99 protein-coding genes and 1 pseudogene (1 of these 100 cut by a window edge) are annotated in these 108,339 nt (G+C 66.7%); 59 read left to right on the top strand and 41 right to left on the bottom strand.

Going from position 1 to position 108,339, the window contains the following annotated elements; translation table 11 throughout:
• The 21 genes from EV691_RS09315 to EV691_RS09420 form a co-directional block, all read left to right on the top strand.
• On the top strand, positions 1–94 hold the 3' end of the coding sequence (locus EV691_RS09315; protein WP_131302662.1) for a DUF421 domain-containing protein. It extends 356 nt beyond the left edge of the window; only the last 94 of its 450 coding nucleotides appear in the window; its start codon lies beyond the left edge, outside the window; it ends in the stop codon at positions 92–94.
• 117 nt (positions 95–211) lie between these two features.
• Positions 212–1,645: a cytochrome ubiquinol oxidase subunit I gene (locus tag EV691_RS09320; protein ID WP_131302664.1), complete on the top strand. Its 1,434-nt coding sequence runs from the start codon at positions 212–214 to the stop codon at positions 1,643–1,645.
• A gap of 3 nt (positions 1,646–1,648) precedes the next feature.
• Positions 1,649–2,656, top strand: a complete 1,008-nt coding sequence (gene cydB, locus EV691_RS09325) for a cytochrome d ubiquinol oxidase subunit II (protein WP_131302666.1) — start codon at positions 1,649–1,651, stop codon at positions 2,654–2,656.
• Between the two features lie 672 nt (positions 2,657–3,328).
• Positions 3,329–3,496, top strand: coding sequence for an Em GEA1 (EM1) (locus tag EV691_RS09335; RefSeq protein ID WP_082045490.1), 168 nt, complete (start codon positions 3,329–3,331; stop codon positions 3,494–3,496).
• A 64-nt stretch (positions 3,497–3,560) separates the two neighbouring features.
• On the top strand, positions 3,561–4,034 hold the full coding sequence (locus EV691_RS09340) for a KGG domain-containing protein (protein WP_131302668.1): 474 nt from the start codon (positions 3,561–3,563) through the stop codon (positions 4,032–4,034).
• A 360-nt stretch (positions 4,035–4,394) separates the two neighbouring features.
• Entirely contained in the window at positions 4,395–5,441 is a 1,047-nt protein-coding gene (locus tag EV691_RS09345) for an AI-2E family transporter (RefSeq protein ID WP_131302670.1), read from the top strand.
• A gap of 534 nt (positions 5,442–5,975) precedes the next feature.
• Positions 5,976–6,137, top strand: a complete 162-nt coding sequence (locus EV691_RS09350) for a DUF1328 domain-containing protein (protein ID WP_131302672.1) — start codon at positions 5,976–5,978, stop codon at positions 6,135–6,137.
• A gap of 936 nt (positions 6,138–7,073) precedes the next feature.
• Positions 7,074–8,384 carry a nucleotide sugar dehydrogenase gene (locus tag EV691_RS09355; RefSeq protein WP_131302674.1) on the top strand — a complete coding sequence of 437 codons (1,311 nt, stop codon included), beginning with the start codon at positions 7,074–7,076 and terminating at the stop codon, positions 8,382–8,384.
• 106 nt (positions 8,385–8,490) lie between these two features.
• Positions 8,491–9,972 (top strand): mannuronan synthase, encoded by a 1,482-nt coding sequence (gene alg8, locus EV691_RS09360; protein WP_089169060.1) that lies wholly within the window; start codon positions 8,491–8,493, stop codon positions 9,970–9,972.
• A gap of 36 nt (positions 9,973–10,008) precedes the next feature.
• Positions 10,009–11,175 (top strand): alginate biosynthesis protein Alg44, encoded by a 1,167-nt coding sequence (locus EV691_RS09365; protein ID WP_131302676.1) that lies wholly within the window; start codon positions 10,009–10,011, stop codon positions 11,173–11,175.
• Between the two features lie 13 nt (positions 11,176–11,188).
• Positions 11,189–12,574, top strand: coding sequence for a sel1 repeat family protein (locus EV691_RS09370; protein WP_131302678.1), 1,386 nt, complete (start codon positions 11,189–11,191; stop codon positions 12,572–12,574).
• Positions 12,571–14,058 carry an alginate export family protein gene (locus EV691_RS09375; RefSeq protein ID WP_131302680.1) on the top strand — a complete coding sequence of 496 codons (1,488 nt, stop codon included), beginning with the start codon at positions 12,571–12,573 and terminating at the stop codon, positions 14,056–14,058. The genes EV691_RS09370 and EV691_RS09375 overlap by 4 nt, the downstream gene beginning before the upstream one ends.
• Positions 14,059–14,093: 35 nt before the next feature.
• Complete coding sequence (gene algG, locus EV691_RS09380; RefSeq protein WP_207390301.1) at positions 14,094–15,668, top strand: mannuronan 5-epimerase AlgG; 1,575 nt, start codon at positions 14,094–14,096, stop codon at positions 15,666–15,668.
• Positions 15,669–15,687: 19 nt separating this feature from the next.
• Positions 15,688–17,139, top strand: a complete 1,452-nt coding sequence (locus tag EV691_RS09385; RefSeq protein ID WP_131302684.1) for an alginate O-acetyltransferase AlgX-related protein — start codon at positions 15,688–15,690, stop codon at positions 17,137–17,139.
• 8 nt (positions 17,140–17,147) lie between these two features.
• Positions 17,148–18,269 (top strand): mannuronate-specific alginate lyase, encoded by a 1,122-nt coding sequence (locus EV691_RS09390; protein ID WP_131302686.1) that lies wholly within the window; start codon positions 17,148–17,150, stop codon positions 18,267–18,269.
• 193 nt (positions 18,270–18,462) lie between these two features.
• On the top strand, positions 18,463–19,968 hold the full coding sequence (locus tag EV691_RS09395; protein ID WP_131302688.1) for an MBOAT family O-acyltransferase: 1,506 nt from the start codon (positions 18,463–18,465) through the stop codon (positions 19,966–19,968).
• A 12-nt stretch (positions 19,969–19,980) separates the two neighbouring features.
• A complete protein-coding gene (locus EV691_RS09400) occupies positions 19,981–21,147 on the top strand; it encodes an alginate O-acetyltransferase (protein ID WP_131302690.1) in 1,167 nt (388 codons plus the stop codon).
• Positions 21,148–21,178: 31 nt separating this feature from the next.
• Positions 21,179–21,823, top strand: coding sequence for an alginate O-acetyltransferase AlgF (locus EV691_RS09405; RefSeq protein WP_089169069.1), 645 nt, complete (start codon positions 21,179–21,181; stop codon positions 21,821–21,823).
• Between the two features lie 94 nt (positions 21,824–21,917).
• Positions 21,918–23,363 (top strand): mannose-1-phosphate guanylyltransferase/mannose-6-phosphate isomerase, encoded by a 1,446-nt coding sequence (locus EV691_RS09410; protein ID WP_131302692.1) that lies wholly within the window; start codon positions 21,918–21,920, stop codon positions 23,361–23,363.
• Between the two features lie 173 nt (positions 23,364–23,536).
• Positions 23,537–24,001, top strand: coding sequence for a multidrug transporter (locus EV691_RS09415; protein ID WP_131302820.1), 465 nt, complete (start codon positions 23,537–23,539; stop codon positions 23,999–24,001).
• 188 nt (positions 24,002–24,189) lie between these two features.
• Positions 24,190–26,808 (top strand): DEAD/DEAH box helicase, encoded by a 2,619-nt coding sequence (locus EV691_RS09420; protein WP_131302694.1) that lies wholly within the window; start codon positions 24,190–24,192, stop codon positions 26,806–26,808.
• Between the two features lie 85 nt (positions 26,809–26,893).
• On the opposite strand, the gene EV691_RS09425 is transcribed toward EV691_RS09420, so the two are convergent.
• Positions 26,894–27,394, bottom strand: a complete 501-nt coding sequence (locus EV691_RS09425; protein ID WP_131302696.1) for a phosphate-starvation-inducible protein PsiE — start codon at positions 27,392–27,394, stop codon at positions 26,894–26,896.
• Positions 27,395–27,666: 272 nt separating this feature from the next.
• Between EV691_RS09425 and EV691_RS09430 the strand changes: the two genes are divergently transcribed.
• The 4 genes from EV691_RS09430 to EV691_RS09445 all read left to right on the top strand — a co-directional run bounded on the left by EV691_RS09430 (position 27,667) and on the right by EV691_RS09445 (position 31,195).
• Positions 27,667–27,882 carry a DUF3509 domain-containing protein gene (locus tag EV691_RS09430; RefSeq protein WP_131302698.1) on the top strand — a complete coding sequence of 72 codons (216 nt, stop codon included), beginning with the start codon at positions 27,667–27,669 and terminating at the stop codon, positions 27,880–27,882.
• 324 nt (positions 27,883–28,206) lie between these two features.
• Positions 28,207–29,166, top strand: coding sequence for a Bug family tripartite tricarboxylate transporter substrate binding protein (locus EV691_RS09435; RefSeq protein ID WP_131302700.1), 960 nt, complete (start codon positions 28,207–28,209; stop codon positions 29,164–29,166).
• 1 nt (position 29,167) lies between these two features.
• On the top strand, positions 29,168–29,662 hold the full coding sequence (locus tag EV691_RS09440) for a tripartite tricarboxylate transporter TctB family protein (protein WP_131302702.1): 495 nt from the start codon (positions 29,168–29,170) through the stop codon (positions 29,660–29,662).
• A 21-nt stretch (positions 29,663–29,683) separates the two neighbouring features.
• Entirely contained in the window at positions 29,684–31,195 is a 1,512-nt protein-coding gene (locus EV691_RS09445; RefSeq protein WP_131302704.1) for a tripartite tricarboxylate transporter permease, read from the top strand.
• A gap of 95 nt (positions 31,196–31,290) precedes the next feature.
• Here the strand turns inward: EV691_RS09445 and EV691_RS09450 are convergent, their stop codons facing one another.
• The 4 genes from EV691_RS09450 to EV691_RS09465 all read right to left on the bottom strand — a co-directional run bounded on the left by EV691_RS09450 (position 31,291) and on the right by EV691_RS09465 (position 35,633).
• The gene (locus tag EV691_RS09450; RefSeq protein ID WP_131302706.1) at positions 31,291–32,394 is read right to left on the bottom strand and encodes a dihydrolipoamide acetyltransferase family protein; all 1,104 of its coding nucleotides are present in this window, start codon (positions 32,392–32,394) and stop codon (positions 31,291–31,293) included.
• Between the two features lie 18 nt (positions 32,395–32,412).
• Positions 32,413–33,399, bottom strand: a complete 987-nt coding sequence (locus EV691_RS09455; RefSeq protein WP_131302708.1) for an alpha-ketoacid dehydrogenase subunit beta — start codon at positions 33,397–33,399, stop codon at positions 32,413–32,415.
• Complete coding sequence (pdhA, locus tag EV691_RS09460) at positions 33,392–34,480, bottom strand: pyruvate dehydrogenase (acetyl-transferring) E1 component subunit alpha (RefSeq protein WP_131302710.1); 1,089 nt, start codon at positions 34,478–34,480, stop codon at positions 33,392–33,394. Before pdhA ends, EV691_RS09455 begins: the two co-directional genes overlap by 8 nt.
• Positions 34,481–34,613: 133 nt before the next feature.
• Positions 34,614–35,633 carry a Leu/Phe/Val dehydrogenase gene (locus EV691_RS09465; RefSeq protein ID WP_131302711.1) on the bottom strand — a complete coding sequence of 340 codons (1,020 nt, stop codon included), beginning with the start codon at positions 35,631–35,633 and terminating at the stop codon, positions 34,614–34,616.
• 124 nt (positions 35,634–35,757) lie between these two features.
• Here EV691_RS09465 and EV691_RS09470 point away from each other — a divergent pair, with 124 nt between their 5' ends.
• Positions 35,758–36,561, top strand: coding sequence for a SirB1 family protein (locus tag EV691_RS09470; RefSeq protein ID WP_131302713.1), 804 nt, complete (start codon positions 35,758–35,760; stop codon positions 36,559–36,561).
• A 138-nt stretch (positions 36,562–36,699) separates the two neighbouring features.
• On the opposite strand, the gene EV691_RS09475 is transcribed toward EV691_RS09470, so the two are convergent.
• Positions 36,700–37,458, bottom strand: coding sequence for a carbonic anhydrase (locus EV691_RS09475; protein ID WP_131302715.1), 759 nt, complete (start codon positions 37,456–37,458; stop codon positions 36,700–36,702).
• A gap of 379 nt (positions 37,459–37,837) precedes the next feature.
• Here EV691_RS09475 and EV691_RS09480 point away from each other — a divergent pair, with 379 nt between their 5' ends.
• The 7 genes from EV691_RS09480 to EV691_RS09510 all read left to right on the top strand — a co-directional run bounded on the left by EV691_RS09480 (position 37,838) and on the right by EV691_RS09510 (position 45,702).
• Complete coding sequence (locus tag EV691_RS09480) at positions 37,838–38,833, top strand: ribonuclease T2 (RefSeq protein WP_131302717.1); 996 nt, start codon at positions 37,838–37,840, stop codon at positions 38,831–38,833.
• Positions 38,834–38,938: 105 nt separating this feature from the next.
• The gene (locus tag EV691_RS09485) at positions 38,939–39,874 is read left to right on the top strand and encodes a LysR family transcriptional regulator (RefSeq protein ID WP_131302719.1); all 936 of its coding nucleotides are present in this window, start codon (positions 38,939–38,941) and stop codon (positions 39,872–39,874) included.
• Positions 39,875–40,067: 193 nt separating this feature from the next.
• The gene (locus EV691_RS09490) at positions 40,068–41,573 is read left to right on the top strand and encodes a CoA-acylating methylmalonate-semialdehyde dehydrogenase (RefSeq protein ID WP_131302721.1); all 1,506 of its coding nucleotides are present in this window, start codon (positions 40,068–40,070) and stop codon (positions 41,571–41,573) included.
• Between the two features lie 56 nt (positions 41,574–41,629).
• Positions 41,630–42,406, top strand: coding sequence for an enoyl-CoA hydratase (locus tag EV691_RS09495; protein WP_131302723.1), 777 nt, complete (start codon positions 41,630–41,632; stop codon positions 42,404–42,406).
• Between the two features lie 145 nt (positions 42,407–42,551).
• Positions 42,552–43,448, top strand: a complete 897-nt coding sequence (gene mmsB, locus EV691_RS09500) for a 3-hydroxyisobutyrate dehydrogenase (RefSeq protein ID WP_131302725.1) — start codon at positions 42,552–42,554, stop codon at positions 43,446–43,448.
• Positions 43,445–44,527, top strand: a complete 1,083-nt coding sequence (locus EV691_RS09505) for an enoyl-CoA hydratase/isomerase family protein (protein ID WP_131302727.1) — start codon at positions 43,445–43,447, stop codon at positions 44,525–44,527. The genes mmsB and EV691_RS09505 overlap by 4 nt, the downstream gene beginning before the upstream one ends.
• A gap of 20 nt (positions 44,528–44,547) precedes the next feature.
• The gene (locus EV691_RS09510) at positions 44,548–45,702 is read left to right on the top strand and encodes an acyl-CoA dehydrogenase family protein (RefSeq protein WP_131302729.1); all 1,155 of its coding nucleotides are present in this window, start codon (positions 44,548–44,550) and stop codon (positions 45,700–45,702) included.
• A gap of 135 nt (positions 45,703–45,837) precedes the next feature.
• Here EV691_RS09510 and EV691_RS09515 read toward each other — a convergent pair whose 3' ends face one another.
• Positions 45,838–46,728, bottom strand: a complete 891-nt coding sequence (locus EV691_RS09515) for a LysR family transcriptional regulator (RefSeq protein WP_131302731.1) — start codon at positions 46,726–46,728, stop codon at positions 45,838–45,840.
• Between the two features lie 245 nt (positions 46,729–46,973).
• Here EV691_RS09515 and EV691_RS09520 point away from each other — a divergent pair, with 245 nt between their 5' ends.
• From EV691_RS09520 to EV691_RS09535, 4 genes are all read left to right on the top strand, one after another.
• Positions 46,974–48,863 (top strand): propionyl-CoA synthetase, encoded by a 1,890-nt coding sequence (locus EV691_RS09520; RefSeq protein WP_131302733.1) that lies wholly within the window; start codon positions 46,974–46,976, stop codon positions 48,861–48,863.
• Positions 48,864–49,249: 386 nt separating this feature from the next.
• A complete protein-coding gene (exbB, locus tag EV691_RS09525) occupies positions 49,250–50,275 on the top strand; it encodes a tonB-system energizer ExbB (RefSeq protein ID WP_131302735.1) in 1,026 nt (341 codons plus the stop codon).
• A 3-nt stretch (positions 50,276–50,278) separates the two neighbouring features.
• On the top strand, positions 50,279–50,704 hold the full coding sequence (gene exbD, locus EV691_RS09530) for a TonB system transport protein ExbD (protein WP_039805777.1): 426 nt from the start codon (positions 50,279–50,281) through the stop codon (positions 50,702–50,704).
• Positions 50,701–51,483: an energy transducer TonB gene (locus EV691_RS09535; RefSeq protein WP_131302736.1), complete on the top strand. Its 783-nt coding sequence runs from the start codon at positions 50,701–50,703 to the stop codon at positions 51,481–51,483. Before exbD ends, EV691_RS09535 begins: the two co-directional genes overlap by 4 nt.
• Before the next feature lie 340 nt (positions 51,484–51,823).
• Here EV691_RS09535 and tatA read toward each other — a convergent pair whose 3' ends face one another.
• Both tatA and EV691_RS09545 read right to left on the bottom strand, forming a co-directional pair.
• Entirely contained in the window at positions 51,824–52,039 is a 216-nt protein-coding gene (gene tatA / locus EV691_RS09540; protein WP_131302738.1) for a twin-arginine translocase TatA/TatE family subunit, read from the bottom strand.
• A 67-nt stretch (positions 52,040–52,106) separates the two neighbouring features.
• Positions 52,107–53,585 (bottom strand): inorganic phosphate transporter, encoded by a 1,479-nt coding sequence (locus EV691_RS09545; protein WP_131302740.1) that lies wholly within the window; start codon positions 53,583–53,585, stop codon positions 52,107–52,109.
• 244 nt (positions 53,586–53,829) lie between these two features.
• On the opposite strand from EV691_RS09545, the gene EV691_RS09550 reads away from it, so the two are divergent.
• From EV691_RS09550 to EV691_RS09560, 3 genes are all read left to right on the top strand, one after another.
• Positions 53,830–55,296, top strand: a complete 1,467-nt coding sequence (locus EV691_RS09550) for a DUF4118 domain-containing protein (protein ID WP_131302742.1) — start codon at positions 53,830–53,832, stop codon at positions 55,294–55,296.
• The gene (locus EV691_RS09555; RefSeq protein WP_131302744.1) at positions 55,293–55,985 is read left to right on the top strand and encodes a response regulator; all 693 of its coding nucleotides are present in this window, start codon (positions 55,293–55,295) and stop codon (positions 55,983–55,985) included. Before EV691_RS09550 ends, EV691_RS09555 begins: the two co-directional genes overlap by 4 nt.
• A 187-nt stretch (positions 55,986–56,172) precedes the next feature.
• Complete coding sequence (locus tag EV691_RS09560; protein WP_131302746.1) at positions 56,173–57,177, top strand: TerC family protein; 1,005 nt, start codon at positions 56,173–56,175, stop codon at positions 57,175–57,177.
• 60 nt (positions 57,178–57,237) lie between these two features.
• Here EV691_RS09560 and EV691_RS09565 read toward each other — a convergent pair whose 3' ends face one another.
• Genes EV691_RS09565 through EV691_RS09590 form a run of 6 tightly spaced genes read right to left on the bottom strand, consistent with a single transcriptional unit; the run spans position 57,238 to position 61,496 of the window.
• Positions 57,238–57,696 carry a ferritin-like domain-containing protein gene (locus EV691_RS09565; protein ID WP_131302748.1) on the bottom strand — a complete coding sequence of 153 codons (459 nt, stop codon included), beginning with the start codon at positions 57,694–57,696 and terminating at the stop codon, positions 57,238–57,240.
• Between the two features lie 9 nt (positions 57,697–57,705).
• Complete coding sequence (locus tag EV691_RS09570; RefSeq protein ID WP_131302750.1) at positions 57,706–57,990, bottom strand: ferredoxin family protein; 285 nt, start codon at positions 57,988–57,990, stop codon at positions 57,706–57,708.
• Positions 57,991–58,000: 10 nt separating this feature from the next.
• Positions 58,001–59,299 carry an FAD-dependent oxidoreductase gene (locus EV691_RS09575; RefSeq protein WP_131302752.1) on the bottom strand — a complete coding sequence of 433 codons (1,299 nt, stop codon included), beginning with the start codon at positions 59,297–59,299 and terminating at the stop codon, positions 58,001–58,003.
• Positions 59,300–59,311: 12 nt separating this feature from the next.
• Complete coding sequence (locus tag EV691_RS09580; protein WP_131302754.1) at positions 59,312–60,394, bottom strand: electron transfer flavoprotein subunit alpha/FixB family protein; 1,083 nt, start codon at positions 60,392–60,394, stop codon at positions 59,312–59,314.
• A gap of 10 nt (positions 60,395–60,404) precedes the next feature.
• Positions 60,405–61,250: an electron transfer flavoprotein subunit beta/FixA family protein gene (locus tag EV691_RS09585; protein ID WP_131302756.1), complete on the bottom strand. Its 846-nt coding sequence runs from the start codon at positions 61,248–61,250 to the stop codon at positions 60,405–60,407.
• A 27-nt stretch (positions 61,251–61,277) separates the two neighbouring features.
• Positions 61,278–61,496 carry a 4Fe-4S binding protein gene (locus EV691_RS09590; protein WP_039805787.1) on the bottom strand — a complete coding sequence of 73 codons (219 nt, stop codon included), beginning with the start codon at positions 61,494–61,496 and terminating at the stop codon, positions 61,278–61,280.
• A gap of 359 nt (positions 61,497–61,855) precedes the next feature.
• On the opposite strand from EV691_RS09590, the gene EV691_RS09595 reads away from it, so the two are divergent.
• The 4 genes from EV691_RS09595 (at position 61,856) to EV691_RS09610 (ending at position 67,960) form a co-directional block, all read left to right on the top strand.
• Positions 61,856–63,550, top strand: a complete 1,695-nt coding sequence (locus tag EV691_RS09595; protein WP_131302757.1) for a cation:proton antiporter domain-containing protein — start codon at positions 61,856–61,858, stop codon at positions 63,548–63,550.
• Between the two features lie 274 nt (positions 63,551–63,824).
• The gene (locus EV691_RS09600; protein ID WP_131302759.1) at positions 63,825–64,415 is read left to right on the top strand and encodes an RNA polymerase sigma factor; all 591 of its coding nucleotides are present in this window, start codon (positions 63,825–63,827) and stop codon (positions 64,413–64,415) included.
• Positions 64,412–65,410: a FecR family protein gene (locus tag EV691_RS09605; RefSeq protein WP_131302761.1), complete on the top strand. Its 999-nt coding sequence runs from the start codon at positions 64,412–64,414 to the stop codon at positions 65,408–65,410. Before EV691_RS09600 ends, EV691_RS09605 begins: the two co-directional genes overlap by 4 nt.
• Positions 65,411–65,515: 105 nt before the next feature.
• Entirely contained in the window at positions 65,516–67,960 is a 2,445-nt protein-coding gene (locus tag EV691_RS09610; RefSeq protein WP_131302763.1) for a TonB-dependent siderophore receptor, read from the top strand.
• Between the two features lie 192 nt (positions 67,961–68,152).
• Here EV691_RS09610 and EV691_RS09615 read toward each other — a convergent pair whose 3' ends face one another.
• Positions 68,153–69,523, bottom strand: coding sequence for an SLC13 family permease (locus EV691_RS09615; protein WP_131302765.1), 1,371 nt, complete (start codon positions 69,521–69,523; stop codon positions 68,153–68,155).
• Between the two features lie 324 nt (positions 69,524–69,847).
• The gene (locus EV691_RS09620; RefSeq protein ID WP_089169107.1) at positions 69,848–70,315 is read right to left on the bottom strand and encodes a ferritin-like domain-containing protein; all 468 of its coding nucleotides are present in this window, start codon (positions 70,313–70,315) and stop codon (positions 69,848–69,850) included.
• Between the two features lie 234 nt (positions 70,316–70,549).
• On the opposite strand from EV691_RS09620, the gene EV691_RS09625 reads away from it, so the two are divergent.
• Complete coding sequence (locus EV691_RS09625; RefSeq protein WP_131302767.1) at positions 70,550–71,467, top strand: LysR family transcriptional regulator; 918 nt, start codon at positions 70,550–70,552, stop codon at positions 71,465–71,467.
• Between the two features lie 52 nt (positions 71,468–71,519).
• Here EV691_RS09625 and EV691_RS09630 read toward each other — a convergent pair whose 3' ends face one another.
• From EV691_RS09630 to mdcA, 10 genes are all read right to left on the bottom strand, one after another.
• Positions 71,520–72,923: a sodium:proton antiporter gene (locus EV691_RS09630; RefSeq protein WP_131302769.1), complete on the bottom strand. Its 1,404-nt coding sequence runs from the start codon at positions 72,921–72,923 to the stop codon at positions 71,520–71,522.
• A 630-nt stretch (positions 72,924–73,553) separates the two neighbouring features.
• Positions 73,554–74,318 (bottom strand): malonate transporter subunit MadM, encoded by a 765-nt coding sequence (gene madM, locus EV691_RS09635; protein WP_131302821.1) that lies wholly within the window; start codon positions 74,316–74,318, stop codon positions 73,554–73,556.
• 8 nt (positions 74,319–74,326) lie between these two features.
• Positions 74,327–74,752 (bottom strand): malonate transporter subunit MadL, encoded by a 426-nt coding sequence (gene madL / locus EV691_RS09640; protein ID WP_131302771.1) that lies wholly within the window; start codon positions 74,750–74,752, stop codon positions 74,327–74,329.
• Between the two features lie 53 nt (positions 74,753–74,805).
• Complete coding sequence (gene mdcH, locus EV691_RS09645) at positions 74,806–75,741, bottom strand: malonate decarboxylase subunit epsilon (protein WP_131302773.1); 936 nt, start codon at positions 75,739–75,741, stop codon at positions 74,806–74,808.
• Positions 75,738–76,379, bottom strand: a complete 642-nt coding sequence (locus tag EV691_RS09650) for a malonate decarboxylase holo-ACP synthase (RefSeq protein ID WP_131302823.1) — start codon at positions 76,377–76,379, stop codon at positions 75,738–75,740. Before EV691_RS09650 ends, mdcH begins: the two co-directional genes overlap by 4 nt.
• A 32-nt stretch (positions 76,380–76,411) precedes the next feature.
• A complete protein-coding gene (gene mdcE / locus EV691_RS09655) occupies positions 76,412–77,218 on the bottom strand; it encodes a biotin-independent malonate decarboxylase subunit gamma (RefSeq protein WP_131302775.1) in 807 nt (268 codons plus the stop codon).
• Positions 77,215–78,066, bottom strand: a complete 852-nt coding sequence (locus EV691_RS09660) for a biotin-independent malonate decarboxylase subunit beta (RefSeq protein ID WP_131302777.1) — start codon at positions 78,064–78,066, stop codon at positions 77,215–77,217. The genes mdcE and EV691_RS09660 overlap by 4 nt, the downstream gene beginning before the upstream one ends.
• Positions 78,059–78,358, bottom strand: coding sequence for a malonate decarboxylase subunit delta (locus tag EV691_RS09665; protein WP_089169114.1), 300 nt, complete (start codon positions 78,356–78,358; stop codon positions 78,059–78,061). Before EV691_RS09665 ends, EV691_RS09660 begins: the two co-directional genes overlap by 8 nt.
• Before the next feature lie 2 nt (positions 78,359–78,360).
• Positions 78,361–79,239 (bottom strand): triphosphoribosyl-dephospho-CoA synthase, encoded by an 879-nt coding sequence (locus tag EV691_RS09670; protein ID WP_090897754.1) that lies wholly within the window; start codon positions 79,237–79,239, stop codon positions 78,361–78,363.
• The gene (mdcA, locus tag EV691_RS09675; RefSeq protein WP_131302779.1) at positions 79,239–80,900 is read right to left on the bottom strand and encodes a malonate decarboxylase subunit alpha; all 1,662 of its coding nucleotides are present in this window, start codon (positions 80,898–80,900) and stop codon (positions 79,239–79,241) included. The genes EV691_RS09670 and mdcA overlap by 1 nt, the downstream gene beginning before the upstream one ends.
• Before the next feature lie 299 nt (positions 80,901–81,199).
• Here mdcA and folM point away from each other — a divergent pair, with 299 nt between their 5' ends.
• The 4 genes from folM to EV691_RS09695 all read left to right on the top strand — a co-directional run bounded on the left by folM (position 81,200) and on the right by EV691_RS09695 (position 83,075).
• A complete protein-coding gene (folM, locus tag EV691_RS09680) occupies positions 81,200–81,910 on the top strand; it encodes a dihydromonapterin reductase (protein ID WP_131254853.1) in 711 nt (236 codons plus the stop codon).
• A 41-nt stretch (positions 81,911–81,951) separates the two neighbouring features.
• Positions 81,952–82,329 carry a dihydroneopterin triphosphate 2'-epimerase gene (gene folX / locus EV691_RS09685; protein WP_039805803.1) on the top strand — a complete coding sequence of 126 codons (378 nt, stop codon included), beginning with the start codon at positions 81,952–81,954 and terminating at the stop codon, positions 82,327–82,329.
• A gap of 114 nt (positions 82,330–82,443) precedes the next feature.
• Positions 82,444–82,737: a DUF1244 domain-containing protein gene (locus EV691_RS09690; RefSeq protein ID WP_131302781.1), complete on the top strand. Its 294-nt coding sequence runs from the start codon at positions 82,444–82,446 to the stop codon at positions 82,735–82,737.
• Entirely contained in the window at positions 82,734–83,075 is a 342-nt protein-coding gene (locus EV691_RS09695) for a HopJ type III effector protein (protein WP_131302783.1), read from the top strand. The genes EV691_RS09690 and EV691_RS09695 overlap by 4 nt, the downstream gene beginning before the upstream one ends.
• Positions 83,076–83,123: 48 nt before the next feature.
• On the opposite strand, the gene EV691_RS09700 is transcribed toward EV691_RS09695, so the two are convergent.
• Positions 83,124–84,518, bottom strand: coding sequence for a cytochrome-c peroxidase (locus tag EV691_RS09700; RefSeq protein ID WP_131302785.1), 1,395 nt, complete (start codon positions 84,516–84,518; stop codon positions 83,124–83,126).
• A gap of 602 nt (positions 84,519–85,120) precedes the next feature.
• Here EV691_RS09700 and cysZ point away from each other — a divergent pair.
• Positions 85,121–85,870, top strand: a complete 750-nt coding sequence (gene cysZ, locus EV691_RS09705) for a sulfate transporter CysZ (protein WP_089169121.1) — start codon at positions 85,121–85,123, stop codon at positions 85,868–85,870.
• Positions 85,871–85,921: 51 nt separating this feature from the next.
• On the opposite strand, the gene EV691_RS09710 is transcribed toward cysZ, so the two are convergent.
• Positions 85,922–86,302 (bottom strand): hypothetical protein, encoded by a 381-nt coding sequence (locus EV691_RS09710; RefSeq protein ID WP_242672682.1) that lies wholly within the window; start codon positions 86,300–86,302, stop codon positions 85,922–85,924.
• Between the two features lie 369 nt (positions 86,303–86,671).
• Here EV691_RS09710 and EV691_RS09715 point away from each other — a divergent pair, with 369 nt between their 5' ends.
• Positions 86,672–87,850: a glycosyltransferase family 4 protein gene (locus EV691_RS09715; protein WP_131302787.1), complete on the top strand. Its 1,179-nt coding sequence runs from the start codon at positions 86,672–86,674 to the stop codon at positions 87,848–87,850.
• A 7-nt stretch (positions 87,851–87,857) separates the two neighbouring features.
• Here EV691_RS09715 and mnmH read toward each other — a convergent pair whose 3' ends face one another.
• Both mnmH and selD read right to left on the bottom strand, forming a co-directional pair.
• Positions 87,858–88,970, bottom strand: a complete 1,113-nt coding sequence (gene mnmH, locus EV691_RS09720) for a tRNA 2-selenouridine(34) synthase MnmH (protein WP_131302789.1) — start codon at positions 88,968–88,970, stop codon at positions 87,858–87,860.
• A complete protein-coding gene (gene selD / locus EV691_RS09725) occupies positions 88,970–90,007 on the bottom strand; it encodes a selenide, water dikinase SelD (RefSeq protein ID WP_089169125.1) in 1,038 nt (345 codons plus the stop codon). The genes mnmH and selD overlap by 1 nt, the downstream gene beginning before the upstream one ends.
• Positions 90,008–90,117: 110 nt before the next feature.
• Here selD and EV691_RS09730 point away from each other — a divergent pair, with 110 nt between their 5' ends.
• Positions 90,118–91,119: a patatin-like phospholipase family protein gene (locus tag EV691_RS09730; protein WP_131302791.1), complete on the top strand. Its 1,002-nt coding sequence runs from the start codon at positions 90,118–90,120 to the stop codon at positions 91,117–91,119.
• A gap of 6 nt (positions 91,120–91,125) precedes the next feature.
• Here the strand turns inward: EV691_RS09730 and EV691_RS09735 are convergent, their stop codons facing one another.
• The 3 genes from EV691_RS09735 to EV691_RS09745 all read right to left on the bottom strand — a co-directional run bounded on the left by EV691_RS09735 (position 91,126) and on the right by EV691_RS09745 (position 94,097).
• Positions 91,126–92,220 (bottom strand): AI-2E family transporter, encoded by a 1,095-nt coding sequence (locus EV691_RS09735; RefSeq protein ID WP_131302793.1) that lies wholly within the window; start codon positions 92,218–92,220, stop codon positions 91,126–91,128.
• A gap of 101 nt (positions 92,221–92,321) precedes the next feature.
• The gene (locus tag EV691_RS09740) at positions 92,322–93,125 is read right to left on the bottom strand and encodes a DUF4892 domain-containing protein (protein ID WP_131302795.1); all 804 of its coding nucleotides are present in this window, start codon (positions 93,123–93,125) and stop codon (positions 92,322–92,324) included.
• Between the two features lie 108 nt (positions 93,126–93,233).
• On the bottom strand, positions 93,234–94,097 hold the full coding sequence (locus EV691_RS09745) for an alpha/beta hydrolase (protein WP_039805813.1): 864 nt from the start codon (positions 94,095–94,097) through the stop codon (positions 93,234–93,236).
• A gap of 92 nt (positions 94,098–94,189) precedes the next feature.
• Here EV691_RS09745 and EV691_RS09750 point away from each other — a divergent pair, with 92 nt between their 5' ends.
• Positions 94,190–94,960, top strand: a complete 771-nt coding sequence (locus tag EV691_RS09750; protein ID WP_131302797.1) for a phytanoyl-CoA dioxygenase family protein — start codon at positions 94,190–94,192, stop codon at positions 94,958–94,960.
• Positions 94,961–95,286: 326 nt separating this feature from the next.
• Here the strand turns inward: EV691_RS09750 and EV691_RS09755 are convergent, their stop codons facing one another.
• Together EV691_RS09755 and EV691_RS09760 are read right to left on the bottom strand one after the other, a co-directional pair.
• The gene (locus EV691_RS09755) at positions 95,287–95,814 is read right to left on the bottom strand and encodes a cytochrome b/b6 domain-containing protein (protein ID WP_131302799.1); all 528 of its coding nucleotides are present in this window, start codon (positions 95,812–95,814) and stop codon (positions 95,287–95,289) included.
• A 3-nt stretch (positions 95,815–95,817) separates the two neighbouring features.
• Entirely contained in the window at positions 95,818–96,084 is a 267-nt protein-coding gene (locus EV691_RS09760; RefSeq protein ID WP_131302801.1) for a PepSY domain-containing protein, read from the bottom strand.
• 568 nt (positions 96,085–96,652) lie between these two features.
• Here EV691_RS09760 and EV691_RS23335 point away from each other — a divergent pair.
• On the top strand, positions 96,653–96,817 hold the full coding sequence (locus EV691_RS23335) for a hypothetical protein (RefSeq protein WP_165496637.1): 165 nt from the start codon (positions 96,653–96,655) through the stop codon (positions 96,815–96,817).
• 9 nt (positions 96,818–96,826) lie between these two features.
• Here EV691_RS23335 and EV691_RS09765 read toward each other — a convergent pair whose 3' ends face one another.
• Positions 96,827–98,005, bottom strand: coding sequence for a Bcr/CflA family multidrug efflux MFS transporter (locus tag EV691_RS09765; protein ID WP_131302803.1), 1,179 nt, complete (start codon positions 98,003–98,005; stop codon positions 96,827–96,829).
• A gap of 275 nt (positions 98,006–98,280) precedes the next feature.
• Here EV691_RS09765 and EV691_RS09770 point away from each other — a divergent pair, with 275 nt between their 5' ends.
• Positions 98,281–98,919: a TetR family transcriptional regulator gene (locus tag EV691_RS09770; RefSeq protein ID WP_039805824.1), complete on the top strand. Its 639-nt coding sequence runs from the start codon at positions 98,281–98,283 to the stop codon at positions 98,917–98,919.
• A 47-nt stretch (positions 98,920–98,966) separates the two neighbouring features.
• Here EV691_RS09770 and EV691_RS09775 read toward each other — a convergent pair whose 3' ends face one another.
• A complete protein-coding gene (locus EV691_RS09775; RefSeq protein ID WP_039805825.1) occupies positions 98,967–99,164 on the bottom strand; it encodes a heavy-metal-associated domain-containing protein in 198 nt (65 codons plus the stop codon).
• A gap of 119 nt (positions 99,165–99,283) precedes the next feature.
• Between EV691_RS09775 and cueR the strand changes: the two genes are divergently transcribed.
• Positions 99,284–99,700, top strand: coding sequence for a Cu(I)-responsive transcriptional regulator (gene cueR / locus EV691_RS09780; RefSeq protein ID WP_131302805.1), 417 nt, complete (start codon positions 99,284–99,286; stop codon positions 99,698–99,700).
• A 48-nt stretch (positions 99,701–99,748) separates the two neighbouring features.
• Here the strand turns inward: cueR and bfr are convergent, their stop codons facing one another.
• A complete protein-coding gene (gene bfr / locus EV691_RS09785) occupies positions 99,749–100,213 on the bottom strand; it encodes a bacterioferritin (protein WP_039805827.1) in 465 nt (154 codons plus the stop codon).
• A gap of 211 nt (positions 100,214–100,424) precedes the next feature.
• Here bfr and EV691_RS09790 point away from each other — a divergent pair, with 211 nt between their 5' ends.
• Both EV691_RS09790 and EV691_RS09795 read left to right on the top strand, forming a co-directional pair.
• Entirely contained in the window at positions 100,425–101,345 is a 921-nt protein-coding gene (locus EV691_RS09790; protein ID WP_131302807.1) for a histone deacetylase family protein, read from the top strand.
• Positions 101,346–101,403: 58 nt separating this feature from the next.
• The gene (locus tag EV691_RS09795) at positions 101,404–102,636 is read left to right on the top strand and encodes a TIGR03862 family flavoprotein (protein WP_131302809.1); all 1,233 of its coding nucleotides are present in this window, start codon (positions 101,404–101,406) and stop codon (positions 102,634–102,636) included.
• A gap of 119 nt (positions 102,637–102,755) precedes the next feature.
• On the opposite strand, the gene EV691_RS09800 is transcribed toward EV691_RS09795, so the two are convergent.
• Positions 102,756–105,458: a CoA-binding protein gene (locus EV691_RS09800; RefSeq protein WP_131302810.1), complete on the bottom strand. Its 2,703-nt coding sequence runs from the start codon at positions 105,456–105,458 to the stop codon at positions 102,756–102,758.
• A gap of 10 nt (positions 105,459–105,468) precedes the next feature.
• Positions 105,469–106,752, bottom strand: coding sequence for an ATP citrate lyase citrate-binding domain-containing protein (locus tag EV691_RS09805; protein WP_131302812.1), 1,284 nt, complete (start codon positions 106,750–106,752; stop codon positions 105,469–105,471).
• Positions 106,753–107,240: 488 nt separating this feature from the next.
• Between EV691_RS09805 and EV691_RS23875 the strand changes: the two are divergent.
• Positions 107,241–108,067 (top strand): annotated as a pseudogene (locus EV691_RS23875) (transposase); the annotation flags it as partial.
• Between the last annotated feature and the right edge of the window lie 272 nt (positions 108,068–108,339).

A 108,339-nucleotide genomic window follows, 5' to 3' on the forward strand; every position in this document is an offset into this window, starting at 1 on the left:
CCAGAGCCAGGGGCTGGAACAGATGCGGCAGATCAAGTACGCGATCCTCGAGAAGAACGGCAAGATCTCGATCATCCCCTACTCGTCCGGATGATCCGCCCCAGAGCCCTGCCCGTCTCGCCGGGAAGCCGAAAAAACATTGAACGTCGCGGCGCAGTTCCCCCTCCAACCCTGAAGGGGCATCCCTGCTGCCGCTCCGGGAGGACTCGTCATGTTCGGATCGGAAGCACTCGACCTGGCCCGCATCCAGTTCGCCTTCACCGTGTCCTTCCACATCCTCTTTCCGGCGATCACCATCGGCCTGGCCAGCTACCTGGCGGTGCTCGAGGGGCTCTGGCTGAAGACCCGGGAACAGGTCTACCTCGACCTGTACCACTTCTGGCTGAAGATCTTCGCGGTGAACTTCGGCATGGGGGTGGTTTCCGGGATCGTCATGGCCTACCAGTTCGGCACCAACTGGAGTCAGTTCTCCACCTTCGCTGGCAGCATCACCGGCCCGCTGCTGGCCTACGAGGTGCTCACCGCCTTCTTCCTGGAGGCCGGCTTTCTCGGCGTCATGCTGTTCGGCCTGAACCGGGTCGGCCCCGGGCTGCACTTCTTCTCCACCCTGATGGTGGCGATCGGCACACTGATCTCGACCTTCTGGATTCTTGCCTCGAACAGTTGGATGCACACCCCGCAGGGCCATGCCCTCGTCGATGGCAGGCTCGTCCCGGCGGACTGGCTGGCGGTGATCTTCAACCCCTCGTTCCCCTATCGCCTGCTCCACATGGTGGTCGCCGCCTATCTGGCCACCGCCTTCTTCGTCGGCGCCGCAGCGGCCTGGCACCTGCTGCGCGGCCACGACAACCCGGCGCTGCGCAAGATGCTCTCCATGGCCATGTGGATGGCGCTGCTCGTCGCGCCGGTGCAGGCGGTGATCGGCGACTTCCACGGTCTCAATACCTTGGAACACCAGCCGGCGAAGATCGCCGCCATCGAGGGCCACTGGGAGAACGTCGAGGGCGAGCCGACGCCGCTGATCCTCTTCGGCTGGCCGGACATGGCGCGCGAGGAAACCCGCTTCGCCGTGGAGATCCCGGTGCTCGGCAGCCTGATCCTCAACCACAGCCTGAGCGAGCCGATCCCGGCCCTGAAGGAGTTCGCCGCGGAGGACCGGCCCAACGCGACCATCGTGTTCTGGACCTTCCGGGTGATGGTCGGCCTCGGCCTGCTGATGATCCTCACCGGCCTGTGGAGCCTCTGGCTGCGCCGGCGCGGCGACCTCTACCAGTCGCGGCGCTTCCTGCGCATGGCGCTCTTGATGGGGCCGTCCGGGCTGCTCGCCATCCTCGCCGGCTGGTTCACCACCGAGGTCGGCCGCCAGCCCTGGGTGGTCCACGGCCTGCTGCGCACCCGCGACGCGGTCTCGGCACACGGCGTCGCCGAGATGAGCATCAGCCTGGCGCTGTTCGTGGTGGTCTATCTGGCGGTGTTCGGCATCGGCTTTGTCTATGTGCTGCACCTGGTCCACAAGGGACCTTTGACCGACGAAGGGCGCGAGCAGCCCGTCAGCGGCGGTGCGGGCCGGCCGCGCACGCCGGCGCGGCCGCTGTCGGCGCCCGAGGAAGGTCTGGACGCTGGCGAACCGAACGCGAGGAGCTGAACCATGGGCATCGATCTTTCCCTGATCTGGGCGGCGATCATCAGCTTTGGCGTGATGATGTACGTGGTGATGGACGGCTTCGACCTGGGCATCGGCATGCTCTACCCGTTCTTCAAGGACAGCCATGACCGCGACGTGATGATGAACACCGTGGCGCCGGTCTGGGACGGCAACGAGACCTGGCTGGTGCTCGGCGGCGCCGGGCTGTTCGCGGCCTTCCCGCTGGCCTATGCGGTGATCCTCTCGGCGCTCTACCTGCCGCTGGTGTTCATGCTGATCGGCCTGGTGTTCCGCGGCGTGGCCTTCGAGTTCCGCTTCAAGGCCCGCGAGGAGCAGCAGCACCTCTGGGACAAGGCGTTCATCGGCGGTTCGCTGGCAGCCACCTTCTTCCAGGGCGTGGTACTGGGCACCTTCATCGACGGCATCCCGGTGGCCGACGGCCGGTTCGCCGGCGGCGCGCTCGACTGGCTGGCGCCCTTCCCGCTGTTCTGCGGCCTCGGCCTGATCGTCGCCTACGGCCTGCTCGGCTGCACCTGGCTGATCATGAAGACCGAAGGCCGTCTGCAGCGGCGCATGCACGATCTGGCGCGGCCGCTGACCCTGGTGCTGCTGGCGGTGATCGGCATTCTCAGCCTGTGGACGCCGCTGGCCCACGAGGCCATCGCCCGGCGCTGGTTCAGCCTGCCCAACCTGGTCTGGTTCCTGCCCGTGCCGCTGCTGGTGCTGCTGAGCGTCCGGGCGCTGCTGCGCTCGGTGGCCAACAACGATCATGCGCGGCCCTTCCTGCTCACCCTGGCGCTAATCTTCCTCGGCTACAGCGGCCTGATCATCAGCCTGTGGCCGAACATCATCCCGCCGGCGATCTCCATCCACGACGCCGCCGCGCCGCCGCAGAGCCAGGGCTTTACGCTGGTCGGCGCGCTGCTGATCATCCCCGTCATCCTCGGCTACACCGCCTGGAGCTACTACGTGTTCCGTGGCAAGGTGAGGCACGGCGAGGGCTATCACTGAGCGCCACGACGGCCGCCGCGCCTACCCGCGGGAAAACCGGCACAGTTTCCGGCATTCGAGTCTAGGGTCTGTTGACGTTTTGGCGTGAGCCCTACGCCAAAACGTCAACAGACCCTAGTTATAACTTTCATGCATCCTGGCGCTCGACAAAGTGGCTGCCCCTCGCACTTGCGAAAGTTTCCTCACGTCCAACTTGCACAACCTCAACGCTGTAACCGAGCACAACTTGAATAACCCTTCGGGCAACAAATACCTTGCCCGGGAGAACAGGGCTGGCCATTCGTCGGCATTCGGAAACCTTGACTGCCCCCCGTCATCGAAACTATCAACTGCTTCCCGGGCATGTATTTGCCCGACTGCCGGACTCCCATACAAGCGAAGCCTCTGAAAAACAGGCAGCCATATATCGATCATGCACTTTCTACCCGGGAAGATAGTTGCCCCATCAAATGACCTGTATCGAAAGGAGGTGGGCCATGCACAAAGCCAGAGGCCGCCTGGGTGTCTCTCGGGCAGGCAGGAAAGGAGGCACTGCCTCCTCCGTGTCTCATGGTCGGGAGTTCTATGAACAGCTTGGTTACAAGGCTGGCCCGAAAGAGGGTGCGCGGATGCGCAACTCCATCGAAGAACGAAGGAAATTCCGCGGAAGTCACTGAACCGATAGGTAACGTCATGGCGACTGAAAAAGGTTCGATCAGTGTGAGCGAAGCCGGCCGCAGGGGTGGCGAGGCACGCAAAGAACAACTCGGGTCGGAAGGTTACTCCGAACTCGGCCACAAAGGCGGGCAGCGCGTTCGTGAACTCATCAAGGAAGGAAAAAAAGCCAGAGGCGAAAAATAGCCCATGATCTGGCGAGTACACGAGCAGCGATAACAAGGTCCTAAACAATCAGGAGAACATCATCATGGCAACTTCACGTCAAGGCGGCGGCGGCGGCTCCGGTTCCGGCCAGAACAAAGAAAAAGGCACCATGAGCGTGCGGGAAGCCGGGCAGAAAGGCGGCGAAATCCGCAAGGAGCAACTCGGCCCCGAGGGCTACGCCGAACTCGGCCACAAGGGCGGCGAAGCCCGCAAGGAGCAACTCGGCCCGGAGGGTTACTCCGAACTCGGCCACAAGGGCGGCGAAGCCCGCAAGGAGCAACTCGGCCCGAAAGGCTACTCCGAACTCGGCAAGAAGGGCGGCGAAGCCCGCAAGGAACAACTCGGCCCGGAAGGCTATTCGGAGCTCGGCCATAAAGGCGGCCAGCGGGTACGTGAGTTGATCGAGGAAGGCAAACGGGCCGAGAGCCGCCAGGGGGCTCAAGGCAGCCGGCAGGAGGACAGCCAGCCCGAAGGCCGCAGCCAGTCCTCGCAGGAAGACCAGAGCCGGAAACGCTAGAGCCGTTTCAGTGTATTCGGGCTCCAGGAATGTCCGGGACTTCTCCCCTCTCCCCGGCCCTCACCCCAAGGGGAGAGGATGCTGAAGGCCGTCGCTCCCAACGATCGCTGCAGTCTTGAGCCGGTGTTTCACGAACATGCTCGCGTCGACCGACTGCACACAAGCCGGCAGGGAACGAGCCGCTCCGGCAGAGACCCGGACAGAGACTGGCAAAAGGGGGGGAACGACTCCCCCTTTCCGACGTCTGAGGAGAACAGGATGACTCGCGGTCTGGAGGGCTGTCGCCCATCAGCACCGGAAGGCCGCGATGGCGAACTCTCCCGCAAGCGTCCACGCCGCCCAGGCCATGGCTGACTGCCCATGATCAATCCCCGCTTCGAATACAGGGTCTTCCTGTTCCTGCTGGTGCTGATTTCCCTGGCCTTCGCCTGGATCATCATTCCCTTCTACGGCGCCATCTTCTGGGCGATCGCGCTGGCCATTCTCTTCCATCCCGTGCAGCGCTATTTGCAGCGCCGCTTCGGCGAGCATCCGAATCTGAGCGCCTCACTCACCCTGATCATTTGCGTGATCGTCGCCGTCCTGCCCATCACCATCATTTCCACCCTGCTGATCCAGGAAGGCGTCACCCTCTATACCCAGCTCGAGGCGGGTGAAATCGACTTCGCCGGCCTGCTCGAAGACTTCAAGGCACGTCTGCCCGAGCCCCTGCAAAGGGTCTTGTCCCGCTTCGGCCTGGACAGCCAGCATGGCCTGCGCGACAGGATCGCCACGGCCGCCATGCAGGGCAGCCAGTTCCTCGCCACCCAGGCCTTCAACCTCGGCCAGGACACCTTCCAGTTCATCCTCGGCTTTTTCGTGATGCTCTATCTGCTGTTTTTCTTTCTGCGCGACGGCACCGTCCTGGTCACCCAGATCCGGGAAGCCATTCCGCTCAGCGAAATGAAAAAGAGCCGGCTGTTCCAGCGCTTCACCTGTGTGGTACAGGCCACCATCAAGGGCAGCCTCGTCGTGGCGGTCATCCAGGGAACCCTGGGCGGAGTGATATTCGCCGTGCTGGGCATTCCCCGGGCCTTGCTGTGGGCCGTCGCCATGGCCTTCCTGTCGTTTCTCCCGGCCCTGGGCACGGGACTGATCTGGGGACCGGTCGCCCTCTACTTCCTGCTCAGCGGAGCCATTCTGAAGAGCGTGCTGCTCACCGCCGCCGGCATCTTCGTCATCGGCCTGGTGGACAACATCGTGCGGCCCATCCTGGTGAGCAAGGACACCCGCATACCGGACTATCTGGTCCTGGTATCGACGCTGGGCGGCCTGGCCCTGTTCGGCCTCAACGGCTTTGTCATCGGTCCGGTGATCGCCGCCCTGTTCGTCTCGACCTGGAACCTGTTTTCATACCAGACACGCTGAGCGGGTCTCCATTACGCGGCCGACAGTAGCGGGTCCCATGCGCCGCTTCGTGCAAATTGCACAGCGGAGCGAACGCCAATCCTGCACCCTGCAATACGAGCAGCCTCGCCCGCAGGGATATCCGATTGAAATGTCGAGCAATTCCGGAACTTCCTGCGTTGGCGCGCTACTTGCCTCAATGACAAGGCGGTAAAACAACAACGCATGAAACAACCGGAGGATTGTCAAAATGAGCCATGGCAAAATCCGCTCAGTTCTGCGTGGCAAAAGCCTTCCAGTAAGCGTGGTGTTTATTCTGGCCCTGGGCTCGGTCATCTCCTGCGGGAATACGCCTCCCCTCGCAAAGGCTGCATCGCCCCGCTTTCGGGAACCCCCTCTTCCCCTGCAACACCTGCACCCTGTCAACGGCCCTGGGGCCACAGTTCATAAGGGCGACCAGCACAGCGTACTGATCCCCCAGCCGCGCTGGATCTTTTGAGTCTGCGGATGTCTTATGGAATGTAATCAACAAATCCGCACGCGAAGGAGCCTGACATGCTGACTTGGTCCATCATCTTTCTGGTCATCGCCATAATTGCAGGGCTGCTCGGCTTCGGTGGTATTGCAGGGACTGCCACCGGTATCGCGAAAATACTCTTCGTGCTCTTCCTGATCCTGTTCGTCGTTTCCCTGTTGTTCGGCCGCACCTCGGTCTAGCCTCAAACAAATTGGCAGCGGCCCGCGGTTTTCTTCGCTGCTCGCCAGTTGCATGATCCGGAGCAGCCCCGACCAACATCGGGCGATCGTTCTTCCTTCATTGTCTGCGCCGGGCGGGGAACTCCCCCCGGCGCTGTCCGCCAAAGCCCGAAGCCCGAAGCCCTCCCGGATGACCCGCCCCGGCCTCCTGTGCTGCGTCCGAACAGGCCGGCGACTCCAAGGTACATCCACCGGGCTGCATCCATAGCCGGCCTGTGCATCCGCACAGGGTTTGCTCGAGAGCCTCTTCGCGCCTTCCAAAACTCCATACAAATAATAGCCTTATGATATTGAAATGATTTCAAATCAATATCAAATACCTCTCGAAAACCAGCCAGGTGATATCACCATGACATATTTTCGGGGTCCACTCCCAAAAATTTCGCTTATTTCATGGCGACCTGCCAACAGCCGCGGAACTTATCCAAACACCAGTACTCTGTATTGGGCGCGAAGGTCCGACTGCTGGCAAACTGCCGGAAGGAGGCACCGAAGAAAAACGAGCCGGGGAACTATTGCAGGAAAAACGATTCTTATGCCTGCAACCTCTGGGGCTCCAGAAACATACATGTACGAGTACCACGAAAAGTCACAGAATCCAGCAACAATATCTATTAGACCAATGTGCTGGACAGCGTAATGGCAAACGGATGGCATCCCGCGCGGCAAAACAAAAACAGGGATGCGCCATGCCGAACGCTCTTTCGTGGAGCTTTTGAACTTCGATGAAGTATCTCTGAAAGCCTGCCTTCGTTTTAACGCCGACTTTTTGGCGCAATAACTTATTGACTGTATTTCGGCCTGCAACTTCGTTTGAAGGCCGCCGGCAACCTGATGGCTAAGGTTTTTAGTCGTCGATTTTCTGTAGCGTCATAAATAAAGGACGAGGTGAACGCGATGCGTATCAGTATTTTCGGACTGGGTTATGTGGGTGCAGTATGCGCCGGCTGTCTTTCGACGCGTGGGCACAATGTGCTCGGCGTGGATATTTCCGCCGCCAAGATTGACATGATCAACCAGGGCAAATCCCCCATCGTCGAACCGGGCCTGGAAGAACTGCTGGCCGAAGGCGTGAAGACCGGCCGTCTGCGTGGTACCACCAATGTGTCCGAAGCGATTCTCGCCAGCGATCTGTCCATGCTCTGCGTCGGCACGCCGAGCAAGCTGAACGGCGATCTGGAACTCGACTACATCGAGGAAGTGTGCCGCCAGATCGGCACCGCCCTGCGCGACAAGAACGAGCGCCACACCGTGGTGGTGCGCAGCACCGTGCTGCCGGGCACCGTTCACAACGTGGTCATCCCGGCCCTCGAGCAGTACTCCGGGAAGAAGGCCGGCGTCGATTTCGGCGTGGCGGTCAACCCCGAGTTCCTGCGCGAAAGCACCGCGATCAAGGACTACAACTTCCCGCCGATGACCGTGATCGGCGAGCTGGACAAGGCCTCCGGCGACGCCCTGGAAGCCATCTACGCCGAACTCGACGCACCGATCGTCCGCAAGGACATCGCTGTCGCCGAAATGATCAAGTACACCTGCAACGTCTGGCACGCGGCCAAGGTCACCTTCGCCAACGAGATCGGCAACATCGCCAAGGCCGCCGGCGTCGACGGCCGCGAGGTGATGGAAGTGGTCTGCATGGACCACAAGCTCAACCTGTCGCAGTACTACATGCGCCCCGGCTTCGCCTTCGGCGGCTCCTGCCTGCCCAAGGACGTGCGCGCCCTCAGCTACCGCGCCGGCCAGTGGGACGTCGATGCCCCGCTGATCAGCTCGCTGATGCGCAGCAACGCCGTCCAGGTGCAGAAAGCCTACGACATGATCGACAACCACGGCTCGCGCAAGGTCGCCCTGCTCGGCCTGAGCTTCAAGGCCGGTACCGACGACCTGCGCGAAAGCCCGCAGCTGGAGCTGGCCGAGATGCTGATCGGCAAGGGCTTCAACCTGAGCATCTTCGACAGCAACGTCGAATACGCCCGCGATCACGGCGCCAACGGCCACTACATCAAGAACGAGATCGCCCACGTCTCCGCCCTGCTCAAGTCCGACCTGGACAAGGTTGTCGCGGAAGCCGACGTCATCGTTCTCGGCAACGCCGATCCGCGCTTCGAGAAGCTGGCCAAGCAGGTTCCGGCCGGCAAGAAGGTCATCGACCTGATCGGCTTCATGCCCGAGCGCACCAACGGCGCCGCCGAAGGCATCTGCTGGTAATCCGCCGCCGTCCGCCCCTTCGGGGGCGGACCTGACCGGGGGCGTGCGCAGACGACCGCGCGACCCCGGCCAGCCCGCGACTACAGACGACGGACTCAAGACGATAATGGACAGGTTCAAGCATGCCCTCGGGGAAGCCACCGGCTGGCTGCTCTTCCTCAGTTTCCTGATGCTGCTGGCACTCGGCTTGCCGCCGCAGGTGTTCGATCCCGAGTCGAAGCATTTCATCATGCTGATCGGTCTGATCGGCATCTGGCGCTATTCCATGGGGGTCATCCACTTCCTGCGCGGCATGCTGTTCCTCTACGTGGTCTACCCCTATTACCGGCGCAAGGTACAGAAGCTGGGCAAGGACACCGATCCTTCCTACGTGTTCCTGATGGTCACCAGCTTCCGCATCGACGCCCTGACCACCGGCAAGGTCTACGGCTCGGTGATCCGCGAGGCGATCAACTGCGGCTACCCGACCACCGTGGTCTGCTCGATCGTGGAAATGTCCGACGAGCTGCTGATCAAGAGCCTCTGGGAAAAGCTCGAGCCCCCGGAGCGGGTCAAGCTGGACTTCGTGCGCATCGCCGGCACCGGCAAGCGCGACGGCCTGGCCAACGGCTTCCGCGCCATCTCCCGGCACATGCCCGACGACAACGCGGTGGTCGCGGTGATCGACGGCGACACCGTGCTCAACGAGGGCGTGGTGCGCCAGACGGTCCCCTACTTCAAGATCTTTCCCAACATGGGTGGCCTGACCACCAACGAATTCTGCGAAGTGCTGGGCGGCTACGTCATGAGCGAGTGGCACAAGCTGCGCTTCGCCCAGCGCCACATCAACATGTGCTCGATGGCGCTGTCGCACCGCGTGCTGACCCTCACCGGGCGGATGTCGGTGTTCCGCGCGGCGGTCGTCACCGACCCCGAGTTCATCATCGACGTCGAGAACGACAACCTCGACCACTGGCGCCTGGGCCGCTTCAAGTTCCTCACCGGCGACGACAAGTCCAGCTGGTTCAGCCTGATGCGCCTGGGCTACGACACCTTCTACGTGCCCGACGCCTCGATCCACACCGTCGAGCACCCGCCGGAGAAGCGCTTCGTCAAGGCCAGCCGCAAGCTGATGTTCCGCTGGTACGGCAACAACCTGCGGCAGAACTCCCGCGCCCTGAAGCTTGGCGTCCAGCGCCTGGGCTGGTTCACCTCGGTGGTGCTGTTCGACCAGCGCGTGTCCATGTGGACCAGCCTGCTCGGCCTGACCGTGGCGATCATCGGCTCCATCAAGTACAGCATCGCCATCTTCATCGCCTACCTGCTGTGGGTCTGCTCCACCCGCCTGGTCCTGACCCTGCTGCTGTCCGCCTCCGGACACCCGATCGGGCCGGCCTATCCGCTGATCCTCTATTACAACCAGATCGTCGGCGCACTGGTGAAGATCCACGTGTTCTTCCGCCTCGACCAGCAATCCTGGACGCGCCAGGACACCAAGCTCAACCGTGAACTCGCCAGCTTCCAGAGCTGGTTCAACAACTGGTCGTCAAAGGCCATGACCTTTTCAGCGACCAGCATTTTCATCGCTGTGCTGATGCTGTCGGTCTGACCGGGACTGAATGATCGAGAAGGAAGACATGCAACCATGAATACTGCGACCCTCAACCTGAATGTGGTCCACGAGTCGGAAGCGCAACGCCAACATGCCCGCGTCAAGCTGCCCGGCAAGATCCGCTTCCTCGGCCCCAACCGGGAAACCATCGAGCAGCGCCTGATCGACATCTCTGCCGGCGGCTTCAGCTTCGCCAGCGGCAAGCCGGTCACCCAGCAGGGCGCCTTCCACCGCGGCAAGCTGCTGTTCCAGCTCGACAGCCTGGGCCTGGCCATGGACGTCGAGTTCCAGGTGCGCAACCTCGATCCGGAAACCGGCCGCACCGGCTGCCAGTTCCACGGCCTGGGCGCCCGCGAGATCGCCACCCTGCGCCAGCTGATCACCTCGCACCTGAGCGGCGAGCTGGTCACCGTCGGCGACATGATCTGCACCCTGCAGCGCGACAACTTCACCAAGGCACGCAAGGGCAAGGGACTGGCCCAGCAGACCGTCTTCGAACGCCTGCGCGCGGTCAGCTTCAGCCTGGCGATCTTCATCGCCGGCCTCGGCGCCTTCGGCCTGATCCTCAAGCAGCTCTACGGCCTCTACTTCGTCACCCATGCCGAATCGGGCATGGTCAGCGTGCCCAGCATGGAAGTGACCATGCCCCGCGAGGGCACGGTGCAGAGCCTGGTCGGCCCGGATGGCCTGGTCGACAACGGCGCGCCGATCGCCTCCTTCTCCGCCTCCATGCTGGAAATGCTCAAGGGCCACCTGAGCGAGGAGCAGCTCAACCCGGCCAACGTCGAGAAGCTGTTCACCAAGCAGATGAAGGGCACCCTGACCAGCCCGTGCGACTGCAAGGTGGTCGCCCAACGCGTCGCCAACGGCCAGTTCGCCTCCAAGGGCGAGGTGATCTTCGAGCTGCTGCCGCGCGATGCCGCCGCCACCGTCGAGGCGCGCTTCCGCTACCACGACTTCGCCAAGGTCCAGCCGGGCACCCAGATCAGCTTCAGCGTGCCCGGCGAGGAGCAGCCGCGCTACGGCCGGATCGTCAGCAGCACCCTGCAGGCCGAAGGCCTGTCCAGCGACATCCGCGTGATCATCCAGCCCGAGCAGCCGCTGGACAGCAGCCTGGCCGGCCAGCCGGTGGAAGTGGTCATCGACCGCGGCCCCTCCTACGACTGGCTGATCGACAAGGCCGTGACCGCCGGAATCTGAGAGGAACCCTCTGGTGAATCTGACCAAGCCCCTACTGCTCTCGGCGCTGGCCGGCCTGACGGCCTGCGCCAACCTCGACCTGCCCGACCAGCGCCTGGCGAAGGAAGCCCTGCAGCGCGGTGACACCCAGACCGCCGAGCGGCACTTCCGCCAGCTCGCCGATATGGGCTTCACCGACGCCCAGCTCGGTCTGGCCGACATGCAGCTGGCCAGCGGCGATCCCGAGCAGTTGCGCAAGGCGGAACAGACCTACCGCATGGCGCTGGATGCCTCGCCGCGGGCCAAGGCCCGCCTCGGCAAGCTGCTGGCCTACAAGCCGGCCAGCAGCGAGGCGGAGAAGCGCGAAGCCGCGCAGCTGCTCGGCGACGCCTTCGCCGCCGGCGAGGACGGCGTGCTGCTGCCCCTGGCGATGCTCTACCTGAAGAATCCGCAGACCTTCCCGGATGTCAGCCTGCAGCAGCGCATCGACCAGTGGCGCGCCGCCGGCCATCCCCAAGCGGACATCGCGCAGATCGTGCTCTACCGCACCCAGGGCACCTACGACCAGCACCTGGACGACATCGAGCGGATCTGCCAGCAGCGTCTCGCCGAACACAGCGACTGCTACATCGAGCTGGCCACCGTCTACCTCAAGCGCGGGCAGAACGACCGCCTGCAGGCGCTGGTGCAGCAGCTCATGGCCGCCCAGCGCGCAGGCGCCGTGCCGGCGCAGCTGGTCATGGACGTCGCCGGCGTGCTCGCCAACCCGCTGCTCGGCCAGTCGGACGAGAAGACCGCGCGCACCACGCTCGAGGAAATCGCGCCGGTCCACCCGGCTGCCTGGGTCGCTCTGGCGCGCCTGCTCTACGACTTCCCCGGCAGCGGCGACATCGACCAGATGCTCGGCTATCTCGAGCGTGGCCGCGCCGCCGCCCAGCCGGCCGCCGACCTGCTGCTCGGCCGGCTCTACTACGAAGGCAAGCTGCTTCCCCAGGACCCGTTCAAGGCCGAGGAGCACTTCCTCAAGGCCGCCGCAACGGAAAACAGCGCCAACTACTACCTGGGCCAGATCTACCGCCGCGGCTTCCTCGGCGAGGTCTACCCGCAGAAGGCCGTCGACAGCCTGCTGACCGCCGCCCGCGGCGGCCAGGCGAGCGCCGACTACGCTTTGGCGCAGCTGTTCTCCCAGGGCCGCGGCATCCGCATCGACCTGGCCAACGCCTACGTCTTCGCGCGCCTCGCCGTGCTCCAGGGCCGGCCGGACTCCGAACCCCTGCTGCAGGAAATCGAAGCCCTGATCGCTCCCGCCGAACGCACCCGGGGCGAACAGTTGCTGCGCGATGAACAGCAGGTCCGTTACGGCGCGTGGCAAGCCCCGACGCAGCTGCAAGCCATGCAAACCGAACAGGAAGCACTATGAGAAGGAAGCAATCCATAAGCGCCGGACTGGGACTGGGAGCCACCCTGCTCTGCTCCCCCCTTCTGGCAGGCCCGGTCGGGCCCGACCGCAACTACGGCATGGAGGTGAAGATCACCGCCCAGTCGGAAGACGACCGTGACCTGGACACCCGCAACGGCGGCGACGCCGAGGGTGTCGCCCTCGACCTGCGGCCCTGGGTCTACGGCCAGCGCGGCAACTGGGGCGCGATGGTCATGCTGCAGGCGGTCGCCGGTACCGACATCATCGAGACCGACCCGACCGACCCCAACCTCGACGACGAGGACGGCACCGCATCGGGGTTCAATCGCGACAACAGCCGCGACCCGGACAAGAGCTATCTCGCCCTGCGCGAATTCTGGATCGACTACGCTGGCCTCACCGACTATCCCGGCGAGCACCTGCGCCTCGGCCGCCAGCGCGTGCGCAGCCTGACCAACGAAGGCACCTGGTGGGACATCCACATCGAGTCGCTGAACTGGACCATGGACACCAGCCTGCTGCGTGCCCAGCTCGGCGTCGCCGAACGCTTCGACGAATACCGCACCGACCTGGACAACGTGAGCGCGGAAGACAAGGACCGCACCCATGCCTTCGGTGGCCTCGACTACCAGTGGCGGCCGGGCCACTGGGCCGGCTTCAAGGTGCACCACAGCAGCGACGACGGCGACCTGCCGGACAGCCAGCAAGATGCCGAAGAGGACAAGCAGAGCAAGGCCTACACCGGCGACCTGACCTGGCTGGGCGTGCACCTGGACGGCGACTTCTTCAACCATCGCTCGACCATGCCGCTCAACTACTGGGCCGAATTCACCTGGCTGACCGGCGAGATGGACAAGCGGCACTTCGCCGAGGGCGGCAGCCCCGACCACTACAAGGACATGGACGTCGACGCCTGGGCCGTGGACCTTGGCCTGCGCTGGAACCTCAACGACCGCTGGAAGCTCGGCGCGGCCTATGCCCGAGGCAGCGGCGGCGAGGGCGACGACGAGTCCGAACAGTTCATCCAGACCGGCATGCACAGCAACCGCTCCAGCTTCACCGGCCTGCAGACGCGCATCCACCGCTTCGGCGAGGCCTTCCGTGGCGAGCTGACCAACATGCAGGTGGGCACCCTGTTCACCTCCTGGAAGCCCAACCCGGACTTCGAAACCAGCCTGATCTACCACCGCTTCTGGCGGGTCGACGATGACGAGGAACTTGGCCAGAACGGCATCAGCCCGTTCGACGACAACGACAAGGACGCCCTGAAGGCTGGCGAAAAGGACCTTGGCCAGGAAGTCGACCTGGTGATCACCCGCTACTTCAACCAAGGCATGCTGCCGGCCGGCTGGGGCGGCGAACTGGACGAGGAGTCCGCACTGATCCGTCTGCGCAGCGGCCTGTTCTTCCCCGGCAGTGCCTATGCCAGCAAGGGCGACACCAAGATGCATCGTGTCTTCGTCGACATGATCTGGCGCTTCTAGGGTCCAGCGGCACGCTGAGAGGATCGAACATGAACATGCAACGAAGACTTGCATCCACCCAGCTCAAACCCCTGCTGCTCGGCGTGCTGCTGGCCACCAGCGCCTGGAGCCAGGCCGCCCCGCCGCAGGCGGCGGGGCAGTCCGCTCCCGCCACCCTGAGTTCGAAGCAGTACAGCGTCACCAGCGCCTCGATCGAGGCGCTGCATCTGGATGCGCCCAAGCTGCCGGACCTCTCCGGCTACACCCCCGCGGCGGTGGAGGCCAAGATCCAGCGCAAGCCCGGCGGCCACCTCGCGGTGCGGCGCATGCTGCAGCAGAATGCCCTGAAGGACTTCACCGGCGGCAACGAGCGCCTGCGCGAGTGGGTTTCCCGCCAGGGCGGCATGCCCCATGCGATCTTCGTCGAAGGCGGCTACGTCGAACTGAGCCAGTTGGCCCGGCAACTGCCGCCCAGCCAGTTCGCCGAGACCGCGCCGGGCGTCTACGTGGCGCGCCTGCCGATCGTCGTCGCCCCCGGCGCGACCCTGCACATCGGCAAGAACGTCAAGGAGCTGCGCCTCTCCGAGGAGCGCGGCTCCTTCCTGGTCAACGACGGCAAGCTGTTCATCACCGACACCAAGGTGGTCGGCTGGAGCGAGAAGAACAACGCCCCGTCCAGCTACCGCGGCGAGGAGGTGTTCCGCCCCTTCCTGGTGTCCTGGGGCGGCACCGAGACCTACATCTCGCGCAGCACCATCGCCAGCCTCGGCTACAACACCAGCAAGTCCTACGGCGTGAGCATCACCCAGTACACCCCGGAGATGCACAAGCGCCTCAAGCGCTCGCACCCGACCGGCTGGCTGATCGATTCGGTATTCGAGGACATCTACTACGGCTTCTACTGCTACGAGGCCGAGGACGTGGTGGTCAAGGGCAACACCTACCGCGACAACATCGTCTACGGCATCGACCCCCACGACCGTTCGGAACGCCTGATCATCGCCGAGAACCACGTCTACGGGACGAAGAAGAAGCACGGCATCATCGTCTCGCGGGAGGTCAACAACAGCTGGATCATCAACAACCGCACCCACGACAACAAGCTATCGGGGATCGTCCTCGACCGTAACAGCGAGCACAACCTGGTCGCCTACAACGAGGTGTACCAGAACCACTCCGACGGCATCACCCTCTACGAGAGCTCGAACAACCTCATCTGGGGTAACCGGATCATCGGCAATGCGCGCCACGGCATCCGCATGCGCAACAGCATGAACATCCGCATCTACGAGAACCTCGCCGCCGCCAACCAGCTGACCGGCATCTACGGCCACATCAAGGACCTCAGCAACACCGACCGGAACTTCAAGCTCGACCCCTTCGACACCAAGGTGTCGATGATCGTGGTCGGCGGCCAGTTGGCCGGCAACGGCTCGTCGCCGATCTCGGTGGACTCGCCGCTGAGCCTCGAGCTGTACCGCGTGGAGATGCTCGCCCCGACCAAGAGCTCAGGCCTCACCTTCACCGGCGTCCTCGAAGACAAGCAGGAGGAAATCCTCGACCTGCTGATACGCCGCCAGAAGGCCGTGCTGATCGACCCCGCCGTCGACCCCACCCAGGCCGAGCTGTAGAACCGACGAGACTGCGTACATGAAGACCCACAACCGCAAATGGATTGGCCTCTCCACGCTGGCCGCGGCGATCGCCCTGGCCGCGACCGGCGTGCGTGCCGAACCCCCTGCCGGGCTGCCCACCTACCGGGCCGAGTCCTGCTGCAACCTGTGCCCGGCCGCCGCCGACCCCAACGCCTACAGCAGCAGCTACATGAAGGACTTCGTCACCCTGGTGCAGGGCAACGAGAGCGACTGGCTGTTCCGTACCAAGGAGGATCTGCGCACCGAATTCGGCACCACCCCCGAGGGCTACCGCCAGCTCAAGGCATTGCGCGACGCCTTCAAGAGCCGCGGCGTCGAGCTGGTGGTCGTCTACCAGCCGACCCGTGGCATGGTGCACCGCAACAAACTGTCCCCCGCCGATTACGCCAGCTTCGACTATGACAAGGCGGTGAGGAACTTCCAGGCGACCCTGAAGCGTTTCGAGGGGCTCGGCTACTGGGTGCCCGACCTGACCCCGCTGACCGACGAGAAGGCCGAACCGGCCTTCTATTTCCGCGGCGACCACCACTGGACCTCCTACGGCGCCGAACGCAGTGCGCGGATCGTCGCCGAGACCGTGAAGAAGATCCCCGGTTTCGAGGACATCCCGCAGAAGGAATTCGTCACCAAGAAAATGGGCCGCATGGGCAAGCGCGGCACCCACCACCGGGTCGCCGGCCAGTTGTGCAACACCACCTACGCCTTCGAGCACAGCGACCAGTTCTTCACCGAGCTCAAGGGCGAAGGTGGCGGCGACGACCTGTTCGGCGACAGCAGCCTGCCGCAGATCACCCTGGTCGGCACCAGCCACAGCGGCACGAACTACAATTTCGCCGGCTTCCTCTCCGAATACACCGGCGCCGAAATCCTCAACGTCGCCTTCCCCGGCAGCGGCCTGGCAGGCTCGATGCTCGAATACCTGAGCAGCGACGAGTTCCAGAAGAACCCGCCGAAGATCCTCATCTGGGAGTTCTCGCCGCTCTACGACCTGGCCGAGGACAAGTTCTACCGCCAGGCGCTGGCCATGCTCGGCAATGCCTGCGACGGCGAAAAGCCCCTGCTCGCCGGCAAGGCCACCCTGCGTCCCGGCGAGGCCGGCAAGGAAGTACTGATCAACGGCGCCGGCCGGCTGGTCGAGGCCACCAACTCCCGCCACCAGCTGGACATCCGCTTCAGCGACCCCTCGGTGAAGAAGCTGGAAGGCACCATCTGGTACATGACCGGCCGCCGCGAGAAGTTCCAGTTCGACAAGCCGGTCACCACCGAAACCAACGGCCGCTTCGCCTTCAACATGCGCGACGAGGCCGACTGGGGCGGACTGAACTTCTTCGCCATGGAAATCCAGCCGCCGGAGGGGCTCAAGGAGCCCGTCGAGGTCGAGGTGCGCCTGTGCAAGCGCCACGACTACCGTGCTCCGGCCAACCTGACCGCGCGCAGCGGCAACTGAGGTTCCCCATGAAAACCAGACTCGCCCTCCCCTGCCTGCTCGGCAGCCTGCTGTTGAGCAGTGCCGTCCACGCCGCCAGCGCCCTGGTTCCGCCCATGGGCTACTACGCGGCGGTGGAGATCCGTAAAGGCAAGGCACAGGCCTGCCCGGCGGTGCCCGAGCCCTACACTAGCCCGCTGACGTTCCGCAGCAAGTATGAAGGCTCGGACTCGGCCCGGGCGACCCTCAACAAGGAGGCGGAAAAGGCCTTCCTCCAAGGGATCGCGCCAATCACCCAGCTTGAGCGGGGCTTCAGCCGGATAGTCACGCGCTATATGGAGAAGGGCCGGACCGGCGACCTGGAATGCGCCCTGTCCTGGCTGGACGCCTGGGCCGAGGACGAGGCCCTGCTCTCCACCCAGAGCAACCACACCGGCAAGTCCATGCGCAAATGGGCTCTCGGCAGCCTGGCCGGAGCCTACCTGCTCCTGAAGTTCTCCAGCTCGCAGCCACTGGCGGCCTATCCGGAACAGGCGCAGCGCATCGAGGACTGGTTCGCCGAGGTGGGCGAGCAGGTGATCAAGGACTGGAGCGACCTGCCGCTCAAGCGGATCAACAACCACTCCTACTGGGCGGCCTGGGCGGTCATGGCCGCTGGCGTGGCGACCAACCGCCGCGACTTTTTCGACTGGGCAGTCGAGCAGTTCCACATCTATGCCAATCAGGTCGATCCCGAGGGCTTTCTGCCCAACGAGCTCAAGCGCCGCCAGCGCGCCCTCGCCTACCACAACTACAGCCTGCCGCCGTTGATGATGATCGCCGTCTTCGCCCGGGCCAACGGCGTCGACCTGCGCAATGACAACGAGGGCGCCCTGGGGCGCCTGGCCAGCCGCGTGCTGGCTGGCGTCGAGGATCCCGAGCCGTTCGTCGAACGGGCCGATGACGAGGACCAGAACATGAAGGACGTGCACGACGACAGCAAGTACTCCTGGCTGGAGCCCTACTGTGTGCTCTATGCCTGCTCCCCCGACCTGCGGGAAAGAAAAGCCGAAATGGGACCGTTCAAGAACTTCCGTCTGGGCGGCGACCTGACCCGGATCTTCGATCCAGACGAGAAGTCGTCCAAATCGACCCTCGGCAAGCGCGACTAGCGCAAGCCGCAGCATCGACCCAGCAGCCGGCAGTCCGTCCGTCGCCGGCCGCAGAGCCTCCCCAAGGCAGAGCGGGACAGCCCCGAAATGCGCAACAGACGCAACCGGGAACGGACATCTTCGGGGGCTCCCGGGGGAGAGGCCGGGCTCATGAAGAGCCTGAACAATTGGTGCTAGAAGCGAGACACGGGTAATGGTTTTTTCATCCAACGTCTTCCTGTTTTTATTCCTGCCGCTATTTCTCGGGTTGTACTACCTGAGCCCGGCGCGCTATCGCAATCTGTTGCTGCTGACCGCCAGCTATATCTTCTATGCCTGGTGGCGCATCGACTTCCTCGGCTTGTTCGCCGCCGTCACCGTCTTCAACTACTGGATCGGTCTGCGCATCGGCGCCGCCGGCGTGCGCAGCAAGACTGGCCAGCACTGGCTGATCTTCGGCGTGGTGGTCGACCTCTGCGTGCTCGGCTACTTCAAGTACGCCAACTTCGGCGTGGACAGCCTGAACGCGATCATCGCCTCGTTCGGCCTGGAACCCTTCGTGGTCACCCACATCCTGCTGCCGATCGGGATTTCTTTCTACGTCTTCGAGTCGATCAGCTACATCATCGACGTATACCGCGGCGACACCCCGGCGACCCGCAACCTGATCGACTTCGCCGCCTTCGTGGCGATCTTCCCGCACCTGATCGCCGGCCCGGTGCTGCGCTTCCGCGACCTGGTCGACCAGTTCAACCACCGCACCCACACGCTGGACAAGTTCGCCGAAGGCTGCACCCGCTTCATGCAGGGCTTCATCAAGAAGGTGTTCATCGCCGACAGCCTGGCGCCGATCGCCGACCACTGCTTCGCCCTCAGCGATCCGACCACCGGCGACGCCTGGCTCGGCGCCCTGGCCTACACCGCCCAGCTGTACTTCGACTTCTCCGGCTACAGCGACATGGCCATCGGCCTTGGCCTGATGATGGGCTTCCGCTTCATGGAGAACTTCAACCAGCCCTATATCAGCCAGTCGATCACCGAGTTCTGGCGCCGCTGGCACATCAGCCTGTCCACCTGGCTGCGCGACTACCTGTACATCAGCCTGGGCGGCAACCGCGGCAGCACCTTCCAGACCTACCGCAACCTGGTCCTGACCATGCTGCTCGGCGGCCTGTGGCACGGCGCCAACTGGACCTTCATCATCTGGGGCGCCTGGCACGGCACCTGGCTGGCCATCGAGCGCGCCCTGCGCATCGACGCCGCGCCGAAGAGCATCCGTCCGCTGCGCTGGATCTTCGCCTTTCTGCTGGTGATGGTCGGCTGGGTGATCTTCCGCGCCGAGAACCTCGACGTGGCCTGGCGTATGTACGCCGCCATGTTCAGCTTCGGCGACTGGACCCTGTCCGAGCTGAACCGCGCGCAGCTGACCAGCCTGCAGATCGCCACCCTGCTGCTCGCCTACGTGGTGATCGCCGTGTTCGGCATCCGCCAGTTCCATGCCCAGCCGCTCACCGGCGCGCCCAAGGCCAAGGCCAGCGAACAGACCGACGGGGCCCCGGGCATCGTCCCGGCCGCGAACGGCACCCGGAGCCTGGCGCCGTCGGCGGCCATCGACCTGCCGCTGCTGGCGACCCGCGTCGCGCTGCTCCTGCTGTTCGCCGCCTCGGTGCTCAAGCTCTCGGCGCAGAGCTTCTCGCCCTTCCTCTACTTCCAGTTCTGAAGAGGGATCGCCATGAACAGAACCTCCAACCTGCTCTACGCCGGCACCTTCACCGGCACCCTGCTGGCCCTCAGCCTGTGGTCGCTCAAGGGCGCCAGCGACTTCTCCGCCGCCCCCGACACCCCGGTGCTCAACGGCAAGCTGGCCCTGGCCTTCGAAAAGCACTACGACGAGGAATTCCCGATCAAGCGGCTCGGCACCAACCTCTGGGCCGCGCTGGACTTCAGCCTGTTCGGCGAAGGCCGCCCCGGCGTGGTGGTCGGCGCCAACGACTGGCTGTACAGCGACGAGGAGTTCAAGCCGGTCGCCGGCGCCCTGCACAACACCCAGGACAACCAGGCGCTGATCCAGGGCGTGCGCGAAACCCTGGCGCGGCACAACGTGCAGCTGGTGATGGCGATCCTGCCGGCCAAGGCGCGCCTGTACCCGGAGAACTTCGGCGAGCACCGCCCGGCGCCCCTGCACGAGCAGCTCTACCAGAACTTCCGCCGCGCCGTGGCCGATGCCGGCATCCAGGCGCCGGACCTGCTCGGTCCGCTGAGCCAGGCCAAGGCCGAGGGTCAGGTGTTCCTGCGCACCGACACCCACTGGACGCCCTACGGCGCCCAGGTCGTCGCCGGCCAGCTGGCCACGGCGATCAAACCGAGCGGCCTGGTCCCCGAGAGCGGCAGCCGCTACGTCACCGAAACCGCACCGGGCGAGCCGCACAAGGGCGACCTGACCAACTTCCTGCCGCTCGACCCGCTGTTCGAGGAGCTGCTGCCGCCGCCGGACCAACTGACCAAGCACAGCACCCGTGCGCAGGAGGAGAACGCGGCCGGCGCAGACGATCTGTTCGCCGAAACCCAGGTGCCGGTGGCCCTGGTCGGCACCAGCTACAGCGCCGACGAACGCTGGAACTTCGCCGGCGCGCTGCGCCAGGCGCTCGGCAGCGACCTGGTGAACTTCGCCGAGGACGGCCGCGGACCGCTCCTGCCGATGCTCAAGTTCCTGCAGAGCGACGACTTCAAGAACGCACCGCCGCGCCTGGTGATCTGGGAGTTTCCCGAACGCTACCTGCCGATGGCCTACGACCTGAGCGAATTCGACGCCGAGTGGATCGCCCAGCTCAAGGCCGCCGGCCGCCAGGACAAACACCTGGCCGACAACACCGCCACCTCGCAAGGGGCGCGCCACTGAGCGCCCGCCATCCCCTCAAGGAGTACCTGAGATGACCCGACTGAACCGCAAACACCACCTCGCCCTCGGCCTGAGCCTGCTGCTCGGCTTCGCCGGCTCCCAGGCCCAGGCTGGGGACGGCGCGCTCTACGAAGCGGTCGCGCCCAAGGGCTCGACCTTCGTGCGCCTCTACAACGCCGGCAACCAGGAAGTCAGCGCCAGCGTCGGCAGCGTCTCGCTGGAAGATGTCTCGCCGCTGGCCAGCAGCGCCTTCGAATACCTGCCGGCCGGCCAGTACAGCGCCCGCATCGGCTCGCAGAGCCTGCCGGTGAACCTGGCGGCCGAGCACTACTACACGCTGGTGACCCAGGCCGGCGGAGCCCCGCTGCTGGTCGAGGAACCAGCCTTCAAGAGCAAGCAGAAGGCCATGCTGCGGGTGCAGAACCTCTCCGACAAGCCGCTGACCCTGAAGACCGCCGACGGCAAGACCGAAGTGGTGAAGAGCGTGGAGCCCAAGGGCCGCGGCGACCGCGAGATCAACCCGGTGAAGGCCAACCTGGCGCTGTTCGACGGCGAGCGCAAGGTCGCCGACCTCAAACCCATCAGTCTAGCCCGTGGCGAAATTGTTTGTCTGTATGTGACCGGCTCGGCGAACCAGATCAACCCCGTCTGGGTCAAACCCCCGGTAAAAGAGTGAGCGGTCCGTCACGAATCACGTTCAAGACCAGTGCGGAACACCAGCAGGGACACAGCAAGCAGTGCAGTACCCCATTTCCAAAGGAGCGCAATCTATGATTCCGGTGATCTTGTCAGGCGGCAGCGGCTCGCGTCTCTGGCCCCTTTCTCGCAAACAGTACCCCAAGCAGTTCCTCGCCCTGACCAGTGAGCGGACCCTCTTCCAGCAGACCCTGCAGCGCCTGGCCTTCGAAGGCATGCAGAGCCCCATCGTGGTCTGCAACCAGGAGCACCGCTTCATCGTCAAGGAGCAGCTCGAAGCCGTCGGCCTGCACGTGCAGGGCCTGGTGCTCGAGCCCTTCGGCCGCAACACCGCGCCGGCCATCGCCCTGACCGCCATGAAGCTGCTCGCCGAGGGCCGCGACGAACTGCTGCTGGTCCTCCCGGCCGACCATGTGCTGGCCGACCAGCAGGCCTTCGAGCAATCCCTCAAGGTGGCTGCCCAGGCCGCGGAAATGGGCGAACTGGTGCTGTTCGGCATCCCCGCCCACCGCCCGGAAACCGGCTACGGCTACATCAAGTGCGACCTCGCCGTGCAGGGCAGCCTGCCCGAAGGCGCCAACCGCGTCCTGCAGTTCGTCGAGAAGCCGGATCTCGCCCGCGCCAAGGAGTTCGTCGAGTCCGGCAACTATTTCTGGAACAGCGGCGTCTTCCTGTTCCGCGCCAGCCGCTTCCTCGAGGAACTCAAGGAGCACGACCCGGACATCTACGACAACTGCCTGCTGACCTTGGAGCGCAGCGAGCAGCAGAACGACGAGCTGAAGGTCGACCCGGCCAGCTTCGCCTGCTGCCCGGACAACTCCATCGACTACGCGGTGATGGAGAAGACCCGCCATGCCGCAGCGGTGCCGCTGTGCGCCGGCTGGAGCGACGTCGGCTGCTGGGCCTCGATCTGGGAAGTGCACGACAAGGACGAAAACGGCAACGTCACCAAGGGCGACGTGATCCTCCACGACACCCACAACAGCCTGGTGCACGGCAACGGCAAGCTGGTCACCGTGATCGGCCTGGACAACGTGGTGGTGGTGGAGACCAAGGACGCCACCATGGTGGTCCACAAGGACCGCGTGCAGGACGTCAAGAAACTGGTCAAGACCCTCGACGAGCAGGGCCGTCCGGAAAGCCAGAACCACCGCCTGGTCTACCGCCCCTGGGGCGCCTACGACTCGGTGGACCTGGGCAGCCGCCACCAGGTCAAGCGCATCACCGTCAAGCCGGGCGCCAGCCTCTCGCTGCAGAAGCACCACCACCGCGCCGAGCACTGGATCGTGGTGTCCGGCACCGCTCAGGTGACCTGCGACGAGAAGACCTTCGTGCTCACCGAGAACCAGTCCACCTACATCCCGGTCGCCGCCGTGCACCGCCTGGCCAACCCCGGCAAGATCCCGCTGGAGATCATCGAGGTGCAGTCCGGCAGCTATCTGGGCGAGGACGACATCGAACGCCTCGAGGACGTCTACGGCCGCACCGAGGGCGCGCAGAGCCGCTCCGTGGCCGGCTGACCGCCGCGCGCTCCGGACGCATCCCCGGCGTCCGGAATCCCCTCCCTCCGCCGGGCAATCCGGCGGCGGGCGCGCCCCGCGCCAGGAACTCCCCGCCGGGAGGACTCCCCCGTAGAATGCTCGCAGCATCCTGCTCCGAGACCGCCCATGTCCTGCCTTCGCGTCGAGCGCCCATGCTGATCGGCGCCCTGCTCCTTCTCGTCTGGCTGGCCCTGCTGCTGCGCTACCCCGACAAGGTCGCGACGGTATCCCTCGCCGCGGTGTTCGGCGTGGTGCTGATCGCCGCCGGAATCCTCTGGCAGGAACGGCGCACCGCACAGCACCTCGCCCGGCTGGAGCTCCAGCTGCGCCACGCGCCTGCCGAGTGCCCGGCCGACCGCCCGCTGGCGGTGCACCTGCACAACGGCAGCCGTCTGCCGCTGCAGGAACTGCGCTGGCGGGTCGCCGCCTACGCCCCCGGGGACAGCGTCGACCTGGTCGAGGACCGCTACGACAGACCGCACTATGTTGCCCCCGGCGCACTCGCGCCGGGCAGCGACTGGCACGCCTGCCTGCCGCTGCCGCCGCTGCGCCACGGCTACCGGGCGCAGAGCCTGGAGTTCCGCGCCGAACGCCTGGACGGCCGTTTCGCCGACTGAGCGGCACTTTTTGCATGGCTCCCCCTGCCGGGGCATGCCGGTTCCAGGCGCCACGTCCGTCCAGATGCCGGCCGTCAAGGCTGCCCAATGCGTCCTGCTGTGAGAGAATCGGCGGTTTCCATCAATTTTCCAGCGCCCATGCACACTCTTTTCCATTCCCTGCAGCATCCGCCACGGCAGGACCGCTGATGCAGCCGGATCTCCTTCGGTTGCGCCAGGAAGACTGGCGTGACCAGTTCGACCCCGGCACCCTGCAACGCGGCCAGGACTACGCCAGCCAGGGACGCTGCACCCTGCTGCAGGTCGCCGCACACGAAGTCGACGCCAGTTGCCGGGGCTCGGTGACCCGCCGCTACCGGCAACACATCCACCTGCAGCCCCAGGCCGACCACTGGCGCATCGAAGGCAGCTGCAGTTGCCCGGTGGGCCACAACTGCAAGCATGTGGTCGCCGCCCTGCTCACCCTGCAGCGCCAGTCGCCGCCCGCCGCGCCCAGGCCCCAACTGCCCGAGCGGCGCGTCGACGACCTCGAGCCCGTCCCCCAGCTGAGCCTCGGCAGCCACGTGCGCCTGCACTACGACGCGCGCAAGGGCCGCATGGTCGAGCAGACCCAGCACCGCGCGGCGCTGGCCTTCCACTACGGTGAGCAGCTGACCTTCGGCAAGCCGGCCAGGGACCTGCTGGTGCCCGGCGCCACGGAAACCCTGCGCATCCGCCGCCATCCCGAGGCCGAGGCGCACCACCGCCAGACCCTCGCCGCGCAGGGCTTCCACATCGCCCTGCGCAAGAGCGAGGCCCTGCCGGAGACGGCCGGCGAGCTTTTCGAACTGCTCGACGACGACAGCTGGCTGCACTGGGTGCGCCACGACCTGCCGCGCCTGCGCGAGCAGGGCTGGCGCATCGAGATGCGCCCGGAGTTCCACTACAACCTGCTGGACATCGACGACTGGTACCTGCAACTGGAGCCGGCCGCCGAGCAGGACTGGTTCGAGCTGGAAATGGGCATCGAGGTGCAGGGCCAGCGCCTCAGCTTGCTGCCGATCCTGCTCCACGCGATCCGCCACAACCCCTGGCTGCTGACCCCGGAGGCCCTGGCCCGGCGCGCCGACGACGAGCTGCTGCTAGTGCCGGTGTCGCGCGCGCTGGGCGCCAGCCAGCGCCTCGCCCTGCCCTTCGGCCGCCTCCGGCCTCTCTTGGCCAGTCTCGGCGAACTGTTCTTCCAGGCACCGGGCGAGGCCCCGCAGCGCCTGCGCCTGGCGCGCCCCGACGCGGCCCGGCTGGCCACCCTTGAGGAGGGGCTGCCGCTGCACTGGCAAGGCGGCGAGGCGCTGCGCGACTTCGCCCGGCGCCTGCGCGACCTGCCGCAGCAGGCCATGCAGGCGCCCGCCGGACTCCAGGCCGAGCTGCGTCCCTACCAGCTGCAGGGGCTGGCCTGGCTGCAGACGCTGCGCGAGCTGCAGGTCGGCGGCGTGCTGGCCGACGACATGGGCCTCGGCAAGACCCTGCAGACCCTGGCGCACATCCTGCTGGAAAAGGAAGCCGGACGCCTGAGCGCGCCGGCGCTGATCGTCATGCCGACCAGCCTGATCCCCAACTGGCAGGACGAGGCCGCGCGCTTTGCCCCCGACCTGCGCGTGCTGGCCCTGCACGGCTCCAGGCGCAGCGCCCTGTTCGCGGAGATGGGCAACGCCGACCTGCTGCTGACCAGCTACGCCCTGCTGGCCCGGGACCTCAAGGCCCTGGCCCGCCAGCCCTACCACCTCTTGATCCTCGACGAGGCGCAGAACATCAAGAACCCGCGCAGCAAGGCCGCCCAGGCCGCGCGGGAACTCAACGCCCGGCATCGCCTGTGCCTGACCGGAACGCCGATGGAAAACCACCTGGGCGAGCTCTGGTCGCTGTTCCACCTGCTGATGCCCGGCTGGCTGGGCGACCAGCAGGCCTTCAAGCAGGACTACCGCCTGCCCATCGAGAAGCACGGCGACCTCGGCCGCCTCGCCCACCTCAAGGCGCGGGTACGGCCCTTCCTGCTGCGCCGGACCAAGGAACAGGTGGCCCCCGAGCTGCCGCCGAAGAGCGAGATCACCCAATACCTGGAACTGACCGAAGCGCAGCGCGACCGCTACGAGGCCGTGCGCCTGGCGATGGACAGCAAGATCCGCGCGGAGATCCAGCGCCAGGGCCTGGCGCGCAGCCAGCTGCTGATCCTCGAGGCCCTGCTGCGCCTGCGCCAGGTGTGCTGCGACCTGCGCCTGCTCGACGACGAGGCGGCGGCCGGCTGCAAGAGCGCCGACTCCGCCAAGCTGAGCGCGCTGCTGCCGATGCTCGAGGAACTGTTCGCCGAGGGCCGGCGCGTGCTGCTGTTCTCGCAGTTCACCGGCGTGCTCGAGCTGATCGCCGCGGAGCTGAAGGCCCGCAAGATCCCCTACGCCCAGCTGACCGGCAGCACCCGCGACCGGCGTACGCCGGTGGAGGAGTTCCAGGCCGGCCGCCTGCCGGTGTTCCTGATCAGCCTGAAGGCCGGCGGCGCCGGACTGAACCTGACCGCCGCCGACACCGTGATCCACTTCGATCCCTGGTGGAACCCGGCCGCCGAGGCCCAGGCCAGCGACCGCGCCTACCGCATCGGCCAGGACAAGCCGGTGTTCGTCTACCGGCTGATCGCCCGCGGCAGCGTCGAGGAGAAGATCCAGCAGCTGCAGAAGGCCAAGGCCGAGCTGGCCCGCGGCCTGCTGGAAGGCGCCGTCCAGGGCGAGTGGCGGATGGACGAGGAGGACATCGCCGCGCTGTTCGCGCCGCTGGAGTGAAGAGCGCTACGGCGCTGCCGCAGCGAAAACCGCAAGAAGGCGTGCATCCCTGCACGACACCCCGCCTCCGGGCGGGGCGCTCCGATCATTCGGCCGTGATGGTGGTCTTTTCCTTCGAGGTCACGAAGCGCCGGCGCACCGACGACGGGCTGTCCGACTGCTCGGACGGGAAGCGCGAGGAGGCGTAGCGCACCACCAGGTTCGACAGGGCCAGCAGCAGGATCGCCCCGGACACCATGACCACGCCCCAGGTGGGCGTGTGGTTGTGGGAAATGTCGCCGATCATCAGCCGGGTCAGCGCGGTGATCGCCACATAGATGAGGAAGCGGATCGGCATGTGGTTGGTCTTGAAGTAGATCCCCACCATGGCGCCGAGTTCGAGATAGATGAACAGCAGGAGAATGTCGTCGATGCTGATGTGCCCCTTCGCCACCATGTCGAAGAAGGCATGCACCGCCGCCCAGGCCGTCACGCCGCCGATGGCGAACAGCGCCATGTAGTGGAAACCCTCGACCAGCAGGTTGCCCAGCGACTCGGCCAGCCCATGCATGTGCTGCCGCAACTCTTCAGCTTTTTCGATCTTCAATTTACAGCCCTCGCGTAAGCGCCCGACGGAGAAGGCCCGGCGGGCAGCCTTGAATGGATGCATGGAGCATGCAGAAAACAGACCAGTTTGTCATCGCGATCCGTAGGGCATTATCAACGGCTCGGCGCCGAAACGCACTAGCACATGTTTTGCAAATCGTCGAATCAAACTCAAGGTCATTGATCGGGAAAATGGTCGGATAGCCGGGACACGAACTTGCCCCCAGGCTGCCGGTCCATTTTTCATCAGCCACTGTTGCAGGAAATACGCCCATGGACAGCCCTTTCCAGATCCTCAGCGAGGCTTTCCAGGCGGACTACAACGTGAACTTCTGCGTGCAAAGCCTCGACGGCAGCATTCTGATGACCCTGTCCGACGACACGGGCATCGCCCTGCGCCACCTCATCGACGCCGAACAGTGGCGGAACCCGGACCGGCTGCCAGGCTGCATCGCGGCGGTGAAGGGCGAGTTGGCGGGCGGGAGATAAGGCAAGTCCCCCGCTTGCCACCCTCCCCCGGCGCTGACAAGCCAGCTCCGAACCGCCTGTCCCGAACTGCCGGAAAAGCGCCAGCAGAACGGAACCAGTGATCCGTGGCCGGTTGAACCATTCAACATGTCGACGAAGACTGCAGTCCTGATGCCTTCAAGCCTTCCCGCGTCGAGGCTGGCTAAAAATCTCCACGCGCTAACCTACACTTGTCCACGGGCGCACCTTCGCCAAGTGGCGCCCGGTCATTGGTCGAAACCCAACTGGAATGGATGACAAATATTCACCTAGCATCAATGCATCATTGGTGCCTGGAGACAACCCATGTTCGTCTCGCTCCGTCGCTTCGGTATATTGACCGTCACAGCCCTCACCCTGCTCGCTACATCGGCCCTTGCGCTGGACACCGTCAAATTCATGGTCCCCGGCCCCAGCGGCGGCGGTTATGACCAGACCGCCCGCCTATTGGGCAAGGCCTTGATCGAGGCCAAGGCGGCAAGAGCGGTCACATTCGAGAACAAGGGCGGCGCCGGAGGAACGCTCGGGTTGGCGCAATTCGCCAACAGCACCAAAGGCGACCCGAATGCCCTGCTCATCGTCGGCGCGGTCATGGTCGGTGCCGTGGCACAGAACAAGCCGCCGATCACCTTGGAGCATGTGACGCCGATCGCGCGGCTTTTCAACGAATACAACGTGATCGCCGTGCGCAACGCGTCCCCCTACAAGACGCTGGACGACCTGCTGACCGAATTCAAGGCCAACCCGTCCAACGTCAAATGGGCTGGCGGCTCCAAGGGTTCGGTGGATCACATCGGAATCGCCGAATTGGCGGGCAAGCTGAATATTCCAATCGACAAGGTGAACTACATCGCCTTCGGCGGAGGGGGCGAAGCCGTCGCGGCGACCCTGGGAGGCCATGTCACGGCGATCACCGGCGGCTATGCCGAGCTTGCGAAATACATCGAGTCCGATCAGTTCCGCGTACTCGCCGTCGGCTCGCCCACCCGTATTGCCAGTGTCGATGCACCGACGCTCAAAGAGCAGGGGTTGGACATGACCATCGACAATTGGCGCGGTGTCTATGGCGCAGCCGACCTCACGCCTGCACAACGTCAGGAAGTAACCGACGCTGTCCTGGCCGCCACCAACACAAACGTGTGGAAAGAAAGCCTTCAAGCCAATGCATGGCTACCCAGCTTCATCAGTGGCGATGACTTTGCCAAGTTCGTTGAAGATGAGCACTCTCGCCTGCGCGACATGCTGATCAAGGTCGGTCTGCTCTGATATGACCCGTCCTCGAAAAGTATGGCCGGCACACCTGGCGGTTGGCGCAAGCCTCATCTTCATGAGTGCGGTATTGGCGTTCGGTGCATTCCGTTTTCCTGCGGAGAAGGGGTTCACCATTCTGGGTGCTCACGTCTATCCCTATGCCGTGGCAGTGTTCCTGGGGATCGTAGGTGTATTGACAAGCCTTGAGGCTGTCACCGGTGGCTCCCGAGAGCCTGCATACGACAGTGGCAGAGTTACCAAGGCCCTGCCCGGCGGCAAGACGGGAGCCGCCTGGGTTACCGCGGGTCTTGCGATCTCCGCCCTGCTCATCACGCATATCGGGTTCGTACTGGCTGCGGCGCTGCTGTTTGCCTGCTCGGCCCATGGGTTCGGTAGTCGCCGTCCGGCACGGGACCTTGCCATCGGCATCGCTCTGGCACTACCTGTTTACTGGCTTTTCAGCATCGGGCTTGGGGTTTCCCTTCCGCCTCTCGTCAATGCCTGGATTTGAGCCGGGCTCAAGGAGGTCAACATGCCGGAAATCCTCTCGAGCCTGGCCACAGGCTTCGCCACTGCACTTGCCCCGGTCAATCTGCTATGCGGGTTTATCGGCTGCCTGCTTGGCACCGCAATCGGTGTCCTGCCAGGTATCGGACCGGCGCTGACGATTGCCCTGCTGCTGCCGATCACGGCCAAGGTCGATCCCACCGGCGCCCTGATCATGTTCGCCGGCATCTATTACGGCGCGCAGTTTGGAGGCTCCACAACCTCCATTCTGCTCAATGCGCCAGGGGAGTCGGCCTCCATGGTCACGGCCCTGGAGGGCAACTCGATGGCACGCAACGGACGGGCAGGCCCCGCCCTGGCAACGGCAGCCATCGGTTCATTCGTGGCCGGAACGATCGCCACGGTCTTGCTGACCCTTTTTGCGCCTGTCATTGCCGACTTCGCCCTGAGATTCGGCCCCGCGGAATATTTCGCGATTCTGGTGCTTGCCTTCACGACCGTGTCCGCGGTGCTTGGATCTTCCATGCTGCGCGGCCTCGCCTCGCTGGGCCTTGGACTGACCATCGGCTTGATCGGTCTGGACTCCCTCTCGGGCGTTGCCCGCTACACTTGGGGGATACCCGAGCTGATCGACGGCATCGAGGTCGTACTCGTTGCCGTCGGGCTGTTTGCCGTCGGTGAAGCCCTGTACGACGTGCTCTACCAAGGGGAAGAAACGGGCAGCCGGCATCGTTTGACTTCCATATGGATGACCCGCGCCGACTGGAAGCGATCGATTCCAGCCTGGCTACGGGGAACGCTCATCGGCTTTCCGTTCGGATCGATTCCGGCAGGCGGCGCTGAAATTCCGACTTTCCTGTCCTATTCGGCCGAGCGCAAACTCAGCAAGCATCCGCAAGAGTTCGCAGCCAACCAAGGCGAGGGGGCCATCGAGGGCGTTGCCGGCCCCGAGGCGGCCAACAATGCAAGCGCAACGGGCTCCCTGATACCGCTGCTGACCCTGGGCATACCAACCTCTGCCACCGCCGCGATTCTGTTGGCCGCTTTCCAAAACTACAACCTGCAGCCGGGTCCGCTGCTCTTCCAGACCTCAGGAGAGCTGGTCTGGGCCCTGGTTGCCTCTCTGTACATCGGCAACACCATCCTTCTCATCCTGAACCTTCCCCTGGTGGGCATCTGGGTCAAGCTTCTCCGGATTCCCCGGCCCTACCTGAACGCCGGAATTCTGGTGTTTGCCACCATCGGCGTGTACGGCATGCGCCAGTCTTCCTTCGACCTCCTGCTCATGCTGGCGATCGGCTGGCTCGGGGTACTGATGCGCCGTCTCGATTTTCCCATCGCCCCCGTGATCGTGGGCATGCTGCTGGGCCCCATGGCCGAAAAGCAGCTGCGCAATGCCCTGTCCATCAGCCAGGGAGACTGGCTCGTGTTCGTGACGCAACCCATTTCTGCCGCGCTCCTCGCGTTGACGCTGCTGATCCTGATCGTCCCTCCCCTGCTGCACGCCCGCGGTATCCGCCTGCAGGGGCAGGACTGATCGCCATCGACGGGCAGCGGCGTCAGCCAACTGGCCTTCGCCGCTGTTCTGCCGGATTATGCCGATACGTCAGGGCCTGGGCTGTGGGGAAGAAGTCACGGCTGCTCCAGCGCCGCGACCAGCGCCTTGAGGAAGCGCGCCGCCTCGCCGCCGGTGACCGCGCGGTGGTCGAAGGTCAAGGACAGCGGCAGCAGCGGATGCACCGCCACCTGGCCGTCCACCGCCACCGGCTCCTCGCGTATGGTTCCGGCGCCGACGATAGCCACCTGCGGCGGCACCACCACGGGACTGGCATAGCGGCCGAACAGGGTGCCGTAGTTGGACAGGGTGAGGGTCGCGCCCATCATCTCCTGGGGCGGGATGGAGCGCGCCTGGACGTCGGCGCGCAGCCGCGCCATGCCCTCTTTCAGGTCCTCGGCGCTGCGCGCGCCGACGTTGCGCAGCACCGGCACGAAGAGACCGTCCGGGGTGTCCACGGCGATGCCCAGGTCGAGCTGGGCGTGCTGGCGCAGCGACAGGCCCTTGCCGTCGAACCAGGCATTGAGCACCGGCTCCGCGGCGCAGGCGGCGGCGATGGCCATGGCCAGGCGCACCAGCGGGTCGCGGGCCTGCGCCCAGCGGTGCAGGTCGGCGTCGGCGAACAGGCTCACCGGCACCACCTCGGCATGCGCGCGGGCCATGTTGAGCGCCATGCTGCGCCGCACGCCGCGCAGCTTCTCGCCGCCGAAGCGCTCGCGCGCACCTTCCGCGGCGGCCTCCACGTCGGCGCGGGTGACCAGCCCGTCCGGCCCGGAGCCGCTCAGGCCGGCCAGCTCGACGCCGAGCTTCTGCGCCAGCTGGCGCACCGCCGGGGTCGCCCGCGGCGCCAGGTGTTCGCGGGTCGAGGGCGCGGCGCCGATGCAGAAGCTGTCCGCCTGGCCCTCGGCGCCGCCTTCCAGGCGGCCGACCACGGTGCCGGCGTCGCCCTCCCCTTCGTAGCCGACCAAGGGCTCGCCGACGTGCAGCAGATCGCCCACCTGGCCGAAGATCTTCGCCACCACGCCGTCATGGGGCGCCGGGATGTCGACGATGGCCTTGGCGGTTTCCACCGAGACCAGCAGTTGGTCGGCCTTCACGCTGTCGCCGGCCCTGACATGCCACTCGACGATCTCGGCTTCCTGCAGGCCTTCGCCGAGGTCGGGCAGTTTGAAATATCTCATGATCGTTCTCCTCTGGCCTCAGGCGTAATCCAGCACCGTCTCGCAGGCGGCGAGGATGTCCTCGACGCCCGGCAGGTAGAACTGCTCCAGACGGTACAGCGGCGGTGGGATGTCCGGGGCGGCGACGCGCTGGATCGGCGCGTGCAGGTCGAGCAGGACGCGCTCGTAGAGGCTGGCGGCGATCTCCGCGCCGACCGCGCAGCTCCTCGGCGCCTCGTGGACGATCACGCAGCGGCCGGTCTTGCGCACCGAGGCCTCCAGGGTGTCGAGATCGAGCGGCTTGACGCAGGCGACGTCGATCACCTCGGCGTCGATGCCGCGCTCGGCCAGGGCGCTCGCGGCCTGCAGGCTCTCGTGGACGCTGGCGCCCCAGCTGACCAGGGTCAGGTCGCGGCCCTCGCGCAGGGTGAAGCAGCTGTCCAGCGGCAGGCGCAGGCCGTCGTCGACCAGGGGCTGCGGGTTCATCCGGTACAGCCGGGTCGGCTCGAGGAAGATCACCGGGTCGGGGTCGTCGATGGCCGCCAGCAGCAGGCCGTAGGCGCGCGCCGGGGACGACGGCACTACCACGCGCAGGCCGGGGACCTGTGCGAACAGCGCCTCGGTGCTCTCGCTGTGGTGCTCCGGCGCGCGGATCCCGGCGCCCATCGGCGTGCGCAGCACCATCGGGCAGCTCAGCCGGCCGCGGGTGCGGTTGCGCAGGCGGCTGGCGTGGGACACCAGATGTTCCACGCCCGCGTAGATGAAGCCCATGAACTGGATCTCGACTACCGGCCTGAGGCCCTGGGCGGCCATGCCCACCGCGAGGCCGGCGAGCATGGTCTCGGCCAGCGGCGTGTCGAGCACCCGCTTGAAGCCGAAGGCCTCGCGCAGCCCGAGGGTGGCGCGGAACACCCCGCCGTTGACCCCGACGTCCTCGCCGAGCACCACCACATTGTCGTCGTCGCGCATCGCCCGGTGCAGGGCCAGGTTGACCGCCTCCACCAGGGTGTATTTGCCGTTACTCATGATGTTCGCCTCCCTGGCGCCGGGCCAGCCGCTCCCCGAGCATCTCGCGCTGCTCGGCGAGGGCCGCCGGCCAGCGGGCGTAGACGTAGTCGAGCACCGAGCCCAAGGGCTGCACGCCGGCCGCCTCGAAGCTCTCCACGGCGCGCTGCACCTCGGCCTGGCAGTCGGCGATCAGCGCCTGCTCGCGGCCCTCGTCCCACACGCCCTGGGCGGCGAGGAAGGCCTGCAGGCGCCTGACCGGCTCCTCCTCCCAGGCCTGGCGGACCTCCTCGGCGGAGCGGTAGCGGGTCGCGTCGTCGGCGGTGGTGTGGTCGCCCAGCCGGTAGCTCAGGCACTCCAGCAGCACCGGTCCCTTGCCGTGGCGGGCGCGCGCCAGGGCCTGGCGCATGCGGTCGCAGACGGCGAGGATGTCGTTGCCGTCGATCTGCTCGCCGTGGATGCCGGCGCCGATCGCCTTCTGCGCCAGGGTCGGCGCGCCGCACTGGATGCGCCGCGGCACCGAGATCGCCCACTGGTTGTTGTTGACTACGAAGACCACCGGCAGCTGCCAGGCGCCGGCGACGTTCAGCGCCTCGAGGAAGTCGCCCTTGCTGGTCGCGCCGTCGCCGCAGGTGGTGACGGCGACACGGTGCTCGCCGCGGACCTTGAACGCCGTGGCCACGCCGCAGGCATGCAGGGCCTGGGTGGCGATCGGCACGCAGATCGGGAAATCCTGGGCGGCGTGCGGATCGACGAAGTCGCTGCCGCGCTCGTCGCCGCCCCAGTAGAGGAGGATCTCCTCCATGCGCACCCCGCGCATCAGCTGCACGGCGGTGTCGCGGTAATAGGGCACCAGCACGTCCTCGACCTGCATCAGGCTGCCGATGGCCACGCCGATGGCCTCCTGGCCGAGGGTCGGCGCGTAGGTGCCGATCCGTCCGGTGCGCTGCAGGGCCACCGCCTTCTGGTCGAACAGGCGGGTCAGCACCATCTGCCGGTAGAGTCGGGTCAGCAGGTTGAAGTCGTCGGCCCAGCCGGGCAGCTCGGCCACCGGGCGGCCGTCGGGCGCCAGATAGCGGGTATAGGGAAGATCGGGTGACATTCTGGGCTCCTCAGCGCCTTGTGGGCGCGTCCGAACCCGCCGCTCGTGACGGCGGGCAGTGCACGAAATGCATGTCGAAAGTCGCGAAGGCGCGGGTGGCGCGGCGCCCCCCGGCGCTTGCGCCTCCTGAACTCTAGCCGTAGATCAGCCGCTCCGCCTCCTCGTCGGCGATCCGCGCCGGCGAGCGCTCCTCGGCCTGGGCGCGCGCGTAGATGGCGCTCAGCCGCTGGCGGATGCCGCCCAGGTGCGCGCCGATGCTCTGGTCGCTTTCGCCGCGATGGCGCAGCGCCACGTAGATCAGCCCGCCGGCATTGATGACGTAGTCCGGCGCATAGAGGATGCCGCGCCGCTGCAGCAGGTCGGCGACCTCCGGGCCGGCCAGCTGGTTGTTCGCCGCGCCGGCCACCGCGGCGCAGCGCAGCGCGCCGACCGACTCGGCGTTGAGGATGCCGCCCAGCCCGCAGGGCACCAGGATGTCGCAGGGCTCGCAGAGCAGTGCGTCGCTGGCCACCGGGCGCGCGCCCAGGTGTTCCACCGCCTGCTGCACGCGACCCTGGTCGAGGTCGCTGACCAGCAGTTCGGCGCCGGCCGCGGCGAGCCGCTCGACCAGCGCATAGCCGACATGACCGAGGCCCTGCACGGCGATGCGCAGGCCCTCCAGCTCCTCGCAGCCGAGGCGCGCCTGGGCCGTGGCGCGGATGCCGGCGAACACCCCCTCGGCGGTATGCGGCGAGGGATCGCCCTCGTCGGTGGTGCTGGTGACATGCCGGGTCTGGCAGGCGATGCAGTCCATATCGGCGCTCGAGGTGCCGCTGTCGACGGCGGTGATGTAGCGGCCGCCCAGGGAGTCGATGAAGCGCCCGAAGGCCTGGAACAGCGCGCAGCGATCGCCGATGTGCGGCGGCCGGATCAGCACCGCCTTGCCGCCGCCGAGCTCCAGCCCGGCCAGCGCGGCCTTGTAGCTCATGCCCTGGGCCAGGCGCAGGGCATCGCGCACGGCGCTTTCGGTGTCGGGATAGTCGAGGAAGCGGCAGCCGCCGAGCGCGGGGCCGAGGCGGGTGTTGTGGATGGCGACGATGGCCTCGAGGCCGGTGACGGGATCCCGCGCCAGATGCAATGCCTCGAGCCGGGCGGCCTTCATCAGGGCGAACATGGCGATACTCCCCTGCTGCTGTTCACCCTGAGTATAGGCGCGGCCCCCGGAATACAGCGGCCGGCGCGCTCTGGACGGATCGTCCCGCAGCGGCTAAAAACAGGACAAGTAGTGGAGTATGCCCATGAACTCGCGCCAAGCCTGCTTTGCCTGCCTGCAACGCGACCCGCCGGCCCTCTTCGAGGCGGCCCTGTGGATCGCCACCGAGCACGACCCCGCGCTGCGTCCCGAACTCGTCCTGCGCGACCTCGGCGGCCTGGCGCAGCAGGTCGCCAGCGGCCTGCCCGGCCTGCCGGCGCGGGAGCTGGGCCAGCCGCTGCTGCGCCTGCTGCACGATCTGGGCTTCCACGAGGAGGGCCACCTGCCCCTGCGCCCGCATGCCCTGCTGCTGCACGGGGTGCTGGAGAAGCGCCGCGGCCATCCGCTGGCGCTGGCGCTGATCGCCTTGGAAATCGCCCGGCGCCTGGAGATCCCCCTGTACGGCGTGGACTTCCCCGGCCAGATCCTGCTGCGCATGGAAAACGCCGACCACCTGCTCGATCCCCTCAGCGGCCGCCGCCTGTACAACCGCGACTGCCGCGAGCTGCTGCTGCGCCAGCCCGGCGCGCCGGTGCAGCTCGAAAGCCGCCACCTGCAGCCCTGCGCCGCGCACAGCCTGCTGCAGCAGCTGTCGCGCCAGCTGCGCCAGCTGCACCGCCAGGAGGACGATCCGCTGGCCGCCCTGAAGGACGCCGAGCGGGTCCTGCTGCTCGGGCCGCCCAGCGTCGCCGACCACCTCGCCCGCGCCGAGCTCTACCAGCAACTCGAATGCCCCCAGGGCGAGCGTTTCGACCTGCAGCGCGCCCTGCTGCTCTGCGACAACCCGGCCGAGCGCCTGCAGCTGAGCCAGCGCCTGCGCCAGGTGGAAGTGGTGGCGGCGCTGCATTGAGCGCCTGGAAAGGCGTGGACGAGGCCAGGCTCGCCGGAGAATGCGGAGGCAGGCCGGACAGGCGTGCCGGCCGGAGGGAGCGGGAAACGGCCGAAGGCGTCGTGGCGCGGACCTGCCCGGCCGTCCCCGAACCCCGGATTACAAGCGGGCCTGCACCGCGCGGCCGTTGAGCGGCTGCACCGGGCGGGCATTCATCGGATAGAGCTGCTTGAACGCGGCGATCTGCTCCGCGGAAACCTCCACCGGCTGCCTGAGCACATGCCAGCGGACCCCCTCGGTGCACGGCGGCGTGGTCAGCGAGCCGATGTAGTGGTAGTAGTCCTGCTCCTCCGGCAGCAGGTGGGCCGGATGGAAGGCCTCGGCCAGTTCGGCCTTGGCATGGGCCTCGTCCGGCATGGCGGCAAACACCTTGTCCAGCGCCTCGTGCTTCCCGCCCTCCTTGAACAGCACGGCCACCACCGCCAGCTCGCCTTCGTCGCTGCGATGCACCATGTGGGCGACCATCGGATAGTGCTCGCCGTTCACCCGCTCCTCGCTGGGAGTATGGAAGTGGAACTGGTGCAGGCGGAAACTCTCCTCGCCCAACTTGATGTGGCCGGCGGCATCGAAATCGATCTGCACGGTGTGCCCGTTGTTGGCGACCTTCGCTGCGCTCGGCGTGTATTCGAAGCCGATGGGCGACAGCTCGGCTGCGGCGACGGCGGAATGCTGGATATCGATGGGCGACTGGGCCTGGCCCTGCTTGCAGGTCGCGTAGTCGCTGTGCAGGTTGCCCCACTGCTCGGCGCCGCTATGCCCCTCGTAGGTCCAGTGCGGCTTGCCGTGATGGCCTTCGGAGGCGACGGCGCTGGAAATGGCCAGCGCGAGCAGAACCGGTGCGGCAATGACTTTTTTCATGGATGACCTTGTTGTTTTTTCGTAGTGATCGTGAGTGTTGCAACTTGCCGGGAACCTTTTCGAAAGCCGAAAGACGCGCAGCCGAATGCCGCCGGAACTTCATGCGAAGTAACGGCGCAGGCAACTTTCGTCGACGACCTTGGTAGTGAAACTACAGAAGAAGATACCTGTCCCGGCGCGACCGGTAGCAAAAGGAAATCCATTCCATCAGCCGGCCTTGTTATAGTGGCACAATTGTAGCATTGGCCTTTTCAAAGGAAACATTTAAACAAACTTTGTAACATCTCGACATACCTGCGACCTTGCCATCGATATATCCGGCATCCCCGGCGTAGACACCTTATTTTATTTTCCAGCAATAAAAAGTAACAAAATCCCCATGAAAAGATCCGCACTGCCTCTCCTGCTTTGCCTGCTGGCCGGCACCACCTGGGCCAGCCAGCCCGCCTCCGGCACCTTCGTCGCCAGCCAGAACTGCGAGGCCTACCTGTCGTTCCGCAAGCAGACCAACCCCGGTGCGGCGAAGACCGAAAGCGGCCGCGAATACCGGGTTCGCGAGATCGACGAACGGGACTACCAGTGGCTGCGGATCGAGATGCCCGGCATCGCCGAACCGCTGCGCTGGGTGCCGAAAGCCTGCGGTACGGTCAAGGACATGGCGCAGGCGAAACCGGCCGGCCGCGAACCCCGGCAACAGTCCGCCGGCATCTGCCAGACCCCGGGCCTGCAGGACAGCTACGTACTGGCCGTTACCTGGCAGCCGGGGTTCTGCGAACACAAGCTGGATAAAAGCAAGAGCAAACAGAAACCCGAGTGCCGGGCTCTGGACAGTGGCGAACTGAATATCGCCCACTTCACCCTGCACGGACTCTGGCCGAACAAGAAAGAATGCGGCAAGAATTACGGCAACTGCTCTAGAACGGACATCCAGCTCAGCGAAGAGACACTTTCCTATATCAAACCCTGGATGCCGAACTTCCACTTCGAGAACGCCTTCGGCAACTACGAATGGAAGAAACACGGCACTTGCCAGACCCATATGGACGACGATGCGTATTTCCGCCAGGCGGTGACCGCGGTACGCACGGTCAACGATTCGGAACTCGGTCAGTACATCCGGGCGAACATCGGCCAGAGCGTCGAACGCCGCAAACTGCAGGACATCCTCAGGCGCACCCATCCGGATGCCCCCAACAGCTTCAGCTTCCTGTGCACCGGCAACCGCCTCCACGAGATCCAGGTACGGCTGCCGGTGGACTTCCGGGAAGGCCCGACCCTCGCCGGGCTGATCGGTCCGCAACCACCCAGGACGCGCAGCGCCGTCCCGGGCGAATGCAGCCAGGAACGCATCCTGATCGAGCAGAGCGGACGCTGAACGGACGGAAAAGGCCGTCGCCGGCGATTCTTGACCGATTTTCAAGGCAACAAGCGCAGCGGCTTTGCGCATAATCGGCCTGTTTCCCGTCCCGGAGTAGCAGTCATGGATATCCTGCAAGCGATGCGCGCCTTCGTGCGGGTGGTGGACAGCGGCAGCTTCACCGCCGCAGCCACCTCCCTGCAGCTTTCCAACGCCCAGGTGTCGCGCCTGGTGTCCGATCTGGAGGCCAGCCTGCAGGCGCGCCTGCTGCACCGCACCACCCGCCGCCTGGCGGTGACCGAAGCCGGCGAGCGCTACCTGCAGCGCTGCCGGAGCATCCTCGCCGAGGTGCACGACGCCGCCGTCGAGGCCAGCGGCGCGCACCTGACGCCGCGCGGCCGCCTGCGCGTGCACTCGATCACCAGCCTCGGCACCCTGCAGCTGGCGCCGCTGGTGGCGCACTACACCAACCTCTATCCCGAGGTCACCCTGGAACTGACCCTGTCGCAGCGCACGCCGGACCTGCTCGAGGAAGGCCACGACGTGGTCATCACCCTGTCCCGCGACCTGCCCGATTCGGATCTGGTGGCCCAGCGCCTGGGCGATCTGCACAGCGTGGTCTGCGCCGCGCCGCACTATCTCGAACGGCACGGCGCCCCGAAGACCCCCCAGGACCTGCACGAGCACCGCTGCCTGCGCCTGGTCGATCCGTTGTTCCCCGACCGCTGGGTGTTCCAGGACGGCGATGCCGAGCTGATCGTGCGCCCCGGCGACCACTTCCAGGTCAACGTCGCGGAGGCGCTGGCCCAGACTGCGGCGGCCGGCATGGGCGTCTGCCTGCTGCCCAGCTTCGTCGCCGCCAAGGCCCTCCGTCAGGGCACCCTGAAGCGCCTGCTGCCGCAATACCAGCTGCACCAGCGCAGCATCTACGCGCTCTATCCCTCGCGCAGCTTCCTCGACGCCAAGATCCGCACCTGGATCGAGCTGCTCAAGGAGGAGCTGCCGCGGGCCTTCGCCCAGGACCAGGAAATCCTCGACGACGCGGCCTACTGGGCCTGACCCTCGAAAGGCTCGGCGTCGGCCCCGAGGGCGGGACGCAACCGCCTCCCCGTCGAGACCGTGCATTTCTGCAGAGCCGCTCTGCAGTTATCGCCATTGTATCGGGCAAATTCGCACTGCTAGGCTCCAGGTATCCCCGCAGCGCTCGACGAGCGCCATGACAACAACAATGCCCGGCAGGCGGAGACATGCGATGACCCATTCCATCCCCACCCTCAAGCTGCTGATCGACGGCCGGTTCGTCGAATCCACCACCCCCCACTGGCGCGACGTGGTCAACCCGGCGACCCAGCAGGTCCTGGCCCGCGTCCCCTTCGCCACCGCCGAGGAAATGCACGCCGCGGTGGCCAGCGCCCACCAGGCCTTCAAGAGCTGGCGCAAGACGCCGATCGGCGCCCGGGCGCGGATCTTTCTGAAATACCAGCAACTGATCCGCGAGCACCTCAAGGAGCTGGCGGCGATCCTCACCGCCGAGCAGGGCAAGACCCTGGCCGACGCCGAGGGCGATGTGCTGCGCGGCCTGGAGGTGGTCGAGCACGCCGCCGGCATCGGCAACCTGCAGCTCGGCGAGCTGGCCAACAACGTCGCCGCCGGCGTCGACACCTACACCCTGCTGCAGCCTCTGGGCGTGTGCGCCGGCATCACCCCCTTCAACTTCCCGGCGATGATCCCGCTGTGGATGTTCCCGATGGCCCTCGCCACCGGCAACACCTTCGTCCTCAAGCCCTCCGAGCAGGACCCGATGGTCACCATGCGCCTGGTCGAACTGGCCCTGGAGGCCGGCGTCCCGCCGGGGGTGCTCAACGTGATCCACGGCGGCGCCGAGGCGGTCGACCTGCTTTGCGAGCACCCGGACATCAAGGCGATCTCCTTCGTCGGCTCGAGCCGCGTCGGCAGCCACGTCTACCAGCGCGCCAGCCAGGCCGGCAAGCGCGTGCAGTGCATGATGGGGGCGAAGAACCACGCCGTCGTCCTGCCCGACGCGCACAAGGAGCAGACCCTCGCCAACCTGGCCGGCGCCGCCTTCGGCGCGGCCGGCCAGCGCTGCATGGCGATCTCGGTGGCGATCCTGGTCGGCGAGGCGCGGGCCTGGCTGCCGGAGCTGGTGGAGAAGGCCAAAACGCTCAAGGTCGGCGCCGGCAGCGAGCCCGGCACCGATGTCGGCCCGCTGATCTCCTGCACGGCGCTGGACCGGGTCGGAGGCCTGATCGAGCGCGGCGTGCAGGAAGGCGCCCGCCTGGAGCTGGACGGCCGCAATCCCGCCGTGACCGGCTACGCGCAGGGCAACTTCGTCGGCCCGACCCTCTTCTCCGGCGTCACCGCGGATATGGCCATCTACCGCGAGGAGATCTTCGGCCCGGTGCTCTGCGTGATGCAGGCCGAGACCCTCGACGAGGCCATCGCCATCGTCAACGCCAACCCCCACGGCAACGGCACCGCCCTGTTCACCCGCTCCGGCGCCGCGGCCCGGCACTTCCAGGAGGAGATCGACGTCGGCCAGGTGGGCATCAACGTGCCGATCCCGGTGCCGGTGCCGATCTTCTCCTTCAGCGGCTCGCGGGCCTCCAAGCTCGGCGACCTGGGCCCCTACGGCAAGCAGATCGTGCAGTTCTACACCCAGACCAAGACCGTCACGGCGCGCTGGTTCGACGAGAGCGAGGTCGGCGGCCCGGTCAACACCACCATCACCCTCAAGTAAGGCGTGCGCGGTGGGGCCGTTCGGCCCTGCCGCGCGCCGGGAAAGGAAGCGATGCCATGAGTTACGAAAACCTGCTGCTGGACATGCACGGCAAGGTCGCGCTGATCACCCTCAACCGCCCGCAGGCCCTGAACGCCCTGTCGCCAGCGCTGACCGCCGAACTGAGCGCCCTGCTCGATGTGCTGGAAGCCGACGACGGCGTCGCCGCGCTGGTCCTCACCGGCAGCGACAAGGCCTTCGCCGCCGGCGCCGACATCAAGGCGATGAAGGACTGGAGCTACATGGACGTCTACAAGTCCGACTTCATCACCGCCAGTTGGGAGCGCCTGGCCAGCTTCCGCAAGCCGAGCATCGCCGCGGTGGCCGGCTACGCCCTGGGCGGCGGCTGCGAGCTGGCGATGATGTGCGACTTCATCATCGCCGCCGACAGCGCCAAATTCGGCCAGCCGGAAATCACCATCGGCACCATTCCCGGCGCCGGCGGCACCCAGCGCCTGACCCGCTTCATCGGCAAGGCCAAGGCCATGGACATGGTCCTCACCGGGCGCCTGATGGACGCCCAGGAGGCCGAGCGCTGCGGCCTGGTCAGCCGCCTGGTGCCGGCCGACAAGCTGATCGAGGAAGCCCTCGCCGCCGCGGCGAAGATCGCCCAGATGTCCGCGCCCATCGCCATGATGGCCAAGGAGTCGGTCAACCGCGCCTTCGAGACCGGCCTCGCCGAAGGCATCCGCTTCGAGCGCCGGCTGTTCCACTCCACCTTCGCCACCGAGGACCGCCAAGAAGGCATGGCCGCCTTCGTCGAGAAGCGCAAGCCCAGCTTCAAGAACCGCTGACGAGGTCTTGCGCTCTCCCTTGCCGGAGAGCCGTAGGAGCGAATTCATTCGCGATGCTTCTGCTTCCGTCATCGCGGATGAATCCGCTCCTACAGGCAAAAGCGCCAGCCGGTCCATCCCATAACAAGAACAAGAGGACACCACCATGCATATCGGCTTTCTCGGCCTCGGCAACATGGGCGCGCCCATGGCGCGCAACCTGCTCAAGGCCGGCCATCGACTGAGCGTCTTCGACCTGTCGGAGGCGGCCGTGGCCGGCCTGGTCGAGGCCGGCGCCACGGCCGCCGCCTCCCCCGCCGCGCTGGCGCGAACGGACGTCGAGCTGATCGTCAGCATGCTGCCCGCCGCCGCCCAGGTGAAGAGCGTCTACCTCGGCGCGGACGGCCTGCTGGCCCAGGTCCGCCCCGGCGTCCTGCTGATCGACAGCTCGACCATCGACCCGCTGAGCGCCCGGGAAGTCGCCGCCGCGGCGCGCCAACACGACAACCCGATGCTCGATGCGCCGGTGTCCGGCGGCACCGGCGGCGCCGCTGCCGGCACCCTGACCTTCATGGTCGGCGGCGCGGCGGCGGATTTCGAGCGCGCCCGGCCGGTCCTCGCCGCCATGGGCAAAAACATCGTCCACTGCGGCCCCGCCGGCAACGGCCAGGTCGCCAAGGTGGCCAACAACCTGCTGCTCGGCATCTCGATGATCGGCGTCGCCGAGGCCATGAGCCTGGGCGTGGCCCTGGGCATGGACCCGCAGGTACTGGCCGGCATCCTCAACACCTCCACCGGCCGCTGCTGGAGCTCGGACACCTACAACCCCTTCCCCGGCGTGATGGACAACGTCCCCGCCGCCCGCGGCTACACGGGCGGCTTCGGCACCGACCTGATGCTCAAGGACCTCGGCCTGGCCAGCGAGGCGGCCCGCCAGGCGCGCCAGCCGGTATTCCTCGGCGCCCTCGCCCAGCAGCTCTACCAGGCATTCAGCGCCCAGGGCCACGGCGCCCTGGACTTCTCGGCGATCATCAACCTCTACCGCAAGGATGCCCAGGCATGAGCGAAGCCCCGGTACTGGCGGCGGTGCGCAACCGCATCGGCCATCTCACCCTCAACCGCCCGAGCGGCCTGAACGCCCTCAGCCTGCCGATGGTCCGCCTCCTGCACCGGCAGTTGCAGGCCTGGGCCGACGACCCGCAGATCCTCGCCGTGGTCCTGCGCGGCGCCGGCGAGAAGGCCTTCTGCGCCGGCGGCGACATCCGCTGGCTGTACGAGAGCTACAAACAGGCCGACGGCCAGCACGACACCTTCTTCGTCGAGGAATACGCCCTCGACCAGTACATCCACGCCTACCCCAAGCCGGTGCTGGCGCTGCTCGACGGCTTCGTCCTCGGCGGCGGCATGGGCCTGGCCCAGGGCGCCGCGCTGCGGGTGGTCAGCGAGCGGGTGAGGATGGGCATGCCCGAGGTCGGCATCGGCTACTTCCCGGACGTCGGCGGCAGCTACTTCCTGTCGCGCATGCCGGGCGAGCTGGGCACCTACCTGGGCGTCACCGGCGTGCATGTGCGCAGCGCCGACGCCCTCTACGGCGGCTTGGCCGACTGCCATCTGCCCGTCGAGCAGTTCGCCGAGCTGGACCGCTGCCTGGACCAGATGGGCTGGAACGTGCATCCCGCCGAGGCCCTGCGCACCCTGCTCGCCACCCTGGCCGCAAACCGGCTGCCGGCCTCGGAGCTCGCCGCCCTCCGCCCGGCCATCGACAGGCACTTCGCCCTGCCGGACATCGCTACCATCCGCGCCTCGCTGCAGGCGGAGCGGCGCCCCGAGTACCGCGACTGGGCGGAACAAACCCTCGGACTGCTGGAAGGCCGCTCGCCGCTGGCCGTCTGCCTGACCCTGGAGCTGCTGCGCCGCGGCCGCGAGTTGTCCCTCGCCGACTGCTTCGCCCTGGAGCTGCACCTGGACCGCCAGTGGTTCGCCAGCGGCGACATCCTGGAGGGCGTGCGCGCCCTGCTGATCGACAAGGACAAGGCGCCGCGCTGGAACCCGCCCCGCCTGGCGGACGTCACGCCGGAACGGGTCCAGACTTTCTTTGCCGGCTTCCGGCCGAGCGCCGGCAAGACCCGCCGCCAGGCCTGAGCGAACGAGAGGTGAGCGCGATGCACGATATCGAACTGAGCGAAGAGCAACGCATGATCCGCGACCTGGCCCGCGACTTCGCCCGCCGCGAGGTCGCCCCGCGGGCGCAGGCCTGGGAAAAGGCCGGCTGGATCGACGATGCCCTGGTGGCGCAGATGGGCGAACTGGGCCTGCTCGGCATGGTGGTGCCGGAAGAATGGGGCGGCAGCTACGTCGACTACGTCGCCTACGCCCTGGCGGTGGAGGAAATCTCCGCCGGCGACGGCGCCCTCGGCACGTTGATGAGCGTCCACAACTCGGTCGGCTGCGGCCCCCTCCTGCAATACGGCAGCCAGGCGCAGAAGGACGCCTGGCTGACCGAACTGGCCGCCGGCCGCGCCATCGGCTGCTTCTGCCTGACCGAGCCGCAGGCCGGCTCGGAGGCGCACAACCTGCGCAGCCGCGCCGAACTCAAAGACGGCCGCTGGGTGCTCGACGGCGCCAAGCAGTTCGTCAGCAACGCCAGCCGCGCCCGGCTGGCCATCGTCTTCGCGGTGACCGACCCGGAACTCGGCAAGAAGGGCCTGTCGGCCTTCCTGGTGCCCACCGACACCCCAGGCTTCGTCGTCGAGCGCCGCGAGCACAAGATGGGCATCCGCGCCGCCGACACCTGCGCGGTGAGCCTGAGCGCGTGCAGCATCCCCGCACAGAACCTGCTCGGCGAGCGCGGCAAGGGGCTGGCCATCGCCCTCTCGAATCTGGAGGGCGGGCGCATCGGCATCGCCGCCCAGGCGCTCGGCATCGCCCGCGCGGCGTTCGAGGCGGCGCTGGCCTATGCCCGCGAGCGCGTGCAGTTCGGCAAGCCGATCGTCGAGCACCAGAGCATCGCCAACCTGCTGGCCGACATGCACACCCAGCTCAACGCTGCGCGCCTCTTGACCCTGCACGCCGCGCGCCTGAAGAGCGCCGGGCTGCCCTGCCTGTCGGAAGCCTCACAGGCCAAGCTGTACGCCTCGGAAATGGCCGAGCGGGTCTGCTCCAAGGCCATCCAGATCCACGGCGGCTACGGCTACCTGGAGGACTATCCGGTGGAGCGCTACTACCGCGACGCGCGGATCACCCAGATCTACGAAGGCACCAGCGAAATCCAGCGCCTCCTGATCGCCCGCGAGCTGGCCAACTACCCGCTGATGTAGGAGCGGATTGAACCGCGGCAGGCGGCGCTTGCAGCCAAGACCTTGCGAACAAGTTCGCTCCTACAAGGGCACCCCCTGTAGGAGCGGATTCATCCGCGACAGGGAAGCGACGGAAACATCGCGAAGCCAAGGGGCTCAGCGCCCCATCATCAGGTCCTGATGCTGGCGGGCCATGTCGCGCAGGAAATCCCAGGTCACGCGCATCCGCGCCAGGTCCTTGCTCTCCACCGGCATCAGCATCCAGAAGGTGCGGGTGAACTCCACCTGGTCGGCGAGCAGCTCCACCAGCGCAGGGTCCCTGCGCGCCGCGAAGCTGGGCAGGATGGCGATGCCGGCGCCGGCGGCGGCGGCCCTCTGCTGGGCGAGGATGCTGGTGCTGCGCAGGGCGATCTGCCGCGGTCGGCCGATATCGTCCAGATAGTGCAGCTCCTTGCTGTAGAGCAGGTCCTCGATGTAGCTGACGAAGCGGTGCTGCCTCAGATCGTCGCGCCCGCCGATCGGCGGATGCGCGGCGAGATAGTCCGCCGAGGCGTAGAGGCGCAGCACGTAGTCGGTCAGCTTGGTGATGATGTAGGGGCCGCGCTCGGGGCGCTCCAGGGTGATGACAATGTCCGCCTCGTGGCGCGACAGACGCACCATGCGCGGCACGGCCAGAAGGTCGACGCAGAGGTGGGGATGGCGCCGGGTCAGGGCCGCCAGCTGGCCGGCCAGCAGCTCGACGCCATAGCCCTCGGTCGCACCGATGCGCACCAGCCCCGACAGCTGGTCGGCCGTGCCCGAGTCCTCCTGCTCGATGGCGCGAAAGGCGCTTTCCATCGCCTCCACCTGGACCAGCAGGCGGCGCCCCGCCTCCGTCGGGGCGTAGCCCGAGCCGCTGCGGATGAACAGCGGCTGCCCGAGGCTCTTCTCCAGCGCCTGCACCCGCCGCGCCACCGTGGTGTGATCGACGCCGAGGCGCCGCGCCGCCACGGTCAGCTTTTTCGCCCGCGACAGTTCGAGAAAGAAGCGCAGATTGTCCCAGTCCATGTCCCTTGCCTTGGGGAAGATCGCAAATTTCGATCATGCAGCGCCGAGGCAGTTTTGCACAGTCCGGCTCTTTGCCTTCGGCTTCTGTGCATAAATGCAGAGCGGCTCTGCGCATGGCCGCCTTGCCAAGGGGGGGCGCACTGTTAGGCTCAGAGGTGATCCGCCGAACGCGCCGCCTTCCGCCGTAGCCGCCGTTCCCGCGCATTCGCCGTTCTCGTCAATAACAACAATAGAGAGCCGAAAAGATGAACTATCAGCACTCCCATGACCGTTCCATCGCCGATCCCGCCGGTTTCTGGGCCGAGCAGGCACAGGCCGTGAGCTGGTTCCACCACCCGACGGAAACGCTCCGCGCCCTGGCGGACGGCACCCACCAGTGGTTCGCCGACGGCCAGCTGAACAGTTGCTACCTGGCCCTGGACCAGCAGATCGAGCAGAGCCGCGGCGAGCAGACGGCGCTGCTCTACGACTCGCCGGTGACGCAGACCAAGGTCCGCTACAGCTACCGCGAACTGCGCGACGAAGTGGCCCGCCTGGCCGGCGCGCTGCGCGAGCTGGGCGTGGAAAAGGGCGACCGGGTGATCATCTACATGCCGATGGTGCCGCAGGCGGCCATGGCCATGCTCGCCTGCGCGCGGATCGGCGCGGTGCATTCGGTGGTGTTCGGCGGCTTCGCTCCCCACGAGCTGGCGCTGCGCATCGACGACGCCAAGCCCAGGCTGCTGCTCACCGCCTCCTGCGGCCTGGAGTTCGAGCGGGTCATCGAATACAAGCCGCTGGTCGACAAGGCCCTGGAACTGGCCAGCCATCGTCCCGAACACGTACTGATACTGAAGCGGCCACAGGCGCCGGTCACGCTGGTCCCCGGACGCGACCTGGACTGGCACGCCATCGTCCCGCTGGCCGATCCGGTGGAGCCCGTGCCGGTCGGCAGCGGCGATCCGCTGTACATCATGTACACCTCCGGCACTACCGGAAAACCCAAGGGCATCGTCCGCGACAACGGCGGCAATGCGGTCGCCCTCAAATTCGCCATGCGCCACATCTACAACATGCAGGCCGGCGACGTCTGGTGGGGCATCTCCGACGTCGGCTGGGTGGTCGGCCATTCGCTGATCGTCTACGGCCCGCTGATGGCCGGCTGCACCACCGTGCTCTACGAAGGCAAGCCGATCCGCACGCCCGATGCCGGCGCCTACTGGCGGGTGATCGAGGAATATGGCGTCAACAGCCTGTTCTGCGCGCCGACGGCGATCCGCGCCATACGCAAGGAGGATCCTTCTGGCGCGCTGAGCAGGCGCCACGACCTGAGTTCGCTCAAGCACCTGTTCCTGGCCGGCGAGAAGCTCGATTCGAGCACGCATCAATGGCTGGAGGAACTGACCGGCAAACCGGTGCACGACCACTGGTGGCAGACGGAAACCGGCTGGCCGGTCACCGCCCCCTGCACCGGGCTGGAGGGCTGCGTCTCGCGTCCCGGCTCGAGCAACCGCGCGGTGCCCGGCTACCGGGTCGCGGTGCTGGACGAGCAGGGCCAGCCGCTCGGGCCGAACCGCCAGGGCGCGATCGTCATCGCCCTGCCCCTGCCGCCCGGCTGCGCGCAGACCCTGTGGAACGACCACCCGCGCTACCTGCAGTCCTACCTCGCCGCCTACCCCGACTACTACCACACCGGCGATGGCGGCTATCTCGACGAGGATGGGTTCGTCCACATCATGGGGCGCACCGACGACGTGATCAACGTGGCCGGCCACCGCCTCTCCACGGGCGAGATGGAAGACCTGGTAGCCCAGCATCCGGCAGTGGCGGAATGCGCGGTGATCGGCGTGCCCGACGCGATCAAGGGGCAGGTGCCGCTCGGGCTGATCGTCCTCAAGGATGGCTCGCGGATCGGCGAGCAGCAGTTGCAGCGGGAACTGACCGCCATGATCCGCGAGCAGATCGGCGCGCTGGCCTGCTTCCAGCGGATCGCCCTGGTCAAGCGCCTGCCGAAGACCCGCTCGGGCAAGATCCTCAGGGCGGTGCTGCGCAAGATCGCCAACGGCGAGGAGGTCGCCATTCCCTCGACCATCGATGACCCCGCCATTCTCGGCGAGATCGGCGCCACCCTGGCGGTGTACACGCGCGCCAGTTAGGACCCGGGGCTGCCCGCCGCTGCCGAAGCGGCTCGGGCGGCACCGGGCCTGCAAGAACGTCGGCCCCCGTCCAGCGGCCAAGGGCCGGCAGTCCTGCCGCCGGCCCGGTTTTATCCGCCATGCCGCTTTTCTTCTACGCTTGTCGTCGGTCCCCGGGCCGCTGGGGAAAGCCGCGCCGGACTCCATGCCGACCCGCCCCGCAAGACAGGAGTGATTCTCTTTTGTACCGTTTTTCTTGTTATGGGGTTACGATAGCTGCCTAGCAAACCACCAAGGTGACGGCCAAGCCCGCGGCCCTTGTCGACAAGGCCAAGGCGAAGCCTCCCTGGCTCCGACTGTCCCGGCAGCGACACCCCGTCCTGCCCTCAATCAGATATCCGGCCATCATGCACCCGATCGTCTCCAGCGCCCAGCCAACCCGAACACTCCAACGCCGTCTGCCCGCCGCCCTGCTGCTCTGTAGCCTGCTGCTGGCCCCCGCCGTCCAGGCCGTCGAGCCGGCATCCGGGGCAGCTCCCGCCGCGCCGGCGGCAGCCCCCGCGGCAACGGCTCCGGCAGCGGCTCCGGCGCCGGCCACCCCGCCGGTCGACCCGGCCGCACTGCCCGCGGGCCAGCCCGCCGCCGAGGCCGGCGTTGCGGCGCCCGCCAGCGCCGCCCCGGCAGCCGCTCCCGCGGAGGAAGCCGAGGCCGAGGCCGGCCTGGCCCACGACCTGTCGCCCTGGGGCATGTACCAGAACGCCGACATCGTGGTGAAAGCCGTGATGATCGGCCTGCTGCTGGCCTCGGTGGCCACCTGGACCATCTGGCTGGCCAAGGGTCTCGAGCTGCTCGGCGCGCGCCGCCGCCTGCGTGGCGCGCTGGCCGACCTCAAGGGCCTGCGCACCCTCGAGCAGGCCGCCGCCCTGCCGCGCGCCAGCCACTGCCTCAGCGCCCAGCTGATCGAGGACGCCCGCGAAGAGCTGCAGCTTTCCGCCGGCACCGTCGACAAGGACGGCATCAAGGAGCGCGTCAGCTTCCGCCTCGAGCGCCTGGTCGCCGCCAGCGGACGCAAGATGAGCGTGGGCACCGGGGTGCTCGCCACTATCGGCTCCGTCTCGCCCTTCGTCGGCCTGTTCGGCACCGTCTGGGGCATCATGAACAGCTTCATCGGCATCGCCAAATCGCAGACCACCAACCTCGCGGTGGTCGCCCCCGGCATCGCCGAGGCCCTGCTGGCCACCGCCATCGGTCTGGTCGCGGCGATTCCGGCGGTGGTCATCTACAACGTCTTCGCCCGCTCCATCGCTGCCTACAAGGCGCAGGTCGCCGACCTCTCGTCGCAGGTGCTGCTGCTGGTCAGCCGCGACCTCGACCAGCCATCGGCCATCCGCCAGAGCCCGGCGCAGGCGTCGCACAGGGCGACAGTGGAGTAAGCCATGGGAATGCACATGAACGAGGGGGGTGACGACCTCCAGGAAGCCCACGACATCAACGTCACCCCTTTCATCGACGTCATGCTGGTGCTGCTGATCATCTTCATGGTCGCCGCCCCGCTGGCCACCGTGGACGTCAAGGTCGACCTGCCCGCCTCCACCGCGCAGCCGACAAAACGCCCGGACCAGCCGATCTACCTGAGCATCAAGAAGGACCACAGCCTCTACCTGGGCAACGACCGGGTCGAGCCGGACCTGCTCGGCAGCACGCTCGACCAGCAGACCAAGGGCGACAAGGAGGAAACCATCTTCGTCCGCGGCGACGAAGAGGTGGATTACGGCCAGCTGATGGAAGTCATGGATCTGCTGCGCACCGCCGGCTACCTGAAGATCGGCCTGGTCGGCCTGGAGACAGTGGGCAAGCCATGAGCGAACAACTGCGAACCCTGCCGCGCTGGGGGCTGTGCCTGCTGCTGGTGCTCGGCGTGCACGTCGGCATAGCGCTCTGGTCGCTGTACTGGCGGCCGGAGAGCAAGCCGATCGAGCTGGCACCGCCACCGCCGGCCATGATGGTGGCGCTGGCGCCCGCCGCCGCGGCTGCCGCGGCGGCGCCATCGGCGCCGCCGCCACCACCGGAGCCGGCCGCGGAGCCGGAGCCGGTGGTGCAGCCGAAGCCGATCGAGGCGCCCAAGCCCAAGCTGGCCCTGCCGCCGCCCAAGCCCAAGCCGAAACCGCCCAAGCCCAAGACCGAGGCCAAGCCGGTGCAGAAGGCCGCGCCCAAGCCGGAGCAGAAGTCCGAGCAGCAGCAGGTCGCCCAGAGCCAGTCGCAAAGCAGCGCACCGGCGGCCTCGAACGCCGCGCCCAGCAATGCGGCGCCGTCCGGTCAGGCCGGCAGCCCGGAGTCGTCGAATGCGCTGCCCAGTTGGCAGGGCATCCTGCGTGCCCACCTGAGCCGCTACAAGCGCTATCCCCCGGAGTCCCGCCGCCGTGGCGACGAAGGCACCGTCACGCTGCGCTTCAAGATCGACGGGCAGGGCCGCCTGCTGTCCTACGAGCTGGTCCGCCGCTCCGGCCGCACCGCCCTGGATCAGGCCACCCTGCAGATGATCCGCCGAGCCGAGCCGCTGCCGCCGCCGCCGGCGGAGCTGCTGACCAACGGCACCCTGGAAGTGGTGGCGCCCTTCGCCTACTCGCTGCAGGACCGCTGACCACCAGCCGCCGCCCGCCGGGGCGGCGCGCTGGCCCCTCCCCCGGACCGCCCTTCTCCGGCCGTCGGCCGATCCGCCACCACCGTACCCCCTTCCCTTTACCGCCGGGCCGTCCGCAGCGGCGCCGATCGGTTCCGTCAGGCGAGAAAAACGGGAAGCGAACAAGGTGCCCGGCCCGGATGACACGTCGTCCAGGCCGGACTCCGGTGGCATATCCCCGCCGCCCGCCTCGCCCTTGCAGCAATGCTGCGAGAGGCCAGGCTCCCGAGCATCCGAGGACGCGCCTTGCAATGAAACGAGCCGCGCCAGTCGCCGGGCAGAGGCGCAGCGCCTTGGCGGCTCAGCGAACCTGGGGCCTGGATTCGTTCGCGCCAGCCGCCTCCACCGGTTTCGGCATGTCTTCCCTGGCTTCGCTTTCTTCCGTCGCCATGGTCTTGCGGAAAGACTTGATCGCCTCGCCGAGATCGGAACCGAGGGTCTTCAGGCGTTTTGTGCCGAACACCAGGACCACGACCAGCAGCACGACCAACCAATGCTTGATGTCGAATGCACCCATTACAGCGACCTCTCGATGATCCGCCGGGAAAGGCCGGGCCCTTCCGGCGGGACCCGCGCGATGCGGGTCAGTTGTTGATGAACAGATAATTGGCAACCAGGTACAGGCCCGCGGCCAGGCCCATCGAGGCCGGCAGGGTCATCACCCAGGCCAGCAGAATACTCCCCACGGTGCCGCCCTGCAGGCCACTCCGATTGGCGACCATGCTTCCCGCCACGCCGGAGGACAGCACATGGGTCGTCGAGACCGGCAGGCTGTAGAGGTTGGCCAGGCCGATGGCCATGGCCGCCGTGACCTGGGCGCTCATGCCCTGCGCGTAGGTCATGCCCTCCTTGCCGATCTTCTCGCCCACGGTCAGGACGACGCGCTTCCAACCGATCATGGTTCCCAAGCCCAGGGCCAGGGCCACCGCCATCACCACCCAGAAGGGCGCATATTCGGTGGTCCCGGTGAGGTCCTTGCGCAACTTGTCCAGATCCTTCTTCTCCGCCTTCGGCAGGCTCTCGAGCTTGCCGACCTTGCGCGCCGAGTCGTCCAGGCAGAGCAGATAGCGGCGGATGTCGACCCGCGTCTGCGCCGGCAGCTCCGCATAGACCCGCGCCCCGTCCAGGGCCGCCATCAGGGCCGCCAGGGTGATCTCGGTCTGCTTGGGATCGCAGCGGTACTTCTCCGGCAGGTCGGTGCCGTTGCTCTTGCCGAGCGCCAGGTAGTCCGCGAGCGATCCGGAATTGCGCTGGTAGAAGTCGCGCAGGTGCACCGCCGCGTCGCGCGCCCTCTCGACCTCATAGGCCGTGCTGTTCAGGTTGAGGGCGAAGTGCGCGGGCACTATCCCGATCAGCACGAGCATGATCAGTCCGATGCCCTTCTGGCCGTCGTTCGAGCCGTGCACGAAGCTCACGCCCATGGCGGACAGGACCAGGATCAGGCGGTTCCAGAACGGCGGATGCTTCTTGCCGATCTGCTCCTTGCGCTGCGGCGGGGAGCTATGCATGGAGGAGCGCGGCTTCCACAGCTTCAGCCCGAGGAGGATGGCGCCAGCGACCAGAAAGCCGGCCAGCGGGGAGAGCAGCAGCGAGATGCCGATATCCATAGCCTTCTGCCAGTTCACGCCTTCGGACACGGTCACATCGGTCAACAGCGTATTGGCCAGCCCCACGCCGAGGATCGAGCCGATCAGGGTGTGCGAGCTCGAGGCCGGAATGCCGAAATACCAGGTGCCCAGGTTCCAGACGATGGCGGCGGCCAGCAGCGAGAAGACCATGGCCAGCCCGCGGCCGGTGTTCACGTCGATGAGCAGCTCGACGGGCAGCAGGTGCACGATGGCGTAGGCCACGCCGACACCGCCCAACAGGACGCCGAGGAAGTTGAACACCCCGGACGCAAAGACCGCCAGATAAGGCGGCATCGCCTTGGTGTAGATCACCGTCGCCACCGCGTTCGCGGTGTCATGGAAACCGTTGATGAATTCGAAAGCCAGAACGAAAGCCAGCGCTACAGTCAGGCTGACGAGCAGCCAGCCGTCCAGGTCAAGCAAAAGGTCAAACATGTGAAAGGGCTCGGAAAAGGGGGCGGCATTGTCACAAAACTTTCAAGTAGAACCCAATGCCTCCCGATATCCGTTCGCCGAGTCACGTTTTCGCATGCCTTTCGCGATGCCTCTGGGGTTCGAACCCGCTCAGCGTTGTCCCGCTCCGATGGAGGGACATGAGCTGGTTATTTTTTATACCGTTTTTATGCCACTCCCGATACGATGCCTCGTTTTAGAGGCTCCGGGTCAAGGCCACGCCACCGTGACACTGCATAAATTTCTACCCGCCCTGCTGGTCAGCGCCGGCCTCACCCTGCTCATGCTGCCGCTGCAGGAGGCCATTGACCTTTCCAACACGGCGCTGCTCTATGTGCTGGTCGTCGTCGTCATCGGCAGCCACTACGGTCGCGGCCCGGCGATCGCCGCGGCCCTGCTGAGTTCCCTGCTCTACGCCCATGTCTTCGTTCCGCCGCTGTTCTCCCTGGCGATCACCGAGGTCCAGTATCTGCTGGCCGCGGTGGTCATGCTGGTGGTGGCCCTGCTGGTCGGGCACCTCACCGCCTCCCTGAAGAGCCAGGCCGAGCAGGTGCAGGCCCGGGAGACCCAGGCCCGCGCCCTCTACGACCTGGCCCGCCACCTGAGCGCCGCCCAGACGCCGACCGAGGTGGAGGAGATCGCCAGCCGCTTTCTCGGCACCGCGCTGCAGGCCACCCATACCCGCATCCTGCCGGAAAGCGCCCTGGCCGCGCCGCCGGCGCCGCTCACCACGCCCCTGCTGCAGTCGGCCCTCGCCGGCCGCCACCCCCTGCTCAGCGCCGGCGGCGATCCGCGCCATACGCTGGCCCTGATCCCGCTGATCGCCAGCGGCCCGCCGCATGTGCTGGCCTGCGAACTGCCGGCCGCCCAGGCGGGCAGCGATGCGACCCGCGAGCTGCTGGAAACCGCCTCATCGGTGCTGACGGTCGCCCTGGAGCGCACCCATTTTGCCGAGGTCGCCCGGGAAACCGAGCTGCGCCGCGCCGCCGAGTCCCTGCGCAGCTCCATCCTCTCCGCGCTGTCCCACGACCTGCGCACCCCGCTGACGGTGATGGTCGGGCTGGCCGATGCCCTGGCCCTAGGCAAGGCCTCGCCGGAGCGGCAGAAAAGCATGCTCAATGCCCTGCGCAACCAGGCCCTGTCGATCAACCAGCTGGTCACCAACCTGCTCGACATGGCCCGCCTGCGCTCCGGCACCATTGAGCTGAACGAGGCCTGGCAGCCGATCGACGAGGTCATCGGCGCCACCCTGCAACAGGTCCGTACCCACTGGAAGGACCGCGAGGTCACCCTGGACATCCCCGCCGGCCTGCCGCCGCTGCGCTTCGATGCGGTGCTGGTGGAACGGGTGCTGTGGAACCTGCTGGAAAACGCCATCAAGTACTCGCCGGCCGATACCCCGGTGGAACTGGTGGTGCGCCGCTTCGGCGACTGGCTGGACGTGATGGTCTGCGACTGGGGGCCGGGCCTGCCGGCCGAGGGCGCCGAGGAACTGTTCGGCCTGTTCCGCCGCGGCCAGAGCGAATCGAGCATCCCCGGCGTCGGCCTCGGCCTGGCCATCGCCCGCAGCATCGCCGAGGCCCACGGCGGCCAGGTGCTGGCGGAAAACCGCATGGGCGGCGGCGCCTGCTTCCGCCTGCGTCTGCCGCTGGGCAGCGCGCCCACCCTGAGCGATTTGAAGGACGAACCATGAGCGAAACCCAGACCATCCTCTTGGTGGAGGACGACCCGCAGATCCGCGAACTGGTAGCCGCCACCCTGGAAGGCGAAGGCTACTCCATCATCGAGGCGGGCACCGCCGCCCAGGGTGCGGTGGAGGCCGGCGCCTGCAAGCCGGACCTGCTCATCCTCGACCTGGGCCTGCCGGACCGCAACGGCATCAACTTCATCCGCGATTACCGGATCTGGTCCGCGGTCCCTATTCTGGTCCTCTCCGCCCGCTCTCAGGAAATCAGCAAGGTCACCGCCCTGGATGCCGGCGCCGACGACTACCTGACCAAGCCCTTCGGGGTTTCCGAGCTGCTGGCGCGGGTGCGTGCCCTGCTGCGGCGCAGCCCTTCGGAGGAGCGGGAGCAGCTGGAGCCAATCATCGAATTCGGCGACTGCCGGATCGACTGCGTGCACCGCGCCGTCACCCGCGCCGGCGAGCCCCTGCACCTGACCGACATCCAGTACCGCCTGCTGATCCTGCTGGCCTCCAACCCCGGTCGGGTGCTCACCCACCGCCAGTTGCTGCTGCAGATCTGGGGCAGCCATGCGGTGGAGAACAACCAGTACCTGCGGATCTACGTGGGCCACCTGCGGCAGAAGATCGAGCGCATCCCCGCCCAGCCGCAGCACATCATCACCGAGATCGGCGTCGGCTACCGCTTCCAGCCCTGAGGCCGACCGGTGGACGCCCCCGTTCGAGACCTTGAAAAGGCTTCCTTGAAAAGGCTTGCAACGGCTTCGTGCTTGAGACCCCCGTGCAGGATCACTAGGCTGAAGATGTGACGCCGGGCCCCTCTGACGGTCATTGCCGCCATGTCGGAGTCACAGTTCATTCAACTTCGACTGCAAGGAGGGGCTCATGGACGCTTTCATGGCGTTTGCCTCGACCACCTTTCTCGGCACATCCACCTGGTTTTGGCTGCTGTTCATCGGCATCGTCATCGCGCTGCTGGTCTTCGACCTCGGCGTGCTGCACCGCGACCATCACGAAATCGGCGTCAAGGAAAGCCTGCTGCTGTCCGCCGGCTACATTAGCGCCGGCCTGCTGTTCGGCCTGCTGGTCTGGCTCTGGAAGGGAGCGGATGCGGGCCTCGACTACTACACCGGCTTCCTGATCGAGAAGTCGCTGTCGATGGACAACGTGTTCGTCATGGCGATGATCTTCGGCTACCTGGCGATTCCCCGCAAATACCAGCACGAGGTGCTGTTCTGGGGCATCCTCGGGGTGATCGTGCTGCGCGCGCTGATGATCGGCCTGGGCGCCGCGCTGATCGCCGAGTTCCACTGGATCCTCTACGTGTTCGGCCTGTTCCTGCTGCTGACCGGCCTGCGGATGCTGTTCGCCCGGGTCGACGACGAGCAGAACATGGAAAACAACAAGTTCGCCCAGTTCCTGCGCCGCCACCTGCGGGTAACCGACCGGCTGCACGAGGGGCGCTTCATCGTCCGCCAGCCCAACGCCCACGGCCACAACGTGCTCTGGGCCACCCCGCTGCTGCTGGCACTGATCCTGATCGAATGCGCCGACGTGGTCTTCGCGGTGGACAGCGTACCGGCGATCTTCGCCATCACCCTCGACCCCTTCATCGTCTACACCTCGAACATCTTCGCCGTGCTCGGTCTGCGCGCGCTGTACTTCGCCCTGGCGGCGCTGATCCACCGCTTCGCCTACCTGAAGTACGCCCTGGCCTTGGTGCTGGTGTTCATCGGCGGCAAGATCTTCCTGGTCAACCTTATCGGCAAGATCCCCTCCGGCATCTCGCTCGGCGTGACCTTCGGCCTGCTGCTCGGCGGTGTCCTGTTCTCCCTGTGGAAGACCCGCAACCAGCCGGCGCTCGAGGAATCCGGCAAGCCGCTCCACTGAGGACTCGGCCGGCAGGGGCGCTCGAACCGGGCGCCCCTGCCGGCCGCCTCCAAGGCCTTATCACCGTCTGGCCGGGCGCTCCCGCCAGGCTTCCAGCTGCGCCACGTGCTCGCCCTCCTCCTCGGCGAAGGCCTCGGCCATGCGCTTCACCTCCGGGTCCTGGGCGGTCTCGGCGATACTCCGGTAGTAGTCATAGCTGCGCCGCTCGCCGTCCAGGGCCAGGGCCAGGGCGCCGGGCACGTCCATGAAGCCGTCCACACCGGCCCAGGTCGCGGCTTCCGGGCTGGTGCCTTCGGGCCAGTCATAGGCTTCGGGAGCCAGCTTCGGCAGGTCGTGGAAACCGCCGCGCTGCATGGCCTCCTTCAGGTGCAGACGGGAGTAGTGCGCCATCTGCCGGAAGAACTCGGCCACCTCCATGCTGCCGAGGCTCTGCATCGCCTCGGCCAGCTCCTCGTAGCGGCGCGCCGACTCCTTCTCCAACTGGATGGCATGGGCCAGGAAACGCTGGATATCGTCCATGCCCATCCCTCAACCGAACTTGAACAGGATGCCGAACCCGCCCCGCGGCCATTCCCAGGCCACGTTGCGGTGTTCGTCGCAGATGATCCGGCAGGTGCCGCACTCCAGGCAGCCGTCGGTGGCCAGCGCCACCGTGCCGTCGGCCTCGCGGCTGTAGCAGCCGGCGGGGCAGCAGACGGTGCATTGCTGGTTGCGGCACTTGGCGCAGACCGCGGCATCCTTGATCTGGATGTGCGGACGGTCGGCGTCGACCCGGTAGCGGTCCTGGAACAGTTTCTCTTCGATCTTCGACATGCTCTTCTCCTTACTCGACGGCGCGCCAGAACTTGAAGGCGTCACCGATCAGCCCGAACAGCGAGCGGGACTCGACGAAGCTCTTCCTGATTTCCTTCTCCTTGCTCTTCTTGTCCACCCCGTCCACGCGGATCAGGGTCTGCGCAGCCTTGGAGAGCAGGTCCGGATAGGTGGTGAAGAACTGCTTGTTCTTGTGGAAGATCTCCGGCATGCGCCGGTACTTCTTCAGGTCCTTCATGACGAAGCTGTCGTCCAGCTTCTGCTTGTAGCCGGCCAGGTTGGCGGCGCTGAACGGCTTGCCCGCGACCTTCAGCTCGATCAGGGTCTGCGCCGCCAGCATGCCGGTGGTCATCGCCAGGTTGGAGCCTTCGCGGTGGAGGCCGTTGACGAACTGCCCGGCGTCGCCGGCGATCATCCAGCCCTCGCCGTAGACCTGGGGGATGGCGTGGTAGCCGCCCTCGGGAATCAGGTGCGCGGCGTATTCCTTCATTTCGCTGCCGGCAATCAGCGGCGCGATGGAGGGATGGGCCTTCATCCGGTCGAGCAGCTCGTAGGGGGTGACCTTCTGCTCCTTGAAGTCGGAGAGCATGCAACCGACGCCCAGGGTGATCGACTCCTTGTTGGTGTAGAGAAAACCCGTGCCCATCATGCCGGCGCTGATCTTGCCGGCCATCTCGATGACCACGCCTTCCTCTTCGCCGATGTTGAAGCGCGCCTCGATGGTTTCCTGGGGCAGGAAGTGGATCTCCTTCACCGCCAGGGCCACGTTCTCGGGCTTGATCTCCGGCTGGAAGCCGGCCTTCACCGCCAGGCGCGAGTTCGCCCCGTCGGCGAGGATCACCGCATCGGCACGGATCTCGCCGCCCTTGCGGTCGGTGCGCACACCCACCACCTTGCCGCCCTCGATCAGCAGGTCGGTCACCGTGGTTTCGCAGATGGTCAGCACCCCGGCCTCGCGGGCCTTCTTGTTGAACCACTGGTCGAAATGCACGCGGATGATGGTGTAGCGGTTGTACGGCGGCTTGTTGAAGTCCTCCGAACGGTAGTGCGTACCCATGTAGGAGGCGTCGTCCATCACCCAGACGCGCTGCTCGATCAGGTGGCGCTCCAGGGGCGCATCGTCGCGGAAGTCGGGGATGATCTTCTCGATGGCGTCGGCATAGAGGATGGCGCCCTGCACGTTCTTCGAGCCAGGCGTTTCGCCCCGCTCGATCTGCAGCACCTTGAGCCCGCCCTTGGCCAGGGTGTAGGCGGCCGCGTTGCCGGCCATGCCGGCGCCGACCACGATCACGTCGAATTTTTCAGCCATGGTGTTCTCCTGTCAGCCGGTCTTTTTCGCCTGGGCCAGATGAGTCTTGAAGGCTTCGGTCAGCGCCGGGAGGATGGTCGTGGCGTTGCCGACCAGGCCGTAGTGGGCGAAGTCGAAGATGGGTGCGTTCGGATCGCTGTTGATGGCGATGATCAGGTCCGCGCCGTCCATGCCCACCCGGTGCTGGATGGCGCCGGAGATGCCGGCGGCGATGTACAGCTTGGGCCGCACGGTCTTGCCGGATTGTCCGACCTGGCGGTCCAGCTCGGCCCAGCCGGCCTGGACCACCGGACGCGAGGCGCCCACTTCGGCGCCGAGCACCCTGGCCAGGTCCCAGACATGGCGGAAGTTCTCCTGGTTCTTCAGGCCGCGGCCGCCGGCGACAATGATGTCGGCGAACGGCAGGTTGGGCTTGTCGCGGGTATCGTCGGGGATGAACTCCAGCACCTTGGTGATGATCGAGGTTTCGATCATCGAGAACGGCACCTCGACGATCTCGCCGCGGCGGCTGGCGTCGGGCTCCGGCATGGCCATCACCCGCGGGCGCACGGTGGCCATCTGCGGCCGGTGGCGCTGGGTCATGATGGTGCAGAGCAGCGAGCCGCCGAAGGTCGGACGGGTGGACGCCAGGTTGCGCGTCTCGGTGTCGATGAGCAGCTCGGTGCAGTCGGCCACCAGGCCGGTACCCAGGGTGGTGGCCACCGAGCCGGCCAGATCGCGGCCCAGGGTGGTGGCGCCGAGCATGAGGATTTCCGGCTGGTAGCCGTTCACCAGGTCGGTGAGCGCCTTGGTGTAGGGCTCGTTGCGATAATCCTGGAGCACCTCGTCCTGGAGCAGGTAGCACTTGTCGGCGCCGAAGTGGAAGGCCTCGGCGCAAATGCTCTTGCCGCGCTCGCCGGGGCCGCAGATGACCACCCCGCAGAGCTCCACGCCCAGCGCGTTGGCCAGCTTGCGGCCTTCGCCCAGGAGTTCCCAGGACACCGGATGCACCTCGCCGCGCTCGCTCTCGATGCAGACCCAGACGTGACGGTAATCGACGAAGCGGGGGTCCAGCTCGACCTTCTTTTTCGCCGGCTTTTTCGGTTGTTCGCTCATTTCGTTGTCCTCATACCGCCCGCTTGGCGATTTCCTGCTCCAGCTTGGGATGCTGGGTGAACAGCCTGCTCAGCAGGGCCACGGCCAGCCCTTGCGGGTCGCCGTCGCTGCCCTCGATGATTTCGGCCCGCTTGCTGCGCGGCTTGGGCGCGAAGACCTTGCTGACCACCGTCGGGCTGCCCTTGAGGCCGACCATTTCCACGGCGTCGATGCCGGCAGCCGCACGGTCCCAGACCTTGAGGTCGTGGCGGGCGGCGCGGAACAGATCCTCGAGATCGCCGAAGCGCATCTCGTTGGTACCCTCGAGCATGGTGATCAGGCAGGGCGTGGCGGTCCTGAGCAGCTGCACGCCGCCCTCGGCGCGGCGCTCCACCTGGATCTCGCGCTTTTCCACGTCCAGGTCGACGATCCGCGACACGTAGGTGAGCAGCTGGCAGTCCAGGCGCTTGGCGATGCCCGGCCCGACCTGAGCGGTGTCGCCGTCGATGGTCTGCTTGCCGGTGAAGATCAGGTCGACCGGCCGCGTTTCCATGATCTTGCGGAGGGTGGCGGTCAGCGCGTAGGACGTGGCGAGGGTGTCGGAGCCGGCGAAGGCCCGGTCCGAGACCAGGATGGCGTCGTCGGCACCGAACGAGAGGCATTTGCGCAAGGCGGCCTCGGCCATGGGCGGGCCCATGGTGATCACGGTGACCGTACCGCCGAACTGGTCCTTGAGGCGCAGCGCCTCTTCCAGGGCGAACAGGTCGTAGGGGTTGATGATCGCCGGGACACCCTGGCGCATGATGGTGTTGGTGACCGGGTGCACCCGGATCTGGGCCGAGTCCGGCACCTGCTTGATACAGACGACGCTATGCATGCGTGGCGCTCCGAAGAGTGAGACGAATCAGACGGCCTGATAGCGCGGAACGCTCTTGTCGATGCGGATGCAGTCGACCGGGCAGTTCGACACGCACTGGGCTTCGTCGTGATCGCCCACGCACTCGGTGCACAGTTCGGTCTTGATGGCGTAGACGCCGTTCTTTTCATGGATGGCGTCGTTCGGGCACTCGGATTCGCAGGCCGCGCAGGCGGTGCATTCGGAACCGTTGATCTTGTAAGGCATGGGAAACTCTCCTGACGAGTATCGGCTAATGGGCTAACAGTGAAATTGCAACTGCCATGCCACGCCGATTTCGCAGGATTTATATATAAAAACTATATAAAATTTCTTATAAATCAATAATTTGAAATTTGTAGTCTTTATGCACGAAGAACCCGTCGCCTGTTTTTTTCGGTTGCCTTTAACGCAAATAAAGATGCCCCCCGGAAACAGGCCGATAAATCGGGATACATAAACAAGCACGGAAAGTGACACGCAACTTCCAGTCAATCCGTTAAGGTGTCGCCAAACTTATCTATTGCCTGTTCAAGGAGTCCGCATGCTCGGCCATTTCCCCGTCGCTGCCGGAAAGGGGCGCCTCCATGCCGCATAGCCTTCCCCTGATCACCACCCTGGCCACCGCGTTCGGCCTGGCCCTGGTGCTGGGCGTTCTCGCCGCCCGCCTCAAGTTGCCGGCGCTGGTCGGCTACCTGCTGGCCGGCGTGCTCATCGGGCCCTTCACCCCGGGTTTCGTCGCCGATATCCAGCTCGGCCAGGAACTCGCGGAGATCGGCGTGATGCTGCTTATGTTCGGCGTCGGCCTGCATTTCTCCCTCGACGACCTGCTGGCGGTACGCAAGATCGCCCTGCCGGGGGCCGTACTGCAGATCGCCGTGGCCACCGCCCTCGGCGCCGGCATCGCCGCCGCCTGGGGCTGGAGCCTCGGCGGCGCGCTGGTGTTCGGCCTGGCCCTGTCGGTGGCGAGCACCGTCGTGCTGCTCAGGACCCTGGAAGCGCACGGCATCCTGGACTCCATGAACGGGCGCATCGCGGTCGGCTGGCTGGTGGTCGAGGACCTCGCCATGGTGCTGGTGCTGGTGCTGCTGCCGCCCCTGGCCGGCGCGCTGGGCGGCGATGCGCCGGACGCCGCGGCGGGAAGCCTGTGGGGCACCCTCGCCCTCACCCTGCTCAAGGTGTCGGCCTTCATCGCCCTGATGCTGGTGGGCGGCCGCCGGGTGTTCCCCAAGCTGCTCTGGCTGGTCGCCGGTACCGGCTCGCGGGAACTCTTCACCCTCTGCGTGGTGGCCGCTGCGGTGAGCATCGCCTACGGGGCGGCCGAACTGTTCGGCGTGTCCTTCGCCCTGGGGGCCTTCTTCGCCGGCATGGTGCTGCGCGAATCCGAGTTCAGCCACCGCGCCGCCGAGGAATCGCTGCCGCTGCGCGAGGCCTTCGCCGTGCTGTTCTTCGTCTCGGTGGGCATGCTCTTCGACCCGCGGGTGCTGGTCGAGCAGCCGCTGCAGGTGCTCGCCGTGGTCGGCATCATCGTGGTCGGCAAGTCGATCGCCGCCGCCGCCCTGGTCCTGCTCCTGCGCTATCCGCTGAACACCGCGCTGATCGTCTCGGCGAGCCTGGCGCAGATCGGCGAATTCTCCTTCATCCTGGCCGGGCTCGGGGTGAGCCTGGGCCTGCTGCCGGTGGAAGGCCAGAGCCTGATCCTCGCCGGCGCGCTGATCTCGATCGCCCTCAATCCGGTGGTGTTCAAGGCTTCCGAGCCGCTGCAGGCCTGGCTGCGGTCACGCTCGAAGCTCGCCCGGCAGCTGGAGCGGCCCGCCGATCCGCTGGCCGAACTGCCGATGAGCACCCACGAACGCTATCTATCTGGGCAAGTCGTGCTGGTCGGCTACGGCCGCGTCGGCCGGCGCATCGCCCAGGCCCTGGCCGAGCGCGACATCCCCTACGTGGTGGCCGAGCGGAACCGCGAGCTGGTCGAGCGCCTGCGCGCCGACGGCGGCGCGGCCGTCTCGGGCGACGCCGCGGACCCGGCGGTGCTGATCCAGGCGCACATCGCCCGCGCCAGCATGCTGGTGGTAGCCATCCCCGACACCCTCGACGCGCGGCAGATGATCGCCACTGCCCGCACCCTCAACCCGACGATCGAGACGGTGCTGCGCACCCACAACGAGGAGGAGGCGGAACTGCTGGAGCGCGAGGCCGCCGGGAAAGTCTTCCTCGGCGAGAACGAACTGGCCAACGGCATGACCCGACACGTGCTGGAGCGCTACGGGAAAGCCCGCTGAGCGGCCGGCAGCCCGCCCAGGGCAATCGCATGAAGCGAAATGTCGGCATGCATACGCCCCTGTAGGAGCGGATTCATCCGCGACCGCCCCGCATGCGGGGCGTAGATGTTCAACGATTTGCCGCACCTATGGCGCGGGTCGCGAATGAATTCGCTCCTACACGTTCATGCGATTGCCCTGGCAGCCCGCCATCCGACGGAGCGTGGCTACCCGGGATAGATGATAAGGATTATCATCCATCCCCGCCCTTGCCGACCCGCGTCGTTCCCCGCCGATGTCCGATCACGATTCCCCTGCCGACCTCGATCCGCCGGCCGCGCCGGCACCGGGCGAAGCGCCGGAGCAGGACTTCCTGCGGGTCTTCCTGGCCCAGCGCGAGCGGATGGAGGCCCTGGTCAGCCGGCGGGTCGGCTGCCGCGCCACGGCGGCGGATCTCATCCAGGACCTGTTTCTGCGCTTCTGGAAACGCCCGCTCCAGCAACTCGACGAGCCCGGCACCTACCTGCTGCGCAGCGCGCACAACCTGGCCATCGACCACCTGCGCGGCGAAGGCCGGCGCAACCGCTCGCTGGACAGCCTGGCGCCGGAGCACGACGGCGAAACCGCCCCGCTCGAGGCGGCACTGCAGGCCGGCGACGAGTTGCGCCTGGTCGAGGCCGCGCTGCGCGGCCTGCCGGAGCGCACCCGCCACATCTTCCTGCTCAACCGCATCCACGGACGCACCTACGGCGAGATCGCCCAGGCCATGGCGCTATCCCAAAGCGCCGTGGAAAAACATATGATGCGCGCCCTCGACACCTGCAAGGCGGCCCTCGAACAAGCGCCCGGAAGCCGCCATGCCACGCCAGGGAACGACCGCCGATGACCCCGCCGCCCACCTCCGCCGTGTCCACCGCCCAGGAGCAGGAGGCCTGGCGCTGGCTGCTGCAACGGCACGCCCCGGATCAGACGCTCGACGAGCCGGCCTTCCAGCGCTGGCTGGCCGCCGACCCCCGGCATCCGCAGCTCTATGCCAAGGCCGAGGCGGTGTGGATGCTCAGCGCCGAGCCCGCGGCCCGGCTGGCCGAGGAGGAGTCGGCCGCCCTGACCGAGTATCTGGCGCGCCTGGACGCCCCCCGGCGCACGCAGCGGCGCCGCGGCCCGGCCTGGTCGCTGGCCCTGGCCGCCTGCCTGCTGCTGGCGCTGTGGACCGGCGGCTGGTGGCAGCCGGCGCGCTGGCTCGGCGACCTGCGCGCCGACCATGTCTCGGCGCCCGGCCAGATCCGCGAACTGACCCTGGCCGACGGCTCGCGACTGGTACTGGACGGCGACAGCGCCCTGGCGGTGCATTTCGACGGGTGGCAGCGACGGATCGAACTGCTGCGCGGCGCCGCCTCGTTCAAGGTGCTGCGCAACGGCCTGCCCTTCGTGGTCCGCGCCGAAGGCGGCGAGGCGCGGGTGCTGGGCACCGAGTTCGAAGTCCGCCGCCTGCCCCGGGAAACCCGCGTCACCGTCGCCTCCGGACAGGTGGCGGTACGCGCCGGCGAAGCGGCCGACCTGCCGCAGGCGGTGCTGCACGCCGGGCAGCGGGTGGCCTTCGCCGATGGCCGCCTGGCAGCGCCCGAAGCGGTCGACAGCAGCGCCGCCCTGGCCTGGCGCCAGGGCTGGCTGGCCTTCTACCAGGCCCCGCTGGGCGAGGTGCTGGAGCGTCTCGGCGACTACTACCCGGGGCGCATCCTGCTGCTCGACGCCGATCTGGCGGCGCGCCGGGTGACCGTCTCCTTCCCCAGCGCCGATCCGCGCGCGGCGCTGAACGCGCTGCAGGCGCTGCTCGGTTTCCGGCAGCGCGAGCTGCTCGGGCGGGTGATCGTCATCCACTGAAGTTTTTTTCATTTTTTTGATGAGGTAATCCGGCGCGGGCTCCGTGTAGTAGTCGAACTGCGATTCATTCGCATCGAAGCAGCCCATGCGCATGAGAAGACCTCGATGACCCACCGCCCCACCCTTCTGTCCCGTTCTTCCCGGCGGCTCCTGGCGACCGCCCTGCTGGGGCTCGGCCTGAACGGCCTGCCGCCGACTCCGGCCCTGGCCGAGGCGACGCAGGCCGCCTGGCAGGACCGGCAGCACACCTTCGCCATCGCCGCCGGCCCGCTGCCACGCTCGCTCGGCGAGTTCAGCCGAATCACCGGGCTCAGCCTGGTCTACACCGACGAGGCGCCCTATGACGTGCAGGCCCCGGCGCTGGAAGGGCACCTGAGCGCCGCCGCCGCCCTCGAACGGCTGCTGACAGGCTCCGGCTACACCTACCGGCAGCTCGACGCGCGCACCCTGACCCTGCAGCGGCTGGGCGGCGCCGACAGCGGCCTGCTGAGCCTGCCGAGCACCCTGGTCAGCGATACCGGCGACATGCAGACCAGCTACCAGCCGGAGCCGACCGCCTCGATCATGCGCAGCGACACGCCGGTGCTGGAGATTCCGCAGACGATCAACGTGGTCCCCGCCCAGGTGGTCAGGGACCAGCGCCCGCGCAACCTCGACGACGCGCTGAACAACATCAGCGGCATCACCCAGGCCAACACCCTCGGCGGCACCCAGGACGCGGTGACCAAGCGCGGCTTCGGCGACAACCGCGACGGCTCGATCATGCGCGACGGCATCCCCTCGATCCTCGGCCGCAACTTCACCGCCAGCGTCGATCACGTCGAGGTGCTCAAGGGACCGGCGAGCCTCCTCTACGGCATCCAAGACCCGGGCGGGGTGGTCAACCTGGTGAGCAAGAAGCCCGAGCTGACCGCCCATCACGCCATCAAGGCGAGCGCCAATGCCTACGCCCACGGGCGCAACGGCAGCGGCGGCCAGTTCGACAGCACCGGAGCGCTGGGCACGCTGGGCGACTACGGGCTGGCCTACCGGCTCATCGTCGACTACGAGGACGAGGACTACTGGCGCACCTTCGGCACCAACCGCGAAACGACGATCGCCCCCTCGCTGGCCTGGTACGGCGCGGACACCACCGTGCTGCTGAGCTACGAGCACCGCGAATACAGCTACCCGTTCGACCGCGGCACGGTCATCGACCCGGGCACCGGGCGTCCCCTGGACATCTCCCGCCGGCGCCGGCTGGACGAGGAATTCAACATCACCGACGGCCGTTCCGACCTGAGCCGCTTCAGCATCGAGCATGCCTTCGACGAACGCTGGAAAGGCCATTTCGCCTACGGCTGGACCCGCGAGACCTACGACGACGACCAGGTGCGGGTGACCGCGGTCAACACCACCCGGAAGACCGTGACGCGCCGCGTCGACGGCACCCACGGCGCGGTCAGCACCAACAGCTTCGCGCGGCTCGGCCTGAACGGCGACTTCGAGCTGTTCGGCCTGCGCCACGAGCTGATGACCGGCATCGACAGCGAGAAGCGCAAGATCTTCCGCGCCGACCTGATCCGCGGCGCCACCTCGACGCTCAGCTACAGCAACCCCGTCTACGGCCGGGTCGGCGCGTCCGACAACGTCGATGCCGCGAGCAGCGACCAGACCGACAAGCTGCGCAGCGACTCCGCCTACTTCCAGGACTCCATCCACCTGAACGAGCGCTGGATCCTGGTGCTCGGCACGCGCTACCAGCGCTACGACCAGTGGGCCGGACGCGGCCGGCCGTTCAAGGCCAACACCGACGTCAAGGACCACGAATGGACGCCGCGCGCCGGCCTGGTCTACCGCCTCAGCGACGAGGTCTCGCTGTACGGCAGCTACACCTATTCCTTCAAGCCCAACTCGACCATCGCGCCGCTGGCCAACGACCAGGTCCTCGACAGCGCGACCCCGCCGGAAGAGGCGCGCTCCTGGGAGCTCGGCGGCAAGCTGGAGATTCCCGGGCGCATCACCGCCAACCTCGCGCTGTTCGACATCCACAAGCGCAACGTGCTGGTCAGCCAGCTGGACGCCAACGGCGATAGCTACAGCCGCGCCGCCGGCAAGGTCCGCTCCTACGGCCTGGAGCTGGACGTGAGCGGCCAGCTCGACGAGCGCTGGAGCCTGATCGGCAGCTATGCCTGGCTGCACGCCGAGGTGACCGAAGACCCGGAGCTGGAAAACAACCGCCTGCAGAACGTGGCCAAGACCAGCGCCTCGGCCTCGCTGGTCTACGACGCCGGCGCACTGTTCGGCGGCGACCGGCTGCGCCTGGGCGGCGGCACCCGCTACGTGGGCAAGCGCTCGGGGGATGCGGCCAACTCCTTCACCCTGCCGTCCTACACGGTGACCGACGTCTTCGCCAGCTACGACACCACCGTCGGCGAGCACAAGCTCAACCTGCAGCTCAACGTGAAGAACCTGTTCGACAAGACCTACTACGCGTCGAGCGCCAACCAGTACTACGTGTCACTCGGCGAGCCCCGGCAGTTCCAGCTCTCCACCACGCTGGAGTTCTGAGCAGCCGCCCTTTCAAGGTCTTTGGGTAAACTCTCCCGATAATCGATCGGGAGGACAAGGCGATGTATGGCCACCCCGTCAAGCGATACCGATTCCATGATGGCTGGCGGAACAAGCGGCAGCAGAACCAAACCAGCAGCCAGCACGAACGGTAGCGGGTCGACGAGAACGCACCCGCCGACTGTCCGTGGCTCAGAGCACCACGAACAGCAGCCAGACCACGACCGGCGCGATGAGGGTGACGGCAGCGCAGTAGACCAGGAGTTGCCGGAAGAAGGCGTCACGGTTCACGCCTTGCGCATTGGCGAGAACCAGCGCCCCGTTGGTCGAGAAGGGACTCACATCGACGATGGTCGACGAGACGGCCATGGCGGCAATGAAGCCGACCGCGCTCACACCGGTGTCGCCCAGCAAGAATGGCACGGCCAGCGGGATCAGCGAGCCGAGCACCGCCGTCGACGAGGCGAAGGCCGACACGACTGCGCCCACGAAGCACAGCAGCAGCGCGGCGACCAGCGGCGAGGTCAGGCCGGCCACGCCGTGGCCGACGAAATCGATCGTCCCCATCCGCTCCAGCACACTCACGTAGGTGCTGACGCCGACGACCAGCAGGATCTCCGGCCAGGGCACCTGCCCCAGGGCGTGTTTCTGCAGGTTGGGCGCCATCACCGTGAGCACCAGCCCGATGGTGAGGGAGACGAAGCCGATGTCCTGCCCGAAAAACAGCGTGAGCACCACCAGGACCAATAGTCCTGCCACGGTGACGATCCGGTATGGGCGCGCGCCTGTGTCCTGCAATACGGACGGCGCTGCACTTACCGGAGAATCCTCGCCCTGGCCTGCCTTGCAGGGCTTCCCGGGGAGCGACTCGCCCGGCGTGCCGCCACGGACCCGTGCCTCATCCTGGCGGTGAGCACGAGGTGGCCCGAAGGCTGTGCTGCACGGATCCGCCCCCTGGCGGATCAGCTTCATGCCGCCCATGAGGAAGAACAGCAGCGAGGCGACGGTCAGGTTGACGGCAAGACTGGCCATCATGGTCGCGATCTCGTTGAGCGGCAGGCCGGCCTTGGCAACGACCTTGTTGGTGATGCCGCCATAGATGCTGATCGGCGAGAAGCCACCGCCCTGCGCCCCATGAATCACCATGAGGCCCATCATCAGCGGGTTGATGCCGTGCCGTGCGGCAAAGCCGAGCGCGATGGGCACAATGATCGCCACTGCCGCCGGACTGACTGCGCCCACAGAGGTGAGCGCGCCCGCGATGAAGAACATGAGCCAGGGGATTGCCGCGATGCGACCGCGCACCGCGCGTACAGCCAGTTTCACGAGCCAGTCGATCGTGCCGCTGTTCTGCGCCAGCACGAACAGGTAGGTGATGCCCAGCAATGTCAGGAACAGATCGACCGGAAAGCCGCCCATGATGGCCTTGGCATTCATGCCTGCCACCAGCGTGCCGACGAGGAACGCGCCGGCGAAGGCGATCACCCCCATGTTGATGGGCAGCACCGCGGCGAGCACGAACATGCCGACCAGCACATAGATCGAAATCCACTGGGCACCCATCGCCTGTCTCCTGATTCGCTCGGGAGCGCATCGCAGTTACCGGGCTTTCCTGGCTCTGGTGACGTATCAGCGTAGCCATCGCGGAGCGGCCGCGAAGCTCGACATTCCCTGGAAAGGCCTCGCCCCGCCGATCATGAATGCTTCAGCTTGCCGAACAGGCACTCGACGAGGTCGACGCTCGCCCTGGTGGCGCCGGTCACAGGAACGTTGTTTGGAAAAGTCCCGTCAGCCCATCGAGACGGCGTGGACCGAAAAGCCGAAGGCCGGACGATGCGTTGCGCTTCGTCCGGCCTTCGGGAACGGCGACAGATTGCGGACCGGCGGTCAGCCGGCGGCGGTCAGCTTCACCAGGTTGGCGTGCCAGACATCCAGCTGCACCACGTGCTCGGCCTCTTCGTCGGCGAACTCGGTGGCCATCGCCTTCACTTCCGGGTCGGCGGTTTCGTCGGCGATCTTCTGGTAGTACTCATGGCTGCGCTGTTCGCCGCGCATGGCCAGCGCCATGGCGCCGAACACGTCGATGTCCGGGTCCACCGGACCCCAGGCGGCCTCCGGGCTGGAGCCCTCGGGCCAGTCGTACTCGTCGGCCGCCAGCTTCGGCAGGTCGTGGAAGCCGCCGCGCTCCATGGCCTCGCGCTGATGCAGGCGGGAATAGTGGGACATCTGCTGGAAGAACTCCGCCACCTCGGCATTGCCGAGTTTCTGCATGGCTTCGGCCAGCTCGGCATAGCGGCGGGACGACTCCTTCTCCAACTGGATGGCATGGGCAAGGAAACGCTGGATCTCGTTCACACCCCTCTCCTTAATATCGATTGAAGGTGGATGAAAGCCGAAGCCGCCACGGCCCTTGCGGACGATCGTGAGGCCTCACGTAAAGTGTGGATAATGCGGCAGGTTTCGCATTGCCGGCAACCGGCGATTTGCCGCGGCGGATGCTGCCCGTCGGGCGAAGCGCCCGGTAGACTCGAACCGACGACCGGAGAAACCGCCGCCGGCGGCTGCCCATCCACCCTGCGGTAGCGCCCCATGCAGATCGACGAAGAACTGACCTTCAAGAAACTGGAAATCTTCCTGGCCTTCATGCGCAGCGGCAACCTGTCGCGCGCCGCCGCCGAGCTGGACACCAGCACGGTCAGCGTGCACCGCGCCCTGCACTCGCTGGAGAACGCCCTGCGCTGCCCGCTGTTCAAGCGCGAGGGGCGCAAGCTGACGCCGCTGGAAAGCGCCCTGGTGCTGGAGGACCGCGCGCAGAAGCTGGTCGCCGACATGCTCGACACCGTGCGCCTGACCCGCGAGGCCGCCGGCTTCTCCGCCGAGCGCTTCAAGCTCGGCGCGCTCTACTCGCTGACGGTGAAGACCGTGCCGCAGCTGATCATGGGCCTCAAGCTGCGGCGCAGCACGCTGAACATCGACCTGATCCTCGGCTCCAACATCGACCTGCTGTACAGGCTGAAGAACCTCGAACTGGACGCCATCCTGGTCTCGCTCAACGACAGCGTGAGCGATCCGGACTGCGAGTCGCTGCCGCTGTTCCGCGACGACATCTTCCTCGCCGTGCCGGTCGACTCGCCCTTCGCCGCGCAGGCCGAGGTCGATCTGGCCGAGCTGCGCGAGGCCACCTTCATCACCCTGACCCAGGGCTTCGCCACCCACCAGGACGCCCTGCGCGTGTTCCGGCAGGCCGGCTTCGCGCCCAAGGTGGCGATGCAGGTCAACGACATCTTCACCCTGCTCAGCATGGTCAGCTCCGGAGTCGGCTACGCCCTGCTGCCGGGGCGCATCGCCGCGGTGTACGAGAACCGCGTGCGGCTGATTCCGCTCGAGGCGCGCTACCGGATGCAGCAGCAGATCGGCGTGGTATTCCTCAAGGCCAAGGAGCGCGACCCCAACCTGCTCGCCCTGCTCGCCGAATGCCGGATGTACGCCTCGCGCCACGCCGGCTGAAAACGCCAAGGCCCCGCACGGGGCGGGGCCTTGCGAGCAGCGGGACAGCGCCTCAGAAGAACAACAGCGTCAGCAGCACGAACCAGGGCAGCAGGATGGCGCACGACCAGCCCATGTAGCCGAAGAAGCTCGGCATCGGCACGCCACGCTGGTCGGCGATGGCCTTGACCATGAAGTTCGGCGCGTTGCCGATGTAGCTCAGCGCGCCCATGAACACCGAGCCCATGGACACCGCCAGCAGGGTCTGCGGCAGACTGTTCATCATCACCTGCGCATCGCCGGCGGCCAGGTTGAAGAACACCAGGTAGGTCGGCGCATTGTCGAGGAAACCCGACAGCAGGCCGGACATCCAGAAGTACATGGCGTCGATCGGCGAGCCGTCGGGATGGGTCACCGCCGCCACCAGCCCGGCCATGCTGCCCTCGCTGCCGGCGCGCAGGATGGCGAGCACCGGCACGATGGTCAGGAAGATCCCGGCGAACAGCTTGGCGACCTCCAGGATCGGCCCCCAGTCGAAATCGTTGCCGGCCCGTACCTGCGCCGGAGTGATCTTCAGGGACGCCAGGGCCAGGCCGAGCATCAGCAGGTCGCGCACCAGGTTCTGCCCTTCGACCGGCGTGCCCATCAGCTCGAAGGCGACGCCCGGCCTCCATAGTCCCGACAGCAGCACGGCACCGATCACCCCACCAAGCAGCAGGAAGTTGACCGTGCCATAGAGCCTGAGCGGCGAGTCCGGCGACGGGTCGCGTGGCAGCAGCTCGTCCTCCCGGGCGTAGAAATAGCGGTCAACGAAATAGAAGACCACCAGCAGCACCGCACTCGACAGCAGCACCGGCAGCAGCATGTGCTCGATCGTCCAGAAGAAGCTCACCCCCTTGAGGAAGCCGAGGAACAGCGGCGGATCGCCCAGCGGGGTCAGCCCGCCGCCGATGTTGGCGACCAGGAAGATGAAGAACACCACCACGTGCACGCGGTGCTTGCGGTTGTCGTTGGCGCGCAGCAGCGGGCGGATCATCAGCATCGCCGCACCGGTGGTGCCCATCACCGAGGCCAGCAGCACACCGATGGCCAGCAGCGCGGTGTTCAGCCGCGGCGAACCGTGCAGGTTGCCCCAGACCAGGATGCCGCCGGAAATCGTGTAGAGCGAGAACAGCAGGATGATGAACGGCAGGTACTCGGCGAACAGCGCATGCACGATCACCGCGACGGTGTCGTGCAGACTGAAGGCGAAGGCGAACGGGACCAGGAACAGCAGCGTCCAGAACGCGGTGATCTTGCCGAAATGGTGGTGCCAGATATGGGACGCGAACAGGGGAAACAGGGCGATCGACAACAGTATTCCCGCGAAGGGCATACTCCAGGCAAGACTCAAGGTGGCGCCATCGACTTCCGCCGCAAACAAGAGCCCGGGTGACAAGGCCAGCACATACAGCAACCGGCTCAGGATCGACTTCATTGACCGATTCTCCCAGAGAGACTTCATTACAGGTATCCGACTTTGGTATCCAACTTTTTGCGGACAGAGATGAACTCGCAGCAGCCCGTCCAACAGAAGGGGCGTCTTGGTAGAGGCAGGATTTGAGCCAAATCAATATTGAAGAACTGCTTTTCAATAAAAATTCATTACCGATTATTTGGCTCGCCACCGGCTACTGCCCGAGCAGACAGCCTGGCCCGCCATGGCGGGCGCGCGGCGAACCGGCGCCAAGGCGCTTCGTTCCTGGCTATCGGCATTCCACAGTCTTGCCGCCATGCAGAGAGCCCCTGCAGTTCCTGCGGAAAAAGCCATACTTGAAACGGCTCGCCACGCCATTTCAGGGCGTAAGGGAAAGTTCGGAAGAGCAGCGGCAAAGTTGTATGGAAAACGCCACACTCAATAATCCGGCGTAAAAAAATGGCAGAAACACCACACCCCGAACATATTTACTTACCATTTGACGGATTGACTTTACCGACACTTTCCAAGTGCACCGCACAGATTCACTACATGGCCCGGGCAAACTTCTCTCGAACGCTTTTTTGAAACTTGAAAAATGGCCGCCTTGCGGCGGCCGAAAGTTTCGACGGTAACGGGCGAAACGGGCGCTCAGCCGAACAGGCCGCGCATCATGAAGTACAGCAGCGACGGGCCGAGCAGGCAGCCCAGCGCGGTGTAGAAGGCCGCGGTCAGGCAGCCGTAGGGCACCAGCTTCGGATCGGTGGCCGCCAGGCCGGCGGCCACGCCGCTGGAGGTGCCCATCAGCCCGCCGAAGATCACCGCCGAGCGCGGGTTGTTCAGCCCGATCAGCGGCGCGACGAAGGGCGTAGCCACCATCACCACCATGGCCTTGATCAGGCCGGCGGCGATCGACAGGGCCATCACCTCGGAACTGGCGCCCAGCGCCGCGCCGGTCACCGGGCCGACGATGTAGGTCACCGCGCCGGTGCCGATGGTGGTCAGGCTGACCGCATCGGTATAGCCGAAGGCGAAGGCCACGGCCACGCCGGCGATAAACGAGACGAAGATGCCGAAGACCAGCGAGATCACCCCGCTGACCCCGGCCCGCTTGAGCTCCTCCGGGTTGACGCCGAAGGCGGTGGCGATGATCGCGAAGTCGCGCAGCATGGCGCCGCCGAGGATGCCGATGCCCGACAGCAGCGGGATGTCCACCAGGCCCTTCTGGCCGCCGGTATGGAGCCCGCCGAAGTAGGAAAGCACCAGGCCGAGCAGGATGGCGATGGCCGAGCCGTGCAGACGTCCCCGGGTGAATTTCGCCGATAGCCAGTAGGAGACCCACATGGTCGCGCCGATCACCGCGAAGCCGCTGATCAGACCGTAACTGGTGAGTACCTTGGTCAAAGTTTCAGTGATCATGGCGCTTACCTCTGCACGTTGGCGGTAGCCTGGGCGGCACTGCCCGGCTCATGCGGCTTTTTTTCGGCGGCGGCATCCGGGCGACCGAGCTTGTCCAGCACCGGCACCATGGCGAAGCTCAGGCTGACCGCGGCGAGGCCGGCGAGGATCGCCATGGGGCCGCTGCTCAGCGCGCCGACCACGTTCTGCTGGGCGGCCATGGCGACCACGATGGGGATATAGATGGCGCTCCAGAACTCGATGCCCTGCTCGGTCTTGCCGGCGAGCAGGCCGCGCTTGCTCAGGTAGCCGCCACCGAAGATCAGCAGGATCATGGCGATGCCGACACCGCCGACATTGGAGGGAACGCCGAGGAGCACGCCGAGCAGGTCGCCGACGAACAGGCCGGCCAGGGTGCAGATGGAGAGCAAAGCAACACCGTAGATGATCATTGTTATTGTCCTGTCTGAAAAAATATTGTTCTTGTCGTGCAGGCAGTAGCGAGTCAGCGGTCGAGGCAGCCCTCCTCGCGCAGCAGCGCGTCCAGGGTATCGAGGCGGGCGCCCTGGAAGGCGACCACGGCGCCCTGGCGGATCACCCGCCGCGCCAGGCCGCTGAGCACCGTACCGGGCGACAGCTCGACGTGCAGGCGCACGCCACGCTCGTAGGCATTGCGCAGGGTACCCCGCCAGTCGACCACGCGGCACATGTTGAAGGTCAGGTCGTCGCGCAGCGCCTCGGGATCGAGCACCAGACGCGCCGAGCTGCCGCTCAGGTAGCGCAGCGCCGGGCGGCGCAGCGTCACCCCGGCGAAGGCCTCGGCCAGTTGCGCCGCCGGCCCGGCCAGCAGCGCGCAGTGCGAGGGCACGCTGACCGCCAGCCGCCGCGCCGCGCCGGCGCCGCTGCGCCGGGCCAGCTCGCCGACCGCGGCCATGGCCGCCTCGCTGCCGGCGATCACCAGCTGGTTGTCGGCGTTGACATTGGCCAGGAACACCGGGCTGTCCGGGCCGTTGACCCGCGCCAGCAAGGGCTCCAGCTCGGCGATGCCGAGGCCCATGATGGCGGTCATGCCATAACCGCCCGGCCAGGCCCGTTCCATCAGCTCGCCGCGCAGGGCCACCAGACGCGCGGCATCGGCCAGCTCCAGCGCGCCGCCGACCACTGCCGCCGGGTAGGCGCCGATCGACAGCCCGGCGACGTAGTCCGGTCGCGCGCCGCGCGCCAGCAGCAGCCGGGCGCTGGCGACCCCGGCGAGCAGCAGGCAGAGCTGCACGGCGCGGGTGGACGCCAGGGCCTCGGCGCTGTCCAGCGCCCGCACGTCCTCGCCCAGCGCGTCGCTGGCCTCCTCCAGGCAGGCCCGCACCAGGGGTTCGTCCGGCAACTGGTGGAGCATGCCCGGCTGCTGGGCGCCCTGGCCGGGAAAGGCGAACAGACTGCTCATGCCGCCACCTCCCGCCAGGGATCGCCGACCAGCCGCGCGCCATTGCCGGCCTTGAGCAGCACCCGCGCCGCGGCGCTCGCCCACTCGCGCAGGGCGACGGCGCCGGCCGGGGTTTCCAGCTGCAGGTCGACCCGGCATGGCAGCTGCTCCAGCCGCTCCATGAGGGCCTGCGCCTGCCGGCGCTGCAGCGGCCGGGGCACGCGCAGCAGCAGGTCGAGATCGCTGCCCTCGTTCAGCACCGTCACGCCGGTGGCCAGCTGGTAACCGGCGCCGCCGGTCACCCCCCAGGCCAGTCCGTGCTGGCGGCACAGCGCATCCAGTTGCGGCTGCAGCAGGGCCAGGGCGCGCAGCGGCGCGCAGACGCTCTCCCGCTCCCCGCCGCCGGTCAGTTGCTCCGGCGGCACGCAGCGATGGACCGCCGCCCGCGGCATCCAGGTGGCGTGGCGCTGCTCGCGTCCGTGCCCGCGCACGCCCACGGCGATCCAGCCGTCCCGCGCCGGCGCGCGGCGCACCACCACCGGCAGGCGGGCGGCGAGCACCGCCCGAGCCCAGGCCGGGGCGCCGGCCTCGAGCCAGTCGGCGCTCGCGCCCCAGAGCAGGTCGTGGGGACGGGGCAGTCCGCCCGCCCCTTGGCGCATCGTCGTTTCGCCCATGACAGCCACCTCGCGGCCTACCACTGCGCCCGCAGCAGCTCGCGCACCCGGCGCGAGGCGGCGCGGTTGGCTGCGCCGAGGCGGCCGCGCAGGTCAGTACCGGCGGCGCGGATGTCGGCCTCGGCCTGTTCCAGGCAGGCCCGCACGCGCGCCAGATCCTCCGCGCCCGGCTGCTCGATGCGCTCCACCGAGAGGGTTTCCCAGAGCAGGCCGAGGGAGGCGTAGCTGTCGAGGTCGTAGGCCATCGGCGGTACCTTGGCGGCGAAGGCTTCCAGTTCGTCGACCGTGCGCAGGGTGACCCGCGCGGCGGACTCCTTGCCCATGGCGTGGACCATCACCCCCGGATCGCGCAGGGCGACGATGCGGTTGGCCTGGTAGCCGTGGGCGAGGAAGGCGCCGGACATGGCCTTGCCGACCAAAAGGGCGATCACCGGATGCCCGGCCAGACGGGCGCGGGCGTAGCCGTCCACCGCGCCGGCCAGCGCCTGGTGGATGCCGAGGGCCTCCTCGCGGCGGCCGTAGGCCTGGCTGGGCACGTCGACCACGGCGACCACCGCGCGCTTGACCGGCGCGTCGCGGTCGGCGGCGATCACCTCGTCCAGCGCCTGGCCGAGGCTCCAGCCTTCGAGCAGGCCGACCTCGCCGTGGCGGGCGCGCGGGAAGCGGTTGTCGGCATCCGGCACCACGGCTAGGTAGCGGGCCGGGCGGCCGGCCAGCGGAGCATCGACCACCTTCAGCGAGGCCGGGTAGCCCGACTGCCCGGCGGCGTCGGCGGTGAGGGCGTGCAGCCAGTTCAGGCCGCGTTGCGAAAGGACGGTGCTCATGCCTGGTCTCCTTGATAGAGGGCGCGCACGGCGGCGGCGTCGGCCTGCGGCGCGGCGTCATAGCGGCCGAGCAGGTCGAGGAAGCGCGGATACTGGCGGCTGCGCGGCAGGGCGTCGCCGGGCCGTTCGAGAATGCCCAGCAGCCGTTCGCGGATGGCCTGCGCGTCGTCGGCCACGTAGGCGTCGACCAGCCCGCAGGCGAAGCGCTGCTCGCCGCCGGTCAGGCTCCAGATGAACGGACGGTCGCGGGAGTCGTACTCCTCGATGCCGGCCTCCTGCTCGATCACCTGCGGGCCGTTGAGGCCCAGGCGCGCCTCGCGGGTGACCAGCAGGTGGCTGCACAGCGCGGCGGCGATCGACATGCCGCCGAAGCAGCCCACGGGACCTGCGACCACGCCGATCACCGGCTGGTACTGGCGCAGCTCGACGATGGCCGCCTGCACCTCGGCGATGGCGGCGAGGCCCAGGTTGGCCTCCTGCAGGCGCACGCCGCCGGTCTCCAGCAGCAGCACGGCGCAGGTCGGGATACCGTTGCGGTTGTCCTCGGCGGCCAGCTCCAGGGCGCCGGCGATCTTCGCGCCGCCCACCTCGCCGAGACTGCCGCCCTGGAAGCCGCCCTCGATGGCGGCGAGCACCGCCGGGCGGCCGCCGAGGCTGCCCTTGGCCACCACCACGCCGTCGTCGGCCTGGGCGACGATGCCCTGGGCCTCCAGCCACGGCGATTTGACGCGGGCGAAGGGGTCGAGCAGCTCGCGCAGGCTGCCCTGATCGAGCAGTGCGCTAGCGCGCTGGCGGGCGCCCAGTTCGACGAAGCTGCGGCTGTGCAGCAAAGCATTGAGGTCAGACATGGCTCAGCTCCTCCAGCGCCTGTTCCAGACGCAGCCGCACCACACCGGGGGTGGCGCCGAAATCGTGGATATCGACGTTCAGGGCCGGCGGGTTGCTACCGGCGAACATGCGCTCGAACAGGTGGCGCCAGCGCTCGGCGCTGCCGTTCACCGAGGTGACCACCTGGATGCTCAGGCGACCGGCCGGGCCGGGCTCGAGCAGCACCTCCAGGTCGCCGGAGCCGACGCAGCCCACCTGGGCGCGCTGGCGGGCCGGCTGGCCGGCGGGAAATTCGAAGGACAGGGTTTCCATAGTCACAGGCTCCCAATCGGCGCCCCGAGCATCGGCTCCAGGCGGTCGAGGAATAAGGTGGCGGCGAGCAGATCGGCGGCGCCGCCGGGCGAGGCGTTGAGGGCCAGCAGGTCGTGCTCCAGCGCCTTGAGGCAGCGGCGACCGGCCAGCGTGGCGCTGCCGCCGGCATGCAGCACCGCGCGGGCGCCGTGCTGCATGCTGGCCAGCCCTTCCAGTCCGGCCCGGTGCAGCACGCAGGTATCTTCGAGCTGCGCCATGATCGCCAGCAGCGCATCCAGCTGCGCGTGGTTCTCGTCGAAGCCGGCTGCGCGGCTGCGCCGGAGCTGCGGCAGGCCGTGCTGGAGCGCGCCGGGGAAGCCGCACCGGGCCTCTTCCCGCGCGCCGCGCACGCCGTAGCGCTGGCGCACGCGCTCGCCGTGGCTGGGCGCCTGCGCCGGCATCTGCCGGTCCTCCAGCCGGGCCAGCCGCGCGGCGCGCAGGCTCACCTGCTGCGGCGCGGCCTGCACGGGTTCGAGCGCGGCGGCGGTGACCAACAGGCCGAGCGCCCAGATCGCCCCGCGGTGGGTGTTGACCCCGCCGGTGACCGCCAGCATCCGCGCCTCGCCCTCGCGGCCGAGCCGGCCGATGGTTTCGCGCAGGGGCTGGCCGAGTTCGGCAAGGGACTGGCCGGCGTCGGCCATGGCGTGGAAGGCCGGCCACAGCGCGCGCGCCGAGGCGTGCATCAACTTCAGGTCGAGGTCGCGGTGCGCGCCGCTGCCGCGGCGGTCGACCAGCGCCGGCTTGGGCGACAGGTCGGCCTCGTCGATCAGCGCCTGCACGGCGAGGTCGGCGAGCCGCTCGGCCAGGCTCGGGCGCAGTCTTGCTGCAATGAATGCGCTCATCACCAGCTCCTGAACTTGGCGGGCGGGTTGTAGAGGCCGCCGGACCAGTCGACCAGTTCGGCGATGCTCTTGGCGGCGAGCAGCTCGCGGCTGGCCTCGGTGCGGCGGATGCCGAGATCCTCCGGCAGGGCGATCAGCCCTTCGCGGCGCATGCGCTCGGTATCCCTGGGGTCGTGGCGCAGGCCGATGCTGGTGACGCCGGCCACCGCGGCGATCATCGCCTGGCGCTCTTCCAGCGAACGGGCCTTGTACAGGTAGGCGATGCCTTCCTCGGTGAGCAGGTGGGTGACGTCGTCGCCGTAGATCATCACCGGCGCCAGCGGCATGCCGACCTTCTTCGCCACGTCCACCGCATCGAGCCGCTCGACGAAGGTGGGTTTGCCGCCCTCCTGGTAGGTCTCGACCATCTGCACCACCAGCTTCTTGCCGCGCTCGAGCAGGGTCACCGGCTCGGTCATGTCCAGCCATGCCGGGGTGGCGTGGCGGCGGCCGCGCGGGTCGTGGCCCATGTTCGGCGCGCCGCCGAAGCCGGCCAGGCGGCCGCGGGTGACGGTGGAGGAATGGCCGTCGCCATCCACCTGCAAGGTCGCGCCGATGAACAGGTCGACCGCGTACTGGCCGGCCAGCTGGCAGAGCATGCGGTTGGAGCGCAAGGAGCCGTCGCGGCCGGTGAAGAACACGTCCGGGCGCGCCGCCACGTAGTTCTCCATGCCCAGCTCGGTGCCGAAGCAGTGCACGCTCTCGACCCAGCCGGTCTCGATCGCCGGGATCAGGGTCGGGTGCGGGTTGAGGGTCCAGTTGCGGCAGATCTTGCCCTTGAGCCCCAGGCGCTCGCCGTAGGTGGGCAGGATCAGCTCGATGGCCGCGGTGTTGAAGCCGATGCCGTGGTTGAGCGACTGGACCTTGTGCCTCTCGTAGATGCCGCGGATCGCCATCATCGCCATCAGCACGTGCACCGGCTTGATGTGGCGCGGGTCGCGGGTGAACAGCGGCTCGATGTAGAACGGCTTGTCGGCCACCACCACGAAGTCGACCCAGGAGGCCGGGATGTCCACGCGCGGCAGATCGCGCGGATCGTCGACGATCTCGTTGACCTGGACGATGACGATGCCGTCGGCGAAGGCGGTCGGCTCGACCAGCGCCGGGGTGTCCTCGGTGCTCGGCCCGCTGTAGATGTTGCCCTCGCGGTCGGCCATGAAGCCGGCGACCAGCGCGACGTTGGGGATCAGGTCCACCACCAGGCGCGAATACAGCTCGATATAGGTATGGATGGCGCCGACTTCGAGCAGACCGTCCTCCAGCAGTTGGCCGATGCGCAGGCTCTGCGGGCCGGCGAAGGAGAAGTCGAGCTTGCGGGCGATGCCGCGCTCGAACAGGTCGAGGTGCTCGGCGCGACTGACGCTGGGCATGATCATGTGCAGATCGTGCAGTCTGCCGGGATCGGCCCTGGCCAGCGAGCGGGACAGGAAGTCCGCCTGCTTCTGGTTGTTGCCTTCCAGGACCACGCGATCGCCGGGGGCGATCAGCGCTTCCAGGGCGGCAACGATCCGGTCGCTCGGCAGGACCACGCCATCGGCGAGGCCTCGCACCTGGTCGAGCCGGCGCTGCTTCTCGCTGCGCCGGCTCGACCACTGCGGCGGGGGGGAAATTGTTGTTGTCATGGCTACTCCACGGGTTCCGCTGTCGTGGCCTCACGGTAGGCGGCAGCCGGGGTAGCGTTCAATCAAGCTGGGCGGACGATCGTTACTCTGAAGTTAACGATCCGCAAGAATTTCTCCTTTGCAAGACCTGGATCGCACCGTCATACCTTGGTCTGTGCCGGGGGGTGGGTACGGTTGTACAAAGAGGGACACTGCTATAAGTTCCTCGGCAGGTTCGGTGGCGCGGCGTCCCTACTACTGGTCAGGTACCCGGATGCTGCGCCGCTGGACCCACTTCCCCGGCTGTGCGAGTCCCCCCCATGAGTGCATCCCCGGCCCCCATCCTGATCACCGGCGCCAGCCAGCGCATCGGCCTGTACTGCGCCGAGCGCCTGCTCGACGCGGGCCAGCCGGTGATCGCGACCTTCCGCCGCGAACGCCCGGGCCTGGAACGGCTGCGCGAGCGCGGCGCGCCGACCCTGCACGCGGACTTCGCCGACGAGGCCGGCATCCTCGCCTTCATCGAGCGGCTCAAGGCGCACACCGACCGCCTGCGCGCCATCGTGCACAACGCCTCGGAGTGGCTGGGCGAGGCGCCCGGCACGGAGGCGCAGACCTTCCAGCGGCTGTTCAGCGTACACATGCTGGCGCCCTACCTGATCAACCTGCACTGCGCCGAGCTGCTGGAGCACTCGAGCCCGGCGGACATCGTGCACATCGGCGACGACGTGACGCGCAAGGGCAGCGACCGGCACATCGCCTACAGCGCCAGCAAGGCCGGCCTGGACAACCTCACCCTGTCCTTCGCCGCGCGCCTGGCGCCGCGCATCAAGGTCAACGGCATCGCCCCGGCGCTGATCCTCTTCAAGCCGGAGGACGACGCCGACTACCGCGCCAGGACCCTGGCCAAGTCCGCCCTCGGCATCGAGCCCGGCGCCGAGGCGGTCTACCTCGGCCTGCGCTATCTGTTGGACAATCCCTACGTCACCGGCACCACGCTGACGGTCAATGGCGGCCGTCACCTCAAGTGAGTGCCGCCCCACTTCCGCAACCGACAGGATGGAGCAAGGCTATGCCGCGACTGGAGCCAGGCATGGCGCGGATCCGGGTCAAGGACCTGCGTCTGCGCACCTACATCGGCATCAAGGAGGAGGAAATCCTCAACAAGCAGGACGTGCTGATCAACCTCACCGTGCTCTACCCCGCCGTGGGCGCGGTGCGCGACAACGTCATCGACCAGGCGCTGAACTACCGCACCCTGACCAAGGCGATCATCCGCCACGTCGAGGAGAACCGCTTCGCCCTGCTCGAGCGCCTGACCCAGGAGATCCTCGACCTGGTGATGGGCTACCCGAGCGTGCGCTATGCCGAGGTGGAGGTGGACAAGCCCCACGCCCTGCGCTTCGCCGAGTCGGTGTCGATCACCCTCGCCGCCCGCCGCGAAGGCTGACTCCGGCCCGCCCGGGCACGCTGGTGACGGCCGCCGGCAGCGCGCTATGATCGCGCCCGGCGGCCGCCTCGCCGGCCGTCTACTCTACCGACGACTGTCAGCCGGGGAACCACGATGACCGAAGAACAACGCATCGAACTCGAAGCCGCCGCCTTCCGCCGCCTGGTCCAGCATCTGCGCAGCCGGCCGGACGTGCAGAACATCGACCTGATGAACCTCGCCGGCTTCTGTCGCAACTGCATGTGGAAATGGCTGAAGGCCGCCGCCGACGACCTGTCCATCGACCTCAGCGTCGAAGAGGCGCGCGAGGAGATCTACGGCATGCCGTACGACGAGTGGAAAGGCAAATACCAGAAAGAGGCCAGCCCCGAGCAGGTGGCGGCCTTCGAGAAGAGCAGCAAGAAATGACCGATCTGAACGACTTCCGTGCCCGCCTGCGCAGCGGGGAGCACGCTTTCGCCGACACCCTGGCCTTCATTGCCGCACACTACGACTACCGGCCGAGCGCCTTCGCCAACGGTTCGGTGGAGAACGCCGCCGGGCAGAACGAGGGCTCCTGCAAGACCCTGGGCCTGGCGCTGCTCGAGGACCTGAACGACGAGGAGGCCCTGCTGGCCTTCGGCGAGCACTACCGCGCCGTGCTGGCCGACCCCGCCGGCAGCGACCATGGCAACATCCGCGCACTCATGAAAAGCGGCCTGGCCGGCGTGCGCTTCGAAAGCCAACCGCTCGGCCGCAAGGGCTGAGCCGGACCGGACGGGAACCGGGGGCGAACGCCCCCGGAAACCGCCGGGTTACTGCAGGGTCTTGCCCTGATACTGGCCGTTGAGGGTGTTGAGGAAGGCGACGATCTTGCCGACCTCGTCCTTGGACAACTTCACGCCGACCTGATACTCCGCCATCTTGTCGACCGCCTCTTCCAGGGTCCTGGCGCTGGCGTCGTGGAAATAGGGTGCGGTCAGCGCGACGTTGCGCAGGGTCGGCACCTTGAAGCGGTGCATGTCCTTCGGGTCCTGGGTCACGTTGTAGCGCCCGTGGTCCACCTCGCTGACATTGCCGCGGTCGGCGAAATAATCCTTCTTCACCCCCATCAGCTCGAAGGACTGGCCGCCCATCGCCTCGCCCACGTGGCAGGTCGCGCACTTGGCTTCCTTGAACAGCGCGTAGCCTTCCTGCTCCACGCGGCTCAGCGCGTCGCTCTGGCCCTTGAGGAACAGGTCGAAGCGGCTGTTCGGCGTGACCAGGGTCTTCTCGAACTCGGCGATGGCGTCGGTGATGTTCTTCGCGGTGATGCCGTCCGGGTAGAGGGCGGCGAACTCGGCGCTCAGCGGCGCGTCCTGCGCCAGTTTGCCGACGATCTGCTGCCAGGAGGTCGAGGCCATCTCCAGCGGGTTCATCGGCGGGCCGCCGGCCTGCTCCTGCAGATCGGCGGCGCGGCCGTCCCAGAACTGGTGCACGTTGAAGGCGGAGTTGAACACCGTCGGCGCGTTGATCGGACCCTTCGAGCCGCCCACTCCGACGGATACGTCCAGACGGTCGACCCCGCCCTTGTCCAGGGCGTGGCAGCTGGCGCAGGAGACGGTATCGTCGCCGGACAACCGGGTGTCGTGGTAGAGCTTGTCGCCCAGCTCGACCTTGGCCGGGTTCACCGGGAAGCTGGTGGTGATCGGCTGCACCGCCTCATGCCTGAAGGCGTCGGCGACCACGCCGGCCGGCTGCCGCTTCAGGCGCTCGGCCTTCACCCAGTCGAGCAGCACGCCCTTCTCCGCGTCGGACAGCCGGGAGCGCCAGTGCATGCTCAGGTAGAGGTTCGGCGGCATGGCGCCGTCCTCCATCACCGACTCGATCTTGGCCAGGTCCACTTCCGACACCGGCTTGCCCTGCTGCACGTTGGCCAGCAGCGACTCGATGTTGAACTGGCGCTGGGCCATTTCGATGTCCTTTTCCATCAGTTGCCTGGCGACCGGCAGGCTGGCGTAGAACGGCAGTTCGCTGCTGTTGGTGTGGCAGTACTGGCAGCCGTTGCCGTTCAGCACCTCGAAGGCCTGGGTCGTCAGGTTGTCCAGGCCTTTCAGCTCGGCGCTGGCCAGGTGCTGGCGGCTGATGCGGTCGTCGAAGCGATCGACGATGAAGACGGTGGCCAGGTAGCCGGCGACGCAGGCACCGACGACAAGGGGTAGCTTTTTCACGGGTCATCCTTATCCAAGGGGTTGGTAATCGGGGCAAAGCCGACGGCGGGTCGGCCGGGAAGCTCAAGGCTTCGACCGTCGACTGAAGCACAAATCAGATGAACGGAACCTTAACGCTCCTGCCCCTGGCAAAGGAAATGCCTAAAGCCAATACTATTCATAGACAGAAGCTATTTTCTGTATGGATAAGTGCTTTATGCACTATCGAAGCAGACGACCAAGGGCAACAGTCATTCAGCTGGAACTCAGGGAGGGGAAACACCGTGACGCCACCGCCTTGGCGTACGGCGCTGCCGGCATGTCGGGGCGGAGTGGAATAAAACGGCCCGGGCGGCGTACGCTGCAACAACCCGCCGCCAGGCCTGAAAGGGAGAAGAAAAGGGGGCCACCCAGTCAAGGGGAAGACTTCAAGGAGAGCGGCGGCCCCTGCAACCGTCGAGTCGTTCTCAAATTCGATGCTTGAAAGTTACCTGTGGAATCCGGCTCACGGAAATTTTCAAAATCAATCTGGTCCATAGGCCAGCTCTATCAGCCCCCGGCAGCGCTTTTCCTGTCCCGGCAAAGCCGGTAAGGTCGGCGCGAATTTGCCTCCGGAGACCCCCATGCCCCCGTCCGTCCTGTCTGGCCCGCACTATCTGGGCAAAGGCCTGAAACTGGTCCTGAGCCCCGGACTGCGTCTGTTCGTCCTGCTGCCGCTGACTGTCAACCTGCTGCTCTTCGCCGCCCTGGTCGGCCTGGCGGTACGCCAGTTCGAGCTCTGGGTCGACGCCCTCATGCCCAGCCTGCCGCAGTGGCTGGCCTTCCTCGACTACCTGCTGTGGCCGCTGTTCGTCGGACTGGTGGTGCTGATGGTGTTCTTCACCTTCACCCTGCTGGCCAACGTCATCGCCGCGCCCTTCAACGGCTTCCTGGCGGAAAAGGTGGAGGTGGTGGTGCGCGGCGAGGACCACTTCCCGCCCTTCCACTGGCGCGAGCTGCTCGACATGGCGCCGCGCACCTTCAGCCGCGAGTGGCGCAAGCTGACCTATCTGCTGCCGCGCGCGCTGTTTCTGCTGGTGCTCTCCTTCATCCCGGTGCTCAACCTGCTCGCCCCGCCGCTCTGGCTGCTGTTCGGCGTGTGGATGATGGCCGTGCAGTACATCGACTACCCGGCCGACAACAACAAGCTGTCCTGGGACGACATGCTCGCCTGGCTGCGCGCGCGCCGCTGGCAGAGCCTGAGCTTCGGCGGCATCACCTACGCCGCGCTGCTGGTGCCGGGGCTGAACCTGCTGATCATGCCCGCCGCGGTGGCCGGCGCCACGCTGTTCTGGGTGCGCGAGGGCGGCCTGCCGGTCCATTCGCCGCGCTGACGGCGCCCGGGTCCGGCGCTGAAGCGGGGAGCCGCGGGCGTCTCTCCGAGCTCAATCGAGGAGTTCGGCATCGCTCCAGCGCCAGCGGAGCAGCGCCAGGGCCTGGGTGCGACTCATGCAGGGACCGATCAGGAAAAACCGGTAACCGGACACCGCAACGGGCCAGACCTTGCGCCGGGGATGCTCCCCGGCAGCGTTCAGGAATTCGACGAGCAGGCCCTGCTGCGCCCGCAGCGCGGCCAGCAGATCGGGAGGCGCGATATCGTCTGCCTCCAGACGGTCGCCGCTCACTCTCAGGGCGATGCCTTCGTCCCTGGCCCATCGAATGATCTCGATGACATTCATGCGGGAGCGATTGCTGGCGGGATGGTCAACCGGCGTGGCGGTTCGAATGGCGGAGAGACGGCGAAGCGGAGAAACGGAAATGGACATGGATGGCGCGTGCCTTTGCAGGATCGGAAACTCAGGAGTTTCAGGGATCTGTCGACGTTCTGGCGTGCGCCGCGTTGTCGCGCCCCCGAAGGGACGGGGCCCGTCCGTCTCTCCCTGGTCGTCTGGAATGACCAGACCTCCCTCGCTCCCTCTGTAGCAGGCGGGCCAGCGTCGCAGCCTCCTCCAGAACGTCGACAACCCCCAGTGAAGTCGACCTGCTAGTGTAACCCCATAAGGAGGGCAACGGGTGTCGGCCCGTCCTTCTCTGCAGCCAGACTGACGGACGAGCGGTGCGCCGCGTCTCGGCCTGTCACCGGAACGTCAAGCGCTCGTCATCGGTCTGACACATCATCGTCCGAGACTGATGCCATGACTACCGCCCTGCACATCGCTCTGATCAGCGAAACCTTCCCCCCCGAGGTCAATGGCGTCGCCAATACCCTGGGCCGGCTGTGCGCCGGGCTGCGCGCCCGCGGCCATCGCGTGCAGGTGGTGCGTCCCCGGCAGAACGCCGACCGGGGCCGGCGCAGCGACGAGCAGCTGCTGCTGACCCGCGGCTGGCCGCTGCCCGGCTACCCGGGGCTGCAGTGGGGCCAGTCGGCCACCGGCAAGCTGCTGCACCGCTGGAAGCGCGAACGCCCGGACGTGATCTACATCGCCACCGAAGGCCCGCTGGGCCTGTCCGCCCTGCGCTGCGCGCGACGCCTGGGCATTCCGGTGGTCAGCGGCTTCCATACCAACTTCCAGCAGTACAGCGGCCATTACGGCTTCGGCCTGCTGAGCCGCCTGCTGACCCGCTACCTGCGCTGGTTCCACAATCACTCGCAGCTGACCCTGGTGCCCAGCGCCAGCCAGCGCATGGAGCTGACCCGGCGCGGTTTCGAGCGGCTGGAGCTTCTCTCGCGCGGCGTCGACAGCCGGCTGTTCCAGCCCGCCCGGCGTTCCGCCAGCCTGCGCGCCACCTGGGGCGCGGGCGACGACGACCTGGTCGTGCTGCACGTCGGGCGGCTGGCGCCGGAGAAGAACCTCGGCCTGCTCGGCAGCAGCTTCCGCAACCTGCAGGCGGCCCATCCGCAGCGCCGGCTGAAGCTGGTGGTGGTCGGCGACGGTCCGCTGCGCGCCAGCCTCGAGCAGCAGTGGCCGGAAGCCCATTTCTGCGGCATGCAGCTGGGCGAGGAACTGGCCACCCACTACGCCTCGGGCGACCTGTTCCTGTTTCCCAGCCTGTCGGAAACCTTCGGCAATGTGGTGCTGGAGGCGCTGGCCTCCGGGCTCGGCGTGGTCGCCTACGACCAGGCGGCCGCCGCCCAGCACATCCGCCATGGCCACAACGGCGCACTGGCCGAACCGGGCGACGAGCAGGGCTTCAACGAGGCGGCGAGCTGGCTGCTGGAAGACGAGGAGAACCTGCGCCGGGTGCGCCTCAACGCCCGCCAGCACGCCAGCCACCAGGGCTGGGAGGCCATCATCCAGCAGTTCGAGGATTACCTGCGCAGCGCCCTGCACAACCCCGCCGAACTCGCCGCCGGCCGCCCCAGCGTCGGCTGAGAAGGCGTCAGCCGCCGGCGGCCGCGGCTGCGCGCTCGCGCAGATAGGCGAGCACCGCCGCCTGATCGCCGGCGAAGACGATGCGCCCGGCCTTGCTCTCGCGCTGGTAGGCGTACATCGGGTCGTAGTATTCGCGCAGCAGGCCGACGATCCACTCGCGGTGCAGTTCGACGCCACGCCCTTCGCCCTGCTCGGCGAGCGCCTGGGCCATGATTGCCGCCAGCCGCTGGTAGCGCTCGCCGCCGAGCCTTTTGACGATGTTCGCCAGGCTCTGGGTGAGACGCGCGGCGAAGGCGGCGAAGCCGGCTTCCGGGCCTTCGACGGCGACGAACTCGGCGCACAGGTTGATCACGTAGTCGCGCAGGATGCGCTCGACGCGCCCCTCGAAGCTGTCCTCCAGCCAGACCAGCGGGTACTGCTGCATGCCCTGGTGGAGTTCCAGCGGCAGCGAGCAGCTGCCGACCAGGCGGCTCTCGTCCTCCAGCACGAACTGGCCGATGCCGGCCGCACGCTTTATCAGGATGTCGACGGCCAGGCGGTTCTCGAAATCGATCTGCGCCGGCTGCGGCGTGGCGCGCTTGCCGAAGCTGGAGCCGCGGTGATTGGCGTGGCCCTCCAGGTCCAGGCTGTTGCCGAGGGCGGCGATCACCTCGGTCTTGCCGGTGCCGGTGAGGCCGCCGACCAGCAGGAACCCGCACTGCTCGGTGGCCTGGCGGGTGGTGTCGAGGAGGAAGTTGCGCATCGCCTTGTAGCCGCCGATCACCCGCGGGTAGTCGATGCCGGCTTCGGTCTTCAGCCACTGCTGGACGATCTGCGAGCGCAGGCCGCCGCGGAAGCAGTACAGGTAGCCCTCGGGATGGGCGCGGGCGAAGTCCGCCCAGGCCTGGATGCGCTGCTCCTTGGTCTTGCCGGACACCAGCCGGTGGCCGAGCTCGATGGCCGCCTGCTGGCCGTGCTGCTTGTAGCAGGTGCCGACCTTCTGCCGCTCGCTGTCGGTCATCAGCGGCAGGTTGAGCACGCCGGGAAAGGCGCCGCAGGCGAATTCCACCGGGGCGCGGGTATCCATCATGGGGACTGCATTCAGGAAAAGCTGGCGGTAGTCGGCGGTATCGGCGCGCATCAGAAGAGCACCTCGACCGCCAGGCTCTGTCGCTCGACCAGCTCGCCGATCGGCGCCAGCGTGAGGCCCAGCCCGGCGGCCGTGGCGAGGAACTCCGCCTCGCCCTCGGGACTCACCGCGACCAGCAGGCCGCCGCTGGTCTGCGGGTCGCAGAGGATCAGCTTGCACAGCTCCGGCAGCGGCGCGATGCGCTCGCCGAAGCTGTCGAAGTTGCGCAGGGTGCCGCCGGGCACGCAGTTCTGCTCCAGGTAATACTCCAGATCGGTGAAGCGCGGCACCGCGGCGAACTCGACGCGCGCCGACAGCCCGCTGCCGTCGGCCATCTCGACCAAGTGGCCGAGCAGGCCGAAGCCGGTGACGTCGGTCATCGCCTTGACCCCGTCCAGGCGGCCGAAGCGACTGCCGGGCTTGTTCAGGGTGCACATCCAGTCGCGCGCCAGGCCCACATCCTGGAGGCGCAGCCGGGAGCGCTTCTCGGCGGTGGTGAGGATGCCGATGCCCAGCGGCTTGGTCAGGTACAGGCGGCAGCCGGCGGTGGCGGTGTCGTTGCGCTTGAGGAAGCGCTTTTCCACCATGCCGGTCACCGCCAGGCCGAAGATCGGCTCCGGGGTGTCGATGGAATGCCCGCCGGCCAGCGGAATACCTGCGTCGTCGCAGACTGCCCGGCCGCCGGCGATCACCTCGCGGGCCACCTCCGGCGGCAGCAGGTTGATCGGCCAGCCGAGGATGGCGATGGCCAGCAGCGGGTCGCCGCCCATGGCGTAGATGTCGCTGATCGCGTTGGTCGCGGCGATGCGGCCGAAGTCGAAGGGGTCGTCGACGATCGGCATGAAGAAGTCGGTGGTGGACACCACCCCGCGCTCCTCGTCGATGCCGTACACGGCGGCGTCGTCGCGCGAGGCGTTGCCGACCCAGAGCCTGGGGTCGAGGTTCTGGGCGCCGCTGCCGGCGAGGATCACTTCCAGCACCTTGGGGGAAATCTTGCAGCCACAGCCGGCGCCGTGGCTGTACTGGGTCAGACGAATGGGCTCGCTCACGGGGCGTCCTCGAAGGGGAACGGAACAGGCGGCGAATTGTATCAAAAGCGCACCTTGGCGCCGCGCCGTGCCCGGCGTATGGTTCAGGAACAAGCGGTACGGGGGATTCCATGGGCAAGCGGGTGGCATTGGTGCTGGGTGCGGGCGGCGCGCGAGGCTATGCCCACATCGGGGTGATCGAGGAGCTGGAGGCGCGCGGCTACCGGATCGGCTGCCTGGCCGGCTGCTCCATGGGCGCGGTGATCGGCGGCATCCATGCCGCCGGCAAGTTGCCCGAGTACCGCGAGTGGATCGAGAGCCTGAGCTACCTGGGCCTGCTGCGCCTGCTCGATGTCAGCTTCAGCATGGGGGTGATTCGCGGCGACAAGGTGTTCGCGCACATCCGCGAGATGGTCGGCGAGGTGAACATCGAGGACCTGCCGATCCCCTTCACCGCGGTGGCCACTGACCTCACCACCCACCAGGAGATCTGGTTCCAGGAGGGCTGCCTGCACCAGGCGATGCGCGCCTCGGCGGCGATTCCCAGCCTGTTCACCCCGGTGACCAAGGGCCAGCACATGCTAGTCGACGGCGGCCTGCTCAACCCGCTGCCGATCGTCCCGGTGGTGTCCAGCCACTGCGACCTGATCGTCGCGGTCAATCTCGGCGCGCCCAACCACAAGCAGTACCGGCTGCCGGCGAACGACCGCCCGGCACTGCGCAAGGGCCGGGTCGACGCCGTGCTCGACTCGCTCGGCTCGCGCCTGCCATTCCGCCGGCGCGAGGAGGACGGCGCGCCGCTGCCGGTGCCGGTGCCGGTGCCGGTGCGCGACGCGCTGGGCGAGCCGGCCGACCCGGAGACGGAAAGCCCGCCGAAGTCGGCCAGCGGCGCCAAGGTGGTCGACTCCCTCGCCCCGGCGACGCTGCTCGACCTGGTCAACCAGAGCTTCGAGGTCATGCAGAACGCGCTGACCCAGTACAAGATCGCCGGCTATCCGCCGGACATCCTGATCAACGTGCCCAAGCAGGCCTGCCGCTTCTTCGAGTTCCACCGGGCCCCGGAGATGATCCAGCTCGGCCGGCAGATCGCCCGCGACAGCCTAGAGGCCTACGAGCGCGACCACGAGGCCTAGAGGCCGCTACGCCCGCTCCTCCCTCCTCTCCTCCTGCACGGCCTGGCGCGCCGGCGCCTGGTCGGCCGGCCCGGGCTCGCTCACCCAGTCGCAGAGCAGGCTGTAGGCCACCGCCAGCAGGGTCGGGCCGAGGAACAGGCCCATGAAGCCGAAGGCGTAGATGCCGCCGAACACCCCGAGCAGCACCACCACCAGCGGCAGGTTGCCGCCGCGGCTGATCAGGTAGGGCTTGAGCACGTTGTCCACGCCGCTGATCACGAACATGCCCCAGATGCCGAGGAAGATCGCGTAGCCGTAGTCGCCCTGCCAGGCCAGCCAGGCGGTGGCCGGCATCCAGGCCAGCGGCGGTCCCATGGGAATCAGGCTGAGCGCGAAGGTGAGCAGGCCGAGCAGCATCGCCCCGGGCACCCCGGCGATCCAGAAGCCGATCAGCGCCAGCAGCCCCTGGGCCGCGGCGGTGCCGATCACCCCGTTGACCACCCGCTGCACGGTGGCGGCGACCAGTTCCAGGTAGTGCTCGGCGCGCTCGCCGATCAGCCGTTCCAGCAGGCTCTGCACGAAGCGCTCCAGGCGCGGTCCGTCGCGGTAGAAGAAGAACACCAGCACCAGGCTCAGCACCAGCTCCAGCATGCCGCCGGCGAGCTTGGCGCTGCGCGCCAGCAACCAGTTGCCGACCTGGCCGAGGTACGGCTTGAGGGTGGCGAACAGCACCAGGCCCTGCTGATCGACGGCGCGCCAGAGATCGACCAGCTCGTCGCCGATCATCGGCAGTCCGGCCAGCCACTCCGGCGGCGGCGGCAGGCCTTCGAGGCGCAGGGTGTTGATCAGCCCGGTGAGCTCGCGGATGTAGTCCACCAGGTTGAAGCCGAACATCAGCAGCGGCACCGCCACCAGAACCACCCAGCCGGCGGTCAGCAGGCCGGCCGCCACCGACTCGCGCCCGTTCAGCCATCCCGTCAGCAGGCGCATCAGCGGCCAGCTGGCGAAGGCCAGCACGGCGGCCCAGAACAGCGCCGAGGCGAACGGCAGCAGCACCCACAGGCAGGCGCCCAGCAATGCCACCAGCAGGAACAGCACCAGCAAACGATCGTTGTTGGACATTCGGGTTCGCAACTCCATCGGAAAGGCGGCGGAAGGCTCGACTATAGAGACATTCTGCGCAAGGCGAATGGCAGGAAAGGCGCCGGGCGACAGCCCGGCGCTCACGGCAGCCGGTTCAGGCGCAGCCCGGCGACGGCCGCCTCGTCCAGCTCCAGGCGCGCGGCGCGCACGCCACGCTCGATGAGCGCAGCGCGCCAGGCCGGCGCCTGCGCACCGGCCAGGGCGACCCGCAGGGTGCTGTCGAGCATCAGGCTGCGGGCCAGCAGCTCGGCCCAGGCCGCGCCGGGCTCGCCGCTCAGGCCAGGCAGCAGCAGCTGGCCGTCGGCGCGCAGCTGGCGCAGCAGGGTGGCCGGGGCCGGCAGCAGCTCGCCCAGTTCGCCGGCGGCGTCGAGCTGCTCGACGTGCAGGTAGTCCCGGCGGTTGCCGCGGGTGATCGCGTACAACGCCAGCAGGCTGTCGCGGCGCGGCGCGGCCAGACGCAGCAGCGCGTAGGCCTGGCGCTCGTCCGGGCCGTACAGGTGGGCGTTGCCGAACACCGCATTGGCCCACAGGCTGCTGGAGCCGCATTCGCGCCCCTCGCACCAGTAGAGCAGCTCGGCGCCCTGCCCGAGCAGCGCCGTGCGGGCCTGGGCAAAGGCCTCCGCGGCGACATGCCCGGCGGGCAGCCGGTAGGTCGCCGCGGTCAGCGCACCCTCGGCCGACACCTCGCGCTCGTAGCGCAGCTGGCCGCTGATCCGCCGGACGCTCCCCAGGGGATAGGTCCGCTCCGCCTCGACCTGGCGAAAATCGACGATCTCGGTGTGGGGGAAGCGCGGCAGCACCTCGAGGTCGTGGCTGCCCGGCAGATCGGCGGCCAACAGGGAACTGCCGGCCAGTGCCAGGCAGCAGAATATGGTCAGACGCATCCGGCTCCTCGAAAGCTCGACTCGAACGGGGCCGCGGGGCCGGACTGGCAAGGCCTTCCGCCATGGCGCCCCGGGTTGCGGCCACTCTCCCGGCCAGCCTCCGGCAAGTCAAGGCACGGGAAAGAAGGCTTTGAAACAGTCTGCTACAGCCTGGGCACCGGCCTCGTCGTCCAGGTGCAGATGATGCCCGCCGGGCAGCTCGTGCACCTCGAAGGATAGCTCCTTCAGCAGCGCCGCCACCGGCGGCCGCCCGGCCAGCAGTCCTTGGCGGGCCAGCACCAGGCTGACCGGACAGCGTACGGCGCGGACGAAGGCCTCGGCCTGGGCCGGGTCCAGACGCAGCGCATAGGGCAGCCGCAGGCGGCTGTCGGCCCGCCAGGTGTAGCCGCCGGGCACCGGCATCAGGCCGCGCTCGGCGAGCCGTTCAGCGGCCTCGCGGCTCAGCGCGGCGACCCCGTGCATGCGCGCCTGCACCGCCCGCTCGATACTCTCGTAGACCGGCTTGCGCTTGCCGGCCAGCGCCAGATGCCCGCGCAGGGCATCGCCAAGCTGCAGCGGAGCCTCGGCGGCCTCGCGGGTGATCGGCATGCCGCCATCGATCAGCGCCAGCCGCTCGATCCGCTCCGGCAGCGCGCCGGCCAGCAGCACGGCGACGATGCCACCCATCGAGTGGCCGAGCAGGGAGAAGCGCTGCCAGCCGAACTGCTCGGCGACCTGCAGCACGTCGAAGGCATGCTCCCAGTGGCTGTAGCCCAGACCGGCCGGACGGTGGGCGGAATGGCCGTGGCCGGCGAAGTCCAGGGCGACGATGCGCAGCCCCGGCAGGCGCGGCGCCAGGCGGGCGAAGCTCATGGCGTTGTCCAGCCAGCCGTGCAGGGCCAGCACCGGCTGGCCGTCCTCCGGTCCGTAGAGGTGGGCGGCCAGTTCGATATGGGGCAGATTGAGGCGAACCTCTTCGAAATGCAGGGTCATGGAGAGTCCTTGGCGCCAGGGTGCAGGAGCCGCAGCATAACGGATGCCGGCCCCGCGCTAGACTGGAGCGACAACGCCAAGGTGAAGAGGCCATGTCCCACGACGCCATTTCCCCGGAACTGACCGCCCGGCGCCTGGAGGCGCTGCACGAGGAGGGCTTCGTGCTGCTGCCCGGCGTGCTGGATGCCGGGCAGATCGCCGAGCTGCGCGGCGCCATCGACCGCCTGGAGCCCGAGCACTGGGACTACACCGGGCTGGTCGACCACTACAAGTGCGTCTTCAACCGTTCACCGATGTGGCTGCCCTACCTCGACCTGCCGGGGGTGATCGAACTGGCCGAGGCCGCGCTCGGCGCCGACTGCCACGTGATCGGCCAGACCGCCTGGCGCAGCCATCCGGGCTTCATCGGCGCCGACCTGCACCTGGACTACCTGGTCATGGAACTGCCGCCGGCCCTGCTCGCCGACCCGGCCTTCCGGCTGCCCATGCAGATCGGCACGGCGCATCTCTATCTCGATGCGATCGACGCGGACCTCTGCCCGACCCTGGTGATCCCCGGCAGTCACCGCGCCGGCCGCCCGCCCCGCCCGGACGAGAACCAGTGGCAGGGCCGCGCGCCCGAGCCGGTGCTGTGCCGGGCCGGCGACGTGCTGTTCTTTCGCAGCGAACTGTGGCATGCCGGCAGCCGCAACCGCACGCAGGACCGCACGCGCTACCTGCTGCAGGTGCACTACGGGAGGCGGATGGTGGCACAGAAGTTCTCGCCCTATCTGTACTGGCGCTTCGACCCGGCGGTGCTGGCCGCCTGCAGCGCACGCCAGCGGCGCCTGCTGGGCGAGCATGCGCCGGCAGAATACGACTGAGGGAGCGCCAGCAGCCGACCTTTACTCACAAAGATTGTGGGTGCAACGGTGGATAACATTGGCATTCCGGGCTACAGGCCGCATGGAGCCTGGCCCGCAGTCAAACCGTACAGTTTTTGTCCAGCCGTGGCGCCGCGACCCGCCCTCCTCGCCCGTCCACAGACGGCTGGCCGCAGGATATCGTTTCGGAAAACGAAGCCGCGTTTCTCAACAAAAAGCGGGGAAAAGGCGGTGGATAAGGCCGGGATGAGCGGGCCGGATGCCGAGCCCGTGCGGGCTGCGGTGCGCTGCACAAATAATCGCCAGCCCGGCCCTGGCGCGCCTCGCTACAGCTTGCGCCGCCGCCCGGTGATCATCGACAGCGGCAGGTTCTCGTGCAGACGGACGCTCTCCACCAGCGCCGCCGCCAGATGCAGGCAGACCAGCCCGAGCAGACCATTGGCCAGCAGCTCGTGCACCTCCTCGAGCGCATCCGATCCCCAGAAGTAGTCGACCTCCTGCATCAGAAAGCCGCTCACGCCGAGGCCGAAGATGCAGGCCATCATCAGGATCATCACCAGCGCGCCCAGCGGCGAATGGCCGAGCCGGTGATAGGGGCGCCCGCTTCTCAGCGCCTGCAGGTGCTCGGTCAGGCGCGCGCGGGTCGGCCAGAAATCCGCCCAGCGCGCCGCCGGCGAGCCGATGAAACCCCACAGCGCCCGGACGGGCAGCCAGGCCAGTGCGTAGTAGCCCAGCCAGACGTGCCAGAACTCGCCCTCCTCGGTGAAGAAGTAGTTGGCGACGAACACGCCGGCCAGCGACCAGTGGAACAGGCGCACCAGCGGGTCCCAGAGGCGCAGGGTTTCATTGCCCATGGATCAGTCCTCGATCTCTTCCTTGACCGGCCTGCCGCTCACCGGATCGAAGTAGATCTCGACCTTGCGCTGGTCCTTGTCGTAACCATAGATCTCGTAGCAGTTGCCGTCGGTGACCTTGAACTTCTTGATCTCGTAGCCCTGGGCCTTGAGCTGCTCCTGGAACTTGGCCTGGTCCTGCCACTGGGCCTTGTCGGTCTCGGTGCACTGGGGGCCGGCGAGGGCCAGCGGACTGGCCAGGGCGAGGCCCAGCAGAACGATCTTGCGCATGATGAACAACCTCGTGTGGGGGAATGGTGTTAGGGTCTGTTGACGTTTTGGCGTGAGCCGCGTTGCCGCGCCAAATGCCGCCAGGCAAGGCGCGGGTCGCCGGCAATGGTCATTCCCTTGCCAAGACCCGCAACGCCGCATGGCGGCATTTGCCGCGCAACCCGCAGGGACGGGGCCCGTTTGGCGCAGCACGGCGTCGCTCGTCGTTCATTTGGAATGACCAAACTTCTCTCCTCGTTCCTTGTTCTGCGCCAAACGGGCCGCCGTCGCGGCCTACGCCAAAACGTCAACAGACCCTATGGCGACTCTGCGCCGGCCGGCTTAACACAGCCTTAACGATAGCCAGCCAGGATGACGCCGGGCCGCCGCGACGAGATTCGAGCCTCAGCCAAATACGCCAAGCGCCTTCACCGAGGCGGCGGCAGGACGAACGGGCAATTTGCCGCAAGCAGCTGCGCGGCAGGTCTTGCCCCGGATCATCCGGCGCGGCGGGCGGCAGCCGGAAGATTCCCGTAGAAGATGGCGCCGGGCGCAGCATCACTGCCCGGCGACAGCAGAGGAGAAGACCATGCAAGTCATCGTGCAACCGATCGCCAAACCCCAGGGCCACTGGACGGTACGACTGGGCGCGCTCGCCGTGCCGTTTCGCAACGAACGCGAGGCCCGCCAGTTCGCCAGCCGTCTGGAGAGCCGCCTGCAGGCGCCGCATCCCTGGCCGGGACGCCGCGGCTGAGGACGCCGCTCAGCGCTTCCGGGTATCCAGCTGACCGCTGTACCAGGCGAGCACCGTCGCGACCAGCGCGCAGAGGCCGATCACCTGGGCCATGGGCAGCGCGCTGCCGTCGTGCAGCGCGCCGACCAGCGCCGCGGCCAGCGCCGCCACGCAGAACTGCAGGCTGCCCATCAGCGCCGAGGCGCTGCCGGCCTGGCTGCCCTGCGCCGCCAGGGCACAGGCGGCAGCGTTGGGCATGATCGCCCCGAGACTGGCGATGCAGACGAACAGCGGCAGCAGCAGCGGCCACAGCGCGACGGGACGCGCCATCGCCACCAGCAGCAGGAGCAGCGCGCTGCCGGCATGCAGCCAAACCACCCGGCGCAGCCAGAATCCCGGGCCGCGCCAGCGCAGCACGCGGGCGTTGAGCTGGGAGACCAGGATGAAGCCCGCCGCATTGCTGCCGAACAGCCAGCCGTAGTGCTCCTCCGGCACGCCATAGAGCTCGATGAAGAGGAACGGCGAGCCGGCGATGTAGGCGAACATCCCGGCCATGGCCACCCCGCCGGCCAGGCTGAAAGTCAGGAACTCCCGGTCGCGCAGCAGTCTGGCGTAGTGCCGGAAGCCGTCGCCGAAGGATGGCCGCGGCGCATCGGCGGTCAGGGTTTCCGGCAGGCGCAGGGCCACCGCCAGGCCGGTCAGCGCGCCGAACAGGGTCAGGCAGACGAAGATCGACCGCCAGCCAAACGCCTGGAGCAGCAGCCCGCCGGCCAGGGGCGCGAGGATCGGCGCCAGGCCCATCACCAGCATCAGCCGGGAGAACACCTTCGCCGTGGTCAGCGGATCGCACAGGTCGCGCACCACGGTGCGCGCCACCACCATCCCGGCGCAGCCGCCGAGGGCCTGGGCGACGCGCGCCACGATCAGTTGCTCGAGGCTGCCGGCCAGGGCGCAGGCCAGCGACGCCAGGCTGAACAACGCAACCCCGAAGAGCAGCGGCAGACGCCGGCCGAAGCGGTCGGCCAGCGGCCCGTAGGCCAGCTGGCCGATGGTCATGCCGATGAAATAGGCCGCCAGGGACAGCTGGACCCGCTCCACATCGGTGCCGAAGGTGTTCGCCAGGGCCGGGAAGGCGGGCAGGTAGAAATCGATGGCCAGCGGCCCGAAGGCCGTGAGGGCGCCGAGGATCAGCAGCAGGGGCAGGGTCATGATGGCATGGCTCCCTCCGCGGCGAGGGCGGCCACGGAATGCATGGAGGAGAACGGAAGGCGGACGATGCAACGGCATCCACCGAAGACGTCCGGCGATGTTTTACATACCGATTCGCTTGTAAACAAGGTGTAAACGCGGCGCTCCGGGCAGATAAAGGGCGGTAGACTCAGGATTCCAAGGGCGCGCGGTCGGCAGGATTCTCTCGATCTGCGCGGAGCCGCCGGCCAAACCAATGACCGGATTTCATCACCGCCAACCATTCAGAACACGATATGCGTCGAACCAAGGCTGATGCCGAAAAGACCCGCGAAAACATCCTCGCCACCGCCGAGCAATTGTTTCTGCGCAACGGCGTGGCCCATACCAGCCTCGAGCAGGTCGCCCGCGCCAGTGGCGTAACGCGGGGCGCGGTCTACTGGCACTTCCAGAACAAGAGCCATCTGCTCGACGAAATGCTCAACCAGGTCCGTCCGCGCCGGGAGCAGCTCGCCGAGCGGCTGAACGCCCCCACGGCCGGGCATCCCCTGCAGAACCTGCGCGACCTCTTCGTGGAACTCATGGCCGGCCTGGCCGGCAACGAGCAGAAGCGCAACCTCCTGACCATCCTGCTGCTGCGCTGCGAGTTCACCGACGAACTGAGCGATGCGCGGGAACGCCACACCGACTTCATCAACCACTTCATTGCCCTCAGCGAGGAGCAGTTCGAGCGCGGGCGGGCGCGCCTGCGCCCCGGCATCAGTCCGCGCCTGGCGGCACGCCTGCTGCATGCCACCCTGATCGGCATGCTCAGCGACCGGCTGCGCGATCCCGGGCTGTTCGATACCCTGGCCGAGGCGCCGGCGATGATCGACACCCTGTTCAGCGGCCTGCTCGTCGACTGGCAGATCGCCGAACAGCGCGCCTCCGCCTGAGGCCACGCCGCCCCTCCGCCGGGCACGGACGGGCGGCGCATGCCCGCTCAGGCCGGCGCCACCTCGTAGCCCTCCTCGCGGATCGCCGCCATCACCTGCTCGGCAGGCAACCGGCTGAGCACCTGTACCTCGCCGGTGGGCAGGTCCACCTGCACCTCGGCCGCGGCGTCCAGCGCCTGCACGGCCTGGGTGACGGCCCGCACGCAGTGACCGCAGCTCATGCCCTTCACTTGAAACTTCTGCATCGTGACGCTCCTCTGGAGTATGGTTGCCCGCAGTGTCAGGCTTGCCACCCTGACAAGGTCAAGCCTCCGGGAGGAGCCGGCGCGGCGGCCAATCGGCAGCATGCAGGGGAACACTACCGATGAACATCGGCCAAGCAGCGAAGCGCAGCGGTCTGTCCGCCAGGATGATCCGCCATTACGAGGCCATCGGCCTGATCGTCCCGGCCGGACGCGGCGACAACGGCTATCGCCGCTACGCCGAGGCCGACCTGCAGCGCCTCGCCTTCATCAAACGCGCACGGGATCTCGGTTTTTCCCTGGAGGAGGTCGGCCGGCTGCTCGATCTCTGGCAGGACCGCCAGCGCGCCAGCGCCGAGGTGAAGGCCCTGGCCAGCGCGCACATCGCGGCGCTGGAGCGCCGAATCGACGAACTCGCCAGCCTGCGCGACACGCTGCGGGAATTGGTGGAGCACTGTCGGGGGGACGAGCGCCCGGACTGCCCGATCCTCAGGGAGCTGGCGTCGGGCTGCAGCACCGGAAGCCAGGGCCCGTCCTGACGACAGGCCCTGTGCGGGGGAGGCTCCGGCCGACGGCCGGAGCGGGACTCACATCTGCGATTGCAGGTAGTTCTGCAGGCCGATGCGATCGATCAGGCCGAGCTGCTGCTCCAGCCAGTAGGCATGGTCTTCCTCGGTGTCCTTGAGCTGCGCCAGCAGGATGTTGCGGGTGACGTAGTCGCCGAGCTGCTCACAGAGAGTGATGCCGCGGGCCAGCTCGCCGCGCACGTGGTACTCCAAGGCCAGGTCGTTGCGCAGCATCTCCGGCACGGTCTGCCCCGGGTTGATCGGCTCGGGACTCATGTCCGGCGTGCCCTGGAGGAACAAAAGACGCTGCAGCAGCGCGTCGGCATGCTGGGTCTCCTCCTGCATCTCGTGATCCAGGCGCTCGTAGAGCTTGCTCAGCCCCCAGTCGGCGTACATCCGCGAGTGCAGCATGTACTGGTCGCGCGCCGCCAGCTCGCCGCGCAGCAGTCCCTTCAGATAATCGACGACTTGCGCCTGCCCCTGCATTTCAACCCCCGGTTCTCTATCGGTAAAAAAGCGCGCAAGGATCCGCATTGAGCGTCCCTTGGTCAAGTCCGGCCTCGCGCCGGGCTTTTCTCCAGCATAGCGCCAGAGGATGACCGGGAAAACCCGCACCGCAGGATTAGCGGCCGCCGGCGACCTTGAGCCGCAGCGCGCCAGCCGGCGATACTCCGGGTCCACCCCGCGGAGCCTCGCCATGCCCCTGCCGCTGGTCTACCACGACGAGTACAGCCCGCCCTTCCCGGACGGCCACCGCTTCCCCATGGAGAAGTTCCGCCTGCTGCGCGACCACCTGGTCGCCAGCGGCCTGACCAGCGACGCCGAACTGCGCCGTCCCGAGCCCTGCCCGGCGGAGATCCTCGCCCTGGCCCACGACCCGGCCTACATCGAGCGCTACTGCAGCGGCGCGCTGGGCCGCGAGGAACTGCGCCGCCTCGGCCTGCCCTGGACCCCGGCACTGGCGCGGCGCACCCTGCTGGCGGTGGGCGGCTCGCTGCTGGCCGCCGAACTGGCGCTCGAGCACGGCCTGGCCTGCCACCTGGCCGGCGGCACCCACCACGCCCACTACGACCATCCCTCGGGCTTCTGCATCTTCAACGACCTGGCGGTGATCGCCCGCTACCTGCTGGCGAACGGGCGGGTCGGCCGCGTGCTGGTCTTCGACTGCGACGTGCACCAGGGCGACGGCACCGCGCGCATCCTCGAAGACACCCCGGACGCGATCACCGTGTCGCTGCACTGCGAGCAGAACTTTCCGGCGCACAAGGCCAAAAGCGACTGGGACATCGGCCTGCCGCGCGGCATGGGCGATGCCGACTACCTGAAGGTGGTCGACGATGCGCTGAACTACCTGCTGCCGCTGTACCAGCCGGACATCGTGCTCTACGACGCCGGGGTCGACGTGCACCGGGACGACGCCCTCGGTTATCTGCAACTCAGCGATGCCGGCCTCGCCGCCCGCGACAGCGCCGTGCTGCGCCACTGCCTCGAGCGCGAAATCCCGGTGCTCGGCGTGATCGGCGGCGGCTACGACCCGGACCGTGCGGCCCTGGCGCGGCGCCACGGCATCCTCCACCACAGCGCGGCGCGCCTCTGGCGGGAGCTGGGCCTCGGCTGAACCCGCTGCGCCGCCGGCGGAGTAGAATGCGCGCCCCCTCTCCCGCCCCGGAGCCAGCATGTCCGACGTCACTTCCACTCCCGCGGTCGCCATCATCGGCGGCGGACCGGCCGGTCTGATGGCCGCCGAGGTGCTCAGCCAGGCGGGCCTGGCAGTCGAGCTGTACGAGCGCATGTCCTCGGTCGGACGCAAGTTCCTGCTCGCCGGCGTGGGCGGGATGAACATCACCCACTCGGAGGCGCGCGAGCCCTTCCTGTCCCGCTACGGCGCGCGGCGCGCGGAAATCGGCCGGCTGCTGCAGGACTTCGACGCCGAGGCGCTGCGCCAGTGGGTGCACGATCTCGGCATCGACACCTTCGTCGGCAGCTCCGGGCGGGTGTTTCCCGCCGACATGAAGGCCGCGCCGCTGCTGCGCGCCTGGCTGCGGCGCCTGCGCGAGGCCGGGGTGCATATCCATACCCGCCATCGCTGGCTCGGCTGGGCCGCCGACGGCGCCCTGCGCCTGAGCGGCCCGGAGGGCGAGCAACGCATCCGGCCTGCCGCCAGCCTGCTCGCCCTGGGTGGCGGCAGCTGGGCGCGGCTCGGCTCGGACGGCGCCTGGGTGCCGCTGCTGGCAGCGCGCGGGGTGAGCGTCGCGCCCCTGCGCCCGGCCAACTGCGGCTTCGAGGTGGCCGGCTGGAGCGCGCACCTGCGCGAGCGCTTCGCCGGCGCGCCGCTGAAGCACGTCGGCCTGCGTCTGGACGACGAGCCGGCGCGCCACGGCGAATGCGTGCTGACCGCCGGCGGCGTCGAGGGCAGCCTGGTCTATGCACTGTCGGCGGCGATCCGCGAGCGGATCGAGCGCGACGGCAGCGCCACCGTCTTCGTCGACCTGCTGCCGCAGCACGAGCCGGCCAGGGTGCTCGCCGCCCTGAGCAAGCCGCGCGGCTCGCGCTCCATGGCCAGGCACCTGCACGGTCAATTGGGGATCGACGGGGTCAAGGCCGCGCTGCTGCGCGAGCTGGCGCCGGCCGCGGTCTTCGCCGAACCGGCGCGGCTGGCCGGGCTGATCAAGGCGCTGCCGCTCGAGCTGCTGCGCCCGCGGCCGCTCGACGAGGCGATCAGCAGCGCCGGCGGGGTGCCCTTCGAGGCGCTGGACGAAAACCTGATGCTGCGCGGCGTGCCGGGAACCTTCTGCGCCGGCGAGATGCTCGACTGGGAGGCGCCCACCGGCGGCTACCTGCTCACCGCCTGCTTCGCCAGTGGCCGCGCCGCGGCCCATGGGCTGCTGCGCTGGCTGGAAACTCGCTAATTTTGCTCTTTTAAAGCACAAAGCTTCAGGTGACCGTGACCGAAAAGGTCACCTGGAGCTTGATGCTTTAAATCTCTTTCACCTCAGGCCGTAAGATTTCACCAACCACCGCTCAATATCTATACAACGAAACTGCAGCGGCTTGCAGGCGTTCTAGTATCCATGTTTTTTCCCCGATTTATATGGTCATCAATTTCCGCAGCGCAGCCGAGCATGCGTGGATAAAGGAAAATCGTGAACGCTGCAGTCTCAAGCTCTTGTTCATTGATTTCGCCACGCGCCATGGGTTGCCATACCATTTTCAGCAGAAGAGCAGCGATAACGGCATCTACATTCACACAATACACATCACGAGTTACCCCGGCCTCGTACAGAGCCTGTACCAACTCTCGATAGAAGTCGTGGAATATATTGATTTCCCCCCGACTTTCAAAGAGATCCGCCATGAATACCTCTCGAGGATCGTAATTGACTGGTTTGCCCTTGAACACCGGATGATTCACACCTGGCACTCTGGCAACTTCTACTCCGACACTTTTGCACTTGCTTTTGTAGGAGGCATACCGCTCCACTGCCTGAGCTGCCAGTGCCTTCACATTGACCTGGTATTCTTTAGCCCCGGGATCGGTCAGCCCGCTCCCTCGGAATTGATCGACCAGGAAGGCGATGCCTTCGTAACCATTACCTCCATGGGTATAGCCGCAATGAGAGAGAAAGCCGATCAGTGCCTTGTTCAGCTGCACACGCTGGGGAATCTCTGGGCCGTCAGCCGACACTGCACCTTTTGCACCCTGCGCAGAAATTGAACCGGGGCCATTAGTAAGCAATAACCCAGTCAGCGTCTGAAACGCAAAGAGATCCGCAGGACTCGGAACACGGTTCAGAAGCGCCAGGTAAGCGATTTCGGTAAGTGAGCGATCTCTAAGCAAGGATCTGTTGCTAACACCGCAGAATTCGTGCTCCTGATGTTGTGACGCGTCAGTGCTTGCTCCAATAAGCACTCCAAATAACTGAATCCACCAAGGCAGATTCTCGACCGTTACTCTAGAGATGCGTTTGCGCATCAACGCCCCCCACGCCAATGAGGTAGTAATCGCTGCCAGCACTGCGTCATAAGAAGGATGCCCTAGATTTTTCAACCATTGAACTGCAACAGGCATCACTCCGCGCTCTTCCAGCCCGACCATCAACTCTTCGGCGCGACGATCCAACTGCTCTGTCAGTAGTTCCTTAACGCGAGCCTGGTCGATACCAAGGATCTTGAAATTCCTATCGAACGGATCAGTGAGGCGGGCATCCGCCAGGCAGTCAATCAGGATTGAAACAGCAGATCGGGCACGTTCTTGCCTGCGTGGCCCAATAATTCCCAAAGCTGCTGCCAATACGGCATTAGGGGCATTCCCTGCATCTCGGCTTGCTTGTGCAGCAGCCAATTCCGGAGTTCCATAAAGATTTACAAAAGATGCAACAGCAACATTGATCAACTGTTGCTCCCGTGCGCCTCCACTTTCACGTATCAGCGCAAGGCAAACATTGCTCTCCAAAGGCTGTTGGGCAGCTTGAAGCATAGAAACGCCGTATAAGCTGCTCACTTGGCTCAGTGGATCCATTTGAGATGCGCCTGACGCGTCCTTGAGAGCCTGGCGGGGGAACACGATACCGATTTGTTTGTTAAGTTGTGTTATTTGCTCATTGTAGGGTGATACGGCCTCGACGACAGGCACCATGAGTTCAGGATGAAGACTTATACCCTGATCAGATCCAAACCACGCTTTAAGTGCCAGATTCCCCTCGGGTTCGAAATCTGGTCGAATTCCATTGGCTTTCATTACTGCCGTAAGTGCCGCGGGAATATGGGCAATGTTGGTTACTAGCGCCCCCTTGGAGGAAAAGTGTGGATCGTCAGGAGTGAACACACCGTCCACACCAAAACGCTCCATGAACCAGCGCTCTTTAGCGATCGCATCATCACTTTCACCTGCCATAGCCCCAGCATGTCCAACTGCGCGAGTCAGCTTGCTTTTCCACCGGCCCACCACGCAGGCCACCACCGGCTTGGTGAAATCGGCATCAAGCTCGTAGTAACCCCCTGGCTCGCAGTACAGGACGGCAGCTTTACTGCGCTCGTCGTTGCCCAAGGCATATGCGAACTCCGGTGCGGCATACTGGATGTAGACATCCTTGCCACTGGATATCACCGTGGAAGTTCCCCAGCCCGCCATGCGTAGATACTGGGTGATGGTGGTGGAAAATCCTCCGGAGTTCGAGAAAATGGCGATGGAGCCAGGTCGGAGTGCGTCAGCCGGATTGTCGCCGCCCAATGCCCCCCCGATGCGGACCTGGCTCCAGGAGTCAGCCACACCCAAGCCATTTGCGCCAAAGATGTCGACGCCATGTTGCTGCCCCATGGCGCGAATTTCACGGGCGTCGTGTGCTGATATTTTTTCGGTGATGATGAAGATCTTGCGGAGATCCGGATTCACCCTTATCAGTTCAGCAACGCCATCCCGCGCCGCCAAAGGCGGCAGATAGACTACCCCACAATTGAAATGGTGGCCCGCTTCCAGGCCCTCGAGGACACTGTTATAAACGGGAATGTCACCTCCCGGCGTGGACAATACCTGTCCAGCCTTGCCTGGCGCCGTACCGAATACGACGTTACCGCCCGAGTACGTATGGCTGATCGGTGTGACGACGCTCGACTCCCCTCCCAAGATATTCAACACACATACTCTATCTTCCCGCGAGGCGATCTCGCTGAGAGATGAAATACCGACGTGATACTTGAAGCTGCCGACAGAAGGTTTTTTACGATTATTCATGAAATCGACCTCACACTTCACAGGCAGGGAGACCAAGTCGACGCGCCACTTGGCCACGTCCACCCGACTTCATCCAGAGATCAGCTTTCTTCGCATAGTGAATGACTTCGCTGATATCCGAGTCGAAGCCAAAAAATCGATAAGGCAACCCCAATGCATCACAGGTATCGCGTAACGTCCCCATACCTCGGACCAGATTCGGCCCACCACGGCCCAGCACAACGTAAAGCGGCGTAGGCCCATGCTCACTAAAGTACTCGCGCAATGCATCAGCCATTGCCCGGAAAGTCTCGTAGATATCAGTATTATTGGACTTCCCACCTATAATGAACAGCACATTTGCCTGTGCCAGCCAGTGATTGAAGCAAATGCGGGCCACTTCCTTCATCTTAGAATATGGCGGATTACCACCAAAATCAGTGGAAATAATCGCATCATCCCCCAACATTTCGGTAACCAGAGAGTTGGCACCGCCGCCAAAGGTAGGGGCAAGAACAGTTCCATTGGCATTAATTACATATACGTCACTCTGCCCTTGGTGCGTACGAAGAGAATTGATTTCCTGCTCGAAGTCAGAATAATCAGCCGCAAAGACCTGAGGTGGTATGCCCAAGCGCATCCATCGAGGGTCATCACGATCAAAGCTACATTTAAAATCACAGGCGACAGGCGACAATCGTCCGTTACGATCTATCTGCATACGAATTGGATTCAGCTCCAATGTCGTCATGCCAAAGCCATGGAACAGTTCCCAAAGTTTCGGGAGCTGTTGCACCAGGGGGGAGATAACTTCTTTGGGTGCACCAATGCTCGTCAGTGCATTAGCAACGACGAACGCCTTGAGCCCAGTAAGCGGATCGAAGGGAATTACAGCGACATTCTCTTTATCTACGTCCTCGATATCTACCCCACCCAGGTGAGTCAGCGTCATGGTGGGCGCCCGAAATCGGGTGGAGTCTGTTATAGAAAAATAGATCTCATGCTCAGCCGGAACTCCAGCCTCAAACGTAACACCATTGGCCTTTACTTGCTGATGCCCACTCTCATGGCACGCAAAATAAAGGCGCTCTTTTTCCAGCAACACACTCTTGAGATCTTTGGCTTTCCCAACAAGGCCTGCCTTTCCTTTTTTACCAACACCACCTTTAAACACAGGCTTAATGAATATCTGACCATGCCGACCCAGCATCGACTTGATATCTTGCTCGGTGGCGTCAGGCCCCAACACCTCAGTTGCTGGAAAACCAACGAGCTCTAGCAATCTTGCCCCATGAAGCATGCCGGTAATTTGCATTTCAGTCCCTCACATCCTTGTTGAACAATCGATAGCGGCACCCTTTAACGCGCAGGCACTAGTCTTTTGGTGAACCTGCCTTTTTCAATCTGAACTAGACCCTACATGCTTGCAAACATAAGAAAACGTTATAGCAGCGGCAAAATCCTAATACCACCAAAGGCACTCCCCCTACTGCGCCATAAGCTCATCAACCTATTGATTTGCTAATAAATCTTACGCAAGCAAAAATAGAAAATATATTTTATATCAATAGATCATCCATTTTTATGAAACAGTAGCACTACGTTTAGCATGCGCAAGAGGAACCAAGGCGCATGTTGAAGCTCATGAGCTTCATGGTAGTCGACATAACTTTCATAAACCTTTCAGCACCTCCTTATCGACTCTCCACCTGAACGCCCCCTGAAACACCGGACACCGTTTCCCCCTCACCATAAAGGGATAGGCAAACGGTTGTGTTTATGACTACCAGCAAAGACAGACACATCGAAGTGCTCGACCAGCAGCGGCGTCGCCGCTGGAGCGTCGAGGAGACGCTCGCCATGGTTCGCGAGAGCCTGGAGCCGGGACAAAGCGTCTCGGTGGTGGACAGGCGTAACGGCATCAATCCCAACCAGCTGTTCCATTGGCGCAAGCTTTACCAGGACGGCAGCCTGTCGGCGGTCAGTGTCGGCGAAGCCGTGGTGCCCGCCTCGGAGCTGGCCGATGCCTTGAAGCAGATCCGCGAGCTGCAACGCATGCTGGGCAAGAAGATCCTGGAGGCGGAGGTTCTCAAGGAGGCCGTAGAGATCGCCCGCTCGCGAAAATGGATTGCGCACTCACCCTTGTTGCCGGGGGCGCCTGGCGAGGGGACGGCCAGTGAAGCTGGTCAGCGAAAGTCTCGGTGTGTCGCGTTCGCAACTGACGGCTCGAATCAAGCAGGCACCTGAACAACTGAAGCTTCGACGTCGGTGTACGATCGACGATGCAGCGTTGGTGGAACGGATCAGGGGGCACGGTTTCTGACTTGCCCAGTTATGGCTACCGCCGGGTGATGCGTGACCACGGGTTGCTGCTGGAGCGGCGCCCCAAGCAGCCTGGCATCGCGCGTCGCCATGACGGTCGTGTGGCGGTCGAGACGAGCAACACCCGCTGGTGCTCAGATGGCTTCGAATTTCACTGCGACGATGGCGAACGCCTGCGCGTAACCTTCGCTCTGGACTGCTGCGACCGGGAGGCCATCAGTTGGGTTGCCAGCCTCCACGGCCACAGCGATGACGATGTTCGCGATGTGATGCTCGAGGCCGTCGAGAGGCGCTTCGGCCAGACGTTGCCGGCCGCACCGATCTAAGGGTTGAGCGGCATCCGTTCGATCAACAAGGCTCGTCCATGGACGGTCAATCGGGCATTCTTATGGCTGTTCATCCGGTTCCCTGCAGGTGGGCTGATGTCTCGACAACCTCAGCTTCCCATCCGCACAGCCGGGTGAACAACCTATCGAACCTTCACACCTAGTGTTATGACACAGCTAAATCTGCGTCATGCATAATGTCGGCATGGAACATTACAGAATCATCCTCAGTCCTCAAGAAAGAGCGCGGTTGC

The organism is Azotobacter chroococcum (assembly GCF_004339665.1).
GTDB lineage: Bacteria > Pseudomonadota > Gammaproteobacteria > Pseudomonadales > Pseudomonadaceae > Azotobacter > Azotobacter chroococcum.

Excerpts from the sequence above, each read along its gene's own strand:
- EV691_RS09320 (WP_131302664.1), top strand. The coding sequence starts at position 212 with ATGTTCGGATCGGAAGCACTCGACCTGGCCCGCATCCAGTTCGCCTTC.
- cydB (WP_131302666.1), top strand. The coding sequence starts at position 1,649 with ATGGGCATCGATCTTTCCCTGATCTGGGCGGCGATCATCAGCTTTGGC.
- EV691_RS09335 (WP_082045490.1), top strand. The coding sequence starts at position 3,329 with ATGGCGACTGAAAAAGGTTCGATCAGTGTGAGCGAAGCCGGCCGCAGG.
- EV691_RS09340 (WP_131302668.1), top strand. The coding sequence starts at position 3,561 with ATGGCAACTTCACGTCAAGGCGGCGGCGGCGGCTCCGGTTCCGGCCAG.
- EV691_RS09345 (WP_131302670.1), top strand. The coding sequence starts at position 4,395 with ATGATCAATCCCCGCTTCGAATACAGGGTCTTCCTGTTCCTGCTGGTG.
- EV691_RS09350 (WP_131302672.1), top strand. The coding sequence starts at position 5,976 with ATGCTGACTTGGTCCATCATCTTTCTGGTCATCGCCATAATTGCAGGG.
- EV691_RS09355 (WP_131302674.1), top strand. The coding sequence starts at position 7,074 with ATGCGTATCAGTATTTTCGGACTGGGTTATGTGGGTGCAGTATGCGCC.
- alg8 (WP_089169060.1), top strand. The coding sequence starts at position 8,491 with ATGGACAGGTTCAAGCATGCCCTCGGGGAAGCCACCGGCTGGCTGCTC.
- EV691_RS09365 (WP_131302676.1), top strand. The coding sequence starts at position 10,009 with ATGAATACTGCGACCCTCAACCTGAATGTGGTCCACGAGTCGGAAGCG.
- EV691_RS09375 (WP_131302680.1), top strand. The coding sequence starts at position 12,571 with ATGAGAAGGAAGCAATCCATAAGCGCCGGACTGGGACTGGGAGCCACC.
- algG (WP_207390301.1), top strand. The coding sequence starts at position 14,094 with ATGCAACGAAGACTTGCATCCACCCAGCTCAAACCCCTGCTGCTCGGC.
- EV691_RS09385 (WP_131302684.1), top strand. The coding sequence starts at position 15,688 with ATGAAGACCCACAACCGCAAATGGATTGGCCTCTCCACGCTGGCCGCG.
- EV691_RS09390 (WP_131302686.1), top strand. The coding sequence starts at position 17,148 with ATGAAAACCAGACTCGCCCTCCCCTGCCTGCTCGGCAGCCTGCTGTTG.
- EV691_RS09395 (WP_131302688.1), top strand. The coding sequence starts at position 18,463 with ATGGTTTTTTCATCCAACGTCTTCCTGTTTTTATTCCTGCCGCTATTT.
- EV691_RS09400 (WP_131302690.1), top strand. The coding sequence starts at position 19,981 with ATGAACAGAACCTCCAACCTGCTCTACGCCGGCACCTTCACCGGCACC.
- EV691_RS09405 (WP_089169069.1), top strand. The coding sequence starts at position 21,179 with ATGACCCGACTGAACCGCAAACACCACCTCGCCCTCGGCCTGAGCCTG.
- EV691_RS09410 (WP_131302692.1), top strand. The coding sequence starts at position 21,918 with ATGATTCCGGTGATCTTGTCAGGCGGCAGCGGCTCGCGTCTCTGGCCC.
- EV691_RS09415 (WP_131302820.1), top strand. The coding sequence starts at position 23,537 with ATGCTGATCGGCGCCCTGCTCCTTCTCGTCTGGCTGGCCCTGCTGCTG.
- EV691_RS09420 (WP_131302694.1), top strand. The coding sequence starts at position 24,190 with ATGCAGCCGGATCTCCTTCGGTTGCGCCAGGAAGACTGGCGTGACCAG.
- EV691_RS09430 (WP_131302698.1), top strand. The coding sequence starts at position 27,667 with ATGGACAGCCCTTTCCAGATCCTCAGCGAGGCTTTCCAGGCGGACTAC.
- EV691_RS09435 (WP_131302700.1), top strand. The coding sequence starts at position 28,207 with ATGTTCGTCTCGCTCCGTCGCTTCGGTATATTGACCGTCACAGCCCTC.
- EV691_RS09440 (WP_131302702.1), top strand. The coding sequence starts at position 29,168 with ATGACCCGTCCTCGAAAAGTATGGCCGGCACACCTGGCGGTTGGCGCA.
- EV691_RS09445 (WP_131302704.1), top strand. The coding sequence starts at position 29,684 with ATGCCGGAAATCCTCTCGAGCCTGGCCACAGGCTTCGCCACTGCACTT.
- EV691_RS09450 (WP_131302706.1), bottom strand. The coding sequence starts at position 32,394 with ATGAGATATTTCAAACTGCCCGACCTCGGCGAAGGCCTGCAGGAAGCC.
- EV691_RS09455 (WP_131302708.1), bottom strand. The coding sequence starts at position 33,399 with ATGAGTAACGGCAAATACACCCTGGTGGAGGCGGTCAACCTGGCCCTG.
- pdhA (WP_131302710.1), bottom strand. The coding sequence starts at position 34,480 with ATGTCACCCGATCTTCCCTATACCCGCTATCTGGCGCCCGACGGCCGC.
- EV691_RS09465 (WP_131302711.1), bottom strand. The coding sequence starts at position 35,633 with ATGTTCGCCCTGATGAAGGCCGCCCGGCTCGAGGCATTGCATCTGGCG.
- EV691_RS09470 (WP_131302713.1), top strand. The coding sequence starts at position 35,758 with ATGAACTCGCGCCAAGCCTGCTTTGCCTGCCTGCAACGCGACCCGCCG.
- EV691_RS09475 (WP_131302715.1), bottom strand. The coding sequence starts at position 37,458 with ATGAAAAAAGTCATTGCCGCACCGGTTCTGCTCGCGCTGGCCATTTCC.
- EV691_RS09480 (WP_131302717.1), top strand. The coding sequence starts at position 37,838 with ATGAAAAGATCCGCACTGCCTCTCCTGCTTTGCCTGCTGGCCGGCACC.
- EV691_RS09485 (WP_131302719.1), top strand. The coding sequence starts at position 38,939 with ATGGATATCCTGCAAGCGATGCGCGCCTTCGTGCGGGTGGTGGACAGC.
- EV691_RS09490 (WP_131302721.1), top strand. The coding sequence starts at position 40,068 with ATGACCCATTCCATCCCCACCCTCAAGCTGCTGATCGACGGCCGGTTC.
- EV691_RS09495 (WP_131302723.1), top strand. The coding sequence starts at position 41,630 with ATGAGTTACGAAAACCTGCTGCTGGACATGCACGGCAAGGTCGCGCTG.
- mmsB (WP_131302725.1), top strand. The coding sequence starts at position 42,552 with ATGCATATCGGCTTTCTCGGCCTCGGCAACATGGGCGCGCCCATGGCG.
- EV691_RS09505 (WP_131302727.1), top strand. The coding sequence starts at position 43,445 with ATGAGCGAAGCCCCGGTACTGGCGGCGGTGCGCAACCGCATCGGCCAT.
- EV691_RS09510 (WP_131302729.1), top strand. The coding sequence starts at position 44,548 with ATGCACGATATCGAACTGAGCGAAGAGCAACGCATGATCCGCGACCTG.
- EV691_RS09515 (WP_131302731.1), bottom strand. The coding sequence starts at position 46,728 with ATGGACTGGGACAATCTGCGCTTCTTTCTCGAACTGTCGCGGGCGAAA.
- EV691_RS09520 (WP_131302733.1), top strand. The coding sequence starts at position 46,974 with ATGAACTATCAGCACTCCCATGACCGTTCCATCGCCGATCCCGCCGGT.
- exbB (WP_131302735.1), top strand. The coding sequence starts at position 49,250 with ATGCACCCGATCGTCTCCAGCGCCCAGCCAACCCGAACACTCCAACGC.
- exbD (WP_039805777.1), top strand. The coding sequence starts at position 50,279 with ATGGGAATGCACATGAACGAGGGGGGTGACGACCTCCAGGAAGCCCAC.
- EV691_RS09535 (WP_131302736.1), top strand. The coding sequence starts at position 50,701 with ATGAGCGAACAACTGCGAACCCTGCCGCGCTGGGGGCTGTGCCTGCTG.
- tatA (WP_131302738.1), bottom strand. The coding sequence starts at position 52,039 with ATGGGTGCATTCGACATCAAGCATTGGTTGGTCGTGCTGCTGGTCGTG.
- EV691_RS09545 (WP_131302740.1), bottom strand. The coding sequence starts at position 53,585 with ATGTTTGACCTTTTGCTTGACCTGGACGGCTGGCTGCTCGTCAGCCTG.
- EV691_RS09555 (WP_131302744.1), top strand. The coding sequence starts at position 55,293 with ATGAGCGAAACCCAGACCATCCTCTTGGTGGAGGACGACCCGCAGATC.
- EV691_RS09560 (WP_131302746.1), top strand. The coding sequence starts at position 56,173 with ATGGACGCTTTCATGGCGTTTGCCTCGACCACCTTTCTCGGCACATCC.
- EV691_RS09565 (WP_131302748.1), bottom strand. The coding sequence starts at position 57,696 with ATGGACGATATCCAGCGTTTCCTGGCCCATGCCATCCAGTTGGAGAAG.
- EV691_RS09570 (WP_131302750.1), bottom strand. The coding sequence starts at position 57,990 with ATGTCGAAGATCGAAGAGAAACTGTTCCAGGACCGCTACCGGGTCGAC.
- EV691_RS09575 (WP_131302752.1), bottom strand. The coding sequence starts at position 59,299 with ATGGCTGAAAAATTCGACGTGATCGTGGTCGGCGCCGGCATGGCCGGC.
- EV691_RS09580 (WP_131302754.1), bottom strand. The coding sequence starts at position 60,394 with ATGAGCGAACAACCGAAAAAGCCGGCGAAAAAGAAGGTCGAGCTGGAC.
- EV691_RS09585 (WP_131302756.1), bottom strand. The coding sequence starts at position 61,250 with ATGCATAGCGTCGTCTGTATCAAGCAGGTGCCGGACTCGGCCCAGATC.
- EV691_RS09590 (WP_039805787.1), bottom strand. The coding sequence starts at position 61,496 with ATGCCTTACAAGATCAACGGTTCCGAATGCACCGCCTGCGCGGCCTGC.
- EV691_RS09595 (WP_131302757.1), top strand. The coding sequence starts at position 61,856 with ATGCCGCATAGCCTTCCCCTGATCACCACCCTGGCCACCGCGTTCGGC.
- EV691_RS09600 (WP_131302759.1), top strand. The coding sequence starts at position 63,825 with ATGTCCGATCACGATTCCCCTGCCGACCTCGATCCGCCGGCCGCGCCG.
- EV691_RS09605 (WP_131302761.1), top strand. The coding sequence starts at position 64,412 with ATGACCCCGCCGCCCACCTCCGCCGTGTCCACCGCCCAGGAGCAGGAG.
- EV691_RS09610 (WP_131302763.1), top strand. The coding sequence starts at position 65,516 with ATGACCCACCGCCCCACCCTTCTGTCCCGTTCTTCCCGGCGGCTCCTG.
- EV691_RS09615 (WP_131302765.1), bottom strand. The coding sequence starts at position 69,523 with ATGGGTGCCCAGTGGATTTCGATCTATGTGCTGGTCGGCATGTTCGTG.
- EV691_RS09625 (WP_131302767.1), top strand. The coding sequence starts at position 70,550 with ATGCAGATCGACGAAGAACTGACCTTCAAGAAACTGGAAATCTTCCTG.
- EV691_RS09630 (WP_131302769.1), bottom strand. The coding sequence starts at position 72,923 with ATGAAGTCGATCCTGAGCCGGTTGCTGTATGTGCTGGCCTTGTCACCC.
- madL (WP_131302771.1), bottom strand. The coding sequence starts at position 74,752 with ATGATCATCTACGGTGTTGCTTTGCTCTCCATCTGCACCCTGGCCGGC.
- mdcH (WP_131302773.1), bottom strand. The coding sequence starts at position 75,741 with ATGAGCAGTCTGTTCGCCTTTCCCGGCCAGGGCGCCCAGCAGCCGGGC.
- EV691_RS09650 (WP_131302823.1), bottom strand. The coding sequence starts at position 76,379 with ATGCGCCAAGGGGCGGGCGGACTGCCCCGTCCCCACGACCTGCTCTGG.
- mdcE (WP_131302775.1), bottom strand. The coding sequence starts at position 77,218 with ATGAGCACCGTCCTTTCGCAACGCGGCCTGAACTGGCTGCACGCCCTC.
- EV691_RS09660 (WP_131302777.1), bottom strand. The coding sequence starts at position 78,066 with ATGTCTGACCTCAATGCTTTGCTGCACAGCCGCAGCTTCGTCGAACTG.
- EV691_RS09665 (WP_089169114.1), bottom strand. The coding sequence starts at position 78,358 with ATGGAAACCCTGTCCTTCGAATTTCCCGCCGGCCAGCCGGCCCGCCAG.
- EV691_RS09670 (WP_090897754.1), bottom strand. The coding sequence starts at position 79,239 with ATGAGCGCATTCATTGCAGCAAGACTGCGCCCGAGCCTGGCCGAGCGG.
- mdcA (WP_131302779.1), bottom strand. The coding sequence starts at position 80,900 with ATGACAACAACAATTTCCCCCCCGCCGCAGTGGTCGAGCCGGCGCAGC.
- folM (WP_131254853.1), top strand. The coding sequence starts at position 81,200 with ATGAGTGCATCCCCGGCCCCCATCCTGATCACCGGCGCCAGCCAGCGC.
- folX (WP_039805803.1), top strand. The coding sequence starts at position 81,952 with ATGCCGCGACTGGAGCCAGGCATGGCGCGGATCCGGGTCAAGGACCTG.
- EV691_RS09690 (WP_131302781.1), top strand. The coding sequence starts at position 82,444 with ATGACCGAAGAACAACGCATCGAACTCGAAGCCGCCGCCTTCCGCCGC.
- EV691_RS09695 (WP_131302783.1), top strand. The coding sequence starts at position 82,734 with ATGACCGATCTGAACGACTTCCGTGCCCGCCTGCGCAGCGGGGAGCAC.
- cysZ (WP_089169121.1), top strand. The coding sequence starts at position 85,121 with ATGCCCCCGTCCGTCCTGTCTGGCCCGCACTATCTGGGCAAAGGCCTG.
- EV691_RS09710 (WP_242672682.1), bottom strand. The coding sequence starts at position 86,302 with ATGTCCATTTCCGTTTCTCCGCTTCGCCGTCTCTCCGCCATTCGAACC.
- EV691_RS09715 (WP_131302787.1), top strand. The coding sequence starts at position 86,672 with ATGACTACCGCCCTGCACATCGCTCTGATCAGCGAAACCTTCCCCCCC.
- mnmH (WP_131302789.1), bottom strand. The coding sequence starts at position 88,970 with ATGCGCGCCGATACCGCCGACTACCGCCAGCTTTTCCTGAATGCAGTC.
- EV691_RS09730 (WP_131302791.1), top strand. The coding sequence starts at position 90,118 with ATGGGCAAGCGGGTGGCATTGGTGCTGGGTGCGGGCGGCGCGCGAGGC.
- EV691_RS09735 (WP_131302793.1), bottom strand. The coding sequence starts at position 92,220 with ATGTCCAACAACGATCGTTTGCTGGTGCTGTTCCTGCTGGTGGCATTG.
- EV691_RS09740 (WP_131302795.1), bottom strand. The coding sequence starts at position 93,125 with ATGCGTCTGACCATATTCTGCTGCCTGGCACTGGCCGGCAGTTCCCTG.
- EV691_RS09745 (WP_039805813.1), bottom strand. The coding sequence starts at position 94,097 with ATGACCCTGCATTTCGAAGAGGTTCGCCTCAATCTGCCCCATATCGAA.
- EV691_RS09750 (WP_131302797.1), top strand. The coding sequence starts at position 94,190 with ATGTCCCACGACGCCATTTCCCCGGAACTGACCGCCCGGCGCCTGGAG.
- EV691_RS09755 (WP_131302799.1), bottom strand. The coding sequence starts at position 95,814 with ATGGGCAATGAAACCCTGCGCCTCTGGGACCCGCTGGTGCGCCTGTTC.
- EV691_RS09760 (WP_131302801.1), bottom strand. The coding sequence starts at position 96,084 with ATGCGCAAGATCGTTCTGCTGGGCCTCGCCCTGGCCAGTCCGCTGGCC.
- EV691_RS23335 (WP_165496637.1), top strand. The coding sequence starts at position 96,653 with ATGCAAGTCATCGTGCAACCGATCGCCAAACCCCAGGGCCACTGGACG.
- EV691_RS09765 (WP_131302803.1), bottom strand. The coding sequence starts at position 98,005 with ATGACCCTGCCCCTGCTGCTGATCCTCGGCGCCCTCACGGCCTTCGGG.
- EV691_RS09770 (WP_039805824.1), top strand. The coding sequence starts at position 98,281 with ATGCGTCGAACCAAGGCTGATGCCGAAAAGACCCGCGAAAACATCCTC.
- EV691_RS09775 (WP_039805825.1), bottom strand. The coding sequence starts at position 99,164 with ATGCAGAAGTTTCAAGTGAAGGGCATGAGCTGCGGTCACTGCGTGCGG.
- cueR (WP_131302805.1), top strand. The coding sequence starts at position 99,284 with ATGAACATCGGCCAAGCAGCGAAGCGCAGCGGTCTGTCCGCCAGGATG.
- bfr (WP_039805827.1), bottom strand. The coding sequence starts at position 100,213 with ATGCAGGGGCAGGCGCAAGTCGTCGATTATCTGAAGGGACTGCTGCGC.
- EV691_RS09790 (WP_131302807.1), top strand. The coding sequence starts at position 100,425 with ATGCCCCTGCCGCTGGTCTACCACGACGAGTACAGCCCGCCCTTCCCG.
- EV691_RS09795 (WP_131302809.1), top strand. The coding sequence starts at position 101,404 with ATGTCCGACGTCACTTCCACTCCCGCGGTCGCCATCATCGGCGGCGGA.
- EV691_RS09800 (WP_131302810.1), bottom strand. The coding sequence starts at position 105,458 with ATGAATAATCGTAAAAAACCTTCTGTCGGCAGCTTCAAGTATCACGTC.
- EV691_RS09805 (WP_131302812.1), bottom strand. The coding sequence starts at position 106,752 with ATGCAAATTACCGGCATGCTTCATGGGGCAAGATTGCTAGAGCTCGTT.